Source organism: Streptomyces sp. NPDC020742, assembly GCF_040641675.1.
Classification (GTDB): domain Bacteria; phylum Actinomycetota; class Actinomycetes; order Streptomycetales; family Streptomycetaceae; genus Streptomyces.
The window spans coordinates 55,522-169,848 of sequence record NZ_JBFAEA010000002.1 but is presented as its reverse complement, the minus strand read 5'-3'; the positions used below and the strand labels follow the sequence as shown (position 1 = coordinate 169,848).

Sequence of the window (114,327 nt, the reverse complement as noted above, 5' to 3'; positions counted from 1 at the left end):
CCCGGTCTTGGCGAAGACCTTGCCGCGTGCCGGACAGTGCCGGCAGGAGTCCGCCAGGGTCCCGTCGACCCCCAGGACCGGCAGTGCCTCGCGGAAGCGCCGGGCCTCGGGGGTGTGCTGCCAGTACGTCAGGATCTGCGCCAGGGCCCGCGGGGTGGTCCGGTCGTTGGGGTTGCCGCCCCGGGCGTCCTCAAGTTGTACGGCCTTGCGGTCCACCTTCGCGGTGTCCAGGAACCGTGCGAGCACCGGGAATCCGGCCTCGCAGTCGGTGCTCCCGGCGTGCACGGCCATCAGGCAGAGCCCGAGGTTCGCGCCGAGGTTGTGGCTCACCTTGAGGATCAGCTCGGCGTACTCGGCGTACGGCGGGGAGGTGTAGCGGGCGACGGTGGGCACGCCCTGGTAGGAACGGGGCAGCCGGCCGGCGGGGTTGGGGCCGGTGGTGTTCGCGGTGACCTGGACCCCGGCCCGCCGCAGCGCCTCGATCAGGGCGGTCCGGCCGAAGGCGTTGGGGTCCTTGACCGGTGAGATCCGCAGGGTGGGGGCGGAGCCCGCGGCGATGGTGCCGGACAGCTGGATCCGGGTGCCGTCGGGGGAGGCGGTGACGTCGATGTCGGTGGGGCCGCCCTTGGCGACGGTGCGGACGGTCGAGGTGACCCGGTACGGCGCGACCTTGGGCCGCACCTCCAGGCCGGCGGGGGCGCCGGGCCCGGAGCCGGGCGTCGTCAGCAGGTCGATGACGTTGTCGTTGAGGATCAGCGGAGTGGGGGTGGGGTCGAGCTCCGGGTCGGGCCGGAACAACCGCGGGTCGACGAGGACGTCGCCGTTGACCCGGCGGATGCCCGAGGCCCTTACCTGGCGGGCGAGTTCGTCGATGCCGGCCAGCGGATTCTGTGGGGTGAGGGTGGCTCCGGGGATGAGGTTGGCGTAGGTGTGGTCGATGTCGGTGAAGGCCACGGTGCCGTTCTTGCGGGTCCGGCCGCCGAGGGTCAGGTCTCCCTGGGCGACCAGGACGAGGTTGCCGCTGAGCGTGCCGTAGCGGCGCCGGCCGACGGCGTGGATCGGGGTGACGAAGCGGTGGCCGCCGCCCAGGGTGCGCCAGGTGCCGCTGACGCCGAAGAGCTTGGCTGTCGAGCCGGGGATGAAGAACTGGTCGGCGTAGCGGGACTGCACCACCTTGCCGGTCCCCAGATTCTGCTGGAACAGGCCCCACTGGGCGTGCCGGTACGCCGGCTTCGCCAGGATCGCGGCGGCCCGGGGGTCGAGTGCGCCCGGACTCGCCGGTGGCGGCGAAGGGGTCGGTGGCGCCGCCTGGACGAGGCCGGTGAGGACCACGCCGACGGCCAGTAGCACGGCCAGGGTGACGGCGGACCGCCGCGGGATCCTTCTGCGTCTGACGGATGGTGACATGCCCACTCCACCGATCGTGTGTTCCTCACCCCGCTGGTCGCGACGGTCCGGCCGGTACGGCGCGCGAGGGGCCGGCCGGCCGGAGTCCGGGCGGCGGCACGCAGGAGGCCCGGGTGGGTGTCCCCGGGCCCCTGCCTGACGGTCCGACGGGTATCAGAGGAGACCGAGCAGACCGAGGCCGAACAGACCGCCCCGGCCCGGGCCGTAGCCGTCGCGCCCGTAGCCATCGCGGCCGTAGCCGTCGCGCCCGTAACCGTCCCGGCCGTAGCCGTCGCGTCCGTAGCCGTCACGTCCGTACCCGTCGCGGCCGTAGCCGTAGCCGTCGCGGCCGAAACCGTCGCGGCGGCCGTCCCGGCCGAAGTCGTCATAGCCGTCACGGCCCTTGTGACCCTTGTGACCGTTGTGGCCGGAGCGGCCGATGCCGTTGTCGTGCCGGTTGCCGTGGTGGGCCCGGTCGCAGGCGTGCCCGGAGCACACGGGTGCCGGCGTGCTGGTGGCCGCGGGTGCGGCGAGGGCGGCGCCTGCCGTCGGCACCACCAGGGCCGCCGCGGTCAGACCGGCCACTGCGAGGCCGCGAGGGATCGAACGGAGCATGATTCCACCTTCACTCGACTCTGCAGAAAAGGAATATTCTCTGCAAAAGCGACGATAAAGTGATTTTTGTGTGCATATGGGCGACCCGCCGGGGAATCACCGGAACGCAGCAGGCGCCCCCGGCCCCGACCGACGGGCCGCCCACCCACAGAGGGGCCTCAGCCTCCCGCCGGCCCGGCCTTCGGCGGCGTCTCCAGCAGGTGCCCCAGGGCGTCGGCGACGAGCCCGCAGACCGCGTCGGGGTCGGCGCTCGCCAACGGCTCCTTGCCGACGACCACTCGCATCAAGCCAATTCCGAGCAGCCAGGAGAGCGCCAGATCGGCGCGGAGGCCGCCGTTCTCGGACGGCGAGAGGGTGGCGAGCACCTCCGCGTACTCCTCCCCCAACCCCCGCAGCGCCTCCGCGATCTCGTCGCTGCCGCCGATGGACCGCAGGCACACCTCCAGCGAGCGGTCACCGCCCGACCGGCCCTCGGCCAGCATGCCGCGCAGTGCGACCTCGAAGAGCTGCTCGGCGGGCGTGGTCCGCAGCTGCTCCTGCCCACCCCGTGCCATCACCTCTCCGAACAGGGCTTTCTTCGATCCGAAGTAGCGGAACAACAGGGCCTGGTTGGCCCCGGCGCGGGCCGCGATGTCGCGCACCGTCGTCCGTTCGTAGCCGCGCTCGGCGAACAGCTCCGACGCGGCGTCAAGCAGCCGCAGCCGGGTGCCCTGGGCGCCCGGGCCGTGCTGTACCTGCGCCGTACCGTGCTGCGAGGTATCCCCCACGTCCTGTCACGCTCCTCTCTGTCGGTCCGTCACCATGACGGCCGCAATACGTCGTTGACCACTCCGGGGCGCCGATCTACCTTGTGTAAGCAGGTGCTTACACAAGGGAGGTCACCTTGACCACAGCTGACACGGCACCCCTCTCCTACCCCTTCAATATCGCCGAGAGCCTGGAGCTCTCCGACCAGTACGACCGGGCCCGGAACCGTCCGGGACTGCTCAAGGTACGGATGACGTACGGCGATCCGGCCTGGCTCGTCACCCGTTACGCCGAGGCCCGCTTCGTCCTCGGTGACCAGCGCTTCAGCCGCGCGGAGAGCACCCGGCACGACGAGCCCCGGCAGTCCGAGGGCCGCCGCGACAGCGGCATCCTGAGCATGGATCCGCCCGACCACACCCGGCTGCGCACGCTGGTGGCCAAGGCTTTCACGGTCCGTCAGGTCGAGCGACTCCGGCCGCAGGTCACCGCGCTCACCCATGAGCTCCTCGACGAGCTGGAGGCCGCCGGACCGCCGGTGGACCTGGTGGACCGCTTTGCGCTGCCGATTCCCGTCGCGGTGATCTGCCGACTGCTCGGCGTCCCGGCCGAGGACCGGCCGCGCTTCCGGGAGTGGAGCGATGCCGCGCTGTCGACCAGCTCCCTGACCGCGGCGGAGTTCGACGCCAATCGGGAGGAACTCCGAGCCTATATGGGGCAGTTGATCGAGGAGCACCGGCGCGCGCCGCAGGACGACCTGATGACCGCGCTGATCGACGCCCGGGACGTCGGCGACCGGCTCACCGAACTCGAACTCATCGATCTCTGCGTCGGCATCCTGGTGGCCGGGCACGAGACCACCGCCACCCAGATCCCCAACTTCGTCCTCGCCCTGCTGGACCACCCCGAACAGCTCGCGCTGCTGCGCGAGCGGCCCGAGCTGATCGGCAGCGCGGTCGAGGAGTTGTTGCGGTTCGTCCCGCTGGGCAGCGGCGCAAGCATGCCCCGTTACGCCACGGAGGACGTCGAGGTCGGCGGCACGCTGGTCAAGGCCGGCACCCCGGTCCTGGTCGCGGTCGGTGCGGCGAACCGCGATGCGCTGCGCTTCGACGCCCCCGGCAGGCTGGACATCTCCCGCTCCGGGAACCAGCACCTCGGCTTCGGCCACGGCGTCCACCACTGCCTCGGCGCCCCGCTCGCCCGCCTGGAACTGCAGGAAGCCCTGGGTGCCCTGCTCCACCGCTTCCCGACGCTGCACCTGGCCGGCGATGTGGAGTGGAAGAGCCAGATGCTGGTACGTGGCCCGCGGGTCATGCCGGTGGGGTGGTGAGCCGAGGTGACCTGGAGAGTCGAGATCGACCCGCACCAGTGCATGGCCTCGGGCTCCTGCGCCGCTATCGCCGGGGACCTCTTCGTCGTCGACGGCGCCCACGCCCGGCCGCTGCACGACCGGATCGAGGAGGACGAGCGGGCGCTGGACGCGGCCGATGTCTGCCCCGCGATGGCGCTCACCGTCCGGGACGGTGAGCGGGTGATCGGTCCCCGGCCCTGAGGGCTGTCCGGTAATCCGTTGGTCAAGGCGCTCCTTTCGGATTCTCGTGGGCTCACCAGGCCCTGCGGGGGGGGGAGAGACCCGTCGTGGGGTGCGCGTCGCGTGGCGGGATGTGGGGTCGCGGGCGGGCGCCTACGGTGGCCGGGTGGCAGCAGAACACCCTGCCCGTTGGTCGGCGCGGCACCTGGACGCCGCACTGACCGCGGTGGTCGTGGCCCTGGGGGTCGCCGACGCCTGGGTCAAACCGTCCAACGGCCTGCTCAGCGGCGCGTCCACCCCGGTCGTCGCGGTGGCGTCCGGTGCCGTCGGCACGGTGCTGTGGTGGCGCCGCCGGCAGCCCGGCCCGGTCTGCGTGGTGGTGCTGGCCGGCTATCTGGTCGCGTTCACCCCGGCGGCCCTCGCGGTGGCGCTGTACACCGTCGGGGCCACCTCCCGCGCGGCCCGCACCCTGGTCGGCTACGGACTGGCGGGCTGTGCCGTCGGCCTCGGTGCCCTCTGGGCGGGGCACGCCCCGCCCGACCCGAGGGAGGCCGGCTATGTGCTGGCGTTGATCCTCGGCCCGCTGGTCGTCGGGTACGCGGTGGGCGTCCGCCGCGATCTGGTCGCGGCCGCCCGGGCCGAGGTGGCGGCCCTGGAACGGGAACGGCACCTGCTGGTGGAGCGCGCCCGGACCGAGGAACGGGCCCGGATCGCCCGCGAGATGCACGATGTGGTCGCCCACCGCGTCGGCCACATCGTGCTGACCGCGAGCGCCCTGAAGGTGGGCCCGCTGGCCCGGTCCGCACCGGCCGTCGGTGACGCCGCCGAGCAGATCCGCAGCGAGGGCCACCAGGCGTTGGAGGAGCTCCGCGAGATCCTCGGGGTCCTCACGCCCGGGCGGCCGGCGGCACGGGCGCCGCAGCCCGATGCCACCTCGCTGTCGCCCCTCGTGGCCGGCGCCAACGAGCGGGGGCTGCGCGCCCGGCTGGAGGTCGTGGGCCACCCGGAGACCCTCCCCGTCCAGGTGCGGCGCGCCCTGTACCGGATCGCACAGGAGACCCTCACCAACGCCGCCAAGTACGCCCCCGGTGCCGAGGTCACGCTCTCCGTGGTCTGCCAACTCGACGGCGTCGGGATGACCGTCACCAACGGCCCCGCCACCCGGCCCGCGCCGGCGGAGCTCCCACCCGGTGGGGGCCATGGCCTGATCGGGCTCACCGAGCGGGTCACGCTCCTGGGCGGCACCCTCACCGCCGGCCCGTACGAGGAGGGGTTCCAGGTCCGCGTCCACCTCCCGCCGCCGGTTCAGGGCTCCAGCCCGGCGCGGTAGACCAGCCGTGCGAGCTGCACCCGGTTGTCCGCGCCCAGCTTCGCCATCAGCCGGCTGACCTGCCCCTTCACCGTCCCCTCCGTGATGTGCAGGGCCGCCCCGATGTCCAGGTTCGACAGCCCCCGCCCCACCAGGCGCAGCACTTCCCGCTCCCGGTCGGTCAGCGCGCCCAGGGCGGCCTTCTCCGCCGCGGTGAGCGCCGGCACCCGCTCGGCCAGGGTCTGCAGCACCCGCCCGGTCACGGCCGGGTCCAGGGTCGCCTTGCCCCCGGCGACCTGGCGGACCGCGCGCACCAGGTCCTCCGGCGGGGTGTCCTTCAGCAGGAAGCCGACCGCCCCGGCCCGTACGGCCTCGTCCACGTACGCGTCGTCACCGAAGGTCGTGAGGATCACCACCCGGGGCGGACGCGGCAGCGCCCGCAGCTCCCGGGTCGCCGCCAGACCGTCCATCCCCGGCATCTGGATGTCCACCAGCGCCACGTCCGGGGTGCAGCGCCGCGCCTCCGCCACCGCGCTCCGCCCGTCCCAGGCCTGCGCCACCACATGGAGGTCGCCGCTGGACTCGATCACCTCGCTCAGCCCGCGCCGGACGATCTCGCTGTCGTCCACGACCAGGACCTGAATCACCATCACACACCGTCCAGAGGGCTCGTCGGCAGCGAGACGAAAGGTAGGCCGCCGCCGTCGCTGGGGCGCGGCGCAACACTCCACCGGCGTCCGATTGCTCCGCGCGGGCCGGGCGCCCCCGCATCGCTGCCATGGCCGGGGCGGCCTCGGCTTGCTCCGCGCGGGCCGGGCGCACCCCTCCTCGGTCGCCGGGACCGCGACGAAAGTCATGCCGAAGTCCTCGCCAAGGTCATGCCCGGGGGCTCTTGGCAGCAGTCACGCTGGAGGCGGGCCCCTCAACGGGCCGTACCGGCCCGCGGACACTGGGAGGTGTGTGGGACTTGCTCGCCGTCGCCTTCACCCAGAACGGTGCCACCGCCGTGCTGCCCCGGCATCCGCGCGCCGCCGCACAGGCCCGGCGCGTCCTGGACCGTGCCGTCACGGGGCCCGACGCACCGACCGAGGCGGCGGCCCTGCTGCTGTCGGAGCTGATCGCCAACGCGGTCCGGCACGCCAGCGGGCCGTTGGTGCTGGTGGCGATCGTCCATGACGAGGCCGAGGACTGTCTGGTGGGGGCGGTCTTCGACGGCGATCCGGAGCTGCACTGCGGTATCCGTTGCGGCGAGCGGCACCCCGAGGACCTGGAGAGCGGGCGCGGGCTCGACCTGCTCGACACGCTGGCCGGTGCCTGGGGCGTGGCCCCCCTCGGCGAGCACGGCAAGTGGGTCTGGTTCCGGCTGTACGGCACCGCCGCGTAGCCGGCGGCGCCGGCTCTCCCGCCGGGGTGCCCCCGGAGGCAACCGCGGTTCCAATGGAAGGAGAAGGACGGCCGCAGCACCCGCGCCCGCCGGTGCCTCCCCCGCGGCCTGCCCGTCGGCGAGGAGGCTCGGCCATGACCACCGCGACGCGCCTGCTGACCGCACTCCCGGCCGCCGACCGCGACCGGCTGATGGCGCTGGCCCATGAGGTCCACTTCGAGCAGGACACCAGGATCTTCGAGGAGGGCGGCACCGCCGACCGGTTCTGGGTGCTGCGCTCGGGGTCGGTCTCGCTCGACCTCAACGTCCCCGGGCGACGCCATGTGGCGGTCGCGACGCTCGGGCCCGGCGATCTGCTCGGCTGGTCCTGGCTGTTCGCACCGCACCGCTTCGACTTCGGCGCCGAGGCGTTCAGCCCGGTGCGCGCCTACGAGTTCGACGGTGCGGCGGTACGGGCGCTCTGCGAGAGCGAACCGGCCCTCGGCCTGCGGGTGGTGCGTATCATCACCGAGATCCTCGCGCACCGCCTCCAGGCCACTCGCAGCAAGCTGATCGACCAGTACGCCTCCCGGCGCGTCACCTCGTGACGGGCCCCTTCCCGGCCCGCTTCCGCGGCGGGCGCCCGTGGTGCGCCCTCCGGGCCGGGCGTGCGCCCCGGCCTCCCCGATCCTCCCTGTGGGGGACGGCACGCCCGCGGTGAACTGGGGTGCGCGGTGTGCCCGTACCCCGGCGGACGCCGCTCCCCCGCAGGTCATCGGCGCGCCGGCGCGCCGATGACCGCGACAAGAGCGAGGTCCCGGCCAGCCGATTCACTTTGCGTCATCGTGCGCGCGCTCTGCGTAGTCGACGGGCGAGACGGAGAGAGTCCCGCCGACGCCGGGCCGACCCAGCGCCCGGCCGCTCCAGGAGGACGAGATGAGCACCCACTCCACACGCCGCACCCGACTCGCCCGGACTGCCGCCGCGGCGGCAGCGGCGGTGGCCGCCCTGGTACTGCCACTGGGGTCCGCGCCGGCCCAGGCCAGCGCCGCCCCGGCCGCGCAGCGGTCCGCCGCCGCGCTGCCCCCGGGCGTGGTCATGCTCCTGGACGGCGCGCCCTGCCCGCCCGGCACCCTGTGCCTGTACCGCGACTACGGCCGCAGCGGCCCCGCGTACGGGATCGGCGCCGGGTACCAGGTCGACCTGCGCGCCCTGCCGATGTTCGGGTCCGGCGGTCCCAGCGCCGCCAACAACGTGTCCTCTTGGGTGAACCACACCGGAGGCGTGGCACTGCTCATCGACACCGACGGCCAACGCATCCGTCCGCTCCTTCCCGGCCAGCCCCTCGAAGAGCCGCCGTTCACCAACGACTCCGTGGACATCGTGAGCTGGCAGCACTAGAGCGCTTCTTGGGGATCTCCTCGGGCTCGTGAAGATCCCAAACGGAATACCCAGCCGGTCCCGGCCGGCTCCCCATCGCCTGCCCCGTCCGGCGTTCGCCCCGGTCTCCCCGGGCCCGGAGCGGACCGCGCGACCGGCTCGGCAGGGCCGGCCAGGCCGGTCAGGCCGATCAGGCCGATCAGGGTCTGGGGCGGGCGATGAGGACCGCGACGTCGTCGTGGTCCTCGGGGTCGCGCAGCGCGTCCAGGAGCCGGTCGCAGGTCTCCTCCAGCGAGCGGTCCGGGCTGTCGAGCAGGTGGAGGAGGTGGCCGAGCCGTTCGTCGATGGTGTGGTGGCGGGTCTCGACCAGACCGTCGGTGTAGAGGACCAGCTGGTCGCCGGGGCGCAGTTCGAAGGTGGTGTCCTCGAAGGGGACGCCACCGACGCCCAGTGGTACGCCGGTGGGCAGGTCGAGCAGCTCGGGCGGCCGGCCGGTGCGTATCAGGACCGGAGGCAGATGGCCGGCCACCGCGATCCGGCAGGCGGCCTCATGGGGGTCGTAGACCGTGTAGGCGCAGGTGGCGTACTGCTGCAGCCCGGCGGTGATCTTGTCGATGTGGCGGAGCACGTCGGTGGGCGGGATGTCGAGGTCGGCGAGGGTGGAGGTGGCCGTGCGCAGCCGCCCCATGGTGGTGGCGGCGTCGATGCCGCTGCCCATCACATCGCCCACCACCAGCGCCGTCTTGTCCCCCATCAGCGCGATCACATCGAACCAGTCGCCGCCGACCTCGCTGGTGGTGCCGGCGGGCTGGTAGCGGGTGGCGATCTCCAGGCCCGGCTGCTGCGGCGGGCGGTCAGGGAGCAGGCTGCGCTGCAGGGTGACCGCGGTGTTGCGCAGGCTCTGGTACAGCCGGGCGTTGTCGATGCACACCGCGGCGCGGTCGGCCAGTTCGCCGGCGAGGGTGAGGTCGTCCTCGTCGAAGGGCTCCGGGTTGCGGGCGCGGGTGAGGCCCAGCGCGCCGAGGACCTCGCCGCGGGCGATCAGCGGTGTGGTGAGGAAGGTGTGGATGCCGGCGCGGGCGAGCAGGGCGGCGGCTTCCGGGTCGCGGGCGATGCGCAGCAGGTCCCCCTCGCCGACGTTCCGCACCAGGATGGGCCGGCCGGTGCGCACACACTCGGTCACCAGCCGGTCCGCCCCGTAGCGCGAGAGGTGGCCGACCGGGTCGGCCGCCCGGATCGCCTCCGTGGGGTAGGCGGCCTGCACCGCCAGGGCCCGGAAGAGCGCCGGCCGGTCGCTGGGCACCGTGGGGCGACGGTCGCCCAGCACGGCGTCCAGCACGTCCACCGCCGCCACATCGGCGAGTTGGGGCACCGCGACCTCGGCCAACTCACGGGCGGTGCGTTCCACTTCCAGCGTGGTGCCGATCCGGGCGGAACCGTCGGCGATCAGCGCCAGCCGGTTGCGGGCCCGGGCGGCGACCTCGTCCGCGCGGTGCCGGTCGGTGGTGTCGATCACCAGGGCGGCCACCCCCAGCACCCGTCCGCCGGGGTCCTCCAGCCGGTAGTAGGAGACCGACCAGGCGTGGTCGTGGTCGGGGTCGGCGGGGGTACGGCCCACCACATCGGCGTCGAGCAGCGGGTCACCGGACGCCAGGACCTGCCGGAGCGCGGACTCGATGGCCGGTACGTCGAGGAAGGGCAGCACCTCGCGGACCGAACGCCCGAGGTGTTCCGCGGCGGGGACGCCGTTCATCCGTTCCAGCGCCGGATTGACGGCCAGGTACCGCAGCTCGGTGTCCAGCACGCCCAGGCCGATCGGGGACTGCGAGACCAGCCGGGTGGACAACGCCACATCGCGTTCCACCCGGCGCAGCACCGCCTCGTCGGTGGCGATGCCCAGGGCGTAGTAGTCCCCCCGGTCGTCCAGCAGCCGCATGTTGCGGAACTCCACCAGCCGGGTGCTGCCGTCCTTGTGCCGTACGGGAAAGGCGCCGGCCCAGCTCTGGCCGGTGCCCATCACCTCGGTGAACAGTCGGATCACCAGGTCCAGGTGCCGCTCGTGGACCAGCAGCCGCCCCGCGAACTGGCCCAGCGCCTCCTGTGCGGAGTACCCGAAGAGCGTCTCGGCCTGCGGGCTCCAGAGCACGATCCGTCCCTCGGCGTCCAGCACCACCGCGGCGACGCTGAGCAGGTCCAGCAGGCCACTGCGCGGCGACAGGCCCGGCAGCGGCGGTTTGCCGGCGGAACCGAAGGGATCGGCGGTACTCATCCCAGGCACTCCCTCCGCCCTGCGAACCCGGCGTGCGGCCCCACCGGCTTCACGCTGCGGCCCGCACCCCTGCGCCCCGCAGTGCTTCCATGGTCCCCCGGACCGGGGCGCTTGCGCGCGGCAGAGGGCCGGGGCGGCCTGCGGGTGGGCGGGCTGGTCAGCGGCGACCGTGCGCCGCCCGAGGCGGGGCGGCGCCACGTGGGCGAGGGCACTCGTCCGCCGGGGCGGACCCTGCCTCCTGCCTCCTGCCTCTGTTCCTCCGTCAGATCCCCGCGAGGCATTCCAAGATCGCTCCGTGTTGCCGGCTCGTCTCAGGCAGCACCCCGGTGCCTGGCAGCGTCAGCAGATCTTGCCGGGGCGGGCCGCAGTGGCCTTGAGCAGATCTCGCATCAGGCCGAAGTCAATGCTCTCCGGCCTGCGAAACCGCAGGCAGCCCTTACCCATGTCCTGCCCGGCCAGCCGCTCCTCGAACGCCTCACGGACGTCACTGCGCATGAGATAGAAGGAGATGTACTGCTTCTGGCTGGCAAAAGCGATCTCGCAGGCGCCGTTCCGCTCAAATGCGGGCATCCCGTACGCCATGACCTCGTCGAAGCCCACCAGCTCCTCCCGGCACAGCTGCCGCACCTTGGCCAGCGCGGCCCTGCGTTCCTCAGGAACCTCATTCAGGTAGCCGTCGACGTCACTTGCCTTACTCTGCACCATTCCGTGAGGTTATGCCGGATTCACAGCCTCTCTCAACTTTTCAAACACTCCTAGGAGAACTCCGCGACCAGCGTGGCGCAGAAGGCTTTTAGGTCGCCGGGTTTGCGGCTGGTGATCAGCGAGTTGGGGCCGGCCGTGCAGACGTTGACCTGCACGTCGACCCAGGTGCCGCCGGCGTTACGGATATCGGTCCGCAGGCTGGGCCAGGACGTGAGCGTACGTCCCCGTACGACATCGGCCTCGATGAGCGTCCAGGGCGCATGACAGATCGCGGCGACCGGCTTGCCCGCGTCGAAGAAGTCCCGCACAAAAGCCACGGCCTTCTGGTCCATGCGCAGCGCATCCGGATTGGCGAGGCCGCCCGGCAGGACCAGGCCACCGTAGTCGGCGGCCGTTGCCTCCGTCACCGTACGGTCGACGGCGAAGGTGTCCGCCTTGTCCAGGTGATGGCAGGCCTGGATGCGGCCGGACCGGGTGGAGACCAGATGGGGAACGTCGCCCGCCTCCAGAACGGCCTGCCAGGGTTCGGTCAGCTCGACCTGCTCCACACCGTGCGGCGCCACCAGGAATGCGATCTGCATGGGCCCTCGTTCCTTTCGCTGACTCTCCTGCGCCATGCCGAAGCGTCCGGCGCGTCCGGCTGAGCGGTACCGAACCGTCCGCGCCGCTCACGCCGCGGTGTCCCGGCGTCATCGGTCGTGGGGGCCGTCGGACTCGTGCGCCCCGTGCGGCTTGAGCTTCTCCATGGCCTGCTTGGCCTTCCGGCGCGCCATTTCGGTGAGCTTCATGGGCGGGTGGCCGGCGCCGCCACGGTCCGGGTCCCGGTCCGGCGCCTGCGGATCGCCGTGGTGTGCGGGCGGCGTCGGCGGGCCGGCGGCGGAAGGGGCGGGGGACCTTCTCCGTGGTTCCTCGGGAGTTTCGGCGTGCTGCATATCGGCCTCCTCATCCCTTGCGGACGCCCCCTTCACTTCACCTCGGCGGCCCGGTGCGCGCGAATCGGGCGGGAGCGCTCGTGACCGCCACGGCCGTGACGGCGGCGGGAGGCCCGGGGCGCACAGAGGCGGGGTGCCGCACAGCGGAAGGGCGCCGTTGGCCCGGGCCGTGCGGTGCGGTGCGGTGCGGTGCGCGCGGACGGGGGTGACGCTGCCAGCGGTTGCCCTCGCGGCGGGCGAGGATCACAGTGAGATGGATAAGTGAAACAGCCGAATGCATTCCGCTGTAGCCCCATACGGCTCATGCGGCCCCGTGCGGCTCATGCAGCCCTATGCCGTCCCATGCGAGATCGGAGAGCATCATGATTGTTCTCGGAGTCATCTTGCTCATCATCGGGTTCCTGACCGGAATTGCCATTCTGTGGACCATCGGCATCATTCTTGCCGTGATCGGCCTGGTCCTGTGGGTCCTGGGCGCAATGGGCCATGCGGTCTTCGGCCGACGACATTATTGGTAGGCCCCTTGGCGGGCCCCGGAGTGAGGCGGGCCTCAGACCTGTCCGCGGATTCATTCCTGTCGCCGCGCTCCGTACGCGCGGAATACACGAAATGCACCCAGCGAATGCGGACGGAATACGCTCGGAAGGGGTGTCCGGAATGAGCATCGGAAATCAGCACCCGGATCCGAATGCGCATGAGCCCCCTGGCCTCGGCGCCGAGGGCGGTGTGCCGCCGGGCGAGACCCCACCGGGCGAGGACAGCACGGGTTCCGAAACCGGCCCTCGTGACACCCAGTCGCGCGGCTGGGCCAAGGGGCCGGTCACCGTTCTCGCCATCGTCGTCGTACTCTGCGCGGCCTTCTTCATCGCCTATGCGGTGATCGTGGCGCGCTGACCCGCCTGCGCCGACCGCCGCCCCGACACCGGGCCGGAGCTGCACGCCGCGGGGGGGGTGTGGTGGTTCGTCGCCCGCGGGGGCGAGCGCGTTGGTCAGGGCCCGCCCCCGTCCCCGCCTCCGTAGCCGCCCTCGCGCCACCCGCCGCCCGTGCCGTCGTCCGGCCCCGTGCGGTCCTCACCGTGTCCATCGTGACGGCCGCTGGGGAAGGCATCGGGCTGGGCTTCGGGGCAGGCATCGGGCTGGGCTTCGGGGTGGCCTTCATCCTCACCCTCGCCGATCTGGTGGCACAGAAAGCGTTCGCTCTCCCAGGACAGGGTGTGCTCGATCTGGATGAAGTTCAGGCCCGTGGCGTGGACGAGTTGTTCCTCGTCGAGCCCTTCGGGGTGCGCACGCAGAGCGCGCGCGATCTTGCCCGACCAGAGCTCTTCGTTGACGTAGGGGCGTTGCCGGTACTGCTGTTGGAGTTCGGCGAGGTGTTCGGGGCTGCAGGCCGCCAGCAGCCGCTGACCGTCCTGGCCCGGGTCGTCCGGGTGGATGACGGAGGAGTCCGGCACCAGGGAGAAGATCTGCAGGTCGGACGGGATGAATCCGCCGCACAGATCACACAGACCGGGATCGGACTCGGGAACCGCTGTTTCGTCGCTGTCGTGCACGCGGCCTTTGTAACCCCTGCGGTCGCGGACGTCGGCGTGCGGCTCGCCCTGGCGTGCAAACAACATGCCGATGGTCGCCCTCAGGAGGGGGCATCGCGCGGGGCGCCTTGACGGGGCCATCGTGCGGGCCGCCCGTTTGCCGCCCCGCACGCACCGGCCGCGGCGCACCGTCAGTCGCCGGGCGGCGCCGGCGGCCGGATCTGCAGGCCGGGACGGCGGCGATGGACCGTCAGGAAGGAGAGGCCGGCCTCGCCCGCAGTGATGCTCCGGGTGGATCCGTGCGGGAGCCAGGCCAGCCCCCCTTCGGTGAGCGGCTGCGGCTCACCCGTCGTACCCAGGGTGCCGTCGCCGGCGACGACGAACAGCAGGACGTCCAGGTCCGGCTCGATGTGCGGCTCGATACGTTCCGCCGGCCGGATGTGTACGAGGTTGGCGTCGAGTTGCCGTCCGGGCTCGGCCAGCCGCCACAGCGCACCCGCCGGGGCGGGGCCCAGCGCGGCGAGCGCCTTGGCGTCACACAGGAGATGCGGGACCGGGGCCCCGGTCACCTCGGTGCGGCCTGACCGTCCGTCGCCCATCACTTGCCACCATCCGATACGTAACTGTCGCTGCCGCGAACCCTCATGAGCCCGATGCGCCCGATGCACCCGGTGTGCGCCATGAGCGCCTCGAACCTCATCTGCCTCAAGGGCACCATGCGCCATCAGCCATCATGAGGCCGCACACCCCCACTCTCCCTCAGACCCGTTTACACAAGGGACCGCTGCCCGCCTGACCGCGGCCCGCCACCCCTCCCCTATGACGCATGCCACACCACCATGCCCGACGTTCAAATAGGAATCTAACATGCGCATTTGCTAGCGTCGCAGCGTGCGGTTGACGAAGTTCACCGATCTGGCGCTCCGAGCAGTGATGCGCCTGGCGGTCTCCGATCAGGGCGGGTCCATGACCACACGCGAGGTGGCGGAGGTGATGGATGTTCCCTACGCCCATATGGCGAAGGCGGTCAGCAGGCTGCAGCACCTCGGCGTGGTCGAGGCGCGACGAGGGCGGGGCGGCGGCCTGGAGCTGACCGGGCTGGGCCGGGAGGCCTCGGTCGGCTGGCTGGTGCGCGAACTCGAGGGCGAGGGCGAGGTCGTCGCCTGCGAAGGCGCTCCCCCCTGCCCGCTCCGCGCCGCCTGCCGACTCCGCGGCGCCCTGCGCGACGCGCAGGAGGCTTTCTACGCCACGCTCGACCCGCTGACGGTCCGTGAACTGGTGTCCTCACCGACCGGCCCCGTGCTGGTCGGACTGGTGGGGTACCGCCCCGACTGACCCGGCGGCGGCCGGGCGGACGGGTGGACGGACGAGCGTTCCGGCGCGGACCGACCGGCGGCAAGGGCTTCGGACCAGCGCCGCCGGCAGCCGCAACGATGCCGCAACCACGACTTTAAATACGCAGATCATTTACCAATTAGGAGCCGCGATGCTCTCCGAACAGTCCGCTCCTGTCCTTCGCGCCACCCTCCCCACCGTCGAGACGGCCCTCGGCGAGATCGCCGAGGTGTTCTACCGGAGGCTCTTCACCGCCCGCCCCGAGCTGCTGCGGGACCTCTTCAACCGGGGCAATCAGGCCAACGGGGAGCAGCAGAAGGCCCTGGCGGGCGCCCTCGCAGCCTTCGCCGGCCTGCTCCTGGACCACCCCGAGGCCCGCCCGGACGCCCTGCTCGCGCGGATCGCCCACAAGCACACGTCGCTGGGCATCACCTCCGACCAGTACAAGGTCGTCCACCAGCACCTCTTCGATGCGATGGCCGAGGTGCTCGGCGCCGCGCTGCCCCCCGCCGTGGCCGCCGCCTGGGACGAGGTCTACTGGCTGATGGCCAACGCCCTGATCGCCATCGAGGCCCGGCTCTACCGCGAGGCGGGCACCGCCGAGGGCCAGGTCTGGCACCGGATGGTGATCACCGAGCGGTACCAGGAGACCGCCGACGTCATCTCGCTCGTCCTCCGCCCCACCGAGGGAAGACCTGCCGCGCCGTTCCGGCCGGGCCAGTACGTCAGCGTGCAGGCCGAACTGGCCGACGGGGCACGCCAGATCCGCCAGTACAGCCTCTCCGCCGCCCCCGGCGGCCCGCAGTGGCGGATCACCGTCAAACGGGTGCCGGACACCCGCGGAGAGGAGGCGGCGGACACCGCCCTCGGCGCGGCCCCCCGCCCCGAGGGAGAGGTGTCCTCGTGGTTGCACCGCAACGCCCGGGTGGGTGACGAGCTCACCGTGTCGTCCCCCTGCGGGGACCTGGTCCTGCCCGAGGGCAACGGCCCGCTGCTGCTCGCCTCCGCGGGCATCGGCAGCACCCCGATGCTGGCCTTGCTCGGCCATCTCGTCGCCACCGGGTCGCCCCGCCCACTCACCGTCGTACACGCCGACCGCAGCCCCGCCGACCACGCGCTGCGCGAGGAACAGCGGCTGCTGGTCGCGGCGTTGCCGGACGCGCGGCTGCACCTCTGGTACGAGGAGGGGCACGACCGGTACGAGGAGGGGCACGACGCGGCGCCGGACGACCGAACGGCGCACGTCGCGGCCGGGCACGCCGACATCGGGGCGCTGGAGCTTCCGGACGGGCTCACCGCGTACCTGTGCGGCCCGCTGCCGTTCCTGCGCGCCGTACGCGGTGCCCTGCTGCGCCGCGGCGTACCGGCCGGGGCGATCCACTACGAGGTGTTCGGCCCGGACCTGTGGCGCGGCCTGTCCTGACGCACCGTCGGCGGCCCCGCACCGCCCGCGACTCACCGCGGGCCGCCGCACGGACGGCGGTCGCCCGGCTACGCCACACCGCGTTGCCGGGTTTGCACCCCCGCCCCTCCTGACGCGTCCGGCCGCCGGCGGAACGTCCGCCGGTAGGTGTGCGGGCTGACCCCGGTGGTGCGCTTGAAGCCGCGCCCCCTCGGGACGGCGATGGTCTGCCCCGAGGTGACGACGGCCACCGTGTGCGGCAGCTCGCTCCTGCTGGCCATGGCCGGGCTCCTGGAAGGCCGGCGGGCCACCACGCACCACGATGGGATGGCCCTGCTGTCCGGGGCCGGTGTGACCGCCGTACGGGCTCGGGTCGTCGAGGACGGCGATCTGGTCACCGGCGCGGCGTCACCTCCGGTCTGGATCTGGATCTGGGTCTGTATCTGCTGGAGCGCGAGGCGGGACCCCAAGTGGCGTACGCCGTCGAGGAGTTGATGCCCATGAGCGGCGGGGCGTGGTGTGGAGCGCCCACGGTGCCCCACCGGTGACGGCCCCGACGACCTCCTGACCCACCGGCCTCACCACCCCCGACAACCGGGCCTAACCGGGCCCGAGAAGCCACGGGCCGTGACGAAACTCCTCCTCTCCAGTGGCACGGTCGGCTGGCCATGCTCACCGGGGTGTTCAACCTGCTCTGGGCCGTGGTGACGGTCCTGATGATCATCCGCCCCGGTTGACGACGGGAGCCTGACCGTGGGGCCTTCCCGGCGCCCGCTGCGGCTCGCGGCGGCCCGGAAAGGCGCGTCTTCCCGGGTCGCTCGCGCTGCCGCGAGTGATCTTGGGGTGACCCTCCCGCTCGGCTCCGGTGCCGGGGTGCGACGATGGGCCTGTCATGGATGCGGGGCGGTTTCTCAGGGGGCTACGCGCCGCGGTGTTCGCGGCGGTGTGTGTGCTGCTCGCCGCGCTGGGACACGTGGTGATGTCGGATGCCACGGTCCCCGCGTGGATGCTGCTCTCGGCCGCGGTCGTCACCGCGGCCGGCGCGTGGTGCTGCGCGGGTCGGGAACGCGGCCCGGTGCTGGTGGGGCTGCTCACCGTCGGAACCCAGGCCGCCCTGCACACTGCCTTCTCGTTCGGCCAGGCGGTGGCCGGTACGTCCGGCGGGACCGGTACACGGCTGTCGCTCGCCCGGCAGTGGGCGGCGGCCTGGATGTGCGGCGCGCAGTCGATGCCGGCGTCCGAGGGCGGTGCCGACCGGATGCTCCGGCTGATGCACCGACAGATGGCGACCATGCCGGGGATGGCCGGGGACCCGGCGATGCCGGGGATGCCCGGGATGCCGGGGTCGGCGCATCCGGGCGGCGGCACCGGCATGATGGCGCACGGCAGCGCGGCGGCCGGCGCGATGGCGCACGGCAGTGCGCTCGGCATGATGGCGGCCCACCTGCTGGTCGCCCTGCTCAGCGCAGGGTGGCTGTGGGGTGGTGAACGGGCGGCGTTCCGGCTCGTACGGAGCGTGTCGGCGCGGCTGTTCGCGCCGCTGGTGCTCGTCCTGCGCAGGGTGCTGCCGACCGTCCGGCCCGTGGTGCGCGCCGCCCGGCAGGAGCCGCGGCGTGCGGTCCGGAGGCTGCTGCTGGCCCATGCGATGTCGCTGCGGGGTCCGCCGCATGAGCCGGCTGTCGGCTGACAGCACGGCCGAATTCCCGAGCCGGTGGAAGTGCCGCCCGTGGACGATCCGTCCATGAACGCGGCATCCGCGGGCGGCCCCTGCGCGACCTCCTTGGATGGCGGGCGCGTGGGTGGGTCCGCCCGCTGATTCCGCCCGGCGCGTACCCGTTGCCCCTGTCCCCACGGTGGATCACCCCTTGCGGAAGTCCCCGTTGCGATGGCCCTCTTGCGATAGCCCCGTTGCGGAAGCCCCTGTTGGGGAGGCTTCCTTGCGGAGGTTTCGTTGCGGAGCTTCGTTGCGGGAGTCCCCTTGCGGGAATCTCCGCTGCGGAGGCTTCGTTCCTTCCGGGCGCTGAGCGCTGACCGCACGTACGCGGGTCGGTCGCCGGGCGCCCGGCCCTGGACGGGGAGCCCGCCGTGGGGCGGCGAGCGCTGCGTACGCGCCGGGAGCCGGCTCCGACGTCACCGGTCACCACCGCCCCGAGCGGCGGGTGCCGGATCATGCGAAGGACTCCCATGGACTCCACAAGACCCCTGATGATGCCCCCTGCCCGGACGCCGGGAACGCGGCTGCCGGCGTCCGGCACCGGTGCCCCGGCCGGTACGGGCTCGTGCGCCGGCCGGTCAGCCGGCTCGGTCGCCGCCCGTGTGCGGCCCCGCGGTGCCCGTCCCCACCGAGGCCGCCCGCAGCCCGGCGAGCAGTGCGGCGAGGGCCGCCCCGTCGTCGCGCCCGGTGTCCGGCAGGCCGCGGCCGTCGTGCGCCTCGGTTCGGTCCAGGCGGGCCGCCAGGGCTCGCGCCTGTGCCTCCCAGCGGCGACAGTCCGTACAGCCGGCGAGGTGGTCGCCGAGCCGTCGGGCGGTGACGCCGGGCGGCAGCTCCTCCCCGTCGAGACGGGCGGAGAGGGCCGTGCGGATGCGCGAGCAGAGCATGCCGCCATCCTCCCCGACGGGTGCGGGGCCGGCGAGGGGCGGTCGCGCTGTGCGGGATGACGAGGCGGTGACAGGCTGGGCACTGGCCGCCCGCACCGGTGACGAGCGGGCGATCGAGCAGTTCGTCCGGGCCACCCAGCTCGATGTGCGGCGCTATGTGACGCATCTGAGCGGCGACCCGCAGGCGGCCGACGACCTGGTGCAGGACACCTATGTGCGGGCGCTGCGCAGCCTGCCGCGGTTCGAGGGCCGGTCGTCGGCGCGTACCTGGCTGCTGACGATCGCCCGGCGGGTGGTGGCGGACCGGATCCGGTCGTACGCGGTCCGGCCCCGCCTGGCCGCGACCGACGACTGGCAGTCGGCGGCGGAGCGGGCGCAGCCGCGCAGTGTCCCCGGTTTCGACGAGGGCATCGCGCTGGCCGAACTGCTGGCGGCGCTGGTGCCGGAGCGGCGGGAGGCGTTCGTGCTCACACAGCTGCTGGGGCTGCCCTATGCGGCGACGGCGGGGGTGATGGGCTGCCCGGTGGGGACCGTACGGTCGCGGGTGGCGCGGGCCCGGGAGACGCTGGTCGCGCTGCTGACGGATGCCGAACAGGGAGGCGCCGAGGGGCCGCTGGACGGTCCGACCGAGGCGGGGCGGTCGGAGCCGGGCCGGCGGTCGGAGCCGGGCGGGCGGACGCGGGCGCTCGTGAGTGCGGTGGCCTGACGGGTGAGAGGCCTGCCCCGGTGTACGGGGCGGGCCGGACCCACCCACAGTCGGCTGCGGCCGAGCCGACGAAGCCGGTGCCGGCCCAACCGCGAAGCCGTGAGCGAGCACCGGAGCGGGGCAGTCGGCGAGCCGGAGTCCTCCGGCGGGTGCCTGGGGGTGGTGGTCGTCATCGCGCTGGTCCTCGGGGTCGGGTACGCGACGAACCAGTCGTTCGCCGACGGGGTCAGCGAGGACGTGCCCGGCGACCTCGTGAACGCCCAGAAGGACGACCGTGGCCACCGCGTCCTTCCGCACGACAAGGACCCCGGCGGGTGGATCACGGTTCCCTGCTGGTCCGCCGCCACCCGGTTCACCGTGCTCGACCGGATGGGCTCGGCGCCGCTCGGCGTCCGGCCCGGCGGCTCCTCGGTCGGTGACGTCGTCGCCCCGGTGTGGCGGGTCGCCCTCGGCCCTCAGCAGATCACCTTCTACGACGACGAGAATCGGACCGCCACCCCCTGTGCCTCGTGCCGAAGTGCGCCCGGCGGCGGGGCACCGGAGCGGGTACCGACCCGCAGCGGGTGCGGGTGCGGGCCGGCCGACCTCCGTGACGTCCCGGCGGCGCGGTCGGTACGGGCCGGTCTCAGCCGCCGGGCCGTACCGCCCGGGCCCGCACGGTCCGCGGAGGGCCGTCACGGAAGTGGAGGGTGAGGGTGAGCCGGTCGCCGGGCGCGAGGGTCGGCGCCGGGCTGATCATGATGTCCACGGTGGTCGGGGTCATCCGCAGGGTGCCGCCGGCCGGCACGGTGGCGGACCGGACCATCGCCATGCTCCGGGCGTTGTGCCCGATGTCGACGGTGCGGCTGAGCATCGCGCGGTGTCCGGCGGGTCCGGTGACCCCGGTGAGGACGTCGGGGGCGCCGCCCGTGTTGCGGAGGGTGAAGAACGCCGCGGTGGACTCGGGGCCCGCCCCGCCGGACGCCCCCGTCCCGGCGGGTCGGCCGGCCGCCGACGCGCCGGACGGGATCCATACGGTGCCCTCCGCGACGCTGATCCTGGCCGGGCTGCCCGCGTTGCCGGTGGCGGTCCACAGGGTGAGCGCGCCCAGGGTCGCCAGGCAGGTGAGCACGGGTACGGCGAGGGCGGGGAACGGAAGCCGGGTCATGAGGTGGTCTCCCAACGGGGGCCGGTGCGAGGGGTGTGGGGGCGGCGGGCGGGCCGCCCCACTCCGCCGCGGGGGTGCCAGGCCCGCAGCCGCAGGCTGTTGCCGACGACGAGGAGGGAGCTGGCGGACATGGCGGCGGCCGCGAGCATCGGGTTGAGCAGGCCGACGGCGGCGAGCGGCACGGTGAGGAGGTTGTAGCCGAACGCCCAGGCGAGGTTGGCGCGGATGGTGCCGAGGGTGCGGCGGGCCAGCCGGACCGCGTCGGCGATGGCTTGGAGGTCCTCGCGCACCAGGGTGACGTCGGCGGCGCCGATCGCGGCATCGGTGCCGCTGCCCATGGCGATGCCGAGGTCCGCGAGCGCCAGCGCCGCTGCGTCGTTGACGCCGTCGCCGACCACCGCGACCCGGGCGCCCTGCTCCTGGAGGGTGCGGACCAGCGCGGCCTTGTCCTCGGGACGGGCCTCGGCGTGCACCTCGGTGATGGCGAGGTGGCCGGCCACCGCCCGGGCGGTGGCGGTGCGGTCGCCGGTGGCCAGCACCGGCCGCAGGCCGAGCCGGCGGAGGTGTTCCACCGCGCGGTAGCCGTCCGGGCGGAGGGCGTCGCCGACGGCGAGGACGGCCTCCGGGGTGTCGTCGACGGTGACCTGGACGGCGGTGTGCCCGGCGGTCTCGGCGGCCCGTACCGCGTCGGCGAGCGGCGCCGGCAGACCGGAGAGGTCGCCGGGGCGGGTGAGCCGCACGTGGTGGCCGTCCACGGTGCCCTGTACGCCGTACCCGGGGGTGGAGAGGAACGCGCTGACGGGTGCCACGGGTTGGTCCGGGTGCCGGTCGTGGGCGTAGGTGGTGATCGCGCGGGCCAGCGGGTGTTCGGAGCCCTGCTCGACGGCGGCGGCCAGCCGGAGGGTAGTGGCCGGGCCGAGGCCGTCGGGGCGGACGGTGAGGGCGGTGACGCCCATCTGGCCGGTGGTGAGGGTGCCGGTCTTGTCGAGGACGACGGTGTCGATGCGGCGCAGCCGCTCCAGCGCCTCGGGGCCGCGGACGAGGATCCCCAGCTGGGCGCCGCGGCCGGTGGCGGCGAGCAGCGCGGTCGGGGTGGCCAGGCCTAGCGCACAGGGGCAGGCGACGACCAGGACGGCGACCGCCGCGGTCAGTGCGGCCTGCGGGTCGGCTCCGGCGCCGAGCCAGAAGCCCAGGACGCTGACCGCGACGGTCAGGACGGCGGGTACGAAGACCGCCGCGACCGCGTCGGCGAGCCGCTGGATGCGGGTCTTGCCGGTCTGGGCGTCCTCCACGAGCCGGGTGATCCGGGCGAGTTGGGTGTCCGCGCCCACCGCGTCGGCGCGTACTACCAGCAGGCCGCCGGAGTTGACCGCACCGCCGACCGCCGGTGAGCCCGGGCCGGCCTCCACCGGACGGCTCTCGCCGGTGATCAGCGACAGGTCCAGCGCGGAGCTGCCCTCGACGACGGTGCCGTCGGTGGCGACCCGTTCGCCGGGGCGCACCAGGAAGTGGTCGCCCACCCGTAGCCGCTCCACCGGGATGCGCCGCTCACCGTCGTCCGTCCGTACGGCCACGTCCTTGGCGGCGAGTTCGGCGAGCGCCCGCAGGGCGGAGCCGGTGCCGCGCCGGGCCCTGGCCTCCATCCGGCGCCCGGCCAGGACGAACAGCGGTACGCCGACGGCGGCTTCGAGGTAGAGGTGGGCGCTCCCGTCGCCCCCGGTCGGCAGCAGGCTGAATGGCATGGTCATCCCCGGGGCCCCGGCACCGCCGAGGAACAGCGCCCAGGTGGACCAGCCGAAGGACGCCGCCACGCCCAGGGAGACCAGGGTGTCCATGGTGGCCGCGCCGTGCCGCAGGCCGCGCAGCGCACGGGCGTGGAAGGGCGCGGCGCCCCAGACCGCGACGGGCGCGGCGAGCAGGAAGCACAGCCACTGCCAGTTGCGGAACTGCCAGCCGGGCACCATCGACAGGGCCAGGACGGGGAGCGAGAGCAGCGCGGTGAGCAGCAGCCGGTGGCGTTCGGCGCGGTCGTCGTCCGGTGTCTCCTGCGGGTCCGGCCGGCCGGTGGGCCGGTGGCCGTCCGCGGGCTCGGGCTCGGGGCGCTGTGCGGTGAAGCCGGCCGCCTCGACGGTGCCGATGAGTTCCTCGACGGACACCTCGGCGGGGTGGCTGACGGTTGCCCGGCCGGTGGCGAGGTTCACCGAGGCGGTGGTGCCGGCCAGCCGGCCGAGCCGCTTCTCGACCCGGCCCACGCAGGCCGCGCAGGTCATGCCGCCGATGGTGAGGGTGGTGGTGCGGGCGGGCGCCGGGGCCGCGGTGGCGGGGCCGGTGCCGGGTGCGGACCGCGGGTGGCTCATCGCGCTGCCGTCCCCACCGTCACCGGGCGGGGGGCGCCGGCGCCCATGCCGTGCATACCGCCCATGTCGTCGTCGGGTGCGGGGTCCTTCGTGCCGGTGCCGCCGGCCGGGTGCAGTCCGGGGGCGACCGGCCCGGCGAGGGCGCCGGCGGTGTACGACAGGGCGAAGAGCACCGCCAACAGGGCGACGAAGGCGAGCACCGTCCGGGCGGGCAGCAGGCGTCGGACGGCCTGGGCGAGCGGGGACCGACTGCGGTCGGCCGGGGAGCTGGACATCGCGTCATGGTGGCACTACCGGGCGGCGCCGGAGCGCCGATCTGGGGGCCTCGCGGGCGTGAGGTTTGTCCCGCGTCCCGGCCGGAACCCGCCGGGCCGCGGGGCCGACTATCTGGGATTGACCGGCAGCGGACCGCCGGTGCGCGGCGCGCCCGCCGAATTGCCCGCCGGCGGCGGGAACTCGACGGGCGCGGTGTCCGACCTCTCCAACGCCGTGCCGTTCGGGTGCGGTTCGTCGTAGACCAGCACTGTTGAGGAGGATGCATGTCCGCATGGCCCGATCCCGTCGAGCTGTACGGGGCGGAGTACACCCGCGATCCCTATCCCCTGTATGCCGAGTTGCGGGCGCGCGGTCCGGTCCACCGGGTGCGCTTCCCCAGCGGGGTGTGCGCCTGGCTCGTCACCGGGTACGAAGCCGCACAGCAGGCCCTGACCGACCCCCGGCTGGGCAAGCACCACTCGCGCGGCAACGCCGCCTGGCGGGCCCGCGCCTCGATCATGCCCGAGCCGCAGCACTCCCAGCTCCAGGTGCACCTGCTGCACCAGGACCCGCCCCGGCACACCGAGATGCGCCGGCTGATCACCGATGCCTTCGCCCCGCAGCGGGTGGCGGCGCTGCGGCCCCGCTTCCAGGAGCGGGCCGACGCACTGCTCGACGCGCTGCCGGAGGGCGGCCGGGTGGACCTCGTCGAGGCGTTCGCCGCGCACTTCCCCTTCCAGGTGCTGGCCGATGTCATCGGTCTCCCGGAGGAGTTCGCCGCCCGCTTCGACCGGGACTGGGGCAAGGTGGTGCAGCCCGTGGGGCCGGAGGATCCCGGCCGGCCGGTGTACGAGGCGCGGCTGCGCGGGCTGCAGCGGTACATCGCGGACCTGGTCGCCGCCAAGCGCCGGCAGCCGGGCGACGACCTGCTGTCCCGGCTGGTGGCCGCGCGGGACGACGGCCGGCTCGGGCCGGAGGAGCTGGACTCGATGGTCTTCCAGCTGCTGGTCGCGGGCCAGGAGCCGGTCACCAACCAGATCACCACCGCCCTGGTGGCCCTGCTGCGCCACCCGGAGCGGCTCGCGGAGCTGGCCGCCGACCCGGAGCTGCTGCCCCGTGCGGTGGAGGAACTCCTGCGGTACGACAGCGCCTTCGAGCTGACGACCTGGCGGTTCTTCGCCGAGGGCAGCGAGCTGCACGGGACCCGGATCCCGGCCGGCGACTCGGTGATCGTGTCGCTGTGCGCGGCCAACCGCGATCCGGAGCGGTTCGCCGACGCGGACGCCCTGGACTTCGACCGCTCCCCCAACCCGCACCTCGCCTTCGGGCACGGCATCCACTTCTGCCCGGGCGCGGCGCTCGCCCGGATCGAACTCCAGATCGCCCTGGGGACCCTGCTGCGCCGGCTGCCGGACCTCAAGCCGGCCGCCCCGGACGAGGAACTCCGGTGGATCCCCGCGGTGTTGGCGCGCGGGGTGGACCGGCTGCCGGTCGACTACGGGCGGCGTGGTGGCTGCCCGGTGACGCACGGGCCGGTCGCCGCGTGCTGACCAGCCCGGCCCGGCCGCGCCCGGGCCTGTCACCCACCCAGCAGGACGTCTGCGCCCAGGTGCTCGCGACGCTGCTGCCGTACCGGCGCACCTTGGACGCCGCCCACCAGGAGCGCCCGGAGGACTTCCCCGCGCAGCTGCGGCAGCTCGCGGGCCCGGTGGCGGCCGGTGAGCCGATCCGGTTCACCCTGCCCGGCTTCCCCTGCAAGTCGCCCAATCCTGCCAAGGTCCTCGGGCACCTGCCCGACGAGGGGGAACGGCTGGCGCTGCGCTTCCTGGACGCGCTGTGCGCCCGGGTCGCCGCCGTCCACCCGCCCGGCGCCCGGGTGGTCATCTGCTCGGACGGGCACGTCTTCAGCGACCTGATCGGGGTGCCTGACCCCGCCATCGACGCCTACGCCGATGCACTGCGCGCGCTGATCCGTGCCGAGGGGCTGACCCGGCTGGACGTGTTCGACCTGCGCGAGGTGTACGGCGCGGAGCTCTCGCACGACGCCAAGCGGGCGCTGGTCGCCGCGGAGCACGCCCCGTCCCTGGAGAGCCTGCGGGCGCAGACGCGGTGCGACGAGCCGACCCGCCGGCTGTACCAGGGCATCACCCGGTTCCTCTTCGAGGACACCGCGTCCTTCGCGGGCACCCGCTCGGCGCTGCAACGGGACTGCCGGCGGCGGGCGTACGGCGTGATGCAGCGCAGCACCGCCTGGGGCGAACTGGTCGCCGCGCACCACCCGGGGGCCTTCCGGCTGTCGATCCATCCGCAGCCGCGGGGCTCGGCGAAGTTCGGCATCCGGCTGTTGGACGCCCCCGATGTGTGGGTGACGCCGTGGCACTCCTGCGTGGTCGAACACGCCGACGGTCGGCGGGAGTTGATGCGCAGGGCGGATGCCGAGCGGCTCGGCCGGCCGGTGCTGCGGGAGGGCCGGCCGAGCCACTTCGTGGTGGGGTGAGGTCAGCCGTCCACGGCGGCGGGCAGGGCCTCCCGGTGGTCGAAGGCGATCAGGGGGTCGCCGGTGAGCGGATGGTCGGTCACCGCGGCGCGCACCCCGAAGACCTCGGCCAGCAGCTGTGGCGTCAGCACCTCGCGCGGCGGCCCGGACGCCACCAGCCGGCCGGCGTGCAGCACATGCAACCGGTCGCACAGGGAGGCCGCGGCGTTCAGGTCGTGCAGCGAGATCAGCGTGGTGCGGCGCTGGGCGCGCAGCAGGGTGAGCAGCTCGACCTGATGCCGTACGTCGAGGTGGTTGGTGGGTTCGTCCAGCACCAGGACGTCCGGGTCCTGGGCGAACGCCCGGGCCAGCAGCGCCCGTTGGCGTTCGCCGCCGGACAGCGCGGAGAACCGGCGGGCGCCCTGGCCGGCCAGGCCGACGGCGGCCAGGGCGTCCGCGACGGCCTCCCGGTCGGCCCGGTCCTCGCCGGCGAACGCCCGCTTGTACGGGGTGCGGCCCATCGCCACCACCTCGTGCACGGTCAGCTCGAAGTCGCTGCCGCGCTCCTGCGGTAGCGCGGCCACCCGCCGCGCGGTCTGCCCGGGGGTGAGGTCGCGCAGGTCGGTCCCGTCGAGCAGCACCCGCCCGGCGGTGGGCCGCAGATGGCGGTAGACGGTGCGCAGGACGGTGGACTTGCCGCTGCCGTTGGGGCCGACGAGCCCGGCGATCTCGCCCGCAGCGGCCATCAGCCGCACCCCGGCGACGACGTTGCGGCCGGCGTAGCCGACGTCCAGCTGCTCGATGTCGACGTTCACCGGCCCACCGCCATCCGCCGGTCGAGGACGTACAGCAGGGCGGGTGCCCCGATCATCGCCGTCACCACGCCGACCGGGAGCTCCTGGGTGTCCATGGCCGTACGGCACACCACGTCCACCACCACCAGCAGCAGCGCCCCGGTGAGCGCGGACAGCGGCAGCAGCCGGCGGTGGTCGCCGCCGATGACCAGCCGGCACAGGTGCGGCACCATCAGGCCGACGAAGGCGATGGCCCCGGCGACCGCGACCAGGACGCCGGTCAGCAGGCTGGTGACGGCGAACAGTTCCCGGCGCAGCCGGGTGACGTCCACGCCCACCCCGGCCGCCGTTTCGTCGCCCATGGTCAGCGCGTTCATGGCGCGGGCGCGCGCCTGGAGGAGGAGCAGCCCGCCGGCGACGGCCAGCGCCGGCAGCCCCAGCACGCTCCAGGTGGCTCCGCTGAGGCTGCCCATCAGCCAGAACAGCACGCTGTGGGTCTGCTGTTCATCGCCGGCCTGGAGCACCAGGTAGCTGGTGAAGCCGGAGAGGAACTGCCCGATGCCCACCCCGGCCAGCACCAGCCGCAGCGGCGAGAACCCCCCGCCGCGCCGGGCCATGCACCACACCAGCGCGAACGCGCCGAGCGCCCCGGCGAAGGCGGCGGCCGACAGCCCCAGTCCCAGCGCGCCCCCGGCGCCGGCGCCCAGCACGATCGCGGCGACCGCGCCGAGCGAGGCACCGTTGGAGATGCCCAGCAGGTACGGGTCCGCCAGCGGGTTGCGCACCAGTGCCTGGGTGGTGGTGCCGACCAGGCCCAGCCCGGCGCCCACGAGCGCTGCCAACAGGGCGCGCGGCACACGGAGTTGCCACACGATCAGGTCGTCGGTGCCGGGCCGGGGCGGGGCCCCGCCGAGCCGATGGAGCACCACCGACCAGACGTGCCCGGGGGCGAGGTCGGTCGGGCCGAGGGCGACGGCGGCGGTCAGCGCCACGGCCAGGCCGACGCCGAGGGCCAGGGCGAGCAGTCCGGCCCGCGGGGTGCGCGGTCCGGTCCGTCCGCCCGCCTCCGCGACGGGGTGTGCCGCCTCCTTCACCGGCGTCACCGGTGCGCCGCCGGGAACCGGTCCGGGTGGACGGTGTGCGCGATCTCCTCGACCGTGTCGGCGTTGCGGACCCCGGCGATGGTGGTGCGCTCGGAGCCGATCCGCAGGAAGTGCCCCTTGCGGACGGCCGTCAGCCCCTTGGTGGCGGGGAAGTCCCGCAGGAACGCCGCGGCCTGGTCGAAGGCCTGGTCGGTGGCCGCGGCGTCGCCCCGGTTGCGCACCGCGAGCTGGATCCAGTCGGGGTCCTTGGCGACCACGTCCTCCCAGGAGACGGGCTTGAAGTCACCGTCGCAGCCGTCGAACACGTTCCGCGCCCCGGCCTGGGTGATCACCGCGTTGGCGACCTGCTTGCGGCAGACGGCCATCGGCTGCTTGGTGCCGGCGTCGTAGTCGAAGAGGAAGTACGTCGGCCGCTGCTTCTCCGGGACCGCGCCGACGGCCTTGTGCACCGCGGCGGTCTTCGCACGCATCCCGGCGACGAGCTCCTTGGCGCGCGGCGCGGTGCCGGTCACCGCGCCCAGCCGCTCGATGTCGCGCTCCACCCCGGACAGGTCGCGCTGCGGCGCGGCGGCCATCGGGGCGCAGGCCGTGGAGGCCAGATAGAGGTGCTTGATCCCGGCCGCCCGGAACTCCTCGGGGGTCGGGGCGTCGCCCGCTCCGCCCATGGCGCCCATCGCGGCGAAGGTGTCGATGTAGAGGTCGGCGCCGGATCCGAGCAGCTTCTCCTTGGGGATGATGTGCTTGCCCAGCACCGGCACCCGCTGTGCCTGCGCACCCAGTTCACCGGGCAGGGCGCCCTTGCCGGGCGGGAACCCGGTGCCGATGACGCGGTCGCCGGCGCCCAGGCGGAGCAGCATCTCCAGGGCGGCGGCGTTGCTGGTGACGATCTTGCGCGGCGGGGACGAGAAAGTGGTGGGGGCGCCCTTGCAGTCGGTGACCCGTACGGGGAACCCGGAGCCGCCGCGCCCGGAGGCACTGGAGTCCTCGCCGGTACCGCCGCCCCCTCCGCCGCCGCACGCCGTGGTGGCCACCGCGACGACCACCGCAAGACCGCACAACTTCCCAGGACGCATGGTGCTCTTCTCCCTCGCCTTCGCCGGCCGGCTCCCCGGCCCGCGGGCCGCCGTCGCGACCCGGCACAGGTAGTCGGCCGGGCCGGGGGGACGGTTCCGGGACGGCGGCGGCTTTTCGGGACGGCGGCTTTCGGGCACGGGCTTTGGGGCGCGAACCTACGAGCGAGGTCGGTCATGGGCGCGGTTGTCGGGCGGGCCCGGGGCGGATGCAGCGTGCTGCGGCACAGACCCGGCTGTCACCGGTCACCACCGAGCGGCGGGCCTCACGGGTCGAGGCCGCTGCCCTGGGGGCCGTAGAGGTCGAGCAGCCGGGTGCGGGTGCCGTGCAGCCGGTCGGCGACCGTCTCGGCGACATAGCGGTACATCGCCCGGCCGAGCACCGCGTCGGACTCGCACAGCGCGCGGACCACGGTGGCGTCGAACTCCACCGCTTCCACCGGGCCGAGGGTCTGCGCGCCGAAGTGCCACAGGTAGGGCGGGAACAGCCAGGACCAGCCCAGCAGTTCACCGCGGCCGAGGGTCTCCACCACCGCCGCCTGTCGGCCGGGGACGCGCTGGTCCAGCGCCACCCGGCCGCTGCGGATGATCCAGAACCGGTCGGCCCGGTGCCCCTCCTCGAAGAGGCGGGTGGCGCGCGGCAGGGAGACCTCCTGGGCGAGGTCGGTCAGCCGCCGGCGCCGGTCGGGCGGCATTGCCTCGAACAGGTCTCTGGCCTGTGCCATCTCATTCTCCGTCCGCTGACTGCTTTGCAAGATATGCGGTGGGTGACGGGGATGGCGGGAACGGCTCGACCGGGTGGCGGTGTCCCCGGGCGGCCGGGACCGGCCCGGGGCCCGGCCTGTACCGGGGTCGCTACCCCGGCCGGTGCCGGGGTCGGGGCAGCGGCCGGTGAAGTCAGGTCATCTGGCGCCGCACCAGGTCGTGCAGCCGGCCGCCGGTGTCGGCGAGCAGTTCGGCCGGTGCGCCCTGTTCGACGATCCGGCCCTCCTCCATGACGATCACGCGGTCGGCGTCCATGACCGTGGACAGCCGGTGGGCGATCACCAGCCGGCTGGCGCTGAGCTTGCGGGTGCTGTCGATGACGATCCGCTGGGTCTCGTTGTCCAGGGCGCTGGTGGCCTCGTCGAAGAAGAGGATCCGGGGGCGGCGGATCAGGGCCTGGGCGATCATCAGGCGCTGCCGCTGGCCGCCGGAGATGGCGCCCCCGCCGGCGATCATGGTGTGCAGACCCATCGGCATTCGCTTGATGTCCTCGGCCAGACCGGCCATCTCGGCCGCCGCCCAGGCCTCCTCCTGGCTGAAGGACTCGGCGCCGCAGATGCAGTCCAGGATGGAGCCGGTCAGCGGCTGGGCGTTCTGCAGCACCACCCCGCACTGGCGGCGCACCGCGGCCTGGTCCAGGGCGCCGAGGTCCTGGCCGTCGTAGAGCACGCTGCCCGAGGTGGGCCGGTCGAAGCCGATCAGCAGCCGCAGCAGGGTGGACTTGCCGCAGCCGCTGGGGCCGACGACGGCGACGAACTCACCGGGCCGCACCCGGAAGGAGACGTCGTCGAGGACGAGGGGGCCGTCGTCGGTGTAGCGGAAGGAGAGCTTCTTGGCCTCCATGCCACCGGTAAGGGTGCCGGGCTGGGAGCTGCCGCCGCGTACCTCCGGTGCCTCCTCCAGCACCGGCTTGATCTGCTCGAACATCGGCAGTGCGGCGGCGGCCGCGACGGCGGCGCCGGTGATCTGGGTGACCGAGGTCAGCAGCATGGTCACCGCGGTGTTGAAGGTGAGGAAGGAGCCGGCCGACATGCTGCCGCGGGCCGGACCGGCCAGCAACATGAACATGGTGAGCGAGCAGAGCGGCAGGTAGACCGCGTTGAGGACGGTGGTGAGGTTCTTGATCCGGCCGGCCTTCTGCTGCAGCTCGCGGGAGCGGGCGAACTCCCGGGCCCAGGCCGCGTAGGCGAAGCTCTCGGCGGCGGCGACCCGCAGCTTCGGCAGCCCGCGCAGGGTCTGGAACGCCTGGTTGTTGAGCTTGTTGGTGAGGGTGATCAGCCGGCGCTGCCAGCGCACCTCCCACAGGCCCAGGGCGAGGAAGACCACCCCGATGACGAGGAGCATCCCGACCGCGGCGAGCGCCAGCGGCACGCTGTAGACGAGCAGCAGGACCAGGTTCATCGCGCCGACGGTGGTCGACTGCACGGCGACCGGGCCGATCCCGGACAGCACCCGCCGGATGGTGCTGATGCCCATCGCGGCGCCGGCCAGCTCGCCGGTGGAGCGTTCGGTGAAGAACTTCGTCGGCAGCCGGAGCAGCCGGTCCCAGACCGCAGGCTGCAGCACGCTCTCGATCCGGCCCTCCATCCGCAGCACGGTGAGGTTCTGCAGCAGCATGAACGCGGCGGAGACCACGCTGGTGACGATGACGGCCAGCGACACCTGGACGATCAGGCTGCGCTCGGCGGCGGGTACGTAGACGCCCAGCACCTTGCCGGTGGCGAGCGGGACCAGCGCGCCGATCCCGACCGTCACCAGTCCGCTCAGCGCCAGATTGCGCAGGTCCGCCCGGCTGCCGCGGAGGCTGAAGAGCATCAGCCGCCACATCGTCATGGGCCGCTCCGGCAGCGGGCGGTAGAACATGACGGCCCGCGGCTCGAACTCGTCGGCGTTGTCCTTGCCGATCCGGATCCGCAGCCCGGAGGCCGGGTTGACCGCCTCGTAGCGCCCGCGGCGCCACAGCAGCGCGACCGGGGCACCGGACTTGGCGCGGTGCCCGACCAGGGGGCCGGCGTTCGTCGCCCACCAGGAGCCGGTCAACTTGACCGCGCGGGTGCGGATCCGCGAGCTGACCGCGATCTGCTCGACGGGGGTGAGGCGGTCGTTGACCGCGCCGCCCCTGGGCGGGTCGGTGAGGGTGATCCCGGCCGCCCCGGCGACCGCGCGGCAGACCGCGTAGGTGATGTCGGCGCCGGCCCGGTCGGCCCCCTCGCCGCCCCGGCCGGCGCGGTCCTGGCGGCCGATGGAGGCCAGCAGCGCCTGGTCGGCCCGTTCGCGGACGGCCTCGCCGGCCTTGATGCCGGCGGCCGTACGGTCCTCGTGGGCGCGCTCCAGCTGCTCGATCCAGCGGTCGACGGCGGACAGCAGCCGGTACTGCTGATTGACCATCCGCTGCCACAGGTCGGGGTCCACCAGCAGGTCGGCGGCGGCCTCCGCGCTGTAGGAGGCGCCGTACTGCACACTGCCGGGCGGCACCGGCATCCACAGGATGTCGTCGTCGGCGACCGCGTCATCGCCGGGCCGGCCGTCCAGCGGGGCCTCGAACAGCACGCCCAGGCCGCGGGCGGTGCCCAGCGCGAAGGCGTGCTCCAGGGGGGAGGGCGCCTCGCCCTGGCCGCCGTACGCGGGGTCGTGGCCGTGGTCGCCGACGAAGCCGTACGACCCGGTGTCGGTGAACCCGCCCTGGTCGCCGTAGTCGTACCGGGGCAGTTCGCGCAGCGGGATCCGATGCAGCCGGCAGTCCTGCGCGGGGCGGCCGAGCAGGGTGTGCTGGGGGCCCTGGACCGGGCCGAGCAGCAGGGTGCCGGCCTCGAGCCGGCCCAGGAAGTGCCAGTGGCCCTCGGCGGCGGCGTCGACCGCGAACAGGTCGAGCGCACCGCCGGTGACCAGCCACAGGACGTGCGGCCCTTCCAGGGGGACGCTGCGCAGCCCGGTGCAGTCGACGGGCGCGCCGAGGCCGCCCAGGGCGTGCGTGACCGCGTCGGTCTCGCCCGGTCCGGCGACCGCGGACGGGGGGATGGCTGACACCTCAGTGCTCCTTGACCAGCTCGGCGTAGGCGCCCCCGGCGGCGACCAGGTCCTCGTGCCGGCCTCGTTCGACGACCACGCCGTGGTCGAGGACCACGATCTCGTCGCTGTCGCGGACGGTGCTCAGCCGGTGGGCGATGACGACGCAGGCGCAGCCGCGGCGCCGCAGGTTGTCCATGATGGTCTGTTCTGTCTGGGCGTCCAGGGCGCTGGTGACCTCGTCGAGGACCAGGATGCTGGGGCGCCGGACCAGGGCGCGGGCGATCTCCAGCCGCTGCCGCTGGCCGCCGGAGAAGTTGCGGCCGTCCTGCTCGACCCGGCTGTAGATGCCGTCCGGGCGGCGGGCGATGACGTCGTCGTAGAGGGCGGCGTCCTTCAGGGCGGTGATCACCGCGTCGTCCGGCACCGAGGGGTCCCACAGCGCCACGTTGTCGCGGACGGTGCCCTCGAACAGGAAGATGTCCTGGTCGACGAAGGAGACCGAGGCGGCCAGCGCGCTGCGCGAGAGGTCCTCCAGGCGCTGTCCGTCGATGCGGATGGTGCCTTCCCAGGGGCTGTAGAGGCCGGAGATCAGCCGGGAGACGGTGGACTTGCCGCTGCCGGAGCCGCCGACCAGGGCGACCTGCCGGCCGGGGCCGACGGCCAGGGAGAAGCCGGTGAGCAGCGGCTTGTCCAGCGGGCTGTAGCCGAAGGTGATGTCCTCAAGCGTCACATGGCCGGTGAGCCGGCGGGTGTCGGCGTCCGAGCCGGGCCGGGCGTAGAGGGTGTCGGCGGGGAAGGACTCGACGTCCTTGAGCCGGGCCACGTCGGCGGCGAAGTCCTGGATCCGCCCGGCGACCCCGTTCAGCCGGGTGATCGGGGCGGTGAAGCGGGTCACCAGCGCCTGGAAGGCGACCAGCAGACCGATGGAGATATGGCCCTCGATCGCCCGCAGGCCGCCGATCCACAGGATCAGCGCGCTGTTGAGGGTGGCCAGGGTGGGTGCGACGACGGCCAGCCAGGAGCTGGGCACGCCGAGCCGCTGCTGGACCTCCAGGGTGGTGGCGTGCTGGCCGGCCCAGCGGCGGAAGTAACCGTTCTCCCCGCCGGTGGCCTTCATCGTCTCGATGAGCTGGAGGCCGGTGTAGGAGGTGTTGGTGAGCCGGGCGGTGTCGGCCCGGAGCTTGGCGGTGTGGGTGGCCCGCAGCCGGACCACGATCCGCATCGCCACGACGTTGAGCAGCGCGATGCCCACGCCGATGACGGTCAGTTGGGGGTCGTAGCTCCACAGCAGGACGGCGTAGAGGACGACGACGATGCCGTCCACACCGGCGGCGGCGAGGTCGCGGGCGAGGGTTTCGGCGACCGCGTCGTTGGACTGCAGCCGCTGGACCAGGTCGGCCGGGCTGCGTTGGGCGAAGAAGGTGACCGGGAGTCTGAGCAGGTGGCGCAGGAAGCGGGCGCTGGTCAGGGTCGAGGAGATGATCCGGCCGCGCAGCAGGTTCGCCTGCTGCAGCCAGGTCAGGACGGCGGTCAGCCCGACCAGCGCGGCCATCGACGCAAAGAGCGGCCCCAGCAGTGAGGTCTGGTTGCCGATCAGGAACATGTCGATGTACGTACGGCTGAGCGCGGGCACCGCGGCGCCGACGGCGACCAGCAGCAGGCTGGCGAGCAGGGCGGCCAGCAGGGTGCCGGTGGTGCCGCGCAGCCGGGCGGGGAGCGCGCCGAGGACGCCGGGCTTGCGGCCGCCCTTGCGGAAGGACTCGGACGGCTCGAAGACCAGGGCGACACCGGTGAAGCTGGTGTCGAAGTCCTCCATCGGCACGAACCGGCGGCCCTTGTCGGGGTCGTTGATGTGGACGCCCTTGCGGCCGAGCTTGCGGCCCGCGCCGTCGTAGACGACGTAGTGGTTGAACTCCCAGAAGAGGATGGCCGGGGCCTGCACCTCGGCGAGCGCGGCCGGCTCCATCTGCATGCCCTTGGCCGTGAGGCCGTAACTACGGGCGGCCTTGAGCAGGTTGCTGGCGCGCGAGCCGTCCCGGGAGACGCCGCAGGCGATCCGCAGCTCCTCCAGCGGCACATGGCGTCCGTAGTGGGCCAGCACCATGGCCAGGGAGGCGGCACCGCACTCCACGGCCTCCATCTGGAGCACGGTGGGGGTGCGGACGGTCCTGGTCTTCGCGGCCTTGGGGGCGGGCTCCTCCCGCCGGGTGCGGCGGCGGGCGCCGGGGGCGGGCTCGGGGCGGTGCCGGCCGCGGCCCGCCGGGGGCAGCGGTGCCTGCGGGGCCGCGGTGTCGTTCGGTGCGGTCACGGCAGCAGCCAATCGATCGGGTGCTGCGCGGCCAGGTGGACGGCGCCGCTGGCCAGCGTCATGGAGTCGAGGGTGAAGGGCGGGCCGTCGGAGGTCGACCAGGTGTAGCCGGACCTGCTGTGCGGGGCGGCGTCGAGCTGCACCAGGACCGCGACGGGCGGTCCGGCCTTCGAGAACTGCTCACCGAGCTGACTGCTGCCCAGGTAGGCGCCGATGCGCTGGCGGGTCTGGGCGGTCCGGCCGACGGCCCTGACCCGGCCGCGCAGTACGCCGTACTGTTGGCTCGGCACGGACTGGACGGTGAGGTCGACCGAGGCGCCGACGGGCACGGTGGCAGCGCGGTCGGCCGGTACGTAGAGGGTCGCCGTCAGGGGGTCGCCGGAGTGCGCGACGCGCTCGACGGAGGCGATGTCGGCGCCGGTCGTGACGACCGCGCCGATGGAGGCGACCATGCTGGTCAGTCGGCCGGCGGCGAGGCTGCGGACGACGACGGTGCCGCGGGGGGTACGGACCTTCAGTACCGGGGTGTTGGCGGCCACCGGCTTGCCCTCTGCGGCGAGGACCGCGGTGACCTGGCCGGCCACGGGGCTCTGCAGGATGTAGCTGCCCTGGCCGTGGGTGAGGATGCCGGACGCGGTGAGGGTGGAGGAGACGGTGCCGGTCACCGCCCAGAAGGCGGCGGCGATCACGACGAGGACCGTCACGGTCAGCACCAGCCAGCCCTGGGGGCGGGCGAGGCGCACCGGAAGGTCGATCTCCTCGGGCGACTGCAGCTTGGAAAGGGCCTGTTGGCGGAACTGCACGACACTCTTCCCTCAACTGCGATGGACTGTCCCACGGGTGGCGGCCGGGTGCCCCGGGGCCCGGACGTGGCCGGGCGGTTCCGGGGCACTCGGCCCGGCGTGTCGGCAAGGAGGGGTCGCCGACCTGCCGGTGTCACCGTTCAAAGCCGGCTGTGCCGCCGGGCGGCACAGGCGGGTCTCAGAGACCGGCGGCCAGGTTCGTCACGGCGCCGGTGTTCACGCCGGTGGTCTCGTTGACCAGGCCGGTCACGTTGTTGACGACGCCCGAAACCGGGGCGACGGAGTCAACGGTGCCGGTCACGGTGCCGAGCACGCCACCGACGAGGCCACCGGACACGTTGTCCAGGTCGGCGTCGGAGATTTCCTGGGTCTGAACCTGGGGGGTGGAGTTCATGATGTTTCCCTTCGGATGAATATCTCGAAAAAAGCTGCGCCCGAACCGTCCGGTGGGTGGCTCGGCCGCGGCAGCGGAAGTCGGGGCCCGAAATCGGGAACCGTTGGTGTGACTCCCGCAGTGCGAAGGATCAAAGCATGCAGGCGGGTTGTGCTGCTAATCGGATCGACCCCGAAACGGACGTGAACGCTCCACCGAATTACCTCTCGTGCACGCACATCCATGAATCGGTAGCAGCTTCTTCACAACTTCTTCGGTTTCCTTTCCATTGCGCGGCCCGCGCCTCGCTCGACGAACCAGACAATCCCGCACCAAACCGCTGAGGCGCAGGTCAGCAGGGGGATGGGGGTTCGGAGGCCATGCACCGACTGCGTAATCGGTGTGGAGGTTTCTTGAAGGCCGTCAATTTTTACGGCACTCGACCACCCGAACGAGACAACACCGGGAAACCCGCCCCCGCACCCCCTCGGGCGGATGTTGCGCGACCTTTACAGGCGGATTGACCGCGCCCGATTCGCCCGGAATTCCGAGTGCGGTATCGATCGCCTTGCACACCTTGCAGGGAATCGTCAGCACTCACTGTACCCCTTTCCGATGCAATCGGATCGAGCACCCCGAGAACGGACATAGCCGCATAACGACACGGCATCCGACTCGGCGGAAATGGGCGATTTACCGCCGGTATCACCCCGGTGGCAGCCACCCCCTCGGTACGGCACCGTGAGAGGGGGCCGAAGGCCGGGCCACGGAAGGAGCCGCCGGTGGAGCCCGTCGAGGCGCTGGAACGGATCGCCTTCCTGCTGGAGCGGCAGGGAGCGGTGACCTACCGCGTCCAGGCGTTCCGTACGGCCGCCGCGGCGGCCGGGGAGCTGTCCGCCGACGCACTGCGCCGCCGCGCCGAGAACGGCTCACTGGCCCGTCTGAAGGGCCTGGGGCCCAAGACCACCCGGGTGGTCGAAGAGGCGCTGGCGGGTGTGCGGCCGGTGTACCTCGCGCGGCTGGAGGACGAGGCGGGCGGGCCGCTGGTCGAGGGAGAGCGGGGGGCGCGGCTGCGGCAGGCGCTGCGCGGCGACTGCCATCTGCACTCCGACTGGTCCGACGGCGGCAGCCCGGTCGAGACGATGGCCGCGACCGCCCGCGACCTCGGCCACTCCTGGTGCGTGCTGACCGACCACTCGCCCCGGCTCACCGTCGCCCGTGGCCTGAGCGCCGAGCGGCTGCGGCAGCAGCTGGCGCTGGTCGCGGAGGTGAACGAAACGCTGGCGCCGTTCCGGCTGTTGACCGGGATCGAGTGCGACATCCTCGACGACGGCGGCCTCGACCAGGAGCCGGAGCTGCTGGACCAACTCGACGTGGTGGTGGCCTCGGTGCACTCCAAGCTGCGGATGGACCGGGCGCCGATGACCCGGCGGATGCTCGCCGCGGTGGGCAACCCGCTGGTGGACGTCCTCGGCCACTGCACCGGCCGGCTGCTCTCCGGCCGGCAGCGCCCGGAGTCCTCGTTCGACGCCGGAGAGGTGTTCGCGGCCTGCGCCGAGCACCGCACCGCGGTGGAGATCAACTGCCGCCCCGAGCGGCTGGACCCCCCGCGCCGGCTGCTGCGCGAGGCGGTGGACGCGGGGTGCCTCTTCGCCATCGACACCGACGCCCACGCACCGGGCCAGCTGGACTGGCAGATCTACGGCTGTGCCCGGGCCGAGGAGTGCGGCGTCCCGGCCGACCGGATCATCAACACCTTCACGGAGCGCCAGCTGACCACCTGGACCACGACCGGGCGTACCCCGGGCCGCTGAGCCGACGGCCGGTCAGGAGGCCGACGGGGCGGGCGCGGCGGCCGGGGAGGGGGCCGGCGGGGTGGCTGGGACGAACCGCAAGGTCGCGACGTAGGCCACCACCACCGCGACGATGACCAGCGGCATCACGGTCAGCCCGTTGTGCCCCATCAGCAATGTGGCCAGCAGCACCGCGGTCATCGGGAGCCGGAGCATCGCCACCCCCATCGCGCCGATGCCCATCGCGAACGCCGGCGTGGCCGACAGGCCGGGCAGGTGGGACATGAGCACCCCGCCCGCCGCGCCGATGAACAGCGCCGGGAAGATCGGACCGCCGCGGAAGGCGCTCAACGACACGCAGTACGCCAGCCCCTTGCACAGCACCAGCAGCACCAGCGCCCCCGCCGAGTACCCGGCACTGGCGGCGAAGAGCGACCCCAGCGCCGACTGCCCCGAGTAGAGCACCTCGGTCGCGGGCTTGCCGGTGGCGGCGGCGAACCCGACGGCCAGCGCCCCGACCACCAACCCCGTCGCCACCGTCATCGGCACCCGGTGGCGCGCCACATGCCCCTTCAGCAGCAGCGCGAGCCGCCGGACGCCGGTCGCGGCGCAGGCGGCGGCCAGGCCGATGACCAGCGCCCAGCAGAACTCCGCAACCGTCGGCCCGGCGGCCCGGGGAACGCCCTGGAGCGTGAGCGAGTACGTACCGAGCCCGGTCCAGTCGCCCAGCCCGGTGAAGACCAGCGCACCGATGCCGGACGCCAGCAGCCCGGGCAGCAGCACCATCCCCAGCATCGGGCCGGCCAGCCCTGCCACCTCCATCAGCAGGAACGCGCCCAGCAGCGGGGAGCCCAGCAGTGCGCTGATCGCCGCGAAACTGCCGGCGGCGCCCAGCGCGGCGACGGCCTGCTCCGGCAAGCCCCGGTTCAGCAGCCGTACGGCGCCCACGGACAGGCCGCCGCCGAGGGCGATCAGCGGGGCCTCCGGGCCGAGCACCGCACCGAGGCCGAGGGAGGCCAGCGCGGCGAGCACGATGCCGGGGAGGGCGGCCAGCGCCGGCGCGCCACCGACCGACAGCCCGTCGGCCGGCTCATGGCCGCCGTTGCCCGGCAGGTAGCGGATCGTCAGCCCGACCAGCAGTCCGGCCACCGCGAGCATCGGCAGCGGCCACCACCACGGGGTGCCGGCCAGGCCCAGCGCCCGCGGCGCAGCGTCGTACACCAGCGCTTCGAGTTCATGGACCAGCGCCAGGAAGCCGAACGCCACGGCGCAGATCGGGAACCCGAGCACCGCCGCGATCAGCAGCAGCTTCAGATAGCCGCGGGTGCGCACCATCGCGTAGGGGTCCGGTGAGCCGCCGGGGGGCGCCTCGCCGCCCGGGCGGCCGGGGCCACCAGGTCCGCCGGAGCCACCAGGTCCGCCGGGTCCGCCCGCCATGGCATCGCCTCCTCGCCGCCAGGAGGAGCCTGCCACGGGCGGCCCCGGACGGCCGGACAGGACGCGACGGGAACACCCGAACGCCGCCGTCTCACCCCTGGGACGCCGCCGCCTCCCCGAGGGCGGCGAGCACCGGGCGGAACAGCGGGTGTTCCTCGGCCCCGCGGCGTACCGCGGCGAACACCCGGCGGGTGGGAGCCGCCCCGTCGACCGGCCGGACCGCCACGCCCGTGAGGTCCATGTCGCGCAGCGCCGAGCGGGGGACCAGGGCGACGCCCGCCGCGGCCGAGGCGAGCGCGACCACCGCCCGGAAGTCGTCGGAGGAGTGCTCCAGGTGGGGCTGGAACCCGGCGTACTCGCAGGCCAGCACGACCACGTCATGGCAGGGGTTGCCCGGGTAGGGACCGATCCACGGGTCCTCGGCGAGGGCGGCGAGCGCGACCCGGTCGGCGCCGGCGAGGCGATGGCCAGGGGGCAGGACCGCGTCGAACGGCTCGGCGTAGAGCGCGACCCGGGTCAGCCGGGGGTCGTCGGCGCGGGGCGCGCCGCGGTACTCCACGGCCACCGCCACATCGACCTGCCGGTCCAGGACCATCCCCAGGCTGGCGTCGCCCTCCGCGTCCTGGACGCGGACCCGGATGCCCGGCGCGGAGCGGGCCAGGGCGGTCAGCGCGGGCGCGACGACCAGGCCGATGCCGGTGGCGAAGGACGCCACGGTGACCGTGCCGGCCTCGCCCGAGCCGTAGGCGGCGAGCTCGGACTCGGCGCGCTCCAGCTGGGCGAGGACGGCGTTGGCGTGGGTGAGCAGGATGTCGCCCGCGGCGGTCAGCCGGACGCCGCGGGCGCTGCGCTCCACCAGGCGGTGGCCGGTCTCCTGTTCCAGCGCGGCCAGCTGCTGGGAGACCGCCGAGGGGGTGAGGTAGAGCGCGGCGGCCGCGGCGGTCACGGTGCGGTGGTCGGCCACCGCACGCAGGATGTGCAGCCGTCGTGCTTCGATCATGCGGCCATTTTCGCAGGCCGGGCCGCCGTTCCGGGTCAGCCGCCGAGCGCGGCCCCGGCCTCGTCCCCGGCTTCGGCCTGCAGGGCGGTCCGCGCCGCCACGAAGGCGTCCACGGCGCGGTGCACGTCCGCGGTGGAGTGCGCGGCCGACAGCTGGACCCGGATCCGGGCCTGCCCCTGCGGGACGACGGGGTAGGAGAAGCCGATGACGTACACCCCGCGCTCCAGCAGCAGCTCGGCCATCCGGGCCGCCTCGGCCGCGTCGCCGATCATGACGGGGGCGATGGCGTGGTCGCCGGGCAGGACGTCGAAGCCCTCCTCGGTCATCCGGGTGCGGAACAGCGCGGTGTTGGCGTTCAGCTGTTCGCGCAGGTCGCCGGCCGACTCCAGCAGGTCGAGCACCTTCAGCGAGGCGGCGGCGATCACCGGGGCGAGCGAGTTGGAGAACAGGTACGGGCGCGAGCGCTGGCGCAGCAGGGCGACGATCTCCGCGCGGGCGGCGACATAGCCGCCGGAGGCGCCGCCGAGGGCCTTGCCGAGGGTGCCGGTGATGATGTCCACCCGGTCCATCACGCCGTGCAGCTCGGGGGTGCCGCGGCCGCCGGCGCCTACGAAGCCGACCGCGTGCGAGTCGTCGACCATCACCATGGCGCCGTAGCGGTCGGCCAGGTCGCAGATCTCGCGCAGCGGGGCCACATAGCCGTCCATCGAGAAGACGCCGTCGGTGACGATCAGCGTGCGGCCGGTGCCGCCCGCGGTCGCCTCCTTCAACTGGCGCTCCAGGTCGGCCAGGTCGCGGTTGGCGTAGCGGTAGCGGCGGGCCTTGCACAGCCGGATGCCGTCGATGATCGAGGCGTGGTTGAGGGCGTCGGAGATCACCGCGTCCTCGGGGCCGAGCAGGGTCTCGAAGACGCCGCCGTTGGCGTCGAAGCAGGAGGAGTACAGGATGGTGTCCTCCTGGCCGAGGAAGCCGGAGATCCGCTGCTCCAGCTCCTTGTGGACCTCCTGGGTGCCGCAGATGAAGCGGACCGAGGCCAGGCCGTAGCCCCAGCGGTCGAGCGCCTCGTGGGCGGCGGCGACGACCTCGGGGTGGTCGGCGAGGCCGAGGTAGTTGTTGGCGCAGAAGTTGAGGACCTCACCGGGGTTGCCCCCTGCGGTCACCGCCACCGTGGCGGACTGCGGGGTGCCGATGACCCGCTCGGGCTTGTGCAGGCCGGCGGCGCGGATCTCGTCGAGGGTGGTGCGCAGTTCGTCGCGTACGGAGTCGAACATCGGGGATTTCTCCAGGAGTCGGGGTGGGCGGGGAACCGGGTCAGACGGTCCAGTCGAGGATGATCTTGCCGCTGCGGCCGCTGGCGGCGTCGTCGAAGGCGGCGTCGAAGTCCTGGTACGGGTAGCGGCCGGTGATCACGGGGCCGAGGTCGAGGCCGCCTTCGAGCAGCACGGACATCGCGTACCAGGTCTCGAACATCTCCCGGCCGTAGATGCCCTTGATCGTGATCATGGAGGTGACGATCCGGGACCAGTCGACGGGGAAGTCCTGGGCGGGCAGGCCCAGGACGGCGATCCGGCCGCCGTGCGTCATATTGGCGATCATGTCCTGCATGGCCTCGGGCCGGCCGGACATCTCCAGTCCGATGTCGAAGCCCTCGCGCAGGCCCAGTTCGCGCTGGCCCTCGGCGATGGTCCGGTCGGCGACGTTCAGGGCGAGGCTGACACCGACCTTGCGGGCCAGGGCCAGGCGCGACTCACTGACGTCGGTGATCATGACATTGCGGGCGCCGGCGTGCCGGGCGACGGCCGCGGCCATGATGCCGATCGGGCCCGCGCCGGTGATCAGCACGTCCTCGCCGACCAGCGGGAACGACAGCGCGGTGTGCACGGCGTTGCCGAACGGGTCGAAGACCGCGGCGATGTCGAGGTCGACCGGGACGCGGTGCACCCACACATTGGTGGCGGGCAGCGCCACATACTCGGCGAAGGCGCCGTCCCGGCCGACGCCGAGGCCGACGGTGGCGCGGCACAGGTGACGGCGACCGGCCAGGCAGTTGCGGCACTTGCCGCAGACCAGGTGGCCCTCGCCGCTGACCAGATCGCCGGCCTTGATCTCGGTCACGTCGCGGCCGGTCTCCACCACCTCGCCGACGAATTCATGACCGAGGGTCAGCGGGGTGTGCACGGCCTGCTGGGCCCAGCCGTCCCAGGAGCGAATGTGCAGATCGGTGCCGCAGATGCCGGTACGCAGGACCTTGATCAGTACGTCGCCCGGGCCGACCGCCGGTTCCGGCACGTCCATGAGCCAGAGTCCCGGCTCCGCCTTCTGCTTGACCAGTGCCTTCACCGCGATGGCTCCCGTACGTGAAAAGAGACCTACCGGGGGCGCTTTCCGGCCACCCGATCTTCCTCAGGAAAATCTTCCCTACCCGGGCCCTCCGGTCCATCGAGGTTTTCTTAAGCACGGTCACAGCTGACCTTTATGCCCGTCTCGTGAGCCTCCCGGAGCGGCCCGGGAGTGTAGGGCGTCGCGAACGCGAACGACGGAATTCATCACACCTTGAGTGGCCGTGAGACCGGGGTGCACGGACCTACGTAGGACTGGATGCAACCTCACACGGGTACCGACGCGACGCACCGCGGCCTCCCGTGTGCATCGTTCCTGTGCGTCCCTGGAGGTCAGTCAAGTGAGCCACCGACACGTGAACAAGCGGACGGGCGTCATCGTCGGCGCGGCCGCGGCAGCCATCGCCGGCGCGGCGATCCTGCTCCCCAACGCCAATGCGAGCACGGACAAGCCCGCGGCCCTGCGGACGTTCAGCGCCCCGGCTGCCGCACAGGTGGCATCGGCCCTGAAGGCCGACCTCGGGGGCGACAAGACCGCCGGCTGGTACCTGGACGACGCGAACGGCCATCTGGTCATGAACGTGACGTCCGAGGACGACGCGGCGAGCGTCCGGGCGAAGGGCGCCGTGGCCAGGGTCGTGCACAACAGCATGACCGCGCTCAAGTCCGGTACCCAGTCGCTGCGGGAGACCGCCTCGGTGCCCGGCACGGCGTGGTCGATCGACCCGAAGACCAACAAGATCGTGGTGCTGGCCGACCGGACCGTCACCGGCGCGAAGATGGCCCAGCTCTCCAAGGCCACCGGCCGGATGGGTGACGGCATGGTCACCGTCAAGCGGTCGAGGGGCGAGTTCAAGCGCTTCCACGGTGACGAGGCGGGCGGAGCGGAGGGCGCGGACGGCGGGGCCGGTGCGGGTGGCGACGGCGGCGCGGGGGCCGGCGGTGACGGTGGCGCCGGGGGCGACGGAGGTGCCGGCGCGGGTAGTGACGGCGGCGCCGCGGCGGGCGGCGGCCAGGGTGGCGGCAACGGACAGGGCGGCGGACAGGGCGGCGGCAACGGACAGGGCGGTGGGCAAGGCGGCGGCAACGGACAGGGCGGTGGGCAAGGCGGCGGCGGTGGACAGGCGGCCGGGCCGGTCGGCGGCAGCGCCATCTTCGGCGGCAACGCCCGCTGTTCGCTCGGCTTCAACGTCACCGTCAAGGGAGCACCCGCGTTCCTGACGGCGGGGCACTGCGGCAACGACTCCAAGACCTGGTCCGCGGACCAGGGCGGCGGCCAGCCGCTGGGCACGGTGGCCGACTCCAAGTTCCCCAAGACCGACTTCGCGCTGGTCACCTACGACGACACCGCGGCGAAGCCGCAGAGCGCGGTCGACCTGGGCAACGGCAGCACCAAGGAGATCACCAAGGCCGCCGAGGCCGCGGTCGGCATGAAGGTGCAGCGGTCGGGTTCCACCACCGGGCTGCACGACGGGACCGTCACCGGCCTGGACGCCACGGTGAACTACGGCAACGGCGACATCGTCAACGGCCTCATACAGACCGACGTCTGCGCCGAGCCCGGTGACAGCGGCGGCGCGATGTTCTCCGGCGACTCGGCCGTCGGGCTGACCTCGGGCGGCAGCGGCGACTGCACCCAGGGCGGCGAGACCTTCTTCCAGCCGGTGACCGACGCGCTGAAGGCCACTGGTGCGGAGATCGGCGCCGGGGGCGGCGGCAACGGCGCGGGGGGCGGCGCTGCCGGGGGCGGCGACGCCGGTGCCCAGGGCGGCGGCTCGGGGGACGCGGGTGCCCAGGGCGGCGGAGCCGGCGACGCCGGTGCGGCGAACGCGGGCGCGGGGGACAACGCGGGGGCCGGGGACGCGGGTGCCGGTTCCCAGGACCCGGGCACGGGGGCCCAGGACCCCGGCACGGGCACCCAGGACCCGGGGACGGGTGCCCAGGATCCCGCCACTTCCGGCGGTGACCCGCTCAACTGACCCCGGCTGCACGGAGGTTGTGCCCACCGGCCCCGTCCGCTTCCCCTCGGGGAGGTGGACGGGGCCGTCCTCGTGCGTCCGGCGTGCGCCGACCGGCGGGGTCAGGGCGAAGTGACGGTGAACAGACCGCCCTCGGGGTCACGGATCACGGCCTGCCGGGCCGAGCCGTCGACGGTCGGTGTCACGGGGGTGACGGTGCCGCCCGCGGCCACCGCGGCCGCGGTCACCTGCTCGACGTCCTTGACCGGGAAGTGGACGTGCCAGCGGGGCCGGACCCTGGGGTCGGGTGCGGACTCCACTGCTCCCCCGCGCAGGGTGGCGACGGTGTGGGTGCCGTCGTCGACGATCACCTGGTCGTGCTCGTAGGTCACATCGCAGCCGCCGGGCTCCCCGGAGGCCCAGCCGAAGACCTCCGCGTAGAAGATGGCGGCCTCGAACGCGTCGCGGGTGCGCAGCTCCAGGCAGGCCGGGGCGTTGCCCTGCCCGACCGACCAGGCCATCGTCTGGCCCTCCCAGAAGCCGAAGGTGGCGCCGTCGCGGTCGGCGGCGAGGGCGGCGCGTCCGGGGCCGAGCTTGAGCGGGCCCACCGCCACGGTCGCCCCGCGCTCGCGGATCCGGTCCGCGGTGTCATCGGCGTTCTCCACCGCGAAGTACGAGGTCCAGGCCACCGCGACCTGGAAGTTCTGGGCGAGGGCACCGATGCCGGCCACCGGCTCCCCGTCGGCCACGGCCACCGAGAACTCCTCGCCGAGGCTGGCCGGCCGGAACCGCCAGCCCAGGACGGCGGAGTAGAACTCCTGCGACGTCTCAAGGTCGCGGGCCATCAGGCTGACCCAGCACGGAGCACCACGGACCGGAGTCGTGGGGCCATGGGCCGACATGACATCTGCCTCCTGTCGCTCACCCCTCCCGCTGCACACCCCTCCCACTGTGCCAGCGACACCACGGGGCCGCACCGCCGCGCCGGGTCCCCTGTGCCGGTAGCGCGGTTGTGCCGGCCCTGATCCGGCTCGATGCTGTACGTACGGAACCGGTCTGGGTTGATGCCATGAACGCATGGAACGCGGCGGAGCACGCCGACTTCCGCGGCCCCCTCGACGTCACCAGGGCGGCCACCGCGGTTCTGGACGCCCGGGACCGGGTCGTCGGGTGGAGCCCGGCGGCCCGGCGGCTGCTGGGGTACTCCGCCGGCGAGATCCTCGGCCGCCCCCTGGAGACGTTCCTGCCGGCCGCCGAGGCGGCCGGTGAGGTGTGGCCGGGCCGCCCGCCGGAGCCCTCGCTAAGCGGGATCGAGACCCGCACCGCCCGGCACCGCGACGGCCGGCTGCTGCCGGTGGCGCTCTCCACCTGCCTGCTCGGGTCCCCCGACGCCCGCGCCCCGGGCGAGCCGGCCCGGGTGCTGGTGGCCGCCGCGCTGGACGACCAGCAGCGGTGGGAGACCCAGCAGTCGATGCTGGGCGGGCTGGCCACCCAGTCACCGGTGGGGCTGGGCATCTACGACCAGGACCTCAGGCTGACCTGGGCGAACACCGCGTACATCCGGGAGATCGGACTGCCGCTGCGGGAGTTCCTGGGCACCAGGGCCGACGAGCTCTACCCGGAGGGCATGTTCGTCACCGAGGGCTATCCGCGCACCCTGGAGGCGGTGATGCGGCAGGTCCTGGACACCGGTCGGCCGGTCCTCGACCTGCACTTCGTCGGCCAGAAGCCCGCCGAGCCGGGACCCGACCACGTCTGGTCCTGTTCCTACTACCGCCTGCTGGACGCCCGTGGCCAGGTGCTCGGGGTGTGCGAGGACGCCTTCGACATCACCGACCGCTATCAGGCACAGCGCCGGCTGAACCTCCTGGTGGCGGCCGGCACCCGGATCGGCACCACGCTCGACATGACCGTCACCGCCCGGGAGATGACCGAGGTGGCGGTGCCGGACTTCGCCCCGCTGGTCACCGTCGACCTGGTGCAGTCGGTGCTGGAGGGCGCGGACCCGGAGCCGGGCAACGGCTCGCTGCCGCCGCTGGTGCGGGTCGCCGCGCGCTCGGTGGGCGGCCCGCCGGCCGCGGCCGGGCACGGCCCGTACCGCATCGAGTACCCGCCCGGCTCACTGCCGTACCGCAGCCTGTCGTCCGGGGGGCTGGTGCGGGCCGAGCACGGCATGGTCGTACCGCTGCGGGCCGGCGGTGCCGCAATGGGGCTGGTGACCTTCCGCCGCGAGGCGCCGACGGGCTTCGACCGGGGCGAGGTGGAGTTGGCCGACGAGCTGGTCACCCGTACCGCGGTGTGCCTGGACAACGCCCGCCGCTTCACCCGGGAGCACACCGCCGCCCTGACCCTGCAGCGCAACCTGCTCCCCCGGCACCTGCCCGGGCAGTCGGCGGTCGACCTGGCCTACCGGTACCTGCCCAGCGACGACCGGGCCGGGGTCGGCGGCGACTGGTTCGACGTCATCGGGCTCTCCGGCACCCGGGTCGGGCTGGTGGTGGGGGACGTGGTGGGTCACGGGCTACAGGCGGCGGCGACGATGGGGCGGCTGCGGACGACCGTACGCGCGCTGGCCCGGCTGGACCTCTCCCCCGACGAACTGCTGAGCCGGCTGGACGACCTGGTGGGGCAGACCGCGGAGGACGGCGCCGCGGAGGACGGCGGACCGGGCGGCCCGGACGATGCCGCCATCGGGGTGACCTGCCTGTACGCGGTCTACGACCCGGTGTCGCGGCGCTGCACCATGGCGCGGGCCGGGCATCTGCCGCCGGCCGTGGTCGACCCGGAGGGCAAGCTGTCCTTCCCGGACCTGCCGGCCGGCCCGCCGCTGGGGCTCGGGGGCCTGCCGTTCGAGTCGCTGGAGATCGAGCTACCGGTGGGCAGCCTGATCGCGCTGTTCACCGACGGCCTGGTGGCGTCCCCCGGCCGGGACGTGGACGAGGGGCTGGAGCTGCTGGGCCGGGTCCTGGCCGAGCACGACCGGCCACTGGAGGAGCTGTGCGACCGGGCCCTCACGGAGCTGCTGCCGGGCGGGCCGGGCGCCGATGACTCGGCGCTGCTGCTGGTGCGCACCCGTGAGCTGGACCTCGGGCAGGTGGCGGCCTGGGAGCTGCCCGCCGAGCCGGCGGCTGCCGGGCGGGCCCGGGAGCTGGCCACCGGGAAGCTGCACGAGTGGGGCCTGGCGGAGCTGTCGTTCGCCACCGAGCTGGTGGTGAGCGAGCTGGTGACCAATGCCGTACGGCACGCGTCGGGGCCGCTGCACCTGCGGCTGCTGCGCGACCGCACGCTGCTGACGGAGGTGTCGGACACCGGGCACACCTCGCCGCACCTGCGGCACGCCGCCACCGACGACGAGGGCGGCCGGGGGCTGTTCATCGTGGCGCAGCTGGTGCAGCGCTGGGGGACGCGCTATACGCCCCTCGGCAAGACGATCTGGACCGAGCAGGCGTTCCCGCCGGCGTATCAGCGGGCTCCGCGGCCGGTCGGCTGACCGGGTGCACGGGACCGGGCCGTGCGCACGTCGTGCGGGTGCCCGGTGCCGGTCCCATGATGGAACCAAGCGAGGTCCCGGCGACCCGGCGGGCGCGGACACGAGGAGGACCTGTGACGAGCAATGGCAAGGACCAACCGGCCGAGCACCGGCCGGCCGAGCTGTACACGGGTAGTGAGCGGCCCTACGACCCGGAGGACCTGGTCCGGGCGTCCGGACGCGAGCCCACCCCCCGGACCCTGGAGTGGGCCAGGCGGCTGATCGCCGAGGAGGGGCCGGGCGTCATCGAGCGGTACCTGCCGTGAGGTCCCCGAGCGCTTGAGCAGTGCTGCCGGCCGGGCCGCCTCAGGGCGGCCCGGCCGCCTCGGCGAGCAGGAAAGCCGTGTTGACCAGGGCGACATGGGTGAACGCCTGGGGGGTGTTGCCCAGTTGGCGCTGGTGCACGGGGTCCCACTCCTCCGAGAGCAGCCCCACGTCGTTGGCGGCGGACAGCACCCGGTCGAACAGTGCACGGGCGGCGTCCGTGCGGCCGGTCGCGGCCAGGGCGTCGGCGAGCCAGAACGAGCAGGCCAGGAAGGCGCCCTCGGTGCCGGGCAGTCCGTCGATGTCGGCCTCGTCGGCGTAGCGGCGGACGAATCCGCCGTGGTCGAGTTCGTCGCGCACCGCGTCCACGGTGCGGATCACCCGGGGGTCCTGGGGCGGGAGGAATCCGGTCTTGACGATGAACAGCGTGGCCGCGTCCAGTTCGCGGCTGCCGTAGTGCTGCACGAAGACGCCGCGGTCCGGGTCGTAGCCGTGTGCGCAGACGTCGGCGTGCACCTCGTCCCGCATCGCCTGCCAGCGCTCGACCGGCGCCGGCAGCCTGGTGGCCCGAGCCATCTTGACCGCGCGGTCGGCGGCGACCCAGGACATGACCTTGGAGTGCACCCAGTGCCGCCGCCCGCCCCGGCCCTCCCACAGTCCCTCGTCCGGGTCCCGCCAGTGCTTCTCCAGGAAGGTCATCAACGTCCGCAGCAGCACCCAGACATGACGCTCCATCGGGATGCCGGCGCGCAGGGCGAGGTAGAGGGTGTCGACGACCTCGCCGTAGATGTCGAGCTGGAGCTGGTCGACGGCGGCGTTGCCGAAGCGGACGGGGGCGGAGTTCTCATAGCCGGGGAGCCAGCTGGCGTCGACCTCGGGCAGCCGGCGCTCGCCGGCGACGCCGTACACGCTCTGCAGGTCCCGTGGGTCCCCGGCGATGGCGCGCAACAGCCACTGCCGCCAGGCCGCCGCCTCCTCCCGGAAGCCGCTGCGCAGCAGGGCGGACAGCGTCATGCTGGAGTCGCGCAGCCAGCAGAAGCGGTAGTCCCAGTTGCGCTCCCCGCCGATCCGCTCGGGCAGCGAGGCGCTGGCCGCGGCGACGATCCCGCCGGTGGGCAGGTAGGCGAGGGCCTTGAGGGTGATCAGCGAGCGCAGAACGGCGGCGCGCCAGTCTCCCTCGTAGCGGCACCCCGCGGTCCAGCGCTGCCAGGCCTCGGTGGTCTCGCACAGTGCGCGGTCGGCGTCGACGCGGTGGGTGTTGGGGAGGTGGGACGGCTGCCAGGTGAGGACGAACGGCACCCGCTCGCCGGCGTGCACGGTGAACTCCGAGTGGGTGCTGCCGTCCTGACCGTAGGTGTGCACTCCGGGGGCGAGGCGCAGCCAGGCGGAGTCGGGTCCGGCCACCGCGATGCGGTGGTGCTCGGTGCGCCGCACCCAGGGGGCGATCCGGCCGTAGTGGAAGCGGAGTCGCAGGTCGCCGCGCATCTCGACGCTGCCGCGGAGCCCTTCGACGAGCCGGAGCAGGCGCGGTGGGTGTGCGCCGCGCTGCGGCATGAAGTCGACGACCCGCACCGCGCCGTCCGGGGTCTCCCAGGTGGTCTCCAGGACGAGGGTGTTGTCGCGGTAGGCGCGGCCGGTGCACTCGCCGCCGGCGGCGGGGGCGAGCCGCCAGTGGCCCTGCCGTTCGTCGCCCAGCAGGGCGGCGAAGCAGCTTGGCGAGTCGAAGCGGGGCAGGCACATCCAGTCCACCGAGCCGTCCCTGCCCACGAGTGCGGCGGTCTGCAGGTCGCCCACCAGGGCGTAGTCCTCGATGCGTCCGGGCATAGTGGCTCCTCGGTCTTCCATTCTGCGAGGCGGCGGCGGTCGGCGCGACCTCCGCCCGGCGGCCGGTCCGCAGGGGCGGTCGCCGCCCGCCTCCCACTGGTCCGGTTGCATCGGATATGGGATAGTAGGAGGCTTTTTCTGGAGCGTGGTATCCCTGGTGAGGGGAGGGACGCTCTATGACACCTGAGCGGTGGGTGCCCGAGGGGACGGACCAGGAGACACCGAACGTTGCCCGGGTCTACGACTGCTACCTCGGTGGTTCACACAACTTCGCGGTGGACCGCGAGCTGGCGCACCAGGCCATCGACCTGTGGCCGGAGCTGCCGCTGATCATGCGCGCCAACCGCGCTTTCCTGCGCCGCGCGGTGCAGTATCTGGCCGGCGAGGGCATCACCCGCTTCCTGGACATCGGCTCGGGGATCCCGACCTTCGGCCCGGTGCACGAGGTGGCCCGGCTCATCCAGCCCGAGGCCCGGGTGGTCTATGTCGACATCGACCCGGTGGCGGTCCAGCACAGCCGGCTGATGGTGGTGGACGACCCGCGGTGCACCGTGGTCCAGGCGGACATGCGCGACACCGAAACCCTGCTGAAGCAGCCCGAGGTCGTGGAGTTGCTGGATCCGCGGGAGCCGGTGGCGGTGCTACTGGTGGCCGTACTGCACTTCGTCACGGACGAGGAGGATCCGGCGCGGGTGGTGCGGGTGCTGCGCGAGGCGATGTCGCCGGGCAGCGCACTGGTGCTCTCGCACGGGACGCCGGGCGGCCGACCCGAGCTGGCGCGCCAGCACCAGGCCCTGTACGCCCGCGCGTCGGCGCCGATGACCATGCGCTCACGGGACCGGATCGTCGCGCTGTTCGAGGGCTTCGACCTGATCGCGCCCGGCGTGGTCTACCTCCCGCAGTGGCGCCCGCAGCACCCGGAGTCGGTGGGGCCGCACCCCGAACTGATCGCCGGGCTCGCGGGAGTGGGGATCCGGCCGTGAACGATCCGGCCGGAGGGCGGGTGGACCCCGCCGCGGTCCACTTCCGGGATTCCTGGTCCCGGCTCCTTCGGGACGGCCACGGCGCGATGGTGACCCCGGGGATCCTGGGCCCGCTGGTCTACCGGACCGCCGAGTTGCTCGGCCGGGCCCACTCGGACGACCCGTTCGACGCCGCACTGGCCGAGCGCGCCGGGGAGCTGCTGGTCGACGCCCAGTTCACCGACCCCGAGGTGCTCGCCCGGGCCGTGGCGCTGCTCCAGCAATGGCCGCCGCCGGACGGCCGGGGGCCCGCGCTGACCGGCGCCTTCGCCGCGGGCTGGTCCTCGGCGCTGCGCGACCGGACGCTACGGGAGCAGGAGGCCATCCGGCGAGCGGTGGACCTGGCCCGCCGGGGCGCCGAGCGCGCGCTGTACGCCTCGGAGGCGCGGTTCCGGGCGATGTTCGAGCGGGCCGCCGTGGGCATCGGCTTCGCCGACCTGGAGGGGAACGTCCTGACGGTGAACAGTGCGCTGCAGGAGATGTTCGGCGCCGGCACAGAGGAGTTCCGGCATCTGAACGTGGCCTCGCTGGTGCACCCGGACGACTCCCCCGGGGTCTGGGAGGCGTACCACGAGCTGATCAAGGGCAAGCGGGAGCAGTTCCAGTGCGACAAGCCGTACTACCGGCAGGACGGGGAGGTGATCTGGACGCATCTGACCGTGTCGCTGATCCGCGACGAGGAGGGGACGCCCCGCTACCAGGTGGCGATGCTGGAGGACATCACCGACCAGCACCGGCTCCAGGAGCGGCTGCGCTACCAGGCCACCCATGATCCGCTGACCGGACTGTGGAACCGTACGGCGTTCTTCGAGCGGCTGGAGGCGCTCTTCGCGGACCCCGAGCCGGACGCCCGGTTCGGCCTGTGCTCGGTGGACCTGGACGGCTTCAAGAACATCAACGACAGCCTCGGCCATGCGACCGGCGATCAGCTGCTAGGGGCGGTGGCCGATCGGCTGCACTCCAGCCTGGCGCCGCTGGGCCACATGGTGGCGCGGCTGGGCGGTGATGAATTCATCGTACTGCTGGAGAACTGCCAGGGCAGGCAGGAGGGCATCTCAGCGGCGCAGACGGTGCTGGGGGCGCTGGCCCCGCCGTTCTTGATCGGCGGTCAGCAGCTGGCGGTGCGGGCCAGCGTCGGGGTGGTGGAGCAGCCGGTCTCCGCGACCACTCCGGGTGCCGCGATGCGCAGCGCCGATCTGACGCTGTACCGGGCGAAGAAGGAGGGCCGCGGCCGGTGGACGCTCTTCGACCCGCGGCGCAATGCGGCCACGGTCAGTCAGTACGCGATGTCGATGCGGATTCCGATGGCGCTGGACCGCGGGGAGTTCTTCCTGGAGTACCAGCCGCTGTGCACGCTGGACGACGGTGTGATGGTGGCGGTGGAGGCCCTGGTGCGCTGGCGGCACCCGGAGTTGGGGGTGCTGGGCCCGGAGGAGTTCATCGCCACGGCCGAGGACTGCGGGCTGATCATTCCGTTGGGCCGGTGGGTGCTGTGGCAGGCCTGTCACCAGGCGGCGCAGTGGACCTCGCGGTTCGGCGCGGCGGCGCCGCGGATGAACGTCAACCTGGCGGTGCGGCAGGTGCGGAACGCGGAACTGATCACCGACATCGACCGGATCCTGCAGGAGAGCGACCTGGAACCGGGGAAGCTGCAACTGGAGATCACCGAGAGCGCGATGCTCGGCCCGCGGGACCCGGCGCTCCAGGCGCTGCGCGAACTGGTGGGCATGGGCGTCTCGCTCACCGTGGACGACTTCGGCACCGGCTGGTCCAACCTCGCCTACCTGCGGACCCTTCCGGTCGCCGGGCTGAAGATCGCCGGGGCGTTCGTCTCGGACCTGCACTCGACCGGTGAGGATCCGCTGGGCTGGCGGATCATCGGCGGCATGGTGTCACTGGCGCACCAGCTGGGGCTGACGGTGACGGCCGAGGGCGTGGAGACCGCGGCGGACGCCGAACGGCTGCGGGAGATGGGCTGTGACTGCGCCCAGGGCTGGCACTACGGCCGTCCGGCGCGCCCCGGGGAGATCACCCGGCGGATCGTCGAGCGGACGGGCGGGACACGCAGCGACGGCGCCCACACCTCAGGACAGCAAAGCTTAAATAGAGATTAAATTGCAGTTTTATGGACAAATACCCTTGACCCCGCGATGACGACCTGCACATCATGAAGACCTGGCACCGCAGGCAACGCGGACACCGAGTCCCCGGCCTTGACGGACAGCACATTTGCCAGTTGTGGTGGTCGACGCTTCTCGCGTCCGAGAATGACCGACGCCTCGCGTCCGAGGCACAGCGGCCGGAGCTCCCACCAGGCGCTCACCCACAACCGCAGCCTCGTTGCTCGTTCTCCTTTGATGTGCGGGTGTACCGCGCCTCTCAACAGGCCCCGGCGGCCCGGCCGTCGGCGTTCGTACACCCCTTGCTCTCGCGGGTCCGCCCCCGTGGTCTCGCCCCACGGGCACCCGCCGCCTCCCGTTAGGCAGTCCTTCATGAGTACCACCTTGCCCTCGGACACCATCCAGCGCACCGTGGACGGCGGCCGGCCGCTGCGTCGTGCCAGCGACCGCTTCGCTGCCCCGCTTCCGATGCGGCGCTCCACCGACGTCCCACCGGTCCGACACTCCGTCAGTTTGGTCATCCCGGCGCACAACGAAGCGCGCAACGTCCCCTGGGTCTTCAACCAGATCCCGCCCACGATCGACGAAGTGCTCCTGGTCGACGGGGCCTCCGACGACGCCACCGTGCGGATGGCGGCGCACTGCCTGCCGTCGGTCCGTGTCGTCGAGCAGACCGGGGTCGGCAAGGGCGATGCGCTGCGCACCGGGTTCCAGGCCGCGACCTGCGAGTACATCGTCATGATGGACGCCGACGGCAGCATGTGGCCCGGTGAGATCCCGCACTACGTCCACTTCCTCGACAACGGCTTCGACTTCGTCAAGGGCTCGCGCTTCATCGCCGGCGGCGGTTCGCTCGACCTGACGCACCTGCGCTCCCTGGGCAACCTCGCACTGCTCGCCGTCGTCAACCGGATGTACGACGCGACGCTGACCGACCTGTGCTACGGCTTCTGCGCCTTCCGCCGCAGCTTCCTCGACGACCTCGACCCGCACGCCCCCGGCTTCGAGATCGAGGCGGAGCTGATAGCCCACGCACTGCGCCTGGGACTTCGGATCGCCGAGGTCCCGAGCCTGGAACTTCCCCGCCGCAGCGGGCGTTCGCATCTCCATGCGGTCTCCGACGGCCGTCGCGTGCTGCGCACCCTGATCGCCGAACGGCCCGGTGGCCGTCGCTCGGCAGCACTGGGTGTGGGGAAGCGATGAACGGCCTCGGCCGACGCCCCGCAGCGGCCTGCCCCGGTCTTGCCGCCCGCGATTCGCTCTACACCCCCGCCCACGTCGTCGAGCTGGACCTGGCGGTGCCCGGTGAGCTGCGCTCACCCGGCGGCGCGGCGGCCGGTGCGCCGGGCGGACGCGTGTTGGCGTTGGTGCGGCTGCACGGACACCCGCTCGGCATGGTCAGCGCCGACGGCGTCCTCGGGGACACCGCCGGCCTGTACCAGGCGTTGGCCGATGCCGCGCATCGCCAACTGGCCACCACAGACGCCCGGGAGGCGCCAGGGCCCGGTGCCGGACCTCCGGTCCGGGCCCCTGGGCCGGGCGCCCGGCCGACGGTCAGCGTCATCATCGCCACCCACAACCGGCCGGTGATGCTCCGTCAGTGCCTGGACTCCCTGCTGCGCAGTGGGCACTCCTCGTACGAGATCGTGGTGGTCGACAACGCACCGCGCGACGACGCCGCCGAGCGGCTGGTGCGCGCGCACTATCCGTCCCGGGTCAGATATGTGAGGGAATCCAAGGCGGGTCTGGCCCGGGCACACAACCGTGGGCTGATGGCGGCCCGAGGGCGGATCTGCGCCTTCACCGACGACGACACCCTGGCCGACCCCGGCTGGATCGCCGCGCTGGAGCGCGCCTTCGACGAGGGCGACGCCACCGGCGACCGGGCCGCGGTCGGCTGTGTCACCGGCCTGATCCTGCCCGCCGAGCTGGAGACCGCGGCACAGTCCGCGCTGGAGGGCCACGGCGGCTTCGCCAAGGGGTTCACCGCGCGCAGCTGGCCGTCGGACCAGGCGCCCGACGACCCGCTCTACCCGTTCACCGCGGGCCGGTTCGGCTCCGGCGCCAACATGGCCTTCCGTGCCGACATCCTGCGCGCGCTCGGCGGCTTCGACCCGGCGACCGGCACCGGCACCCCCGCGTACGGCGGCGACGACCTGCTGGCCTTCTTCCTCGTACTGACCGCCGGACACCGCCTCGTCTACCGGCCCGACGCCATCATCTGGCACCGCCACCACCGCGACCTCGCGGCCCTGCCGGCCCAGGCGTTCGGCTACGGCGCCGGCTTCGGCGCCTTCCTGGCCGCCGCCCTCCGGCACCGTCCCGGCGCCCTGCCCGCCCTGCTGCGCCGCCTCCCCGGCGGCATCCGCTACGCCGCCCGCAAGACCCGCGACCGCTCGGCCGCCTCCGGTCAGTGGCCGGCCCGGCTGGCACTGCGGGAGTTGCACGGCTTGCTCTACGGGCCGGTCGGCTATCTGCGCAGCGTGTACGACACCTACCGCCGCGCCGGAGCGTGACGCCATGACCTCGCACACCGCTCGCTGGAGCACCGCGGAACTGCCCGCCGCGCCCTACACGGCCGTGCTGCGCCGGCGGCTGAAGGCGCTGTTCTCCTACGAACCGCTGCTGCGCAACGGGCACCTATTGGTGGCCAGTTCACTGATGACGGCGGCCCTGGGCGCGTTCTACTGGGTGCTCGCCACGTCCTGGTACCGCCCGGAAACCGTCGGCCGCAGCTACGCGGTGATCTCCGCGGTGACCCTGCTCGCCGGGTTCGGGCAGCTCAACCTCGCCGATGTGCTGGTGCGGTTCGTGCCCTCGGCCGGCCAGCACACCCGGCGGCTGCTGCTGCGCAGTTACACCGCGGCCGGGCTGTGCGCCGGCGTCCTCGCCGGACTCTTCCTCCTCCTGGTGCCGCTGGTCGCCCCCGGGCTGGGCTTTCTGCGCGACTCCCTGGTCGCCCCGTTCTTCGTGGCCGGGACCATGGGCTATGCGCTGTTCATCGTGCAGGACGGGGCGCTGACGGGGGTCCGGCGCGCCAAGTGGGTGCTGGGCGAGAACGCGATCTTCGCGATCGTCAAGACGCTGGTGCTGGCGCTGGCCGCCACCTGGGCGCTGACCTCGGGGATCCTGCTGTCGTGGGCCGGTGCGCTGGCCGTCTCGCTCACCGTCGCCAACTACGTCCTGCTGCGGCGGGCGGTGCCCGCCCATGAACGGGCGCACCCCGAAGGGAAGATGCCGCCCCGGCTGCTGGGCTACGCCGCCACCGACTACGGCGGCGCCCTCTTCCGGCTGGCCGCCTACAACATCATCCCGCTGATCGTGCTGGACACCCTGGGCGGCGCCCAGAACGCCTACTTCTCGCTGTCGTGGGTCATCGCGTACACGCTCTACCTGGCGACGTACCAGATGGGCTGCTCCCTGCTGGTGGAGTCCGCCCACGACCCGGCGCGGGTCAGCGCACTGGGCCGGCGGGTGCTGCGGCACACCGGCCCGCCGCTGACCGCCGGCGTGGTCCTGCTGGTGGTCACCGCCCCTTGGCTGCTGTCGGTCTTCGGCCCCGAGTACGCCCGTGAAGCCACCGGGGTGCTGCGGCTGCTGGCCCTGTCGGCGCTGCCCAACCTGCTGCTCAACGTGGCCATCGACGTGGCCAGGGCACACCGCCGGCTGGCCTGGGCGGTGGCCCTCCAGGCGACGCTGTGCGCCCTGGTGCTCGGCCTGACCGTCTGGCTGATCCCCCGCTACGGGATCACCGGCGTCGGTGCCGCCTGGCTGCTGGCCGAATGCGCGCTCGCCCTCCCCCTGCTGATCGCGCTGCCGCGCTGGCTGCCCTCCCCCACAAGGAGCCCTCGATGAACGCCCTCGGATTTCGCGACAACGGCACCGGGATGCGACAGGCCGTCCGCTCCGCGCTGGTCTCCTGGCGCCGCGCCACGGCCGTCACCGAGGAAGCCCCCGCCTTTGGGGAGGACGCCGCGAGCGAGCACACCGTACCGAGCCTGGCCGTCGTCATCTGCGCCTACACCCTCGACCGCTGGGAGCAACTGCTGGACGCGGTCCGCTCGGTGCAGCGCCAGCACCACCCGGCCGACGAGATCCTCCTGGTCGTCGACCACTGCCCCGAACTGGCCCGGCGCGCCGCGGAGGCGCTGCCCGGCGTGCGGGTGCTGCCCAACGCCGAGGCGCAGGGGCTCTCCGGCGGCCGCAACACCGGTGTGTGCGCCGCGCACGGCGACGTGGTCGCCTTCCTCGACGACGACGCGGCCGCCGACCCGGACTGGACCGCGCGGCTGCTCGCCGCCTACCGGGACCCCCGGGTGCTCGGCGTCGGCGGGCTGGTGCGCCCCCTGTGGGAGACCGGCCGCCCCGGCTGGTTCCCGCCGGAGTTCGACTGGGTGGTCGGCTGCTCGTACCGCGGCCTGCCCCAACACGCCGCTCCGATACGGAACTTCATCGGCGCCAATATGTCCTTCCGACGCGCCGCGGTACTGGCCGCCGGCGGCTTCCGCACCGACCTGGGCCGGATCGGCACCCGCCCGCTGGGCTGTGAGGAGACCGAACTGTGCCTGCGGATCTCGGCGGCACACCCCGGTGCCACCCTGCGGTACGAGCCGTCCGCCGCGGTCCGCCACCATGTGCCGGCAGCCCGCACCACCCGGCGGTACTTCCGCGCCCGCTGCTACGCCGAAGGCCTCTCCAAGGCGGCCGTCACCCGGCACTCCGGCTCCGGTCCCGCGCTGGCCAGCGAACGCACCTATCTGCGGCACACCGTCCCGGCCGCGGTCGCCGAGGGGCTGCGCCCGGGCGGCGAGTCCCCGCCGAGCACGGTACCGGCGCTCGCCACGGGGGTGGCCGCCACCGCCCTGGGCTACGCCATCGGCCGGCTGCGCCGCACCGAGGCGCCCGCCGCCCGGCCCGCACCGCGCACCCGGGCCCGCGCCGCCGTCCATGCGCTGGCCGTCCTCGCGCTGCCGGTCGCGCTGGTGCTGTGGCTGGTGTCGCTGCGCGAGGTCGACCTCGGCGCGATGGGGGACCTGGGCCTGGTGCACGTCCTGCCGGTCACCTACTGGACCGGTCTGGTGCTGCTCGGCGTGGGCGTCTGTGCCGCGCTCAGCGACCGCCGTACCCGCGGCTTCCACTTCGCCGGATACGTCCTGGCACTGATCACCTTCCTGCACGCCACACCGCTCGCGCTCTACCCCGAACTGCGCTACTCCTGGGCCTGGAAGCACGTGGCGGTCACCGATGTGCTGTTGAGCAGCGGCACCCTGCCCACCAAGGCCGGCCTGCTGGCGGTGTACGCCCGGTGGCCCGGCTTCTTCTGGCTCAACGACCTGTTCGTCCAGCACACCGGCATGCACTCCCCCTCGGTCTACGCGAGTTGGTTCCCGCTGCTGATCAATGTGGCGCTGGTGGCGCCGCTGGTGGTGCTCTACCGCTCCTTCACCCGCAGCCGGCGGCTGGTCTGGGGCGCGGTGTTCCTGTTCTTCGCCTGCTCCTGGGTGGGCCAGGACTACTTCTCACCGCAGGCGTTCGCGTTCCTGCTGTACGTCTGCGTGATCGCGGCGGTGGTGCGCCGACTGCCCCGCAAGGGCGGGCCGAAGCCGGCCCGGCCCAGTCTGGGCTGGGCGGTGCTGGTGCTGCTGGCCATCGTCGTCATCGTCGTCTCGCATCCGCTGACCCCGATGCTGATGACCGGCTCGCTGCTCCTGCTGGCCCTGCCCCGCCGCAACCGGGCGGTCGTGGTGCCGGTCCTGCTGGCCGCGCTGACGCTGACCCTGGCCTGGGACCTGACCGCGGCCCGTCCCTATCTGGAGCAGAACCTGCACAGCATCCTGACCGGCCTGACCCAGCCCGAGTCCAACGCCGGCTCCGGAGTGCTGGGCCTGGCCGGTGCCACCACCGGCCAGATCGCGGTCGCCTGGGCCGACCGGATCCTGTCCGCGGTGGTCTTCCTCTTCGCGGCGCTGGCCGTGGTGCTACGGCCGACGGTGCGGCACTCCGCCGTCCCGCTGCTGGCCATCGCGCCGCTGCCGTGGGCGGTGGCCAACAGCTACGGCGGCGAGATGATCTTCCGGGTCTATCTGTTCGCGCTGCCCGCCACGGCCTTCGGCGCCGCCGCCCTGCTGCTGCCGCCGCTCCTGGCCACCGCGCACGGCAGCGGACTGCGCCGCCCGCTGCGGCGGCTGCGCGCCGCGGCGGTCCCGGTGGTCATCGTGACGCTGTTCGCCGCGCTCTCCCTGGCCTACTTCGGCAAGGAGAACGTCAACTACTTCACCCCGTCCGAGACCGTCGCCGCCAAGTGGCTCGCCCGGCACGCCCCGGAGGGCTCCCTGATCGTCGGCGCCACCGACTACTTCCCGTACGCCTACGCCGACTACCCGTACCACGACCGGCTGTGGCTGTCCGAGGCGGCGCCCGACGACCAGCGGCAGGTGAGCCGCGATCCGGTCTCCGAACTGCATGTGCTCACCGGCGCCGGACCACCCCGCCCGGTCTTCCTGATCCTCAACCGCGCCCAGGAGGCGCAGGTCACCGCGACCGGCGCGCTGCCGCCCGGCACCATCGCGCACATCAAGCGGGCCGTCGCGCACCGCAGCGACTTCCCCGTCGTCCACCGCACCGCCGATGCGGTCATCTACCGCATCCTGCCGGAGCGCACCCCGGGAAACCCCTGAGGGAAGCCCCGGCACCTCCACCGCAGGGGGTCCGAAAGGACCGATCATGAGCGTCGTTCCCGTCTTCCTCTACCACTCGGTGAACACCGACCCACCGCCGTGGATCGCCCCGTTCACGGTCACCCCGCGGGTCTTCGCCGAGCAGCTCGACCGCATCGCGGACGCCGGGCTCACCCTGGTGCCGCTGCGCCGGCTGGTCGCGGCGATCCGCGGCGGTCCGGAGCTGCCGGCCCGCAGCGCGGTGCTCACCTTCGACGACGGTTTCGCCGACTTCTACTGGACGGTGGCGCCCCTGCTCACCGAACGCGCCCTGCCGGCGACGCTCTACATCACCACGGGGGCCGTCCATCCACCCGGCGGCGGCCCCGACGGGAGCCTGCTGCCGCCCGCTGCCATGCTGAGTTGGCGTCAGATCGCCACCCTGGACGCGCTGGGCTTCGAGATCGGCGGGCACACCGTCACCCATCCGCAGCTGGACACCCTGCCCGCGCAACGCGTCTGGCACGAGATCGTCGACAGCAAGCGGCGGCTGGAGGACGCGCTGAGCCATCCGGTGTACTCCTTCGCCTATCCGCACGGCTACTCCAGCCCAGCGGTCCGCCGTACCGCGCGCGAGGCCGGCTGGACCTCCGCCTGCTCGGTCGGCAACGCGTTCGGCTCGGCCGACGGCGACCCGATGCGCATCGCCCGGCTGATGGTCCGGTCCGACACCGGTCCGGAGCTGTTCACCCAGTGGACCCGTGGTGCCGGCGCGCCCTCGGCCGCGCATTCCGATTCGCTGCGTACCCGGGGCTGGCGGTTCTACCGCAGGACCCGGGCGATGCTCGGCCACCCGGTCGGCGGACCGCCCGGCCCCGGCACCCTGCCGTGAGCCGGCCCGGCGGCCCGTGACCCCACCCGTCGGGTACGGGCGGCTCCCGCTCCGCCGGCCGGGTGGTCAGTGCTGCCACACCCGCACCCAGTCCACCGACATCCGCGCCTGGTCCACGCTGGACGGCGGCACCGTCGGATAGCCCACCGCGAGGGTGAACAGCAGCTCCATCGGGACGTGCGGGATCTTGGCCGGATCGGTCACCCGGAAGCGGATCTCCCCGTCGATGTACCAGGTGAGCGCGTCCGGTTCCCAGTTCAGCGCGAAGACGTGGTAGCCGGCCGGAAAGTCCACCGGGCCGAAGCTCCCGGCCGCAGTGCGCTCGGAGCCGTCCGGGCCCTTCCAGTGCACGGTCATATCGATGCTCTGGGTGCTGTCCAGCGCCTCGGCGATGTCCAGCTCCGGGGGCGTGTGCCGGGCGGCCGGCATCAGCCAGAAGGCGGGGAGCATACCGCTCTGCGGGGGGATCCGCATCGCGGCCTCGAAGTAGCCGTAGGTGAAGACGTGGCGCGGCCGGGCGGTCCAGTGGTCACGGCCGGTGGAGACCATCCCGGACGTCCATGGGTAGCGGCGTCCGTCGGTGCCCTCGGTGGCCCGGCGGCGGGCGGTCAGGGTGAGCCGGCCGTCGGCCACCGACACCTGCCCCGGCAGGTACCACTCCAGCTCGTCGTTGCCGCGGTTGGTGCAGCCGCCCCGGTTCCAGTCGTAACAGGTGGTCCAGCGGGCGGGGTTGAGCCGGGAGCCGCTGAAGTCGTCCGCGAAGACCTGCCGCCAGTGCCCCGGTACGGAGGGGCGCGGCGGCGGCGTCGGTCGCCCGTCCTGCGCGGCGCAGCCGGTGGCCACCGCGAGCACCAGAAATCCGCTTGCGGCGGCCCGCGCCAGTCGGCAAGATCCCATCGGCAGACTCCCGGGTGCGTACCGGAGCACTCCCGAAGAGCATCGCCCATCCCCGGACCGGCCGCTACTTCCGGCCGTTCGCCGCACCTCCCCCAAGGACCCCGCACACCATGACCACCGAACGCGTCCCGCCGCCCGTCCGCGCCGGCGAGCGGGAGACCCTACGGGCCTTCCTCGACTTCCACCGGGCCACCCTCGCGATGAAGACCGAGGGCCTCGGTGACGAGGAGCTGCGCCGCCGGTCCATGCCGCCGTCCACGCTCTCCCTGCTCGGCCTGGTCCGGCACATGGCGGAGGTCGAGCGGACGTGGTTCCGCCGGGTGATCAACGACGAGGACGTCCCGCTGCTCTGGTCGCCCGAGGGCGACTACCAGGCGGCCTACGACGCCGACGGCGCCACCGGCAGCGAGGCCTTCGCCGCCTGGCAGGAGGAGGTCGCCCACGCCCGGCGCATCGAGCGGGCCGCCCCCTCCCTCGACGTCACGGGCTACCAGCCCCGCTGGGACGAGCATGTCTCGCTCCGCCTGGTGATGCACCACCTGATCCACGAGTACGCCCGCCACAACGGCCACGCCGACCTCCTCCGGGAGGGCATCGACGGTTCGGTGGGGGCCTGAGGCGGACGGGAGCCACGGGCGGGAACCACGAGCGCAAGCCACGGGCGGGAGCGGCTCCGGGCCGCTGCCGTCGCCCGCCGCCCGCCGCTCCCGCCCGGGTCGGTGCGGTCAGTCCGTACTGTCAGTCTGTGCGGTCAGTCCGTGCTGTCCGTCCGGACGGTCAGTCCGTGTGGGGCACCGAGCAGCCGGCCGGGGTCTTCGCCGCCCGCTGGGAGTACTTCCACTCCGGGTCGAGCAGCTCGGACTTGAGCTGCTTCGCCGCGGCCGGGCTCTCGACGATGTAGCCGAAGTCCTGCAGCCAGGCCGGGTAGAGGTTCTTGGAGCCGATGTAGAACGCCGAGTCGTCCACCGACACCAGCTTGTGGTGCAGCGCGTACGGCTTGCCGTCGGCCCAGGTACCGCTCTCGGAGCTGCGGAACGGGGCGAGTTGCAGGTTGCCGCACAGCGCCCGGGACGCCTTCTCGTTGTCGCCGGTGAGGGCGACCAGGCGGCTGCGGAGGGTGTCGCTGATCTCGTCCAGGGACTTGATCTGGGAGTAACCCCCGCTGCCGACCGCACCGCGGTTGGCCGGGTCGCTGACGACGATGCGGACCTTCACCCCGGCGGCCAGCTTCGCCGCGAGCGTGTCGTAGGTCCGGATGTCGTAGCGCGGCAGCGGCGGGCAGGTGGCGTTGAGGTCCTGCTGGGAGATCTCGATGTGGCTCCGGGCGCTCCCGATGAGCGCACGCAGCGCGTTCTCCTCGGGGTTGACCGTGTCGTAGTCGCGGTCGCCGTTGGTGTTGTCGTGCAGCCCCACGGTGCACTTGGTGTCCGGGGCGCTGGGCAGGTTCGGCCGGTACGGCGAGGAGGGGTCGGACTCCCTGATGCCCACGCCGAGCCCGCCGACCGCGATGACCGGTACGTCACCGGTGGGTTCAGCGGGTCGGGCGCTCTGCTCCTTCTCCAGGTCCGGCATGCAGGAGGCGCCGTTCGACGTGGCGAGCCAGACCTTGGCCGGGTTGGCGGCGTTCTCGCAGGTCCAGTTCCACAGCGTGTCGAGGTAGTTCCCCGCGGACCGGGCGGCCGGCCCGGTGAGCGCCATGTCCACGTCCGACACCGGGTGGGTGGTGTCGAGGTAGTCGTCCTTCCAGCCGTTGATCCCGCCGGTGACGACCGTCTTTCCGTCGACCACCAGGAGCTTGGAGTGGTTCCAGGACAGCGACGTCTTGGACGTGGTCATCGACGCGACGTTCAGGGTGACCTTGTCGGCCGCCGGGCCGAGCTTGCCGAGCAGGTCGTCCCGGTAGCGGGAGGGCAGCACGTTCAGGTGGTAGATCGGGGCGGCGCCGACCAGGATCCGCACCCGGGGCGTGTGACCGGCCGCGACGGACGCCTTGAGGCCGGCGACGAGGGCGTCCTCGAACCCGCCGTTGGGGAACGGCGCCAGCGAGGAGACGTCCACGGTGTCCCGCGCGGCGGCGACGTTGCGGCTCATCTTGTCGAGCAGCCGCCGGGTCCCGGCGCGGTCCTTGCAGCCGGCGTCGCCCCAACAGCCGGGGGTCTGCAGCAGCCAGCCGGCCGGGTCGTCCGTCGGGGCGTCGAGCCGGTTGCCGTCGGTGCGCTGCCACACCGACCCTTCCAGGCCGGGCGAGGTCTCCCGCAACGACCGTTCGATGGCGTCCAGATGGGGTGTGGGGGGTGTGTCCGCCGCGTACGCCGAAGACGTCGGCAGGGCCGCGCACACGGTGGTCAGCGCGACGGACGCCGGTATCAGGCGGCGGAGCCGGTGAGGTGCCAAGAGCTTTCCTTCTGAGGGTGACGACGCGAGCCGGGCGGCGACGGCCGGCCCGGCTCCGGTTGCCACCAGAAGGTACCGCCGGCCCGCACCCTTCCCCGCCCGGAAGACGATCTTCACTATGAGTTCTGCCTCACACCGCGAACGGGACTGCGCGCAGGGCCCGTTGGCGGCCGGCACGGCCCCTGTCGGACAGCGCGCAGGGGTGCGGTCGAGGGACGGGGCACGCCACGCAGGGACGCGGTCGGGGAAAGGGACATGCCGTTGGGGAAAGGGACACGCCACCGCACAGCTGGTCCTTTCGGGTGACCTCGCGGTCAGAATGTTGCCTTGCGCCTCACCGGAATGGGTTACTGAGTCCGTCCGATTCCGGTGGGCCGCCCATCCTTTCCGGGGGAGCTGACGGCGTCCTGCCAGTTTCGGAGCATCGTGGTGACGCGGCGCCCGAGCCCGCTCCTCCGTTGAGGCATGCAGGTAACGGCCGTGTCGGCGCCCCTACGCGCGCAGAACGGTGCGGCCAGGCCCGAGAGCTGGTCTGGAGCCGTCATGGATGCTGTCCGTCCGGTCCGCCCCGTGTACCTCACCGGCCTGCGCCGCGCCGCGGTAGCGAGACGGCACCCGCTCCCCGCGTGGCCCTTCGCACCTCCCCCGGTGCGGCCCGCCGCAGGTGCCCTCGGTGCGGTCAACTCCGGGACGACGCACGCGAGGACGGTCTCATGCTGACACCGGAACGCCCCAGCGGGCCCTTTCTGCTCACCGACCGCGACGGGAACTGCTTCGCCGTCATCGACCCGGCGTCCCGCAAGATCGTCCGCACCCTCACCGCTCCGGTCCCGCTCGTGGCGCGGGGAGCCGCCGACGGCCTGGTGGTCTGCACCGCGGCGGACGGCCCCGACCTGCCGAGGGCGCTCGACAGCGGCACGCTGCTGGATGCCCTGCCCGGCCTGCTGCACCGGCCGTCCCTCACCTCCGGGCTGCGGCTGACCGACCCGGCCGGCCTCACCGACGGGCCCACGCTGCTGGGCCTGTCGGGGGTCTTCCCCGACCAGGGCTCGTATAGCGGCGGCACCCTGGTGACCATCATCGGCCGCAACTTCAGCGGCGCCACCGCCGTGCGCTTCGGGTCCCGGCCGGCGGCGAGCTTCTCCGTCCTCGACGACCGGACCATCATCGCGGTGACCCCCTCGGGCACCGGCGCGGTCCCGGTCACCGTCACCACCCCCGGCGGCACCGCCCGCATCGGCTCCTTCTACTACCTGTACTGGCCCAGCCTGTCGCGGCTCATCCCGTCCGCCGGCCCGGTCGGCGGAGGCAATGTCGTCGAACTCGTCGGCGCCAACCTGAGCACCGCGCTGCTGGTGCACTTCGGCAACGCCGTCGCCTTCCCCACCGCGGTCTCCGACCGGCAGCTGCTGGTGACCGCTCCGCCCGTCACGGGACCCGGTACCGTCCCGGTCTACGTCACCACCCTCGGCGGGGTGAGCAACCAGCTGCTCTACACCTATGCCGCGGCGCCGTCGGTGACCGGGGTGAGCCCGGCCACCGGTCCGATCGCGGGCGGCACCACCCTGGTGGTGAGCGGCACCGGCCTCAGCCGGGTCACCGCCGTCACCGTCGGCGGTCTGCCCGCGGTGTCCTTCCGGGCGTACTCCGACACCCTGCTGCTGGTGGTGACGCCTCCTGGGACGCCGGGTCCGGCCGACCTGGTCATCACCACCCCGGGCGGCAGTGTGACCGTGACCGGCGGCTTCGGCTACCAGGCGGCTACACAGACGGCCGTCAGCTCCGCGCCGGACCCCTCCGCGGTCGGTGAAGCGGTGGCCTTCACGGCCGTGGTGACGGGGGTTCCGCCGACGACCGGCACCCCGTCCGGCACCGTCACCTTCGACTTCGGTGACGGCTCGGCCCCGGTGCCGGCGGCCCTCACGAACGGCACGGCGACGGTCAGCCACGTCTACACCGCTCCGTCGGATACCCCCTACGAGGTCACCGTCACCTATGCCGGCGACACCTTCTTCACCCCGTCCAGCGGAACGGACACCCAGACCGTCGAGGCCGCCTCGACCACCACCACCGTGCAGTCCTCCCCCGATCCGTCGCTGGCCGGGCAGGCCGTCACCCTCGTCGCGCGGGTCGCCCCCGTGCCACCGGGCGACGGGGCGCCGACCGGCACGGTGACCTTCGACTTCGGCGACGGCACCGCCACCGTCACCGCCCCGTTGACGGGTGGTGCCGCAACGGTGGGCCACGCCTACACCGACGCCGCCGAGGACCCCTACCCGATCACCGCCGCCTACAGCGGTGACGGCAACTTCACCGCCTCGACGGGCACCGACACCCAGACCGTCCAACAGGCCACCTCCGCCACCGATGTGGGCCTGGCGCCGAACCCCTCCGTGGCCGGCGAGCCGGTGACCGTCACCGCGACGGTCACCGCCATCCTGCCCGGCGCGGGCACCCCCACCGGCACCGTCACCTTCGACTTCGGCGACGGCACCCCCACCGTGACCGCCCCGCTGGTGGGCGGGGTGGCGGCCGTGGACCACGCCTACGCCGACACCGCCGAAACCCCGTACACCGTCACCGCCACCTACAACGGTGACGGGAACATCACCTCCTCGACGGGGACGGCCACGCTGACGGTCGGTCAGGCCTCGTCCACGACGGCCGTCACCTCGGCGCCCGTCCCCTCGGCGGTGGGCGAGCCGGTGACCTTCAGCGCGACGGTCACCGCCGTCCCGCCCGCAGCCGGCACCCCCTCCGGCACCGTCACCTTCGACTTCGGCGACGGCACGGCGCCGGTCACCATCCCCCTCACCGGCGGAGCGGCCGCCACCTCGCACACCTACACCGGCGCGGCGCAGAGCCCGTACACGGTCACCGTCACCTACAGCGGCGACGCCGACATCATCCCGTCCGTTGGGACCACCACCCAGACCGTGCAGCCGGCCGGCACCACCACCGCCCTGGTCTCCGCGCCCGACCCCGCCACGGTGGGCGAGCCGGTGACCTTCGACGCGACGGTCACCGCCATCCCGCCCGGCGCGGGCGCCCCCACCGGCACCGTCACCTTCGACTTCGGCGACGGCACCCCCGCCATCACCGCGCCCCTCACCGACGGCACCGCCGAGACCACCCACGTCTACACCGACGCGGCCGAAACCCCCTACGCGGTCACCGCCACCTACAACGGCGACGCCGACTTCACCGCGTCCGCCGACACCGGGGCCCAGACCGTCCAGCCGGCCGACACCAGCACCGACCTGACCTCCACGCCCGACCCCGCCACGGTGGGGCAGTCGACGACCTTCGTCGCGAGGATCTCCCCGGAGGCGCCGGCCGACGGCTCCCCGACCGGTACCGTGACCTTCGAGTTCAGCGATGACAGCCCGCCCGTCACGGTACCGGTCCAGGGCGGCACGGCGGTCGTCAGTCACACCAATCCGGACGTGTCCAACAGCCCGTACACGGTCGCCGCGACGTACAGCGGCGACGACAACTTCAACCCCTCGGCCGGGGCGGACAGTCAGGTGGTCACCAAGGCCGTCTCGATGACAACGGTGAGCACCACGCCGTCCCCCTCGGTGACCGGACAGTCGGTCACCTTCAGCGCCAGCGTGGACGGCGTCCCGTCGTCCTCGGTCACTCCGACCGGCACCGTCACCTTCGACTTCGGCGACGGCACGGCGCCGGTCAGCGTCCCCCTCACCGACGGCGCCGCGGGCACCAGCCACGCCTACACCAACGCCGCACAGAGCCCGTACGCGGTCACCGTCACCTACAGCGGGGACACCAACTTCACCGATTCCAGCGGTAGTTCACTGCACAGTGTGGAGCAGGCGGCAACCGTCACCACGGTCAGCGCGGCGCCCGACCCCTCGGTGACCGGCGAGGCGGTGACGGTCACCGTGACACCGGTGGCCCCCGGGGCCGGCATCCCGACGGGCGAGGCGACCTTCGACTTCGGCGACGGCAGCCCGGTCCTGACCGCCCGGCTCGTCGGCGGCTCGGCCACCGTCACCCACGCCTACACCAGCGCCTCCGGCAGCCCCTACACCATCACCGCCCACTACAGCGGGGACGGCGACTTCGCCCCGTCCGACGACACCATCGTGCACACCGTCGCACCGGCCGCGACCACCACCACGGTGACCTCGTCGGCCGGGCCCTCGGCGGTGGGCCAGACCGTGACGCTGATCGCGCGGGTGACGCCCGTTCCGCCGGGTGCCGGCGCCCCGACGGGGACGGTCACCTTCGACTTCGGCGACGGCTCCCCGACCGTCACCGCACCGGTCTCCGCCAACCTGGCGACCGTCACCCACGCCTGGACCAGCACTGCGGGCAGCCCGTACACCGTCACCGCGACCTATGCCGGGGACGGGGACTTCGCGGCGTCCGTCGGAACGACCGTACAGACCGTGGCGGTGAGCGTGTCCACCACCGCGACGACGGTGAGCTCCACGCCCGACCCGTCCGTCGTCGGCGGGGCGGTGACCTTCACCGCGACGGTCGCGGCCGTCCCGCCCGCCTCGGGCACCCCGACCGGCACCCTCACCTTCGAGTTCGGCGACGGCTCCCCGACGGTCACGGTGCCGCTGACCGGCGGCGCGGCGACGGCCTCCCACACCTACAGCGCCGCCGGTGGCTACTCGGTGACCGCGGTCTACAGCGGCGACGGGGACTTCGCGGGGTCGTCCGGGCTGGACACCCAGACGGTCGGCCAGGCCGGTTCGACGACGACGGTGGTCTCCGCACCGGACCCCTCGGAGACCGGCGAACCGGTCACCTTCACGACGACCGTGGCGTCCACCGCGGCCGGTGCCGGCACCCCCACCGGGTACGTCACCCTGGACTTCGGCGACGGCTCGGCGAGCGTGCTGGCCCCTGTCACCGCCGGGACCGCGATCGCCGTCCATGCGTACACCGGCACCGCCGGCAGCCCCTACACCGTCACCGCCACCTACAGCGGGGACGCGAACGTCACCGGTTCCTCGGACACCGACACCCAGGCGGTGAACCCGGCGGCGACCACCACCACCGTGGTCGCCTCGCCGCAGCCGTCCTCGGTCGGCCAGCCGGTGACGATCACCGCGGCGATCGCGACGGTGACCACGACGACGGGCGAGCCGACCGGCACGGTCACCTTCGACTTCGGAGACGGCACCCCCACCGTCACCACCGACGCGGTGGCGGGGCTGGCGACCGTGGTGCACGCGTACACCACCACCAGCGGCAGCCCCTACACCGTCACGATCTCCTACAACGGCGACGCCGACTACAGCGCCTCGACGAACACCACGTCCCAGACCGTGGTCCCGACCGCGACCGCCCTCACGGTGACGGCCGGTCAGGGCCCGTCGGTGGTGGGCGAGCCGGTGACCGTGTCGGTGACGGCCGCGGCGGTGCCGCCAGGAGCGGGGGTGCCGACCGGCACGGTCACCGTCGACTTCGGCGACGGCACGGCCCCGGCCACCGTGCCGCTGGCCGGCGGCGCCGCGCTGCTCACCCACGCCTACACCACCAGCCTCGGCAGCCCGTACGCGATCAGCGCCGTCTACAACGGCAGCGGCGACTTCACCACCGCGGTGGCCACCACCGCCCAGACGGTGCTGCCGGCCGCGACCACGACCTCGGTGGCCGACGTTCCGGAACCGTCCGTCGCCGGCCAGCCGGTCGCCTTCACCGCGACCGTGACGCCGGTGGAGCCGGGCGCCGGGTTGCCCACGGGCACCATGACGTTCGACTTCGGTGACGGCACCGACCCGGTCGTCGCGGCCGTGGTGGCCGGGGTGGCCACCGCCGGGCACGCCTTCGCCGGCACCGCAGGCAGCCCCTACACCCTCACCGCGTCGTACGGCGGGGACGCCGACTTCACCGCCTCCACCGGCACCGCCGACCACTCCGTGGCCCGGGCGACGTCCGGTGTGGTGCTCACGGTGTCGCCCGATGCCTCGGTGTCGGGCCAGCCGGTGACCGTGACCGCGACGGTCACCGCGACCGCACCGGGCGCCGGCACCCCGACCGGCACCGTCACCGTGGACTTCGGCGACGGTACGGCACCGGTCGCGGTGCCGCTCGTCGGCGGTGCGGCGACCGTCACCCACGCCTGGGCCGGCACCGCCGGCAGCCCGTACCTGGTCACCGCGACCTACGGCGGGGACGCCGACTTCGCCCCCACCACGGCCACCGACGCGCACACCGTCACCGCGTCCGCGAGCACCACCTCCGTCACCTCCACCCCGGACCCCGCGGTGCCCGGCCAGCCCGTCACGCTCAGCGCGACGGTCGCCGCGGTCACCCCCGGGAGCGGAATCCCGACCGGCACCGTCACCTTCGACTTCGGCGACGGCACCCCCTCGGTCACCGCCCCCTTGACGGACGGCACCGCCACCACCACCCACGCCTGGACCGGCACCGCCGGCAGCCCCTACACCTTCACCGCCACGTACCACGGCGACACCGACTTCACCCCCTCCAGCAGCGCCACCACCCAGACCGTCGGCCCGGGCGCGAGCACCACCACCATTAGCGACCTGCCGGAGCCGTCGGTGACGGGCCAGCAGGTGACGCTCTTCGCACGGGTGGCGCCGGGCGCTCCGGCGGACGGCACCCCGACCGGGACGGTGACCTTCGACTTCGGCGACGGCACCGCACCGGTCGTCGCGACCGTGACCCAGGGCCTGGCGACGGCCGTGCACGCCTTCACGGGGGCGGCCGGCCCGTACACGGTCACCGCCGGCTACAGCGGCGACGACGACTTCATCGCCTCCGTGGGGTCCGAAACCCACACCGTGCAGCCGGCGTTGACGACGACGGTGGTCGGCTCCTCACCCGACCCGTCGGTGACCGGGCAGCCGGTGACCGTGACCGCCACGGTCGCGGCGGCGGCACCGGGCGCCGGGACGCCGACCGGCACCGTGACCTTCGACTTCGGCGACGGCTGCGCACCGGTGGCGGCGCCCCTGACGGACGGCACCGCCACCGCCCCCCACACCTGGACCACCACCGCCGGCAGCCCCTATACCCTCACTGCCACCTACTGCGGGGATGCGGGGTTCGCCTCCTCCACGGGGACCGACGCCCAGACCGTCACCGCCGCGGCGACCACGACCGTCCTCGCCTCCTCCCCCGATCCCTCGGTGCCGGGCCAGTCCGTCGGTCTCACCGCCACCGTGGCGCCCATCGCCCCGGGGGCGGGCACCCCCACCGGCACCGTCACCTTCGACTTCGGCGACGGCACCGCCTCGGTCACCGTGCCGCTGACCAACGGCACCGCGGCCACCGGCCACACCTGGACCACGACGGGCGGCAGCCCCTCCACGCTCACCGCCTCCTACCACGGCGACGGCGACTTCGGCCCGTCCACCGGCACCGACACCCAGACCGTGGGCCCGGTCACCGCCGCGATGGCGCTGTTCTCCTCCCCGGAGCCGTCCGCCACCGGGCAGAACGTCACCTTCACCGCGCGGATCTCCGCGGTTCCTCCGGGCGCGGGCACCCCCACCGGGACGGTCACCTTCGACTTCGGCGACGGCACCGCGCCGGTCACCGCACCGGTCCTGGGCGGGGTCGCGACGGTCGACCACACCTATGCGACCACGGCGGGCAGCCCGTACCCGGTCACCGCGACCTACAGCGGGGACGCCGACTTCACCACCGCCACCGCCACCACCCCGCACACCGTGACGGCCAGCGTCGCCACCACGTCGACGACGGTGGTCTCCTCGCCCGACCCCACGGTGACCGGCCAGCCGGTGACCTTCACCGCGACCGTGGCCCCCACGCCGCCCGGCCCCGGGGTGCCCACCGGCACCGTGACCTTCGACTTCGGGGACGGTACGGCGGCCATCACGGCGCCGCTCGCCGGCGGTGTGGTGACCGTCGCGCACACCTACACCCGCGCGACTGGCAGCCCCTACACCGTCACCGCCCACTACAGCGGGGACGCCAACTTCAGCTCCTCCTCGGGCACCGACACCCACACCGTCCTGCCGGCGGCGACCGTCACCACGCTGGTCACCACCCCGGACCCGTCGGTGGCCGGCCAGCCGGTGACGCTCACCGCGACGGTGGCACCGGTCGGTCCGGGGGCCGGGGTGCCGACCGGCACCGTCACCTTCGACTTCGGCGACGGGACGGGACCCACCACGGCCCCCCTCTCCGGCGGGGTCGCCCGGGTCACCCACGCGTACACCAACGCGGGCGGGCCGTACACCGCGACCGCGGGCTACGACGGGGACGCCAGCTTCACCGCATCGAGCGGCACCGACACCCAGTCCGTCGGCAAGGCCGCCACCACCACCGCCGTGGTCTCCTCCCCCGACCCCACGGTGGTCGGCCAACCCACCACCGTCACCGCCACGGTCGCCGCCCAGGCTCCCGGGGCGGGCACCCCCACCGGCACCGTCACCTTCGACTTCGGTGACGGCAGTGCCACGGTGACCGCGCCGCTCAGCAACGGCCTTGCCACCACCAGCCACACCTACACCAGCGCCTCGGGCAGTCCGTACGCCCTCACCGGCACCTACAACGGAGACACCAACTACACGACGTCGAACGGCACCGACAGCCAGGGCGTCAGCAAGGCCGCGACCACCACCGCCGTGGTCTCCTCCCCCGACCCCACGGTGGCCGGCCAACCCACCACCCTCACCGCCACGGTCGCCGCCGTCGCGCCTGGCGCGGGCACCCCCACCGGCACCGTCACCTTCGACTTCGGCGACGGGACGGCCCCCGCCACGGCCACCCTCGCCGGCGGCACCGCCACCGTCACCCACACCTACACCGGGGCCTCCGGCAGCCCGTACACCCTCACCGCGGCCTACGGCGGAGACACCAACTACACGACGTCCCACGGCACTGACACCCAGACCGTCGGCAAGGCTGCCACCACGACCACCCTGGTCTCCGCCCCCGACGCCGGCCTGGTAGGCCAGCCCATCACCCTCACCGCCACCGTGGCACCGGTCTCCCCCGGAGCCGGCACCCCCAGCGGCACCGTCACCTTCACCTTCGGCGACGGCACCGGCTCGGCCACGGCCCCCCTGTCCGGCGGCGTCGCCACCGTCACCCACACCTGGGCGACCCGGTCCGGGAGCCCGTTCGCCCTGACGGCCACCTACAGCGGGGACACCGACTTCACCGCCTCCAGCGGCACCGACACGCAGACCATCAACAAGGCCGCCACCACGACCACGGTGACCTCCGTCCCCGACCCCTCCGCCACCGGCCAGAGCGTCACCTTCACGGTCACGGTCGCCGCCCAGGCACCCGGCACGGGCACCCCCACCGGCACCGTGGCCCTCAACTTCGGCGACGGGACGGGACCCGCCACGGCCACCCTCGCCGGCGGCACCGCCACCCTCACCCACACCTACACCGGGACCTCCGGCAGCCCGTACACCGCCACGGCCAGCTACAACGGGGACACCAACTACGCGGCGTCGAGCGGCACCGACACCCAGACGGTCAACAAGGCCGCCACCACGACGACCGTGGTCTCCTCCCCCGACCCCTCGGCCGTCGGCCAGAGCGTCACCCTCACCGCCACGGTCGCCGCCCAGGCACCCGGCGCGGGCACCCCCACCGGCACCGTCACCTTCACCTTCGGCGACGGCACCGGCTCGGTCACAGCCACCCTGTTCGGCGGCACCGCCACCACCACCCACACCTGGACCACCCGCACCGGCAGCCCGTTCCCGATCACCGCCACCTACAACGGGGACACCAACTTCACCGCCTCCACCGGCGCCGACACCCAGACCCTCAGCAAGTCCCCGACCACCACCACGGTGACCTCGACCCCGGACCCCTCCGTGTCCGGCCAGTCGGTCACCATCCGGGCGACGGTCTCCACCGCGTCCGGTACGCCCACCGGGATCGTCACCTTCACCTTCGGCGACGGGACCGGCTCCGTCACCGCGCCGGTGTCCGGCGGCGTCGCGACCGTCACCCACACCTACACCAGCACCACGGGCAGTCCGTTCACCATCTCCGCCTCCTACGGCGGGAACGACAGCTTCGCGGCGTCCAGCGGCACCGACACCCAGACCCTCAACCGGGCGACCACCTCCACGGTCGTGGTGTCCACTCCGAACCCCTCGACGACGGGTGACCCGGTGACCGTGACCGCGACGGTGTCCGCGGTGGCCCCCGGAACGGGCACTCCCACCGGGACCGTCACCCTCGCCATCGCCGGCCGCACCCCCCAGACCGTGTCCCTGGTCAACGGCCGCGCCAGCGCGCAGTTCAGCCCCCTGCCCAAGGGAACCCACCTCGTCACCGGCAACTACAACGGCGACGTCAGCTTCGCCCCGTCCAGCGGGACCACCACCCAGACGGTCAACAACTGAGGCACCGCGCCGGTCCATCGGCCCCGTGGCACGTGCCACGGGGCCGACGGGCGCGTTCGCAGCCTGGTCGGTCCGGTGGTTCCGCACGAGCGGGGCTGCGGGATGTCCCGCAGTCCCTCAGCCCAATTCGAGGCTGGTCACGCCGAAGGTGAGCTCGTGGGCGGCCGGCGGGACCGGGCCGGTGTACATCCGCACGGTGTGCGAACGGGGCGTGAGTCCGCGCCCGGTGGCCAAGGCGTGGGCGGCGCGCCGGGGTTCGGGGATGTCGAGGAAGACCTCGTCGGCGGGGTCCACCGTGGCGGTGAGGGCGTCGAAGAGCGCCTCGGCGGCCTGCGGGGTGTCGGCGAAGAGCGGGCCGATCCGGTGGCCGGTGTGGGCCGGGCGGATGACTCCGTAGCCGGTGATCTCGCCGTCCCGTAGGTGGGCGCGGGCGGTGTGGCCGGGGGCGGTCAGCCACCGGGCGACGAAGTCCCGCCGGTCGGCGGGGAAGCAGCGGCGGTCGTAGGCGGCGACCGCGTCGAGGTGGGCGCCGGTGACGGCGACGACGTCCGGCGGGAGTGTGCCGGCACCGGCGGGGCGTCCGCCGTAGCGGAGGGTCTCGTGGGCCGCGGTGAACCCGGCGCGCCGGTAGGTGGCCTGCTGGGCGGGGACCGCGTCCAGGCCGACGGTGCGGGCTCCGGCGTGCGGGACCGCGGCGCGCCAGGTGGCCAGGCCCAGGCCCCGGCCCCGGTGGTCGGGGTGGACCAGGTAGTAGCCGAGGAAGGCGTAGGCGTCGGAGTAGTTGACGACGGAGACCGCGGAGACCGGGCGGCCGGCGAGCCGACCGAGGAAGAAGCCCGCCGGGTCGGTGGGGTGGAAGCAGCCGGTGTCGTCGCGGCCCGGGTTCCACTCCTCGTCGGCGGCCCACCGGGCCACCTGGAGCCAGTCGTCGGCCGAGGCCGTGGTGACGGACAGGTCGTGCGCGGCAGGGGCGTGGTGGGCGGTGGGGTGCGATTCCTCGGCGGTGGGGGGCATGGCGGCGGTGGTCCCTTCTGGTGGGGGCAGAAGTCTCAGGCGGGGTGGTGGGAGACGCGGCGCCTGGTGGAAGCACCGGGCGGGCGTGGGCGTTACGGGCAGGTGGCGTTACGGGCGGCCCGGCCGCGGCGCGGCCGGACCGCCGGTAGGGGCGGGTCAGATGAGGTCCATGGCCGCGACCTCGTCGGGGCGGCCGTAGCTGACCGGGCCCTGGAAGCGCCGCCGGGCGGTGGCGAACCACCACACGGTGGCGATGACCAGCACGACGGCCAGCGCGAGGGGCGCGTAGTTGAAGGAGGTGGGGGTGATCGGGGAGGCCTGGGGCAGCATGAACAGCACATTGCTGATCAGGATCCAGATCACCGCGATCGCCGCGACGGGCCTGCCGTAGCGACCGAGGTTCCACGGCCCGGGCCGGAAGTCGTCCAGCCGCAGCCGCAGGAAGATCGGTACCGCGTAGGCGAGGAAGAGCCCGACGACATTGACGCTCACCACGGCCGTGAAGGCGGTGTGCGACCACCAGCCGGGCAGGACCAGCACCAGCGGGCAGGCCGCCGCGAGCCAAACGGCCTTGACGGGGGTACGGGTGCGGGCGGAGACCGAGTGCCACCAGCGGGAGCCCGGCATCGCGCCGTCCCGGGAGAAGGCGAAGATCTGCCGGGTATTGCTGGTCATGTTGGCGAGGCCGCAAAACAGCATGGCGCCGATGACGATCAATAGGAGGAACTTCGCGGTGTTCTGCCCGAGTGCGTCGATGAGAATCTGCACGGGCGGCGCGTCCGCACGCGCCGCATGGCCGTAGTCGCGGATTGCGTACACCAGGGCGAGCATCAGGATCAGCCCGGTGATCGCGGAGCAGGTGATGGCCCGCATGATGCCCCTGGGGGCGTTGACCGTTGCCTGCACGGTTTCTTCGGACATGTGAAAACTGCCGTCGAACCCGGTGAACGTCCAGCTCGTGACGAGCAGGCCCAGCATTCCGCCGTACACCGCGTTGGTGAAGCCGGTGTTGTTCACGAAGTGCAGGGCGAACGACGGGGGTTGGTGGTGGTCGGGCACAAAGGCGAGCGCCGCGACGATGACCACCATGCCGATCAGCAGCCACCACACGGAAATCCGGTTCACCAGCGCGACCAGCCGCACGGTATAGGTGTTCGCCAGCGCCTGGAGGAGAAGGATCGCCGCGGTGATGCCGACCGTCTGCTGCGGGGTCGCCTCGTAGCCCGGCACCTGCATGGCGAGGAACGCCTGGATGAAGGTGGCGGCGGCGAAGTTGGTGGCCGCGGTGCCGCCGACCTGGCCCACGAAGTTCAACCAGCCGGTGTACCAGGACCAGGCGCCCCGGTGCCGCTTGGCCAGCTTGCCGGCCGAGAAGTACAGGGCGCCGCTGGTGGGGTAGGCGGAGGCGATCTCGCCCATGGCGGCGCCGACGAACAGCACCATGACCGATACGCCGATCCAGCCGAAGACCAGGATCCCTGGGCCGCCGGCGTTCATCCCGAATCCGAAGGAGGAGAAGATTCCGGAAATGATGTTGATGATGGTGAAGGAGATGGCGAAATTGTCAAACGCGCGGAACCTCCGGGTGAGCTTCCGCGGATACCCCATGGCGTGCAGCGTCGCATCGTCGTCCAGGGTGACGGGATCCGCCGGGGAGTGGGGGGAATTCGAGCGAGTGATAGACGTGCGCTCGGACACTACCGCAACCTTTCTGGGAAAATCTGGGGGGGGAATGGACGGGGGCGAGTGGTACGAATGGCCGGGGCGGATGCGGAGAAAGTGTGGAGTGACTCCGGCGGGTTCGACGCGGTATTGACTCAGACGCCGTGCGGTGCCGGAAGTCCACAGGATCGACGAGCCCTGCTCAACTGCTCTTCGGGCTCACCGAATACGCTCCAGGGCATACGTGCGGCATGGGGACCCATGGCCGTGAAGACTTCCCGCGCCTCGAATTCACGTTTCGCCATGTACAGCGCGTGCGCCAGATACGACAGGTCCAACACCGGGGTGAAGCGGTAATCGGCCACCCGCGGGAGCCAGTTGTGGTAGATGCCCATCGCGGTGCTGATCCACTGGGGTTGCTCCCATGTGCGGTCGGCGAGCAGTGCGGAGGGGTCGTAGTCCTCGACCAGCGCCACCAGCGGCAGCAGCCGGAGCGGGGAGGCGGCCGGAGCCCGCTGGCTCAGGAAGGCGGCGACGTCCCAGCTCGCGCTGGAGGATCCGCCGTAGCGGGTGAAGAAGAACGACAGGAAGCGGTGGTGCGCCTCGCGGTGCCAGGCGTCGAGCCGGAGGATGTGGGCGAAGAGGTACCACGGGCCGGGCGGCGCGGTCAGCAGCCCCTGGGGCGCGGGGTCCTGCGGGCGGTCGAGGCGGGCCAGCGCCAGTTGCGCCACCCAGGGGGTGGGGTCCTCGGGCAGCTCCTTCGCGGCCCGTTCACAGGCGGACCACGCTATCCGGGCCAGGGCGCCCTGCCTCCGGTCACCGGCGTCGGCCGTGCGCAGGGCCCGCAGCATGGCCACCCGCGCCCACAGCAGCGCGGCCTCCGGCCCCGGCTCCTCGGCCAGCCAGCGCTCCGCCAGGTCGGAGTCGGCCGCCACGGAGGCCAGGACGAGCGAGCGGTGGGCCCGCACCTCGAAGTCCCCCCGGGATTCCCTGAGCACCTCGTGCGCGCTGCGGTACCGGCCGGCCCTGACGTCCATACAGGCCAGCGCCAGGGCGCGGTCATCGGCCGCCGGACTCCACACGTACTGCCCGTCGAATGAGCCGGCCGCCATGGTCCCCTCCCGGTCACGAAGGCGTCATCCCCACACCGCATTCCAGCCGCGCCGCAATTCGGCTGGACCTCTGCCAGTGGTCAGGTGGCAGCGGGGCACACCCTACTCACCCTCAACTCATTGCGAAAACAACCGTCTGGAATATCTGCTTCCGCACCTTTTCGCCACACCGAAAATTGAAAGAGAAACTATTTACCGACCGTTCTCCCGAAGCCCTCCACTATGCCCTCCCGAACCCCGCACTCAACACTGGGCATTAATTTGGCATATTCACACGTTCACCGAACCCCCACAAGTGGACCCCACCTGGCAGTACCCGCCGATCACCCCTCCGATTCCCCGGTTTCACCACCCGTCACACGGAAGTGGAATCAGAAGCCGGGAACGGGAGTCGGGAGCGGGGAGCGGGCGCGGGATCCGGGAGCGGGTGTGGGAGTCGGGAACGCGAGCGGGAGTCACGAGCGGACACGGGAGCCATCACGGGGGTTCACCAGCCACCCGGCGACGCGTTCCGGCCAAAACCAGCCGGAAAGAGGGCGCCCTGGAACCCCTCACCCCGGCCCGCCGTACCCCAACTCCACCGCGCCTGCGCGTACTTGACCGCGCCCCAGCACGGATTCGGGTCAAGAGCAACCGAAATTAACGGAAGCTACTTTCCGGAACCGCGCGATCACATGTAGCGTTCGACCGGACCGGTGGCCATGACTCCGCACCACGTCATGGCCGAGTACGGGCATGGGCGCGAGCGCTCCTGCGGCACGAACGGAGCGATTGCCCCCGCTGGGCGCAGCCGCAAGGGGAGTGCCCGGTCGCCTCCCACGCCTTGGCACCGGACTGCGCCGCGAGGGCTGCACAGGTACCTCAGCACCCATGAACGTCGAGCACCGCCATGTCTGTCCGTACACGCCTGCTTTGCAAGAGGAATGGGCCCAGATCATGTTTATGAACTCCTCGACGACCCCGCTTGCGTTGCGTCCGGAAGCCGGCTTCGGCCGCCCGGTGACGGCCGGGCCCGGCGAAGGGCCACCCCTGGCGGTCGACCGGCTTCCCGACGGAAAGTGGCAACTGACCCTGCACGACCTGGAACCCGTTTCGGTGCAACGGCTGCCCTCGGACGAGGTCCACATCATCCTGGCCCCGCCGCGTGAGGACCCGGCACTGCCGGGCAGATCCGCCGCCCTGCCCGACGGGGCGCTGCAAGAGCCCATCCGGATCGACACCGCGGCCCGGACCGTTTTCCTCGAGGGGCGCCAACTCAACCTGCCACGGCTGGAGTTCGACCTACTCGCCCACCTGGTCTTGCACCCCCGACGGGCCTTCACCCGGGAACAGCTGATGGCCGCGGTCTGGCCCAGCTGCCAGTCCAGCACCCGCACCGTCGATGTGCACATCGCCCGGCTGCGCCGCCGCCTGGGGCCGGGCCTGCGCGACTCCATCAGTACGGTCTTCGGGATCGGTTACAAGTACCAGCCCACACCGTAGGCGGCACAGCCACGGACACCCCGGGGGCCTGCGGCCGGCGCGACCGGCCGCGGGCCCGGGGGCTCAGCCGGCCGGTGCGGTGCGCAGGTGCTCCGGGGTGCCGGTGACCGGCTCCTTGCGGACGAAGGCCCGCCGCAGCGCGTGGTGGGGATGCTCCGGGTCGAAGAAGATCCGGTGCATACGGGCCAGTTCGTCCTCCCGGTAGGCGGCGAGCGGCCGTTCCGTCTCGTCCCGCTCCCGTTCGGCCTTCTTGGCGGCGATCCGGGCCTGGACCGCCGACGACGAGGCCAACCGCACGGCGAGGTGCGTGGTCTGTGGGGCGAACTCCTGGGGGTCGCAGTCGACGATCCGGTCCACCAGCCCGAGCCGCTGGCCGGCCGCGGCGGTGAGCGGCAGGGCGCGCCGGGTGAGTTCGGCGGCCACCCGGGCGCCGGCCCGGCCGGGGAGGGTGTACGTCCAGTACTCCGAGCCGTACAGCCCCAGCAGCCGGTAGTGCGGGTTGAGCACCGCGGCCGCGCGGCACCACACCTCGTCGGCGGCGAGGGCCAGCATCACCCCGCCGGCCGCGGCGTTGCCGCCCAGCGCGGCGACCACCAGCCGGTCGGTGGTGGTCAGGACTGCGTGCACCAGGTCGTCCATGGCGTTGAGGTTGTCCCAGGCCTCCGCGGCGGGGTCCGTGGCGGACTCGATGACGTTCAGGTGGATGCCGTTGGAGAAGAAGTCCCGCCGGCCGCCGAGGACCAGGACGGAGGTCGGCCGGCTACAGGCGTGACGGTAGGCCGCAAGCAGCCGGCGGCAGTGGTCGGTGCTCATCGCACCGCCGGGGAAGGCGAATTCCAGGAATCCGGCCCGGCCGTCCTCCCGGTAGCGGATATCGGTCCAGGTGCGGGGGCGGTCGCCGGCGTCCAGCGGGGCGGGCACCTCCGGCAGCGGGGGGAGGCGGTCGCCCAGCGCCAGGGTGGCGGGCAGTTTGACGGTGCCGGGTCCCCCGGGACGGCGTGGGGGCCGTAGCTCGGGGATCCATACCGCGCCGTCGGCCGTCGCCCGACAGACCGCACCGCAGCGGGTGGCGAGCAGCTCCCCCGGCCGGCCGGTGAGGGTGTCCTCCGGGTGGCCGCCGTGCAGGTACCAGGTGCCGCCGAGGAGTTCGTCCCGTACGCCGGGCCGGGAGTCGGCGGCGCGCAGGGTGCGTACGACGGTGTCGGTGGGGTCGTGGTGCCAGTCGATCCGGCGCAGGTCCTGGCGGAGCGGTGGCCGGGGGCGGCCGGTCCGGGCGGCTTCCGGCAGGGAGTCCTGCGGCTGCGGGCGGTAGGTGCCCGACGCCACCCGCTCGACGGCCGCCAGTACGGCTTCGACCGCGGCGTCGGCGATCTCGTTGCGGTAGAGGTCGCTCTTGCCGACCTCGGGGACGGCGCAGTCGACCGCGGCCCAGATGTCGCCGGCGTCCATCTCGTCGTTGGCCTGCAGGACGGTGACACCCCACCGTTCCGCGCCCAGGTGGACCGCCCAGTCCACCGAGGAGGGGCCGCGGTCACCGACCGGGCCGGGGTGCACGATCAGGCAGGTGTGGGCGGACCAGACCTCGCGGGGGACGGGCGTGGTGAGCATCGGCGCGACGATCAGGTCGGGGGCGTGCCGGCGCACCACGTCCAGGAGCGGGGTCTCCCGGGTGACCAGCTCGACGCCCACCTGATGGCCACCGTCGCCGAGTTCGGCGTGGACGCGCTGGGTCAGGCTGTTGAACGCGTCGGCGATGAGCAGAATGCGCACGGCGGACTCCCTGGGCTGGACCGGTGGGCGGGCATGCACGGTGACGATCGTTCCCGGCCGGGCCGGCCGACCCCCGGACCGGCTCGGCAGGTCACCCGACCGGCCGCCGCCATCCGGCACGGCGCACCGGTTCCGCCCGATTCCCACCGCCTTGCCCCGCCGCCGCCCTGACGGTTCGTCACGTAGTGCCGGCAGCCCTCATCTCGACGAAATTCCGCCAAAGTTGGCGCACCGCACCCGCTTCACCCCACCCCCGCATTGCCTTTCATTGACATTCACTTGGTCATACTTTTACCTTCAGTGGCCGCGGGCATCAGCGCTGGTCAGCGCCGTATGCCCGACATCTTTCCGCACCCTTCCCGGAGGTTCCCATGGAGCAGCTCATCAAGAAGATGGCCCAGGACGCCGTCTGGCAGAACTGGCTCGCCGCCAACTCCGCCCAGCAGGCGGCGAAGAACGGCTGCATCAGTGCCGCACCCAAGTCGGGCTGCATCAGCGCCGCGCCGAAGGCCGGCTGTATCTCCTGACCCGGCCGCAGCCGAGGCCCCCGGGACGGGCGGGCCGGCGCTTCCCCAGCCGCCGGCCCGCCCGCTCCCGGGCACCACACCGCACCGCACCACACCGGGGCACCGTTCTCCGACCCATCACGAGGAAGCCATGGATGGTCAGCCGACCGCCGAAGTCATCGAGCAGATCCGCGACATACCCCTCTACCGCGAGTCGGTGGCGAAGGGGTACTTCCCCGTACTGGACAAGCCGGAGATCGCCCGCGGCTTCCCCGACAACTGGATGACGCCCCGGCTGGCCGCCGCGCTGGAGGCCGGCGAGGCGGAGTACGTGCTGTCCACCGGCACCAACCACGCCCGGATGCAGATCATCCGGCCCCCGTACTTCCTGCTGCACTCCTACTACGCGTTGTGGCGTACCCACCCCGATGTCTCCGCCACCTGGGAGTCCGGCTGCCGGCGCGTCTCGCTGACGACGGTGCTGGCGACCGAGCACGTCGCACGGGTCAACGCGGCCCGCAGCGGCGTGCCGCCCCGGCCGGTGCCCACCCTGGAGGACCGCCGGCTCGACGACCGCACCTGCTACCTCAACCTCCGGCTCGACCCGGCGCAGTGGGAGCGCGACGAGGTGGAGCGGATGCTCCAGGAGATCGAGACCGCCCGGCGCGACCACCCCCGGGGCTGGTACCACCTCGACTGCTCCGGGTACCACCTGGCACACCTGGTGCAGAAGGTGAGCCAATGGGGGCTGTGGGACGATTTTCCGCCACCGGCCAGCATCATCCACGCGTACGAGTACACGCCGGTGAACGTCCGGCGCTTCCTGCGGCAGCACTTCTCCTGCCCGATCATCGACCTGTTCGGCAGCACCGAGCTCGGCTACCTCTACTACAGCGACCGGCGCGGGAAGTACTGGCCGTACCTCGACGGGATGAGCGTGGAACTCCACCCGGTCGCCCCCGGTAGCGGTATCCACGAGCTCATCGTCACCAGCGTGCGCAACCCCCATATGCCGTTGGTCCGTTACCGATCGGGCGACTGTGTCCGCACCTCGGACGGCTCGCCGGACCCGGAGAAGATCATCCAGTTCTGCGGCCGGCAGAAGGAGCTGCTGGACGCCCCGCGCGGTCCGGTGGCGCAGGGCGATCTGGACCGGTGGATCGGTGACTCCGCCTGGCGCATCTTCCTGCACCAGCTCCAGCTGACGGGCTCCACCGAGGCACGGCTGGTGTACACCACCTTCGACGGGGAGCCGATCGAGGGCGCCGAGGCGGCGGAGCTGGAGCGCGCCCTCGGTGAACTCACCGGACGACGCTGCCGTATCGAGCACCGCCGGCACCTCCCCATCGGGCGGTCCGGCAAGTACGCCTGGCTCGCCACCGACGCCGACTGACCCGCCCACGCCCCTCCACCCGCACGGGAGAGCCATGACCAGCCGCCCGCCGATATCCCCCGATGACCTCAGGGACCTGCTCTCAGACGCCCTGCACACCGAAGTGGTGGCCCACTTCGCGGCCAAGAACCCCGAACTCTCACGGGAGTTCGTGACGCGGCAGGTCACCGAATGCCTGCGGTACCTCTACCTCGTCTCCCGGCACCGCGAGCACCTCGGCGGGCTGTTCCTCCCCGTCGAGCAGGACATCGACGAGATCTGGCACTACCTCATCCTGCAGACCCGCGAATACCGCGCCCTGTGCGAGGAACGCCTGCCGGGCCGGTTCTTCATCGAGCACCGCAGCATCGCTTACGAGGACTACCAGCAGGAGCCGGGCCGCGAGCAGGCGCTCGAAGAGGCGCTGCGCTGGATTCCGCTCTACTGCCGGGAGTTCGGCCCGTTCGACGAGGGTGCGCTGCCGCACTGGACCATCGTGCGCTTCCTCCATCAGCAGATGGGGCTGTCGCTCGCCGACATCGCCGCGCTGGAGCCCGTGGCAGCCGCGTGACGCCACGACGCACCACCACACGGCCCGACCGGAAAGGAACCATGACGGCTCGGAACGGCGCACCGGCCACCCGCGAAGCCCCCGAACAGCGGCGCATTCTCGAGGTCCTGATCCTCTCCCAGGTCCTCAGCGGTGCGGGGCTGGCCGCCGGCATCACCGTCGGCGCCCTGCTCGCCGAGGAGATGCTCGGCTCCACCGGCCTGGCGGGCCTGCCCAGCGCGCTGTTCACCGCCGGGGCCGCGCTCGGGGCGGTGGCCATCGGCCGGATCTGCCGCCGCTTCGGCCGCCGCCCCGGCCTGGCACTGGGGTACGGCGCCGGAGCGCTGGGCAGCCTCGGGGTCGTGGTGGCAGCCGCCGTCGACAGTGTCCCGCTGCTCTTCCTGAGCCTGCTGGTCTACGGGGCCGGTACCGCCACCAACCTGATGGCGCGCTACGCGGGGGCGGACCTGGCCTCCCCCGCCCGGCGCGGGCGCGCAGTGAGCACGGTGCTGTTCGCCACCACGTTCGGTGCGGTGGTCGGCCCCAACTTGGTCGCGGTCACCGGCGAACTGGCCCACTCCTGGGGCATCCCGCGGCTCGCCGGGCCGTTCCTGCTGGCCGTCGCGGCCTTCGGGGCGGCCGCGGTGGTGCTGGCCTGCCTGCTGCGGCCCGATCCACTGCGGCTGGCCGAGGCGCGGGCGGCGCAGCAGGCGGACGACGCCGCCACCGCCGCCCCGGCTGCCGAGGACGCCCCGCGGGCGGAGCCCGGCACCGACCGGCGCGGGGTGGCCACCGGTACCGCCGTCATGGTCCTCAGTCAGCTGGTGATGATCGCGGTCATGACGATGACGCCGGTCCACATGCAGGCGCACGGACAGGACACCCGGGCCGCCGGGCTGGTGATCGCGCTGCATGTGGGCGCGATGTTCCTGCCCTCACCGCTCACCGGCCTGCTCGTCGACCGGATCGGCCGGCGGTGGGTCGCCCTGGCGTGCGGTCCGGTGCTGCTGGCCGCCGGTCTGCTCGCCGCCGCGGCACCGCCGCACTCCGTACCCGCGCTCGCCGCCGCACTCGTACTCCTCGGCCTCGGCTGGAACTTCGGGCTGGTCAGCGGCACCGCCATGGTCACCGATGCGCTGCCGCCGGCCCGTCGGGCGCCGGTGCAGGGGCTGGTGGACGTTGGGATCTCCCTCGCCGGTGCGACCGGCGGGCTGCTCTCGGGGCCGGTCGTGGCGCTGGGTGGCTTCCCGGTGTTGGCGCTCGGGGGCGGTGTCCTCGCGCTGGCGGTGGTGCCGCTGGCCGCCGGTTCACCACGTGAGACACATTCCGGGAAATCGTAAAACTTGGCGTCATTTCTCGTTATCACACTGGAAACCTGGATGCTCCACTATGGGAGCAGGGCCGTACGCCAAGAACACGCCAACGGGGGGCGCGGATGAGGAAGGACCTGTGCATCGCGGGCACGCCGCTGCCGCGTCTGTGCCGCATCCTGCTGCCCGTCGTCGGCGTCGTCCTGGCGTTCCTGCTGGGCGCGGTGGCGTCGGGCGCCACTGCCACCAGCGCGTTCGCCGCATCGGCCGCACCGAAGCCCGCCGGCGCCCCGCCCGCCGTCAAGCCCGGTGACGACAAGAACGAGGAGAAGAGCAAGCGGGAGGCCGAGCGCGGCCAGCCCCGCAGCACCGCTCGCGCCTCCGTCGACGTCCCCCGCCGCACCGGCCGCCCGCTGCCGCCGTACGGCACCCACGACACCATCCACCGGTCCCGCGCGTCCGAGGGCGCACCGGCCGGCCACTCCTCCAAGGCCGCGTCAAGACCGGAGCGGCTGCCGGTACTCCACTGCGTCTTCCGCTGCTGAGCGCGGCGTGGTGGCCTGCACCACCAGCCGCACCTCTCATTCGACGCCACCACCCCACAGTGGCCCCCTCTTCAGCAGGAGACCTCCTCGTGGAGACCTTCATTCAGCATGCCCGGGGCCTGATGGCCCGTATTGCCGACCGGAGTGAGGAACAGGAGACCTACGGCCGGCTCGCGTCCGGCCAGTCGCCCCTCGCCCTGTTCATCACCTGCTCCGACTCCCGGGTCGTACCGTCCCTGATCACCGGGGCGCGCCCGGGTGAACTCTTCGAACTCCGCACCGCGGGCAACGCCGTGCCCGCCTACCGGGAGGACATGGCCGCCTGCGCGGAGGCCGCCACCATCGAGTACGCGATGCGCGTACTGCGGGTGGCCGACATCGTGGTGTGCGGTCACTCGCACTGCGGCGCGGTCGGCGCCAAGGCCCGCGGCGAGGACCTGACCGGCGCGCCCGCCGTACGGGACTGGCTGGCGCAGCAGCTCTCCGACGAACTGCCCGACGACGCCGAGCCGACGGTCTCCGCGGCCGTCCAGCAGCATGTGCGCGAGCAGGTCGCCCGGCTGCGCGACTACCCCTGTGTCCGGGAGCGGCTGGACGCCGGAGAGGTGGCGCTGCACGGCTGGTTCTACGAGGTGCACACCGGCATGGTCGCGGCGCACCACCCGGCCTCCGACCTGTTCCTCCCGCTGTGAAGGCGCGGGTACCGGTCATGAAGCGCTTCACCACCCTGCGCGCGGCCACCCTGCGGGCCGATGTCACCGCCTCCCTCGTCGTCTTCCTCGTGGCCGTCCCACTGTGTGTGGGCGTCGCGGTCGCCTCCGGGGTCCCGGCCGAACTGGGGCTGGTCACCGGTGTCGTGGGCGGGCTGCTCACCGGGCTGCTCCCCGGCAGCAGCCTGCAGGTCAGCGGCCCGGCCGCGGGTCTGACGGTGCTGGTCTTCGAAGCGGTCAAGGAGTACGGCATCGGTGCGCTCGGCGCGCTGGTGCTGGCCGCCGGCGTGCTCCAACTGGCCATGGGCGCCCTGAAGTTGGGGCGCTGGTTCCGGGCGATCTCGGTCGCCGTCGTCCAGGGCATGCTGGCGGGCATCGGCCTGGTGCTGATCGCCGGTCAGCTCTACGCCCTGACGGACGCCAAGGCGCCGGGCACCGGGCTGGCCAACATCGGCTCGCTGCCTTCGCTGGTCGTCGACACCGTAGGGTCCGCGACCGCGCTGTCCGCGCTCGGTGTCGGCGTCGGCACCATCGCCGTGCTGGTGCTGTGGCCGCGCTGGCGGGCCGCCGCGCGGCTGCTGCCCGCGCCGCTGGCGGCGGTGGCGCTCGCCACCACCACGGTCTGGGCGCTGGACCTGCCGATCGCCCGGGTCCAGGTGAGCGGGCTGCTGGACGCGATCCAGCCACCGGGCCTCGCCGACCTGGGCCGGCTCACCGAGATCGGGGTGCTCGGCACGGTCGTCGCCTTCGCGTTGATCGCGTCCGCCGAGTCGCTCTTCAGCGCCGCCGCGGTCGACCGGCTGCACGACGGGCCGAAGACCGACTACGACAAGGAGCTGATGGCCCAGGGCGCGGGCAACGCCGTCTGCGGGGTGCTCGGGGCCCTGCCGATGACCGCGGTCATCGTGCGCAGCGCCGCCAACGTCCAGGCGGGCGCGCAGACCAAGGCCTCACGGGTGCTGCACGGCCTGTGGCTGCTGGTGTTCGCCGCGGCGTTCCCCACCGCGCTGGGGGTGGTGCCGGTGGCCGCACTGGCCGGCATCCTGGTGCACGCGGGCTGGAAGCTGATGCCGCTGCGCGAGCTGCGGCCGCTGTGGCGCGAGCACCGCGGCGAGGCCGTGGTGCTGACGGTCACGGCGCTGGCCATCGTCACGGTCAACATGTTCGAGGGCGTGCTGATCGGCCTGCTGCTGGCGGTGGCGAAGACCGCCTGGGAGACGTCGCACGTCCACCTGGAGGTCCGTACGCCGGAGCGCATGGAGGAGCCGGTGCTGGTGCGGGCCGTCGGCAACGCCACCTTCCTGCGGCTGCCCAAGATCCTCGACCAGCTCGACGCGCTGCCCGCCGACCGCGATGTGGAGCTGGACCTGAGCGGTCTGCGCCACCTCGACCACGCCTGTGGTGCGGCGCTGTCGAACTGGGCCGAGCAGCACCGCCGCAGCCGACGGGCGGTGGAGCTGGTCTCCTGACGGCCGTCTCCCGTCCGCACGGTCACCGGCTGTGCGGGCGGGAATACACCGCCGGCAGCGGTTGTTGATCAGCGTGCACGCCGTCAGCAGCGGGCGGCCGGGCAGTGGCCTTTGTGGCACCGCCCGGCCGCCGCGGACTTCGCAGAAGGGACGGAGCACATGCCGCTCCACGGTGAGTACGAACCGAGCCCGACCGAATGGGTGCGCCTTCAGGTCGAGCGCTATGAGAGTTCCGGTGGCACGGAAGGCACGACGATCAGGGGGCTGCCCGTCGTCGTCCTCACCACCCGGGGCGCCCGGACCGGCAAGGTCCGCAAGAGCCCGGTGATGCGGGTGGAGCACGACGGCCGCTATGCCGCGGTCGCCTCCCTGGGCGGCGCCCCCCACAACCCGGTCTGGTACCACAATGCCGTGGCCGACCCCCGGGTGGAGCTCCAGGACGGCCCGGTGCGCCGGGACATGACGGCCCGTGAGGTTACCGGCGCGGAGAAGGCGCTGTGGTGGGAGCGGGCGGTCGAGGCGTTCCCGGACTACGTCGACTACCAGGAGAAGACGGACCGTCAGATCCCGGTGCTCGTACTGGAGCCCGCGGACTCCCCGCACGCCTGACCCCGGCACCCTTCCGGGCCGTCGGTCTCCCTCCAGGGTCCGCTGCGAAGGTAGATGTGGCCCGTTTGTGTTCAAGCCCGGTGAGGCCGGGGGGGGGACCCAACGAACGGTCAACGGGCCCGACTTGAGCCGCTGCTGCCGCAACACCATGTCCGGTGCTCAACGGCGCTCGCTGCGCCGTAGCCGCAGGTCAGCCACGCACTCCGCCTCTTGATCAGCATGTCACCGGTGGGCGCCTCCGCCCCCTTCTGACCAGCACAGTCGTCGTGCGGGAGGGGGTGCGGAGGTGCCTCCGGGACGGTGATCAACCATGAGATCCCTTCGTGTGGCTGTGCTTTCTTGACCGCGTGCCGGACCTTCCGGCACCTCATCCCTCCCGAAGGCGCCTGAGCAAGCGCCCCAGCCACCGGTCCGCGACCGTCCCGCACCGGCACGGCCCTGAGGTGTGCTGTCCGGCAGGTCTCCCGAAGCCGGCCTGCTCGCACCGGCACTCCGCCTTGCGGTCGGTCTCCAGGGCGGCGCCTCCGCCGCATGGGGGAGGCGGATCATCCGCCGGCCCGATCCCTGCGCGCTGCGGATCCAGCACAGTGGCCCCATGGCAATCAGCGAGACAAGGGGCCATCCATGACGATGTGGCTGATGTCGTTCCCGGCGTTGGCGTGTCTACTGGCCTTGTTCGCCCTGGTGGAGAGCGCATGGCGAGGATTCACGGGGCTGGGCTTGGTCCCGTGGCTGCGCAGGCGCACGGGGCGGTCGTTGTCGAACACGGCCTTCGACGAATTCACGGCGGTCGTGAACGGAAACAAGACGGTGGAGCTGGAGCAGCGGCGGGTGGAGCTACTGCGGCGGGACGACGAGAGCGACGGTGCGCGGCCTCGCTCCAGCGTCGACCTGGCCACGGGCACCGCGTTCATCGTGGTGCCACAGGAGGCGGACGGCCCGTGCGCTGACCGGTGCCATGCCCGTGAGGGCCGGCGGTGAGACGCCAACCGGTGGGAACGGGCGCGGAACCGTCCGCGCTGTGGGGGCATCTCGCATGCTTGTGGGCGTCCGTGTTCGCCGGGTTGCACTTCTACTGGGCCGTCGGCGGCGAGGTGGGGCTGGGCATCTCCGCCGGCCCGCTGGCGACCGAGCGCCCGCTGTGGTTCGTCGTAGCCGGTTTGTGGGGTGTGGGCGCGCTCTGCCTCCTCGGTGCCCTGCTGGCACGGCTGCTTGCCGGGTCCAGGCTCCGGGGCGTTCCCGCTCTGCTGGCACGGTGGCTGGGGTGGGGCGTCAGCGCCCTCCTCCTGGCCCGTGGCATCGGTATCGAGGTGCTGCTGCTGACCCACACGACGCACCTGGACACCTCCGTGAGCGTGGGGCAACGGGTCTGGACGCTGGCCCTCTGGAACCCCTGGTTCATCGCCGGAGGACTGGCCTTCGGCCTCGCCGCCCTGCGGTCCCGCAGGCATACCGACGCAGAACCGCCAACCGGTCCGGACGCCAACTGCTCCGCACATCGGCCGTAGTCACCGGACCCGCCGGACGGAACCTAGAGCGTCACCAGGGAGACCTCGGTGGCCTTGACGCTGGTCCAGACCGGCACCCCGTCGGCGAGGCCGAGTTCCAGGGCGGCCGACGGGGTGATCTCGGCCACCAGGTCGGGGGCCTCGTCGGAGGTGACCAGGATCCGCAGCCGGCTGCCCGCCGAGGTGATCTCCCGGACGGTTCCGGGCCAGACGTTGCGGGGGCTGCCCGCGGGCCGGTCGAGGTGCACCGACACCGCCTCGGGGGCGATGACCGCCAGCGCCCGGGCGCCGTCGGGGAGCGGGTCGGCAATGACCAGCCGGCCCCCGCCGGCGAGCGTGAGCCCGCCGTCCGCTGCGGTGCCCGGCCAGGCGTTGCGGCCCAGCATCCGGGCGACCCACGGTGAGCGCGGGTGGCGGGTGACCTCGGCGGGCGGGGCGTCCTGGAGGGCGCTTCCGCCGTCCAGGACCAGCACCCGGTCGGCGAGGGAGACCGCCTCGACGGGGTCGTGGGTGACGATCAGACAGACCCCGCCGAATTCCGCGAGGTGGCCTCGCAGGGTGTGCCGGACGTGCGCGCGGGTGGTCTGGTCGAGCGCGGCGAGCGGCTCGTCGAGCAGCAGCAGCCGGGGGCGGGCGGCGAGCGCCCGGGCCAGCGCGACGCGTTGGGCCTGGCCGCCGGAGAGCTGGGCGGGCCTGCGGTGGGCGAGGTGGCCCACGCCGAGCCGGTCGAGCCACTGTTGGGCGGCGCGGCGGGCCTCGGCGCGCGGGGTGCGGTGGGCGCGCAGCCCGTAGGCGGTGTTGGTCAGGGCGCTCAGGTGGGGGAAGAGCGCACCGTCCTGGGGAACCCAGGCGACGCCGCGGCGGTGCGGGGGCAGCCCGCTGACGTCGGCTCCGCCGAGGCGCAGCGCGGCGCGGGCACGCGGGGTCAGCCCGAGCAGGGCGCGCAGCAGGGTGGTCTTGCCGGCACCGTTGGGGCCGACGACGGCGATGGTGGTGCCCCCTTCGGCTTCCAGCGTCAGCTGGTTGAAGCCGGTGACCTCGGCGTGCAGCGGCCAGCGCTCCGCGGGCGCGGCGGCCGGGGCGGGCGGCCCGTCGGCGGTGGGGGCGGGCGCCTCGGTGAGGTCGTGGTCGTCGGCGGGCGGGGCGGCCGGGACCGTACGGCCGACGGTGCTGCCGGTCCACCGCCCTCGCAGCGCCACCAGGACGGCCATCGCGATGACGAGCAGCAGCAGGGAGACCGAAGTGGCGGCCTCCGGGGAGTCCTGGAGCAGCAGGTAGACCTGGAGCGGCAGGGTCTGGGTGGTGCCGGGCAGATTGCCGGCGAAGGTGATCGTGGCGCCGAACTCACCGAGCGCCCGGGCCCAGGTCAGCGCGGCGCCGGCGGCCAGGCCGGGCGCGACCATGGGCAGGGTGACGGTGGCGAAGACCCGTACCGGGGAGGCGCCGAGGGAGGCCGCGGTCTCCTCGTAACGGGTGCGCAGCCCGGCGAGGGTGCCCTCCAGGCTGATGACGAGGAAGGGCATCGCGACGAAGGTGGCGGCGACCACCGCGCCCGAGGTGTGGAACGGCAGCACGATGCCGAAGGTGTCCTCCAGCCAGGGGCCGAGCACGCCCCGTCGGCCGAAGCCGAGGAGCAGGGCGACACCGCCGACGGTGGGTGGCAGCACCATCGGGAGCAGCACCAGCGAGCGGACCAGGGCCTTGCCGGGGAAGCTGACCCGGGCCAGCAGCCAGGCGAGCGGCACCCCGAGCAGCAGCGACAGGCCCAGCGCCCAGAAGGACACCAGCAGCGACAGACTGAGCGCCTCGGTGACGCCCGGGCTGGTCAGATGGGTGCCGATCTCGCCCCAGCTGGTCCGGGCGAGGATGCCGACGAGCGGCATCAACAGGAACGCGATGGCCAGCAGCGCGGGGACGGTCAGCGCGAACGGGGCGCGGGCCCCGGGCACGCGGAACCGGCCGGCCGGCGGTGCGGCGGGGGTGCGGGGGCGTTTCATCGGGGTTCCTCGGGGCGACGGTGGCGGGCCGGTGCGGCGACGGCGTACACGGGGCTGCTGCTGGCCGGACTGCCCCGTGCACGCGGTTCCCCGTTACGGCTTCTGGAATCCCGCCTGCTGGAGGATCTTCTGCGCCTCCGGCGTGCTCAGCCACTTCACGAACGCGGCGGCGGCCGCCGCGTGGTGGGAGTCCTTCAGGGGCGCGGCCGGGTAGGAGGCGACGGCGTTCTGGGCGTCGGGGATGTCGACGGCGTCCACCTTCTTCGGCGCGGTGGCGGCGTCGGTCTTGTAGACCAGGCCGGCGTCGGCCTCGCCCAGCTCGACCTTGCTGAGCACCGCGCGGACGTTGGGCTCCTGGGAGACCGGGGTGACCTTGATCTTCTGGGCGTCCAGGACCTGCTTGCTGTACCGGCCGACGGGCACCTCGGGGGCGGCGAGGACGACCTTGAGCTTGTCGCCGGCGAGGTCCTTCAGGCCGGTGATCTTCTTGGGGTTGCCCGCACCGGTCGCGATGACCAGCCGGTTCTTGGCGATGACGGTGGGGCTGCCGGCGTCGTCCGTCAACCCGTCCATGGTCTTGGTGTCGGCGGTGACCAGGGCGTCGGCGGGGGCACCCTGCTTGACCTGTGCGGCCAGCTCCTGGGAGCCGGCGAAGGAGAACCTCACCTTGGTGCCCGGGTGCTCCTTCTCGTAGGCCGCGGCGGCCTTCGGGAACACGTCGGTCAGCGACGAGGCGGCCAGCACGGTGAGCTGCGTGGTGCCGGAGGAGCCGGCCGACTTCTCGGCGCCGGCCCCCTTCTTGCCGTCGTCGTTGCCGCAGGCGGCGAGCGGCACGAGGAGGGCGGCGGTGACGAGCACGGCCGCGGCGCGGCGCCCGGTGACGAGCTGGGACATGAGGCGGGACTCCTTGTGACGCGGGACGAGGGGTCGTCCGAGCGGATGGGAAAAGCCGCGCCGTGGACGGGCGACGCCGCTGGGTGAGGCGGCCGACGTGCTGGTGGTGGGGGCGGTCGGGCCGGTTGCTCGCAGGGGCGCCGGGCGCCCCCGCGGTGCTACTAGGTGCGGTCGATGTGCACGCTGGTGGACTTCACGCGGGCGGTGGCCCGCATGCCGACCTCCAGGCCCAGTTCCTCCACCGCTTCCCGGGTCAGCAGGGAGACCAGGCGGTGCGGGCCGGCCTGGATCTCCACCTGGGCGGCGACGTCGCCGAGGGTGACGGCGGTGACGATGCCAGGGAAGGCATTGCGCGCGGAGGTGTACGAGGCGTCGTCCTCACCGGTGCCGTGCTGCGCCACCTCGATGGAGAAGGCGGCCAGGTCACGGCCGTCGATGAGCCGGCGGCCGCCGTCGTCGCGGTGGGTCGCGACCTTCCCGGCATCCGCCCAGCGGCGGGCGGTGTCCGGGCTGACGCCCAGCAGCCGCGCCGCCTGGCCGATCGTGTAGGACTGCATGTGCGACAACATAGGCACCCTCGGCTCGCATGTGCAATGTTCAGGGCGATGTTCCATGGCAAATGCCAGGGCCGTTGGAGGAAGCGACGAAGGTGGCCGTGATGCGCGCCCCGGCGACTGCCAGCAGGGTGGAGGGGCATCTCCCGTCCCGGCCCCCTGTGAGGTAGTGCGATGAGCCTGAGCATCCGTAACCAGCTGTCCGGGACGGTGGCCGCGGTCACCGCCGGCGAGGTGATGGCGGCCGTCAAGGTGCACCTGACCAACGGGTCGGAGGTCACCGCCGCGGTGACCCGGGAGGCGGTGCAGGAGCTGGGCCTGGCGCCCGGGGCGCCGGTGCGCGCGCTGGTCAAGTCCACCGAGGTCGCGCTCGCCACCGGAACGGTCGACGGCCTCAGCATCCGCAACCGCCTCCCCGGCACGGTCACCGCGGTGACCACCGGCGGGGCGATGGCGAGCGTCAAAGTCGCCGTCGGGGGCGGGGAGTTGACCGCGGCGATCACCAAGGACGCGGTCGAAGACCTGGGGCTGACCGCAGGTGCGGCGGTCACCGCCCTGATCAAGTCGACCGAGCTCTCGCTCGCCACCGGGCCGGCCTGAGCAGCACCGGTCAGGGCGCGTCGGGCGGGGCGCAGGTGCCCACCCGGATGCCGGTGATCGCGCTGATGTAGCGCGCCCCGCAGCGGTCGGAGGGCACCACCAGCTGGCTGCCGACGGCATCGAGGGGGCGTCCGTCCAGGGACGTGGCCAGCAGGACCGGCGCATCGCCGAAGTCGGCGTCGATCTCCGCCCAGGACAGCACCGTGTGGTGCCCGTCCCCGCCGGTGACGGTCAGCAGATAGCGGGAACGGTCCTTGCGCCGCCGGGCGTCGAAGGCCGGCCCCGCGGCGGCGAGCACCTCCCGCAGCAGCGGGCCCTCGAAGGTGTGGTGCTGGGGACCGTTCGTGGCGCAGTCGAAGACCACCGCGGCGTGCCGCTGCGCCCACCGCTCCCGCAGCTCCCCGACGGTCAGGGTGAGCGGGCGGCGGACCTGACCGCGGATCACCAGACGCCCGGGGCCGGCCGGTACGACATCGGCGGGCGCGCGGCGGGCGGCGGTCGTGGTGCGGGACGGCGGGCTGAGACGGCTCATTCGAGACCCCCTTGAGGCGATCCGCGCGGCGGCTGCCTCCCTGTGATGCCCGACGGCCGCCGTACCGAACCACGGATGCCATCCACGAGTGCGGCTTTCCCTCGCTGATGTGAGGCAAAGGGGGCCAATCGGACGGCACCTTCGGGGAGCGGATCCGGCCGGGGGGGGATCGCCCCCGGCCCGCCGACACCCCCGCCCGCTCCCCCGGCCTCAGGCCGAGCCCTCGCGGGACGGCTGACGGCCCGAGGGTCGCTCCGGTGCCGCACCGGCCGCGCGGCGCTCCTCCAGGGCCAGCCACACCGTGTCCCGCAGCAGCGGCACTGCCCACCTGGGCGGGCCGCCCTGCTACCTGCTGACGGCGACCGGGCGGCTGCTGGCCCGCACCCCGGCCGCCCCGTACCTCCCCGCGCAGCAGGCCGCCCGGGACCTGCGCACCGCGGCGGCCGGGACCAGTCTGCGGATCGACGGGGACGGCGGTCCGTACGACAGCTGGTACCTGCATCTGCGGGGCACCGCCGATGCCCCGCCGCGGGTGCTGCACGCGATCGCCGAGGTCTTCGCCCAGTACCGCCACCACAGCGAACGGCAGCGGGCGGACCGCCGGCGGGCGGCGGACGCGCTGGTGACGCTGCTGGCCGCCGGTCCGGCGGACGGTGCGGCGCTGCAGGCGGCGCTGCCCGCCTGCGGGCTGCCCACCGACGGTCCGTACCGGGTGGTGGTGGCCACGCTCGGCGGCGACGAACCCGAAGGCGCGGTACGGGCGTTGACCGAGGCGCTGCGGCACGAGCCCGGGGTGCCGTTCGCGGCCGGCCGGCTGCCGGGTGGTGAGGCGGTCGCCGTGGTCCACGCCGGCTCGGAAGCCCCAGCGGAAGCCGCCTCGGGCGCCGAGCCGGACCCCGATCCGGATGCCCGGCCGGACTCCGGGCCGGGTGGCTCGTTGGCCGACCGGTGGCTGGCGCTGCACACCTGTCGTCCCCAGGCCCCGCTGCACGCCGGCGTCAGTGCCCCGGTGTCCGCGGCCGGCGGGCTCGGCTCCGCACTGGACCAGGCGCGCTACGCCCTGGCCGCGGCCCGCGCGCAGGCCCCCGACGGCGCCCAGGTGAGGTCCGTGGCGGAGCTGAGCACGCTGGGGGCGCTGCTCGCCGGGGTCCCGGCCGACGTCCGCCGGGCGTTCAGCAACCGGGTGCTGGGCCCGTTGGCGCACGGCGGCTCCGCCTCGCACCGGATGCTGCTGGAGACCCTGGAGGTCTTCCTCGCCCACCACGGGTCATGGGCGCGGACCGCCGAGGCGCTCCATCTGCATGTGAACACGGTGCACTACCGCATCCAGCGGATCGAGACGCTGACCGGCCGCGACCTGTCCCGGCTGGGCGACACACTCGACCTGCGGGCGGCGCTGTGGTGCCGCTGAGGGACGCCGGCCCCGGCCGGCGGCGCCCGGCGGCTCAGGACGGCCGGTCGATGTGCACATGGGTCGACTTCACCCGGGCGGTGGCGGTCACCCCGACCTCGATGCCCAGTTCCTCCACCGCCTCCCGGCTGACCACCGACACCAGCCGGTGCGGACCGGACTGGATCTCCACCTGGGCGATCACCTGGTCCATGGTCACCTTGGTGACGATCCCGGCGAAGGAGTTCCGCACGGACGTCTGCACCTCACCGGGGACCGGGTGCAGTCCGGTGGCGCGCTCCTTGGCGAACGCGGCCAGGCCCACCCCGTCGAGCACGCGGTTGCCCGCGCCGTCGCGCTCCATCCGCAGCTGCCCGCCGTCGGCCCAGCGCCGGACCGTCTCCGAGCTCACTCCCAGCAGCGCGGCTGCCTGACCAATGCTGTACGTGGGCACCCCCGCACTCTAGAGGGTGCCGCCGTGGGGAGAGGGCGTGCCTCCCCCAGGGAAGGCGGTGCCTCCCCGGGCAGCGGACCGGGCGGGGCTCGGTCCGCTGCCCCCGGTGTCAGTCGTCCGTCGCGACCAGGTCCTCCAGCGCGGGCAGCGCCTCGTACAGCAGGCGCTGCCGGTCGGGGGCCAGCCGGCCGACCCGTTCGGCGAGCAGCCCGGTGGTCTCCCGGCGTACCGCGCGGAGCACCGCGAGCCCCTCGTCGCTGAGGCTGATCAGGGTGGCGCGCTGGTCGGCGGGGTCGGTCCGGCGGGCGATCCAGCCGCAGCCGTCGAGCAGGTCCACCATCCGGGAGGTGGTGGACAGCGCGATGTTCATCCGTGCGGCGAGGGCGCTGACCCGCAGCGGACCGTGGGCGGCGAGCGCCGCCAGGGCGGCCAGCCGGCTGGGGGTGAGATCGGGGTGCCGGCGCCGCTCGCGGAGCAGCGGCAGCAGCTCCTGGATCACCGCGCGCAGCCGCCCGGCCAGTTCGGTGGGCTCGGGCGCGGCGTCCGCGCGCCGCCCGGTGGGGGCGTCGGGCTGTGTCATCGGGGGCTCCTGGGGTGGGGGGACGGTGGGGGCGGGGCTGCCGGGGGCGGCCCGGCGGCGGGGCCCGGAGGCGGCGGGGCGGGGGCGGCGGGGGCCGCTTCGACGGCCGCGGCGGCCGGCTCCGGCGCGGGTGCCACGGCCTTCTCGGCGCAGTCGTCCTTCGCGGCGCGGTCGTCGTGCACATACCGCCCGCCGCGCAGCAGCGAGGCGACCGCGGCGATCAGGCAAGCGGCGAGCGCGAAGTCGAAGGCGACGGCCAGCCCGTCGGCGAACGGCTGGGAGATCAACTGGGGGAAGAACTCCCGGCCGGTGAGGTACGCGGCGTGGCCGGGCGGGACGTGGCCGAGGACCTGGGGGCCGAGGAGGGTCTGCACCGGGTTGTAGCCGAGCAGGGACGCGAAGAGCACGCCGACCGGCGGCAGCGCGGCGACCTTGGCGGCGTCCGCGGGCGGTACGCCCTGCGCGGTCAGGCCGCTGGTGAGGGCGTGCGGCAGGGCCCCGGCCAGGCCGGCGATCATCAGGGAGAAGAAGATGCCGATGGACAGCACCATGGCCGAGTTCTGGAAGGTGGTGCTGATGCCGGCGCCCACGCCCCGCTGGTCGGGCGGCAGGCTGTTCATCACCGCGGCCCGGTTGGGGGCCGCGAACAGGCCCATGCCGATGCCGTTGAGCAGCAGGATCAGGGCGAACACGGGGTACGAGAAGTCGACCGGCAGGGCCTGCAGCGCCACGAAGGTGCCGGCCGCCAGCAGCATCCCGCCGGTGGCGAAGGTCCGCGCCCCGAACCGGTCGGAGGCCCAGCCGGACACCGGCCCGGCCACCAGGAACCCCAGCGTCAGCGGCAGCATGTAGATGCCGGCCCACAGCGGCGTCTCGGTGAAGCCGTAGCCGTGCCGGGGCAGCCAGATGCCCTGGAGCCAGATGATGAGGAGGAACATCAGGCCGCCGCGGCCGAGCGAGGCGAGCAGGCTGGCGAGGTTCCCTGCGGTGAAGGCGCGGATCCGGAAGAGCCCGAGCCGGAACATCGGCTCCGGCACCCTGGCCTCGACCACGCAGAAGACGGCCAGCAACGCCGACCCGCCGGCCAGCGCGGCCAGCACCGCGGGGTTGCTCCAGCCCATGGTGTGCCCGCCGTAGGGCTGGATGCCGTAGGTGATCCCGGTCAGCACGGCGATCAGGCCGGCCGCGAAGGTGAGGTTGCCCCACCAGTCGGGACGGGCCGGGGTGCGGACGCCGGTGTCCCGCAGCCGCAGGTACGCCCAGACCGTGCCGAACACCCCGAACGGCACGGACACCAGGAAGACCAGCCGCCAGTTCACCGGTCCGAGCAGCCCGCCGAGCACCAGCCCGACGAAGGATCCGGTGATGCCGGCGACCTGGTTGAGGCCGAGGGCCAGTCCGCGTTGCCGGGCGGGGAAGGCGTCGGTGAGGATCGCGCTGGAGTTCGCCATCAGCATGGCCCCGCCGATGCCCTGCAGGACCCGCATCGCGATCAGCCACAGGGCGCCGGCCGTGCCGTGCTGCCAGGTCACCGACAGCAGCACGGAGAAGAGGGTGAAGACGGCGAAGCCCGCGTTGTACATCCGGGTCCGGCCGTACATGTCGCCGAGCCGCCCGAAGCTGACCACCAGCACGGCGGTGACGACCAGGTAGCTCATGATCAGCCACAGCAGCAGACCGGCGTTGCCCGGCTCCAGGGGGTCCACGCCGATGCCGCGGAAGATGTCCGGCAGCGCGATCAGCATGATCGACATGTTGATGGCGGCGATCAGCACGCCGAGGGTCGTGTTCGACAGGGCGACCCACTTGTAGCCGGGCCCGGGCACGGGGCGCGGCCGTGGGCCGGTGGCGGCGGTACCGCCCTGATCAGCAGTGGTGATTCCCACGGGACACCAGCCCCCATCGGGATTTACTTGCTTGACATCAACCAATTTACCTCCGTCCGGGCCGGTGCGGCCAGGGCGCGGCGCCGGTACCGCACCGCCCTCGACCCCACCCCCGGCACCGCCCCCGGCGCCCCGCTCCGGTCGGGCCGCGGCGCAACCGGGGGCGCCGCCCGCCCATCCGAACAGAGCAGTACGCCCCTGAGCCGGTCGGGCGGCCGACACCCGTGGCGTCAGCACCGTGCCGCTCGCCCGGCGTTACCGGCGTGCATCACCAAGAACGGTCACGATCGAGGAAGTTGACCGCGACGGGGACGTACCAGCCGCTGACGCGAGGTCACACGGATTGCCCAGTGGGGCCATTTTTCGCGTTGCGACCGATTTGACCCGATGTGAATCTGGTATCCCATTCGTCAAAGGAGTTGATCGCATGGTTACGGATCGCACAGCGCCGGTCGAGACGGCCACCCTGGCCGCCGAGGTCGAGGGACTGCTTGAACCCGCCGAGGCCGATGGCGTTTTCCGCGACACCCGCGAGTGTGGAGGTGCGCTGCTGCTGGCCGCGCTGCTCCTGATCTCGCCGCCCACCCCCCGGCCCAAGACTGACGTTCGCTGAGGGGAAAGCGTTGGCTGAACAGACGCAGGGAGCAGTCCCGCTCAGCGCTGTGATTGCCGATGCCGCAACCGGGGTCGCCCTCGCTCTGAGGGGTGAGGGCGACCCTTATGCGCTGTCCGGCATTCTGCGGCAGGAGGACGCGCTGGCTCCGGCCGCGGTCCGGGTGCTCGGCGCCGATGCCCTCGCGCCGTACGCCATGGAGCAGCGTGCGGCACCGGCCGGCGCGGAGGACGCGGCGGTGGTCCGGCAGGCGCTCGCCACCTACCCTCCGGGGGCCGATGCCTCGGAGGTCTCGGTGTGGACCTACCGGGGCCTGGCCGAGGCCGCACGGGCCTTTCTGCCCGGCGACGGGCAGCCGTGGCCGCCGGCGCCCGCGGCCGGGACCGGCTGGGTCGGCACCGACCCCTGGCCCAGGCTCTCGCACCGGGTGTCCCAGCTGGCCGCGCTGGCGCTGCCCCAGGTGGCGCCCGGCCTGGCCGAGCAGCTCGCCGCCCGCACCGACGACCTGGCGCGCGGATTCGTCCGGGCGGTGCGCCGCCGGGACTGGCCGCAGGCGGCCGGCCTGGGCCGCTGGCTGGCCCGGTTCCCGGAAGTGCCACAGACGTTGGGGCTGGACAGCGGGCTGGCGTTCGTCCGCCAGATGGGCGGCGCCGATCCACGGGTCGCGCTGCACGTCGCGGCGGCCCAGCGCTTCCACGGACGGGGTTGGTGAGCGCGCCCCGCAGCGACCCGGGGCTGCTGGACCGGATGGTCCACAGCAGCCTGGGGTGGCTGGACGGGGCGCGCGGGCACTTCCGCCTGCCCCCGGACGTGACCACCGACGCCGACCCCAACCTGACCCTCAAACCCCTCGGCGAGCTGGCCGAACTCACCCAGCTGATCGGGGCGTTGCACCCGTGCGAGGACATCCGGCAGACCGCCCGCGGGCTGTTCTCGTTCGCCTGGAACGAGACCCGGGACGGTGAGCTGTTCGCCGAGCTGATCCGCGGTGAGCCGTTCGCGACCTACCCGGTGGAGCTCTACGGGGTCTTCGCCCAGGCCGGGCTGCGGCATGCCGAGGTCGACGGGCTGGTGCACACCACCACCCGGCTGCGCGGTTGGCGGGTGGCGCGCGAGGACCACACCCGTACGCTCGGGGTGCTCAACGCCGAGCGGCGGATCGGGCTGCGGCAGCACGCCGACTTCGCAGCGGTCCTGGCGCTGACCGGCCTGGGCCGGCTGCCCGAGCCCTGGGCGCTGGACCGCAAGGCGGCCTACGGGGTGACCCATGACGTGTTCCACCTGACCGACTGGGGGCGCAACCGGCAGCGGCTGTCCCCCGAACTCGCCGGCTACCTGCGGCTGTGGCTGCCCTCCTGGCTGGAGAACTGGCTGGAGGAGCAGCTGTGGGACCTGGTCGGCGAACTGCTGGCCGTGACCGCCTGCCTGCCGAAGGCCCCGTACGATCCGGTCGCCTGGCAGCGGTTGGCGCAGGCTCAGGCCGCCGACGGAAGCGTGCCCGAGATGGGCGCGGCGCCGTCGTCGGGCGACCCGGGCGAGACCTTCACCGCCTGCTACCACTCCACCCTGGTGACCGCGTTCGCCGCCACCCTCGCCCGGATCGCCGCCGACGAGGCCGAGGCCGGCCCGTCGGGCGGGGACCCGGCGCTGGTCGGCGGGCGGACTCCCTGCGAAAGCGAGAGTGCCCCGTGACCGTGACGGCCGCATCCCCCGCCCTGCTGCACGGCGTCGGCGACCGGGCCCTGTCCTGGCTCGACGAGCACCGTGAGTGCTTCCGGCTGACCGCCGACGACCTGGTCAACAACGGTGCGGTCGTCGAACGGCTCAAGCCCATCGGGGAGCTGGCGCTCAACATGCAGGTGCTGTTCCGGGAGGGCGTGGCCGGGTCCCGGCAGAAGGCCCGCGCCGGGCAGCTGCTGGACTTCGCCTGGCGGGAGCTGCTGGACGGCGGCAATGTGCTGGCCCGGCTCCAGCACGACGAGCCGCTCTCCCCCGTGCCGCTGGAGGTCTATGCGACCTTCCACGAGCTGGGCCACCGTCACCCGGGCCTGGAGGCGGCGGTGGAGGTCTGCCGGCACACCGCCACCTGGACGGCGCTGGAGATGATGCCCAACCGGCGGCTCGGGGTGCTCAACGCCGAGCGCAAACTGGGCCTGGCGCCCAGCAGCGACTTCGACCGGGCCGTGGCCCGGACCTGGCTGGGGCAGCGGCCCGAACCGTGGACGGTGCAGCTGCACATCGCCTACGACCTCACCCACACCGTCTTCCACCTCACCAACTGGGGCGAGGCGCCCGAGCGGATCCCGCCGGAGATCGCCGACTACCTCGCCCGGTACCTGCCGGCCTGGATGGACGACTGGGCGGACCTGGAGCACTGGGACCTGCTGGGCGAACTTCTGGTCGTCGACGCCTGCCTGCCGCGGCCGACGCTCGACGCGGTGCTGTGGGAGCGCTATGCCGCGGCGCAGGCGGAGAGCGGTGCGATGCCCATCCAGCGCACCATGCCGCAGGGCGACCCGGCGCGCGTCTTCGACCTGGTCCACCACCCCACCCTGGTCGCCGCGTTCGCCTCCGCGATGGCCACGTCCCGGGCAATGTCCGCCGTCCGATGAGCCCGGAACCCGACCCCGCGCTCGCCGACCGCCTCGCGCAGGCGGTCGCCCGTATCGACGCCCCGGACGTCGTGCTGGCCGTCACCCGCGGCGGCCGGCGCACCGTCCTGACCGGGGGCTCGGCGCTGACGCCGCCCACGCCGCGGCACGCTCTGCGTTACGAACTGGGCTCGCTGTCCAAGACGTTCACCGTGCTGCTGCTGGCCGAACTGGCCCGGGCCGGGGCGCTGGCGCTGGACGATCCGCTCGTCGCGCACCTGCCGGACCTGCCGCTGACGCATCCGTACGCGCGCCGGATCACCCTGTGGCACCTGGCCACCCACACCTCGGGGCTGCCGCGCATCCCCACCGACCTGGTCGTCGGGGCGGTGGTCCATCCGTACGCCAACGGGTACGCCGCCTACGACACCGACCGGCTGCTGCGCACCTTCGCCCGCACCCGGCCCCGGCACCGCCCGGGCACCCGCTGGCGCTACTCCAACTTCGGGCTGGCGCTGCTGGGCCCGGCGCTGTCCCGGGCCGCGGGCACCACCTACCCGGCGCTGCTCACCGAGCGGGTGCTGCGCCCGCTGGGGCTGACCGACACCACCCTGGGCCCTGGCACCACCGGCACCGACGCCATCGGCCACCGTACGAACGGGGTGACGCCGGTGCGCAGCGCCGACATGGGCGCCTTCCTCGCGGCCGGCTCGGTGCGCGCCACCCCCGGCGATCTGCTCACCTACCTGGAGGCGCACCTCTTCCCCGAGGACACCCCGCTGGCCGGGCCGCTGCGCGACGTCCAGGTGCCGCTGCTGCGCCGGGGGTGGCGGCACCGCAACACCCACACCCTGACGTGGTACCACCATCCGGCTTCCCACGGCCCGTTGCTCTTCCACGTCGGGGCGACCTTCGGGCAGCAGGCGTTCATCGGCTACCACCCGGCGACGCGGACCGGGCTGGTCGCGCTGGCCACCCGTCGGGGCCGTAGCTGCCGGATGATCACCACCGCCTACGAGACGCTGTACGCGCTGGCCGGCCAGCCGCCGGAGCGAGCGGCGGGGGCTGGAGGGGGCAGCGGGCGGTGACGGGAGCGGGCGGTGGCTCCGGCCGGGGGCGCCGCCGTCAGAGCTCGCCGGCCAGGATCCGGGCGAGCACGGTCCCCGTACGCTCCTCGCTGGCCTGTCGGAAGGCCTCGGTGTAGGCCGCGTCGCCGATGGCCCGGCGGGCCCGCTGCTCGCACTCCTCGCGGACCGCGCGCAGTTCGGGGGTGCCGCGCTGGGGATGGCCCACGGTGCGCCAGATGGCCTGGCCGGTGCCGTAGACGCGGGCGGCGGAGGCACCGTCGCCCCGGGCGGCCACCGCGGCGGCGAGCAGGTCCAGGCCGAGGGCGATGCCGAACTTGTCGCCGATGCCCTGCTTGGCGGCGAGCATCGCACGGGCGTGCTCGGCGGACTCCTCGGGCCGGTCCTGGAACAGCGAGATCAGCGAGAGCTGGTAGTCGGTGTAGGAGCGGGTCCAGTGCTCGCCGCGCCGTACACAGCCGCGGCGCAGTTCGGTGGCCTCGGCGCGGGCCTCGGTGAACTTGCCGAGGCCGGTGAGCGCGAAGATCCGTACCAGGTGGCAGCGCAGCCGCCCGGGCGAGTCGAACGGGGCGTCCGGCGGCGGGCCGAGCACCTGTTCCGCGACGGCGTGCGCGGACATCGGGCGCCCGGCCATCAGGTGGGTCAGCGCGATGAGGTAGCCGGCCTGCAACGCCGCCTCCGCATCGTCGTCGGCGCGGGCCGCGCGGGAGCACTCCAGGCCCAGTTCGTCGGCCCGCTTCAGGTCGCCCTGGAGCAGGACCGCGATGCCGAGCGCCCACAGCGCCCGGGTGCGGGCCCGGCTGGCGCCACGCTGGCCGGCGAGGGCGCGGGCCACATAGTCGCGGGCCTCGTGGAGGTGCCCGCAGCAGCTCCAGAAGAATCCGATGGCGGCACTGAGCTCGAGGGCCCGTTCGGGGGCGGTGACCAACAGGTGGTCCAGCGCGGTGCACAGGTCGATGTGGGCGTCGGCCACCCTGCGGTACCAGGCGACCTGTTCGCGGCCCAGCCAGCCCCGTTCGGCGCGGCGGCCGAAGTCGACGAAGTACGCGGCGTGCCGGTCCGCGAGGGCCGCCGCCTCGTCCAGTTCGCCGAGCCACAGCCGGCCGTACTCGCGCAGGGTGTCGAGCATGCGGTAGCGCGGGCCCTCGCGGGAGAGGACCGATTTGGCGGCCAGTCCGGCCAGGGCGGTGCGCACCTCCTCCTCGGTGAGCGGGCCGCCGGCGCAGACCGCGCCCGCCGCGTCCGCGTCGAAGGTGCCGCGGAAGACCGAGAGCCGGGCCCACAGCAGGCGCTCCAGCGGGGTGCACAACTCGTGGCTCCAGCCGATGGCGCAGCGCAGCGTGCGGTGGCGCGGCGGCCGGGACGGCTCGTCGTCGCCGTCGAGGGTGTCGAAGCGGGTGGCCAGCCGTTCGGCGATCCGCTCCACCGGGCTGTGCGCCAGCTGGGCGCCGGCCAGCTCCAGCGCGAGCGGAATGCCTTCCAGGCGGCGGCAGATGGTCTCGGCGGCGGCCGTGTACCGGGGGTCGGTCGGCCGCAGGCCGGGGACGGCGCGGCCGGCCCGGTCGGTGAACAGCGCCAGCGCGTCGTTGTCACCGGTGTACGGCAGCGGGCCGATCTCGGTGACCCCTTCGCCGACGAGGTCCAGCGGCTGCCGGCTGGTGACCAGCACGGTGAGCTGCGGGGCAGCGGTGAGCAGGTCGGCGAGGAGGTCGCGGCAGGCGTCGACGAGGTGTTCGCAGGAGTCCAGCACCAGCAGCAGCCGTTTGTCGGCGAGCCAGGAGCACAGTGCGGCCGCGGGGGTCCGTGCCGTGTGGTCGGCCAGCCCGACCGCGTCGCAGACGGTGGCCAGCAGCAGGCCGTCGCCTTGGAGCGGCCAGAGATCGGCCCAGCAGACCCCGTCGGGGAACCGGCGTGTCGCGGCCCGCGCGGCACGTATGGCGATCCGGGTCTTGCCCACGCCACCGGGGCCGGTCAGGGTGATCAGCCGGTGGCTTGTCAACTCCTGGCCGATCTGCCGTAGTTCACTTCGGCGGCCGACGAAACTGGTCGACTCGAGGGGAATGCTGCTTGCCACCAGCCCAGTTTGCCCCAGCCGCGGCACCGGGTGGCGCAGGGTGGCGTAGGCGGTGCGGGGCGCGAAGTTGACGACGGCCCGGGGCGGTCAGGGGGTGACGACCGGGAAGGTGGGGTGCACCGGGCCGAGCAGGCCGAGGAGCGTGCGGAGCGGTCCGGCCTCGCCGTGCCGGGCGGCCTCGGTCGTCTCCCGGCCGGCGAGCAGGTCGAGCAGCTGGGGCTTGGTGAGGGTGAGCGTCAGGTCCGGGGTGCGGTCGTCGGACGGGGCGGGCACGCCGGGGGAACTGAGGTGGGTCAGCGCGCCGTTGGACAGGGTGAGCTGCCAGGTACGGTCCTCGTCGGGCAGGTAGAGGTCGAGCGTCAGCCCGGTGTCCCAGGCACGGGGGCCGTCGATGCGGATGGCCAGCGAGTCGAGGAGCTGGTCGACGGTCAGGGCCTGGGCCATCTCGGGGTTGGCGGGGTCCAGCCGGACTTCGGCGAGGGTGCCGCGCAGCTCCATGGCGCCGGTGAGGTAGACGTTGCGCCAGGTGCCGTTCTCGCAGCCGTGCCCCAGCCGTTCGTAGACGAGGGCGAGTTCGCGGCGGGCCCGGAGGCTGCCGGGGTCGGCGAAGACCGCGTGGTTGAGGAGGGTGGCGGCGAACCGCAGGTCCCCCTCGGCGGCGTACCGCTTCCCGGCGTCCACGGTGGCCTCGGTGCCACCCAGGGTGTCCACATAGCGCCGGGCCAGCTCGGCCGGCGGGTGTTCCCACAGATGGGCGGGGTTGCCGTCGTACCAGCCCATGTAGCGCTGGTAGATCGCCTTGACGTTGTGGCTGAGCGAGCCGTAGTAGCCGTGGTTGGCCCACACCCGCGAAAGGGCCGGCGGCAGCCGGAGCTCCTCGGCGATCTCGGTGCCGGTGAGCCCCTCGTTGAGCAGTCGCAGGGTCTGGTCGTGCAGGTAGGCGTAGAGGTCGCGCTGGTGGACGAGGAGGGCTTTGATGCGGTCCTTGCCCCAGGTCGGCCAGTGGTGGGAGGCGAAGGCGACCTCCGCCTCGCCGCCGAAGAGGGCCAGCGCCTCGCCCAGGTAGCGGGACCAGGCCCGGGCGTCCCGGACCGCGGCGCCGCGCAGCGTCAGGATGTTGTGCATGGTGTGGGTGGCGTTCTCGGCGAGGCAGAGCGCCTGCTGCGCCGGGAAGCAGAAGTTCATCTCGGCGGGCGCCTCGGTGCCGGGGGTGAGCTGGAAGACGATGCGGACCCCGTCGACGATCTCCTCCTGGCCGGTGCTGGTGATGTCCACGGTCGGCGGGACCAGGGTGAGGGTGCCGGTGGAGTGGGTGGCGCCCAGGCCGCAGCCGATCTGCCCGGCCGGCGCTTTGGGCAGCTCCGTGCCGTACATGTAGACCGCGCGCCGGGTCATCGCGGTGCCGGCGTAGACGTTCTCGCTGACCGCGTGCCGCAGGAAGCCGGCGGGGGCGAGCACCGGTACGGGGTGGTGGCCGGGCGGCAGGACGCCGCGGGCGCCGCCGAAGTGGTCCGCGTGCGAGTGGCTGTAGACCATGCCGGTGACCGGCCGGTCACCGCGGTACTCGCGGTAGAGCTCCAGCGCCGCCGCGGCGGTCTCGGCGGAGACCAGCGGGTCGATGACGATCACCCCGTGATCGCCCTCGACCAGCGTCATGTTGGACAGGTCCAGACCGCGCGCCTGGTAGATGCCGTCGGTGACCTCGTACAAACCCTGCCGGCTCACCAACTGGCCCTGCCGCCACAGGCTCGGGTCGGCGGTGCGGGGGCAGTTCTGGGCGAGGAAGGCGTATGCCTCGGCGTCCCAGACCACCCGGCCGTCACCCGTGGTGATCTCCGGCGGATCGAGCGGGGCGATGAAGCCGCGGTCGGCGTCGGCGAAGTCTTCGTGATCATCCACGGGCAGAGCGGTCACGGGACGCTACCTCTCTGGGGCGGCCGGCCGGAGCCAATACCCCACGCAATCGATTTAACCCAATTTGCCGGGTTATCGCATGCGTGGCCGAAGGCCGGCGGCCGCCCCTTCCGGGCCGGCCGTGATCACACCGGCTCGGCCTCGATGAGGCTGAAGCGGTTGGACCGCGGGAGCCGGGTGACCGTGGTGACGGCGAAGCCCGCACTACGGCACAGCCGCTCGAAGTCCTCCCGGGTCCGCTCCCGGCCCCCGACGTTGACCAGCATGTTGAGGTCGGTGAGGTAGGCCAGGCTGTCCGCCGCGGGGTCGACGAGGGGCGGCAGCACGGGCTCGACGATCAGCAACCGACCGTGGTCGGGGATCACCCGGCGGCAATGCCGGAGGATCCGTGCGCAGCGCTCGTCGTCCCAGTCGTGGATCACGCTCTTGAGGAGGTAGAGGTCGGCCCCCTCGGGAGCGGTGGCGAAGAAGTCGCCGGTGACCAGGGAACAGCGGTCCTCGACACGCTCCTGCGCCAGCCGGGCCGGGGCCTGGGCGAGGCCCTCGGCGCTGTCGAAGAGGATGCCGCGCAGCTCCGGGTGGGCCCGCAGGATCGCGGCGAGCAGAGTGCCGTCCCCGCCACCGATGTCGGCCACCACGGTGCGGCGGCCGAAGTCGTAGGCGGCCGGCACCAGGGCGGCGGTGTCGCGGGTGCCCTGGCTCATCGCGGCGTTGAAGTCCGCGGAGAGCTGGGGGTGTTGGGCGAGGTGGCCGAAGAAGTCGGTGCCGAAGACAGCGTCGAAGGACGGCGTTCCGGTGCGCACGCTGTCGTCCAGCCGCTCCCAGGCCCGGAGCATGGCGGGGTCGGTGAACATCCGGATGAAGGAGTGCAGCGACTCGGGGTGGTCCTCGCCCAGCAGGGCGCCGGCCGGGGTGACGGCGAAGACTCCCGGGGCCCGCTCGGCGAGCAGCCCGAGACCGGCCAGCGCCCGTAGTAAGCGGCCCATGGCCTGGGCGTCGGCGGCGCACTCGGCGGCCAGTTCGCGGGCACCGCGCTCGCCGTCGCCGATCCGGTCGACGACCCGTAGCCGGACGGCGGCGCCCAGCGTCTGGGCGGCCATGGGGCCGTAGGCGATCCGGACCAGCGCGTTACGGGCCTGGTCCGATGACGGGTGATCGTGCGGCATGTGACAGCACCTCTCTGCGTGAACGGCGTTACGGGCAGGGCGCGGCAGGGCACAACAACGCAGGCGGCCTCAGCACCCCCGCGCTAGTTAGGCAACCCTAACTTCGCGCGATCACTGGATCAATGCCCCGTCCACCCGCACCCCACGCCTGCGGTGCGGCCCTTTGCACCACCCGGGAGAGGAGGGACCCCTGTCCCCGTACGACGACCGCCCCTTCGGCGAACTCACCGAGCTGTTCCGGCACGATGCCGTCGCCCGCTCCCACCCGGGCCGTCCGCCGGCCGGCCGATCGGGCCGGATGCGCGGGTCCCACCGCGCCGTCGGCTGGCTGCTGCCGGCGGCCGCGGCCGGCACTCTGGCCGCCGGGATCGTGCTGGCCCACGGCCTGCTGATCGCGGGCGGACTGGTGCTGGCCGGGCTGTCCGCCCCGCTGCCCGGCCCACGGGACCACCGGAGGTAGCCCCACCCCGGGCCACCGGACGGGCTGCCCGGCCACCTGGAGACGTCAACCGCTGGGGACGCCGCCCACCGGGGACGCCGCCCACTGGGACGTCGCCCACTGGGACGTCGCCCACTGGGACGTCGGCGCACCGCCGGCCCGCGCACCCTCCGCGGAGGGCCGCCAGGCCGGCGATGTGACCACTGCCCGGTAGAAGGAGGCGGATCAGGTGGCGCGGCGACTCTTCGACGCCACGACCACACACATGGCGCCCAACAGGAACGTCAGGGCACCGATGACGATGTTGTTCCAGATGACACCGGCATCCGGGCCGGTGCCGACGATCCAGGGCGCGATGATCATCCACACGCCGATCGCACACATCGCACCGCTCAGGCCGTACATCCGGTCGGGGGTCGCGGTGAAGCCGATCGCCAGCAGGGCAATGGCGATGCCGATGATGAGGTTGTGGGTCATCAGCGCGGGCTGCGCGGCCGCGTAGTGGACGATCCACGGGGAAGCGGCGCAGTACAGGCCGACCAGGAACACCGGCCCGTCGACGAGTACCACATCACGCCCGCCGAGCACCCGCTCATAGCGCGCCTGCATCTCAGAAGCATCGGGGTGACCTGCGAGATCTCCCCTGTGGTGTGAGACGTCGGCCATGCGACTCGCCTCCTTCGTCCGCAAGCCTGGCCGTATTCGCGTGGCATCCGGCCGCGCATCTTTATTCTGCGCTTATGCCGCCTTTATGTGTAGATGAAGCGACAGATGAATTTTGAAGCGTTCCGGTCAGGGCTCATCCGCCGTCCAGCGGCCGCCCGAGCCCGAGGTTCCACCGGCCGCTCCGGCCACTCAGCTCCACGACGGTCAGCGGCGGGACGTCCAGCCGCCAGAACGCCTCCAAGGGGAGCCGCAGCGCAGCCACCGCCGCGGCCCGGACGACGTCCGGGTCGACGACGGCCAGCACCCGACCGGAGTCCCCGGCCGCCAGGTCCAGCCACTGCGCGACCCGGTCGCACAGCTGCCGCAGCGTCTCGCCGCCGTGTCCGGCGAAGTCCGGGTCCCCCAGCCAGGCGGAGACCGCGGCCGGCTCGGCGTCGGCGACCTCGGCCAGCGTCCGGCCGCGCCAGCCACCCATCGCACAGCCCGCCAACTCCGGAACGGGCCGCGCCGACAGCCCCAGCTCCTCGGCGGTGTTCCGGCAGCGGACCGAGGGGGAAGCGAAGATCCGCTCCGGGGACGGCAGCCGGCCGGCGGCGGACCGGGCGCGGCGCCGGCCGGCCTCCCCCAGCGGGGCGTCGTCATCGAAACGCACCGCCCGGTGGGCCTCGCCCGCGGCCGGTGAGACCAACATCACCCGAGTTGTCATGCCCTCTTCTCTCGCTCTGATCCAGCACCGGTAAGGGTCGGCGGGCGCAAGGGAGTTGTTCCGCCGGCACGCCGCGCCCTGCGCCTCTCCGCCCCCTACGAGGCCTTGGCTCGCGGATCGCTTCGCGGTACCTTCCCGATGATATTGACGACGACATGACGGAAGCCGGTGGGATCCCGGCGCGGTCGCGCCACTGTATGTCCGGTTTTGACCAGCCCACCAGGGCCGGGCCGGATGAGCCAGACCCGGTATGTCGTCACGCTCTCCACCGCACAGGGACGCGAGTTCCCCCTACAGGAGGTCCTGCCATGGCTCAGACCATCGCACCCCCGGCCACCGGCGCCGCCACCCCCGCCCCGCTCCCCCTCAAGGCCATCGCCCCCTGGGCGCTGTTCGTCGGCGTCCTGATGCTGGTCCTGCTCTACTTCATCGGTGCCGAGCAGGGCGCCACCTCGCTGCTGTCCGGTACGGACGTCCACGAGTGGGTGCACGACGGTCGGCACCTCCTCGGCTTCCCCTGCCACTGATCGGGCGCCGCACCCATGAACTCCGTCACTGTGAGAACCCTCCTGGTGCGCGGCATGCTCGCCGGTCTGGCCGCCGGTGTCCTCGCCCTCGTCGTCGCCTACCTGCTGGGCGAGCCGAGGGTGGACGCCGCCATCGCGTTCGAGGAGGCACACAGCCACGAACACGAGATGGAGGTCGTCAGCCGCGGTCTGCAGTCCACGGCCGGGCTCGCCACCGGCGTCCTGGTCTACGGCGTGGCCTTCGGCGGGATCGCCGCACTGGCCTTCTGCTTCGCGGTGGGCCGGATCGGTCGGTTCAGCGCCCGCACCACGGCCGCGCTGGTGTCCGCCGCCGCGCTGGTGGCCGGCTACCTCGTGCCGTTCCTGAAGTACCCGGCCAACCCGCCGTCGGTGGGGGACCCCGACACCATCGGCAAGCGCACCGCACTGTACTTCCTGATGATGCTGCTCGGCGTCCTGCTGGCCGTCGCCGCCACGATCCTCGGCCGGCGGCTGGCGCCCAGGCTGGGCAACTGGTACGCGACGGTGGCCGCGGGGGCCGCCTTCGTCCTCGCCGTCGGGCTCGCCTACGCGTTCCTGCCGGCGATCGACGAGGTGCCGGACGGCTTCTCCGGCACGCTGCTGTGGCAGTTCCGGCTGTCCGCCATCGCGATCCAGCTGGCACTGTGGACCGCCTTCGGGCTGCTCTTCGGCCACTTCGCTGAGCGGGTGCTCCCGGCGCAGCAGCGCACCCCGGCCGCCGAGGCGGTACCGGCCGCCTCCTGAGGGGCGGCGGACGCCGCCCCTCAGCGCACCGCAAAAGGGGCCCGCGAGCACTCTCGCGGGCCCCTTTTGCTGCCGCGGTGTGCGGCAGCCGTGGTCCGACCGGCTCAGCTCAGGCCCGGAACGCCGTCCAGATGCGGCAGGTCGTGGTCGAGCCGTTCCCGTTTGGCACGCAGATAGCGGATGTTCTCGGCGCGGGGCTGCATCAGCAGCGGTACCTGCTCCTCGACGTCGACGCCGTGCCGCAGCAGCGCCGCGCGCTTGCGGGGGTTGTTCGACAGCAGCCGCACCGAGTCGACGCCCAGGTCCTGGAGCATCTCCGCGGCCACCCGGTACTCGCGGGCGTCGACGGGGAGTCCGAGCGCGAGGTTCGCCTCGACCGTGTCCAGCCCGTCCTCCTGCAGCCGCATCGCCCGGAGCTTGGCCAGCAGCCCGATGCCCCGGCCCTCATGGCCCTGAAGATAGACCAGAACGCCGCTGCCGGCCGCCACGATCGCGCGCAGTGCGGCCGACAATTGATCGCCGCATTCGCAGTGTGTGGAGGCGAAGACATCACCGGTCAGGCATTCCGAATGCACCCGGGTCAGCGCCGTCCGCCCCGCCACCTCACCGTGTACCAGGGCCACTTGCTCGATACCGGTGCGGCGGTCGAGATAGCCGACCGCGAGAAATTCGCCGTATGTGGTGGGAAGCCGGACTTCCACCACCCGTTCCACGCCCGGTTTCCGCCCGGCGGCGTCGTCGATTGCCAGGGCCACATCGCGGCCGGGGCCGGCATCCTCGTCGGGGTCGATCATGGCGCGATGGTACCCGCGTGGAGAAACGATGGGCAGGGATCACTCAGAATGGCAACAAGTATGCTGCGGCCGATGACGCGGAGAGCCGGCGACGAAAGGCGGCAGCACACCATGAGCGCTGCACAACAACCCGTTTCGGACGCCGGCCTGTTGCCGGCGGACACCACCGAGGACGTCCGGGCGCGGCGCCCGACCATGGCGGTGCTGCCCATCGGCAGCTTCGAACAGCACGGTGCATTCCTCCCGTTGACCACCGATACGGTCATCGCCGGAACCATCGCCCGGGAGCTGGCCGCCGCCCACCCGGTCCTGCTGCTGCCGCCGCTGACGGTGTCCTGTTCCCATGAGCACGCGGACTGGCCGGGGACCGTCAGCATTTCGGCACAAACCCTGTATGCGGTCGTCACCGACATCGCGGATTCGCTGCGCCATTCCGGGATCGGCACCCTGATTCTGGTCAACGGCCACGGCGGAAATTACGTCCTGCGCAATGTGGTTCAGGAATCCGCCGGGCGCGGCATACGGATGGCGTTGTTCCCCGGGTCTGCCGACTGGGATGCCGCGCGCGACCGGGCCGGGGTGGGGACGTCCGGGCACAGCGATATGCACGCCGGAGAGGTCGAGACGTCGATTCTGCTGCATGCCCACCCCACGTTGGTCAGGGACGGCTATGCCTCGGCGGATTGCACCGCCGATGACCGGAAGCATCTCCTGACGCTGGGAATGTCGGCCTATACCGAGTCCGGGGTCATCGGCCGGCCGTCACGGGCCTCCGCGGACAAGGGCCGGGAATTGCTGGCGGGGCTGGTCGCGGCATTCGGGGAATATGCCGCGCTGTTCGGCGAACCTGCGGCAACGGCACAGGACGGGAGCTGAGCGATGTCCGGAGAGGGAACCGGGGTGCTGGACACCGCGGCCGCGTGGGAGCTGCTGCGGCGGATCCGTACGGCGGACGAGGCCGCGGCCGCCGGGCTGGTCACCGACGGCGCGGGCCGGACCACCTGGCGGACGGCCTGCTCGTCCGAAGCCGCCGAACTCGCCGAGCGCTACCTGCCGTTGTGCCTGGCAGGCCCGCACCTGGCGTTCGCGCAGCTCGGGCAGAGCCTGGACGGCTTCATCGCGACCCGTACCGGCGACGCCGACTACGTCACCGGACCGGCCGACCGCTGCCATCTGCACCGACTGCGGGCGCTCGCCGACGCGGTGCTGATCGGGGCCGGTACCGCGGTGGCGGACGACCCGCAGCTGACCGTGCGGGCCTGTAGTGGTGCCAACCCGGTCCGGGTGGTGCTCGATCCGCGGGGCCGGGTGCCGCTGGACAGCGGGGTGTTCACCGACGGGGCCGCACCGACGCTGTGGGTGGTGGGCCCGGACGCCGACGACGCCGCCCGGTCCGCCCCGGGCACCGGTGTCGAGGTGCTCGCCCTGCCGGACGCGGCGGCCTTCGCCCCGGCGCGGCTGCTGACGGCGCTGGCGCGGCGCGGGCTGGGGCGGGTGCTGATCGAGGGCGGCGGCGCCACGGTGTCGCGGTTCCTGCGGGAGGGAGCGCTCGACCGGCTCTACGTCACCGTGGCACCGGTGCTGCTCGGCGACGGCGTCCCGGGGCTGCGGTTCCCCGGCACGCCGGTGATGCGGGAGGCGCTACGGCCGCCGGTGCGGCGCGCCCTGCTCGGCGAGGACACGCTCTTCGAGCTGGACCTCCGGGCCGGCGGCGGGGACCGGCCCGGCGGCCCGGCGGACGAG

The 114,327-nt window shown here is 73.1% G+C and carries 98 protein-coding genes, 2 pseudogenes and 1 riboswitch (2 of these 101 cut by a window edge); of the genes and pseudogenes, 52 read left to right on the top strand and 48 right to left on the bottom strand.

Annotation, left to right across the window (positions count from 1 at the left end; translation table 11 throughout):
• The 3 genes from dacB to AB0G84_RS04765 form a co-directional block, all read right to left on the bottom strand.
• Positions 1 to 1,407 carry the 5' portion of a D-alanyl-D-alanine carboxypeptidase/D-alanyl-D-alanine-endopeptidase gene (gene dacB / locus AB0G84_RS04775; protein ID WP_361315517.1) on the bottom strand. The gene continues 213 nt to the left of window position 1, outside the view, so the window shows 1,407 of its 1,620 coding nt (coding positions 1-1,407); the start codon lies at positions 1,405 to 1,407; the stop codon falls past the left edge of the window.
• 153 nt (positions 1,408 to 1,560) lie between these two features.
• Entirely contained in the window at positions 1,561 to 2,001 is a 441-nt protein-coding gene (locus AB0G84_RS04770) for a hypothetical protein (RefSeq protein WP_361315514.1), read from the bottom strand.
• Between the two features lie 158 nt (positions 2,002 to 2,159).
• Positions 2,160 to 2,768 (bottom strand): TetR family transcriptional regulator, encoded by a 609-nt coding sequence (locus AB0G84_RS04765; protein WP_361315511.1) that lies wholly within the window; start codon positions 2,766 to 2,768, stop codon positions 2,160 to 2,162.
• Positions 2,769 to 2,884: 116 nt separating this feature from the next.
• Between AB0G84_RS04765 and AB0G84_RS04760 the strand changes: the two genes are divergently transcribed.
• From AB0G84_RS04760 to AB0G84_RS04750, 3 genes are all read left to right on the top strand, one after another.
• Entirely contained in the window at positions 2,885 to 4,075 is a 1,191-nt protein-coding gene (locus tag AB0G84_RS04760) for a cytochrome P450 (protein WP_361315509.1), read from the top strand.
• Positions 4,076 to 4,081: 6 nt separating this feature from the next.
• On the top strand, positions 4,082 to 4,297 hold the full coding sequence (locus AB0G84_RS04755; protein ID WP_361315506.1) for a ferredoxin: 216 nt from the start codon (positions 4,082 to 4,084) through the stop codon (positions 4,295 to 4,297).
• Positions 4,298 to 4,442: 145 nt separating this feature from the next.
• Complete coding sequence (locus AB0G84_RS04750) at positions 4,443 to 5,606, top strand: histidine kinase (RefSeq protein ID WP_361315503.1); 1,164 nt, start codon at positions 4,443 to 4,445, stop codon at positions 5,604 to 5,606.
• On the opposite strand, the gene AB0G84_RS04745 is transcribed toward AB0G84_RS04750, so the two are convergent.
• Positions 5,582 to 6,235, bottom strand: coding sequence for a response regulator transcription factor (locus tag AB0G84_RS04745; protein ID WP_361315500.1), 654 nt, complete (start codon positions 6,233 to 6,235; stop codon positions 5,582 to 5,584). The genes AB0G84_RS04750 and AB0G84_RS04745 overlap by 25 nt on opposite strands.
• Positions 6,236 to 6,543: 308 nt before the next feature.
• Here AB0G84_RS04745 and AB0G84_RS04740 point away from each other — a divergent pair, with 308 nt between their 5' ends.
• The 3 genes from AB0G84_RS04740 (at position 6,544) to AB0G84_RS04730 (ending at position 8,349) form a co-directional block, all read left to right on the top strand.
• Positions 6,544 to 6,969: an ATP-binding protein gene (locus AB0G84_RS04740; protein WP_361315498.1), complete on the top strand. Its 426-nt coding sequence runs from the start codon at positions 6,544 to 6,546 to the stop codon at positions 6,967 to 6,969.
• 134 nt (positions 6,970 to 7,103) lie between these two features.
• Positions 7,104 to 7,556, top strand: coding sequence for a cyclic nucleotide-binding domain-containing protein (locus tag AB0G84_RS04735; RefSeq protein ID WP_361315495.1), 453 nt, complete (start codon positions 7,104 to 7,106; stop codon positions 7,554 to 7,556).
• Between the two features lie 328 nt (positions 7,557 to 7,884).
• On the top strand, positions 7,885 to 8,349 hold the full coding sequence (locus tag AB0G84_RS04730; RefSeq protein ID WP_361315493.1) for a peptidase inhibitor family I36 protein: 465 nt from the start codon (positions 7,885 to 7,887) through the stop codon (positions 8,347 to 8,349).
• 178 nt (positions 8,350 to 8,527) lie between these two features.
• Here AB0G84_RS04730 and AB0G84_RS04725 read toward each other — a convergent pair whose 3' ends face one another.
• The 4 genes from AB0G84_RS04725 to AB0G84_RS04710 form a co-directional block, all read right to left on the bottom strand.
• On the bottom strand, positions 8,528 to 10,597 hold the full coding sequence (locus AB0G84_RS04725; RefSeq protein WP_361315490.1) for a SpoIIE family protein phosphatase: 2,070 nt from the start codon (positions 10,595 to 10,597) through the stop codon (positions 8,528 to 8,530).
• A gap of 339 nt (positions 10,598 to 10,936) precedes the next feature.
• Positions 10,937 to 11,302 carry a DUF1801 domain-containing protein gene (locus AB0G84_RS04720; RefSeq protein ID WP_361315487.1) on the bottom strand — a complete coding sequence of 122 codons (366 nt, stop codon included), beginning with the start codon at positions 11,300 to 11,302 and terminating at the stop codon, positions 10,937 to 10,939.
• Between the two features lie 50 nt (positions 11,303 to 11,352).
• Positions 11,353 to 11,883, bottom strand: a complete 531-nt coding sequence (locus AB0G84_RS04715) for a type 1 glutamine amidotransferase domain-containing protein (RefSeq protein WP_361315484.1) — start codon at positions 11,881 to 11,883, stop codon at positions 11,353 to 11,355.
• 108 nt (positions 11,884 to 11,991) lie between these two features.
• Positions 11,992 to 12,234, bottom strand: a complete 243-nt coding sequence (locus AB0G84_RS04710) for a hypothetical protein (protein WP_361315482.1) — start codon at positions 12,232 to 12,234, stop codon at positions 11,992 to 11,994.
• Between the two features lie 362 nt (positions 12,235 to 12,596).
• On the opposite strand from AB0G84_RS04710, the gene AB0G84_RS04705 reads away from it, so the two are divergent.
• Together AB0G84_RS04705 and AB0G84_RS04700 are read left to right on the top strand one after the other, a co-directional pair.
• The gene (locus AB0G84_RS04705) at positions 12,597 to 12,752 is read left to right on the top strand and encodes a DUF6131 family protein (RefSeq protein WP_361315480.1); all 156 of its coding nucleotides are present in this window, start codon (positions 12,597 to 12,599) and stop codon (positions 12,750 to 12,752) included.
• 139 nt (positions 12,753 to 12,891) lie between these two features.
• Complete coding sequence (locus AB0G84_RS04700) at positions 12,892 to 13,128, top strand: DUF6480 family protein (RefSeq protein WP_361315477.1); 237 nt, start codon at positions 12,892 to 12,894, stop codon at positions 13,126 to 13,128.
• 95 nt (positions 13,129 to 13,223) lie between these two features.
• On the opposite strand, the gene AB0G84_RS04695 is transcribed toward AB0G84_RS04700, so the two are convergent.
• The gene (locus AB0G84_RS04695) at positions 13,224 to 13,784 is read right to left on the bottom strand and encodes a hypothetical protein (protein ID WP_361315475.1); all 561 of its coding nucleotides are present in this window, start codon (positions 13,782 to 13,784) and stop codon (positions 13,224 to 13,226) included.
• Between the two features lie 170 nt (positions 13,785 to 13,954).
• On the bottom strand, positions 13,955 to 14,362 hold the full coding sequence (locus tag AB0G84_RS04690) for a hypothetical protein (protein ID WP_361315473.1): 408 nt from the start codon (positions 14,360 to 14,362) through the stop codon (positions 13,955 to 13,957).
• Between the two features lie 292 nt (positions 14,363 to 14,654).
• Between AB0G84_RS04690 and AB0G84_RS04685 the strand changes: the two genes are divergently transcribed.
• The 4 genes and pseudogenes from AB0G84_RS04685 to AB0G84_RS04670 all read left to right on the top strand — a co-directional run bounded on the left by AB0G84_RS04685 (position 14,655) and on the right by AB0G84_RS04670 (position 18,187).
• Entirely contained in the window at positions 14,655 to 15,098 is a 444-nt protein-coding gene (locus AB0G84_RS04685; RefSeq protein ID WP_361315471.1) for an Rrf2 family transcriptional regulator, read from the top strand.
• A 151-nt stretch (positions 15,099 to 15,249) separates the two neighbouring features.
• Positions 15,250 to 16,521 carry a globin domain-containing protein gene (locus AB0G84_RS04680; RefSeq protein WP_361315469.1) on the top strand — a complete coding sequence of 424 codons (1,272 nt, stop codon included), beginning with the start codon at positions 15,250 to 15,252 and terminating at the stop codon, positions 16,519 to 16,521.
• Positions 16,522 to 16,719: 198 nt separating this feature from the next.
• A pseudogene (locus AB0G84_RS04675) lies at positions 16,720 to 17,068 on the top strand (DJ-1/PfpI family protein); the annotation flags it as partial.
• 324 nt (positions 17,069 to 17,392) lie between these two features.
• The gene (locus AB0G84_RS04670) at positions 17,393 to 18,187 is read left to right on the top strand and encodes a PE-PGRS family protein (RefSeq protein ID WP_361315466.1); all 795 of its coding nucleotides are present in this window, start codon (positions 17,393 to 17,395) and stop codon (positions 18,185 to 18,187) included.
• 605 nt (positions 18,188 to 18,792) lie between these two features.
• On the opposite strand, the gene AB0G84_RS04665 is transcribed toward AB0G84_RS04670, so the two are convergent.
• Entirely contained in the window at positions 18,793 to 19,098 is a 306-nt protein-coding gene (locus AB0G84_RS04665; protein ID WP_361315463.1) for a zf-HC2 domain-containing protein, read from the bottom strand.
• Positions 19,099 to 19,147: 49 nt separating this feature from the next.
• Between AB0G84_RS04665 and AB0G84_RS04660 the strand changes: the two genes are divergently transcribed.
• Together AB0G84_RS04660 and AB0G84_RS04655 are read left to right on the top strand one after the other, a co-directional pair.
• Positions 19,148 to 19,804, top strand: a complete 657-nt coding sequence (locus AB0G84_RS04660) for a sigma-70 family RNA polymerase sigma factor (protein WP_361315461.1) — start codon at positions 19,148 to 19,150, stop codon at positions 19,802 to 19,804.
• 99 nt (positions 19,805 to 19,903) lie between these two features.
• Positions 19,904 to 20,497 carry a hypothetical protein gene (locus tag AB0G84_RS04655; RefSeq protein ID WP_361315458.1) on the top strand — a complete coding sequence of 198 codons (594 nt, stop codon included), beginning with the start codon at positions 19,904 to 19,906 and terminating at the stop codon, positions 20,495 to 20,497.
• On the opposite strand, the gene AB0G84_RS04650 is transcribed toward AB0G84_RS04655, so the two are convergent.
• The 3 genes from AB0G84_RS04650 to AB0G84_RS04640 are packed head-to-tail and all read right to left on the bottom strand — an operon-like array spanning position 20,430 to position 23,583.
• The gene (locus AB0G84_RS04650; protein ID WP_361315456.1) at positions 20,430 to 20,951 is read right to left on the bottom strand and encodes a copper chaperone PCu(A)C; all 522 of its coding nucleotides are present in this window, start codon (positions 20,949 to 20,951) and stop codon (positions 20,430 to 20,432) included. The genes AB0G84_RS04655 and AB0G84_RS04650 overlap by 68 nt on opposite strands.
• Positions 20,948 to 23,308, bottom strand: coding sequence for a heavy metal translocating P-type ATPase (locus AB0G84_RS04645; RefSeq protein WP_361315454.1), 2,361 nt, complete (start codon positions 23,306 to 23,308; stop codon positions 20,948 to 20,950). The genes AB0G84_RS04650 and AB0G84_RS04645 overlap by 4 nt, the downstream gene beginning before the upstream one ends.
• The gene (locus AB0G84_RS04640; protein WP_361315451.1) at positions 23,305 to 23,583 is read right to left on the bottom strand and encodes a hypothetical protein; all 279 of its coding nucleotides are present in this window, start codon (positions 23,581 to 23,583) and stop codon (positions 23,305 to 23,307) included. The genes AB0G84_RS04645 and AB0G84_RS04640 overlap by 4 nt, the downstream gene beginning before the upstream one ends.
• A 264-nt stretch (positions 23,584 to 23,847) precedes the next feature.
• On the opposite strand from AB0G84_RS04640, the gene AB0G84_RS04635 reads away from it, so the two are divergent.
• On the top strand, positions 23,848 to 25,113 hold the full coding sequence (locus tag AB0G84_RS04635; RefSeq protein ID WP_361315449.1) for a cytochrome P450: 1,266 nt from the start codon (positions 23,848 to 23,850) through the stop codon (positions 25,111 to 25,113).
• Positions 25,110 to 26,060 (top strand): isocyanide synthase family protein, encoded by a 951-nt coding sequence (locus AB0G84_RS04630; RefSeq protein ID WP_361316787.1) that lies wholly within the window; start codon positions 25,110 to 25,112, stop codon positions 26,058 to 26,060. The genes AB0G84_RS04635 and AB0G84_RS04630 overlap by 4 nt, the downstream gene beginning before the upstream one ends.
• Positions 26,061 to 26,062: 2 nt before the next feature.
• Here the strand turns inward: AB0G84_RS04630 and AB0G84_RS04625 are convergent, their stop codons facing one another.
• From AB0G84_RS04625 to AB0G84_RS04590, 8 genes are all read right to left on the bottom strand, one after another.
• A complete protein-coding gene (locus tag AB0G84_RS04625; protein WP_361315446.1) occupies positions 26,063 to 26,854 on the bottom strand; it encodes an ABC transporter ATP-binding protein in 792 nt (263 codons plus the stop codon).
• Positions 26,851 to 27,927, bottom strand: a complete 1,077-nt coding sequence (locus tag AB0G84_RS04620) for an iron ABC transporter permease (RefSeq protein ID WP_361315444.1) — start codon at positions 27,925 to 27,927, stop codon at positions 26,851 to 26,853. Before AB0G84_RS04620 ends, AB0G84_RS04625 begins: the two co-directional genes overlap by 4 nt.
• Before the next feature lie 5 nt (positions 27,928 to 27,932).
• The gene (locus AB0G84_RS04615) at positions 27,933 to 29,009 is read right to left on the bottom strand and encodes an ABC transporter substrate-binding protein (RefSeq protein WP_361315441.1); all 1,077 of its coding nucleotides are present in this window, start codon (positions 29,007 to 29,009) and stop codon (positions 27,933 to 27,935) included.
• 263 nt (positions 29,010 to 29,272) lie between these two features.
• Positions 29,273 to 29,731: a cyclic nucleotide-binding domain-containing protein gene (locus AB0G84_RS04610; RefSeq protein WP_361315438.1), complete on the bottom strand. Its 459-nt coding sequence runs from the start codon at positions 29,729 to 29,731 to the stop codon at positions 29,273 to 29,275.
• A 172-nt stretch (positions 29,732 to 29,903) separates the two neighbouring features.
• The gene (locus AB0G84_RS04605) at positions 29,904 to 32,789 is read right to left on the bottom strand and encodes an NHLP bacteriocin export ABC transporter permease/ATPase subunit (protein ID WP_361316785.1); all 2,886 of its coding nucleotides are present in this window, start codon (positions 32,787 to 32,789) and stop codon (positions 29,904 to 29,906) included.
• 10 nt (positions 32,790 to 32,799) lie between these two features.
• Positions 32,800 to 35,088: an NHLP family bacteriocin export ABC transporter peptidase/permease/ATPase subunit gene (locus tag AB0G84_RS04600; protein WP_361315436.1), complete on the bottom strand. Its 2,289-nt coding sequence runs from the start codon at positions 35,086 to 35,088 to the stop codon at positions 32,800 to 32,802.
• Entirely contained in the window at positions 35,085 to 35,891 is an 807-nt protein-coding gene (locus AB0G84_RS04595; protein ID WP_361315434.1) for an HlyD family efflux transporter periplasmic adaptor subunit, read from the bottom strand. Before AB0G84_RS04595 ends, AB0G84_RS04600 begins: the two co-directional genes overlap by 4 nt.
• A gap of 178 nt (positions 35,892 to 36,069) precedes the next feature.
• On the bottom strand, positions 36,070 to 36,285 hold the full coding sequence (locus AB0G84_RS04590) for a type A2 lantipeptide (RefSeq protein WP_361315432.1): 216 nt from the start codon (positions 36,283 to 36,285) through the stop codon (positions 36,070 to 36,072).
• Positions 36,286 to 37,046: 761 nt separating this feature from the next.
• Here AB0G84_RS04590 and AB0G84_RS04585 point away from each other — a divergent pair.
• Entirely contained in the window at positions 37,047 to 38,078 is a 1,032-nt protein-coding gene (locus AB0G84_RS04585) for a PHP domain-containing protein (protein ID WP_361315430.1), read from the top strand.
• Between the two features lie 12 nt (positions 38,079 to 38,090).
• On the opposite strand, the gene AB0G84_RS04580 is transcribed toward AB0G84_RS04585, so the two are convergent.
• The 4 genes from AB0G84_RS04580 to tdh form a co-directional block, all read right to left on the bottom strand.
• Complete coding sequence (locus AB0G84_RS04580; protein WP_361316783.1) at positions 38,091 to 39,392, bottom strand: chloride channel protein; 1,302 nt, start codon at positions 39,390 to 39,392, stop codon at positions 38,091 to 38,093.
• 193 nt (positions 39,393 to 39,585) lie between these two features.
• Positions 39,586 to 40,494, bottom strand: a complete 909-nt coding sequence (locus tag AB0G84_RS04575) for a LysR substrate-binding domain-containing protein (protein WP_361315427.1) — start codon at positions 40,492 to 40,494, stop codon at positions 39,586 to 39,588.
• A gap of 35 nt (positions 40,495 to 40,529) precedes the next feature.
• Positions 40,530 to 41,765, bottom strand: a complete 1,236-nt coding sequence (locus AB0G84_RS04570; protein ID WP_361315425.1) for a glycine C-acetyltransferase — start codon at positions 41,763 to 41,765, stop codon at positions 40,530 to 40,532.
• A 40-nt stretch (positions 41,766 to 41,805) separates the two neighbouring features.
• Complete coding sequence (tdh, locus tag AB0G84_RS04565; protein ID WP_361315423.1) at positions 41,806 to 42,834, bottom strand: L-threonine 3-dehydrogenase; 1,029 nt, start codon at positions 42,832 to 42,834, stop codon at positions 41,806 to 41,808.
• A gap of 340 nt (positions 42,835 to 43,174) precedes the next feature.
• Between tdh and AB0G84_RS04560 the strand changes: the two genes are divergently transcribed.
• Positions 43,175 to 44,812 (top strand): S1 family peptidase, encoded by a 1,638-nt coding sequence (locus tag AB0G84_RS04560; protein ID WP_361315420.1) that lies wholly within the window; start codon positions 43,175 to 43,177, stop codon positions 44,810 to 44,812.
• Between the two features lie 101 nt (positions 44,813 to 44,913).
• Here AB0G84_RS04560 and AB0G84_RS04555 read toward each other — a convergent pair whose 3' ends face one another.
• On the bottom strand, positions 44,914 to 45,693 hold the full coding sequence (locus AB0G84_RS04555; protein ID WP_361315417.1) for a VOC family protein: 780 nt from the start codon (positions 45,691 to 45,693) through the stop codon (positions 44,914 to 44,916).
• Between the two features lie 167 nt (positions 45,694 to 45,860).
• Between AB0G84_RS04555 and AB0G84_RS04550 the strand changes: the two genes are divergently transcribed.
• Both AB0G84_RS04550 and AB0G84_RS04545 read left to right on the top strand, forming a co-directional pair.
• Positions 45,861 to 48,281: a SpoIIE family protein phosphatase gene (locus tag AB0G84_RS04550; protein WP_361315415.1), complete on the top strand. Its 2,421-nt coding sequence runs from the start codon at positions 45,861 to 45,863 to the stop codon at positions 48,279 to 48,281.
• A gap of 113 nt (positions 48,282 to 48,394) precedes the next feature.
• Entirely contained in the window at positions 48,395 to 48,586 is a 192-nt protein-coding gene (locus AB0G84_RS04545; RefSeq protein WP_361315413.1) for a hypothetical protein, read from the top strand.
• A 40-nt stretch (positions 48,587 to 48,626) separates the two neighbouring features.
• Here AB0G84_RS04545 and AB0G84_RS04540 read toward each other — a convergent pair whose 3' ends face one another.
• Positions 48,627 to 50,408: a glycoside hydrolase family 15 protein gene (locus AB0G84_RS04540; RefSeq protein ID WP_361315411.1), complete on the bottom strand. Its 1,782-nt coding sequence runs from the start codon at positions 50,406 to 50,408 to the stop codon at positions 48,627 to 48,629.
• A gap of 176 nt (positions 50,409 to 50,584) precedes the next feature.
• Here AB0G84_RS04540 and AB0G84_RS04535 point away from each other — a divergent pair, with 176 nt between their 5' ends.
• The 7 genes from AB0G84_RS04535 to AB0G84_RS04505 all read left to right on the top strand — a co-directional run bounded on the left by AB0G84_RS04535 (position 50,585) and on the right by AB0G84_RS04505 (position 61,098).
• Positions 50,585 to 51,391, top strand: a complete 807-nt coding sequence (locus AB0G84_RS04535) for an SAM-dependent methyltransferase (RefSeq protein ID WP_361315409.1) — start codon at positions 50,585 to 50,587, stop codon at positions 51,389 to 51,391.
• The gene (locus AB0G84_RS04530) at positions 51,388 to 53,544 is read left to right on the top strand and encodes an EAL domain-containing protein (protein ID WP_361315406.1); all 2,157 of its coding nucleotides are present in this window, start codon (positions 51,388 to 51,390) and stop codon (positions 53,542 to 53,544) included. The genes AB0G84_RS04535 and AB0G84_RS04530 overlap by 4 nt, the downstream gene beginning before the upstream one ends.
• A gap of 378 nt (positions 53,545 to 53,922) precedes the next feature.
• Entirely contained in the window at positions 53,923 to 54,753 is an 831-nt protein-coding gene (locus AB0G84_RS04525; RefSeq protein ID WP_361315403.1) for a glycosyltransferase family 2 protein, read from the top strand.
• Complete coding sequence (locus tag AB0G84_RS04520) at positions 54,750 to 56,066, top strand: glycosyltransferase (protein WP_361315400.1); 1,317 nt, start codon at positions 54,750 to 54,752, stop codon at positions 56,064 to 56,066. Before AB0G84_RS04525 ends, AB0G84_RS04520 begins: the two co-directional genes overlap by 4 nt.
• Before the next feature lie 4 nt (positions 56,067 to 56,070).
• On the top strand, positions 56,071 to 57,405 hold the full coding sequence (locus tag AB0G84_RS04515; protein ID WP_361315398.1) for a hypothetical protein: 1,335 nt from the start codon (positions 56,071 to 56,073) through the stop codon (positions 57,403 to 57,405).
• Positions 57,402 to 60,227, top strand: a complete 2,826-nt coding sequence (locus AB0G84_RS04510; RefSeq protein ID WP_361315395.1) for a glycosyltransferase family 2 protein — start codon at positions 57,402 to 57,404, stop codon at positions 60,225 to 60,227. The genes AB0G84_RS04515 and AB0G84_RS04510 overlap by 4 nt, the downstream gene beginning before the upstream one ends.
• Positions 60,228 to 60,273: 46 nt before the next feature.
• The gene (locus AB0G84_RS04505; RefSeq protein ID WP_361315392.1) at positions 60,274 to 61,098 is read left to right on the top strand and encodes a polysaccharide deacetylase family protein; all 825 of its coding nucleotides are present in this window, start codon (positions 60,274 to 60,276) and stop codon (positions 61,096 to 61,098) included.
• A 66-nt stretch (positions 61,099 to 61,164) separates the two neighbouring features.
• On the opposite strand, the gene AB0G84_RS04500 is transcribed toward AB0G84_RS04505, so the two are convergent.
• A complete protein-coding gene (locus tag AB0G84_RS04500; protein WP_361315390.1) occupies positions 61,165 to 61,995 on the bottom strand; it encodes a glycoside hydrolase family 16 protein in 831 nt (276 codons plus the stop codon).
• Positions 61,996 to 62,105: 110 nt separating this feature from the next.
• Between AB0G84_RS04500 and AB0G84_RS04495 the strand changes: the two genes are divergently transcribed.
• Entirely contained in the window at positions 62,106 to 62,612 is a 507-nt protein-coding gene (locus AB0G84_RS04495) for a DinB family protein (RefSeq protein ID WP_361315388.1), read from the top strand.
• A gap of 160 nt (positions 62,613 to 62,772) precedes the next feature.
• On the opposite strand, the gene AB0G84_RS04490 is transcribed toward AB0G84_RS04495, so the two are convergent.
• Positions 62,773 to 64,389, bottom strand: coding sequence for a phospholipase D-like domain-containing protein (locus AB0G84_RS04490; protein WP_361315385.1), 1,617 nt, complete (start codon positions 64,387 to 64,389; stop codon positions 62,773 to 62,775).
• A 713-nt stretch (positions 64,390 to 65,102) separates the two neighbouring features.
• Between AB0G84_RS04490 and AB0G84_RS04485 the strand changes: the two genes are divergently transcribed.
• Positions 65,103 to 74,738, top strand: coding sequence for an Ig-like domain repeat protein (locus AB0G84_RS04485; RefSeq protein WP_361315383.1), 9,636 nt, complete (start codon positions 65,103 to 65,105; stop codon positions 74,736 to 74,738).
• A 117-nt stretch (positions 74,739 to 74,855) separates the two neighbouring features.
• Here AB0G84_RS04485 and AB0G84_RS04480 read toward each other — a convergent pair whose 3' ends face one another.
• The 3 genes from AB0G84_RS04480 to AB0G84_RS04470 all read right to left on the bottom strand — a co-directional run bounded on the left by AB0G84_RS04480 (position 74,856) and on the right by AB0G84_RS04470 (position 78,526).
• Complete coding sequence (locus tag AB0G84_RS04480; RefSeq protein ID WP_361315380.1) at positions 74,856 to 75,752, bottom strand: GNAT family N-acetyltransferase; 897 nt, start codon at positions 75,750 to 75,752, stop codon at positions 74,856 to 74,858.
• A 156-nt stretch (positions 75,753 to 75,908) separates the two neighbouring features.
• The gene (locus tag AB0G84_RS04475) at positions 75,909 to 77,360 is read right to left on the bottom strand and encodes an amino acid permease (protein WP_361315377.1); all 1,452 of its coding nucleotides are present in this window, start codon (positions 77,358 to 77,360) and stop codon (positions 75,909 to 75,911) included.
• 209 nt (positions 77,361 to 77,569) lie between these two features.
• Positions 77,570 to 78,526, bottom strand: a complete 957-nt coding sequence (locus tag AB0G84_RS04470) for a hypothetical protein (RefSeq protein WP_361315375.1) — start codon at positions 78,524 to 78,526, stop codon at positions 77,570 to 77,572.
• An 870-nt stretch (positions 78,527 to 79,396) separates the two neighbouring features.
• On the opposite strand from AB0G84_RS04470, the gene AB0G84_RS04465 reads away from it, so the two are divergent.
• Positions 79,397 to 80,008, top strand: coding sequence for a winged helix-turn-helix domain-containing protein (locus AB0G84_RS04465; RefSeq protein ID WP_361315373.1), 612 nt, complete (start codon positions 79,397 to 79,399; stop codon positions 80,006 to 80,008).
• 63 nt (positions 80,009 to 80,071) lie between these two features.
• Here AB0G84_RS04465 and AB0G84_RS04460 read toward each other — a convergent pair whose 3' ends face one another.
• On the bottom strand, positions 80,072 to 81,778 hold the full coding sequence (locus tag AB0G84_RS04460; protein WP_361315370.1) for a hydrogenase maturation protein: 1,707 nt from the start codon (positions 81,776 to 81,778) through the stop codon (positions 80,072 to 80,074).
• Between the two features lie 371 nt (positions 81,779 to 82,149).
• Here AB0G84_RS04460 and AB0G84_RS04455 point away from each other — a divergent pair, with 371 nt between their 5' ends.
• From AB0G84_RS04455 to AB0G84_RS04410, 10 genes are all read left to right on the top strand, one after another.
• Complete coding sequence (locus tag AB0G84_RS04455) at positions 82,150 to 82,305, top strand: hypothetical protein (RefSeq protein WP_361315367.1); 156 nt, start codon at positions 82,150 to 82,152, stop codon at positions 82,303 to 82,305.
• Between the two features lie 130 nt (positions 82,306 to 82,435).
• Positions 82,436 to 83,677 (top strand): hypothetical protein, encoded by a 1,242-nt coding sequence (locus AB0G84_RS04450; protein WP_361315364.1) that lies wholly within the window; start codon positions 82,436 to 82,438, stop codon positions 83,675 to 83,677.
• A 34-nt stretch (positions 83,678 to 83,711) separates the two neighbouring features.
• A complete protein-coding gene (locus AB0G84_RS04445; protein WP_361315362.1) occupies positions 83,712 to 84,227 on the top strand; it encodes a hypothetical protein in 516 nt (171 codons plus the stop codon).
• A gap of 41 nt (positions 84,228 to 84,268) precedes the next feature.
• Entirely contained in the window at positions 84,269 to 85,546 is a 1,278-nt protein-coding gene (locus AB0G84_RS04440; protein WP_361315359.1) for an MFS transporter, read from the top strand.
• 95 nt (positions 85,547 to 85,641) lie between these two features.
• Positions 85,642 to 86,061: a hypothetical protein gene (locus tag AB0G84_RS04435; RefSeq protein ID WP_361315357.1), complete on the top strand. Its 420-nt coding sequence runs from the start codon at positions 85,642 to 85,644 to the stop codon at positions 86,059 to 86,061.
• Positions 86,062 to 86,150: 89 nt separating this feature from the next.
• The gene (locus AB0G84_RS04430) at positions 86,151 to 86,753 is read left to right on the top strand and encodes a carbonic anhydrase (RefSeq protein WP_361315354.1); all 603 of its coding nucleotides are present in this window, start codon (positions 86,151 to 86,153) and stop codon (positions 86,751 to 86,753) included.
• A 17-nt stretch (positions 86,754 to 86,770) separates the two neighbouring features.
• Positions 86,771 to 88,240 carry a SulP family inorganic anion transporter gene (locus AB0G84_RS04425; protein WP_361315351.1) on the top strand — a complete coding sequence of 490 codons (1,470 nt, stop codon included), beginning with the start codon at positions 86,771 to 86,773 and terminating at the stop codon, positions 88,238 to 88,240.
• 159 nt (positions 88,241 to 88,399) lie between these two features.
• Positions 88,400 to 88,849: a nitroreductase family deazaflavin-dependent oxidoreductase gene (locus AB0G84_RS04420; RefSeq protein WP_361315349.1), complete on the top strand. Its 450-nt coding sequence runs from the start codon at positions 88,400 to 88,402 to the stop codon at positions 88,847 to 88,849.
• Positions 88,850 to 89,473: 624 nt separating this feature from the next.
• Positions 89,474 to 89,830, top strand: coding sequence for a DUF6191 domain-containing protein (locus AB0G84_RS04415; protein WP_361315346.1), 357 nt, complete (start codon positions 89,474 to 89,476; stop codon positions 89,828 to 89,830).
• 71 nt (positions 89,831 to 89,901) lie between these two features.
• Positions 89,902 to 90,357, top strand: coding sequence for a DUF3995 domain-containing protein (locus AB0G84_RS04410; RefSeq protein ID WP_361315344.1), 456 nt, complete (start codon positions 89,902 to 89,904; stop codon positions 90,355 to 90,357).
• Between the two features lie 23 nt (positions 90,358 to 90,380).
• Here the strand turns inward: AB0G84_RS04410 and AB0G84_RS04405 are convergent, their stop codons facing one another.
• The 3 genes from AB0G84_RS04405 to AB0G84_RS04395 form a co-directional block, all read right to left on the bottom strand.
• Positions 90,381 to 92,354 carry an ABC transporter permease gene (locus tag AB0G84_RS04405; protein WP_361315341.1) on the bottom strand — a complete coding sequence of 658 codons (1,974 nt, stop codon included), beginning with the start codon at positions 92,352 to 92,354 and terminating at the stop codon, positions 90,381 to 90,383.
• Between the two features lie 93 nt (positions 92,355 to 92,447).
• Entirely contained in the window at positions 92,448 to 93,248 is an 801-nt protein-coding gene (gene modA, locus AB0G84_RS04400; RefSeq protein ID WP_361315338.1) for a molybdate ABC transporter substrate-binding protein, read from the bottom strand.
• A 161-nt stretch (positions 93,249 to 93,409) separates the two neighbouring features.
• Positions 93,410 to 93,805, bottom strand: a complete 396-nt coding sequence (locus AB0G84_RS04395; protein ID WP_361315335.1) for a helix-turn-helix transcriptional regulator — start codon at positions 93,803 to 93,805, stop codon at positions 93,410 to 93,412.
• Between the two features lie 171 nt (positions 93,806 to 93,976).
• Here AB0G84_RS04395 and AB0G84_RS04390 point away from each other — a divergent pair, with 171 nt between their 5' ends.
• A complete protein-coding gene (locus AB0G84_RS04390) occupies positions 93,977 to 94,402 on the top strand; it encodes a TOBE domain-containing protein (protein WP_361315332.1) in 426 nt (141 codons plus the stop codon).
• Positions 94,403 to 94,412: 10 nt separating this feature from the next.
• Here the strand turns inward: AB0G84_RS04390 and AB0G84_RS04385 are convergent, their stop codons facing one another.
• Complete coding sequence (locus tag AB0G84_RS04385; RefSeq protein ID WP_361315329.1) at positions 94,413 to 94,934, bottom strand: molybdopterin-dependent oxidoreductase; 522 nt, start codon at positions 94,932 to 94,934, stop codon at positions 94,413 to 94,415.
• A 301-nt stretch (positions 94,935 to 95,235) separates the two neighbouring features.
• Here AB0G84_RS04385 and AB0G84_RS04380 point away from each other — a divergent pair, with 301 nt between their 5' ends.
• Complete coding sequence (locus AB0G84_RS04380) at positions 95,236 to 96,345, top strand: helix-turn-helix domain-containing protein (protein WP_361315326.1); 1,110 nt, start codon at positions 95,236 to 95,238, stop codon at positions 96,343 to 96,345.
• A 34-nt stretch (positions 96,346 to 96,379) separates the two neighbouring features.
• On the opposite strand, the gene AB0G84_RS04375 is transcribed toward AB0G84_RS04380, so the two are convergent.
• The 3 genes from AB0G84_RS04375 to AB0G84_RS04365 form a co-directional block, all read right to left on the bottom strand.
• The gene (locus AB0G84_RS04375) at positions 96,380 to 96,778 is read right to left on the bottom strand and encodes a TOBE domain-containing protein (protein WP_361315323.1); all 399 of its coding nucleotides are present in this window, start codon (positions 96,776 to 96,778) and stop codon (positions 96,380 to 96,382) included.
• 109 nt (positions 96,779 to 96,887) lie between these two features.
• Entirely contained in the window at positions 96,888 to 97,358 is a 471-nt protein-coding gene (locus AB0G84_RS04370; protein WP_361315321.1) for a MarR family transcriptional regulator, read from the bottom strand.
• Positions 97,355 to 99,184: an MFS transporter gene (locus AB0G84_RS04365; protein WP_361316780.1), complete on the bottom strand. Its 1,830-nt coding sequence runs from the start codon at positions 99,182 to 99,184 to the stop codon at positions 97,355 to 97,357. The genes AB0G84_RS04370 and AB0G84_RS04365 overlap by 4 nt, the downstream gene beginning before the upstream one ends.
• A 487-nt stretch (positions 99,185 to 99,671) precedes the next feature.
• Between AB0G84_RS04365 and AB0G84_RS04360 the strand changes: the two genes are divergently transcribed.
• Genes AB0G84_RS04360 through AB0G84_RS04340 form a run of 5 tightly spaced genes read left to right on the top strand, consistent with a single transcriptional unit; the run spans position 99,672 to position 103,536 of the window.
• Positions 99,672 to 99,857 (top strand): hypothetical protein, encoded by a 186-nt coding sequence (locus AB0G84_RS04360; protein ID WP_030411128.1) that lies wholly within the window; start codon positions 99,672 to 99,674, stop codon positions 99,855 to 99,857.
• Between the two features lie 49 nt (positions 99,858 to 99,906).
• The gene (locus AB0G84_RS04355) at positions 99,907 to 100,569 is read left to right on the top strand and encodes a hypothetical protein (protein WP_361316777.1); all 663 of its coding nucleotides are present in this window, start codon (positions 99,907 to 99,909) and stop codon (positions 100,567 to 100,569) included.
• Positions 100,566 to 101,549 carry a hypothetical protein gene (locus AB0G84_RS04350; RefSeq protein WP_361315318.1) on the top strand — a complete coding sequence of 328 codons (984 nt, stop codon included), beginning with the start codon at positions 100,566 to 100,568 and terminating at the stop codon, positions 101,547 to 101,549. Before AB0G84_RS04355 ends, AB0G84_RS04350 begins: the two co-directional genes overlap by 4 nt.
• Complete coding sequence (locus AB0G84_RS04345) at positions 101,546 to 102,469, top strand: hypothetical protein (RefSeq protein WP_361315316.1); 924 nt, start codon at positions 101,546 to 101,548, stop codon at positions 102,467 to 102,469. The genes AB0G84_RS04350 and AB0G84_RS04345 overlap by 4 nt, the downstream gene beginning before the upstream one ends.
• Entirely contained in the window at positions 102,466 to 103,536 is a 1,071-nt protein-coding gene (locus tag AB0G84_RS04340; protein WP_361315313.1) for a serine hydrolase domain-containing protein, read from the top strand. Before AB0G84_RS04345 ends, AB0G84_RS04340 begins: the two co-directional genes overlap by 4 nt.
• Positions 103,537 to 103,573: 37 nt before the next feature.
• Here AB0G84_RS04340 and AB0G84_RS04335 read toward each other — a convergent pair whose 3' ends face one another.
• The 3 genes from AB0G84_RS04335 to AB0G84_RS04325 form a co-directional block, all read right to left on the bottom strand.
• On the bottom strand, positions 103,574 to 105,607 hold the full coding sequence (locus AB0G84_RS04335) for an NB-ARC domain-containing protein (RefSeq protein WP_361315311.1): 2,034 nt from the start codon (positions 105,605 to 105,607) through the stop codon (positions 103,574 to 103,576).
• A gap of 87 nt (positions 105,608 to 105,694) precedes the next feature.
• Complete coding sequence (locus AB0G84_RS04330) at positions 105,695 to 107,512, bottom strand: alkyl sulfatase dimerization domain-containing protein (RefSeq protein ID WP_361316774.1); 1,818 nt, start codon at positions 107,510 to 107,512, stop codon at positions 105,695 to 105,697.
• 134 nt (positions 107,513 to 107,646) lie between these two features.
• A complete protein-coding gene (locus tag AB0G84_RS04325; RefSeq protein WP_361315308.1) occupies positions 107,647 to 108,687 on the bottom strand; it encodes a methyltransferase in 1,041 nt (346 codons plus the stop codon).
• A gap of 163 nt (positions 108,688 to 108,850) precedes the next feature.
• Here AB0G84_RS04325 and AB0G84_RS04320 point away from each other — a divergent pair, with 163 nt between their 5' ends.
• Positions 108,851 to 109,147 (top strand): hypothetical protein, encoded by a 297-nt coding sequence (locus AB0G84_RS04320; protein ID WP_361315306.1) that lies wholly within the window; start codon positions 108,851 to 108,853, stop codon positions 109,145 to 109,147.
• Between the two features lie 204 nt (positions 109,148 to 109,351).
• On the opposite strand, the gene AB0G84_RS04315 is transcribed toward AB0G84_RS04320, so the two are convergent.
• Both AB0G84_RS04315 and AB0G84_RS04310 read right to left on the bottom strand, forming a co-directional pair.
• Positions 109,352 to 109,792: an SPW repeat protein gene (locus AB0G84_RS04315; protein WP_361315303.1), complete on the bottom strand. Its 441-nt coding sequence runs from the start codon at positions 109,790 to 109,792 to the stop codon at positions 109,352 to 109,354.
• 133 nt (positions 109,793 to 109,925) lie between these two features.
• Positions 109,926 to 110,498 (bottom strand): histidine phosphatase family protein, encoded by a 573-nt coding sequence (locus AB0G84_RS04310; RefSeq protein WP_361315301.1) that lies wholly within the window; start codon positions 110,496 to 110,498, stop codon positions 109,926 to 109,928.
• Between the two features lie 160 nt (positions 110,499 to 110,658).
• Positions 110,659 to 110,743, top strand: a riboswitch (cobalamin riboswitch).
• A gap of 63 nt (positions 110,744 to 110,806) precedes the next feature.
• Here AB0G84_RS04310 and AB0G84_RS04305 point away from each other — a divergent pair.
• Both AB0G84_RS04305 and AB0G84_RS04300 read left to right on the top strand, forming a co-directional pair.
• On the top strand, positions 110,807 to 111,025 hold the full coding sequence (locus AB0G84_RS04305; RefSeq protein WP_361315298.1) for a CbtB-domain containing protein: 219 nt from the start codon (positions 110,807 to 110,809) through the stop codon (positions 111,023 to 111,025).
• Positions 111,026 to 111,040: 15 nt separating this feature from the next.
• Entirely contained in the window at positions 111,041 to 111,790 is a 750-nt protein-coding gene (locus AB0G84_RS04300; RefSeq protein ID WP_361315296.1) for a CbtA family protein, read from the top strand.
• A gap of 104 nt (positions 111,791 to 111,894) precedes the next feature.
• Here the strand turns inward: AB0G84_RS04300 and ribA are convergent, their stop codons facing one another.
• Entirely contained in the window at positions 111,895 to 112,503 is a 609-nt protein-coding gene (gene ribA, locus AB0G84_RS04295) for a GTP cyclohydrolase II (RefSeq protein ID WP_361316772.1), read from the bottom strand.
• Positions 112,504 to 112,695: 192 nt separating this feature from the next.
• On the opposite strand from ribA, the gene AB0G84_RS04290 reads away from it, so the two are divergent.
• Complete coding sequence (locus AB0G84_RS04290) at positions 112,696 to 113,460, top strand: creatininase family protein (RefSeq protein ID WP_361315293.1); 765 nt, start codon at positions 112,696 to 112,698, stop codon at positions 113,458 to 113,460.
• Between the two features lie 3 nt (positions 113,461 to 113,463).
• Positions 113,464 to 114,123, top strand: a pseudogene (locus tag AB0G84_RS04285) (RibD family protein); the annotation flags it as partial.
• A 102-nt stretch (positions 114,124 to 114,225) separates the two neighbouring features.
• On the opposite strand, the gene AB0G84_RS04280 reads toward AB0G84_RS04285, so the two are convergent.
• Positions 114,226 to 114,327: the final stretch of a lysylphosphatidylglycerol synthase transmembrane domain-containing protein gene (locus tag AB0G84_RS04280; RefSeq protein WP_361315291.1), read on the bottom strand. Its footprint extends 909 nt past the window's final position; 102 of the gene's 1,011 nt are visible here — the last part of the coding sequence; the start codon falls outside the window, past its right edge — the gene reads right to left on this strand; it ends in the stop codon at positions 114,226 to 114,228.

Bases quoted from the DNA above. Each gene is read 5' to 3' on its own strand.
- AB0G84_RS04310 (WP_361315301.1), bottom strand. From the start codon at position 110,498: ATGACAACTCGGGTGATGTTGGTCTCACCGGCCGCGGGCGAGGCCCAC.
- AB0G84_RS04520 (WP_361315400.1), top strand. From the start codon at position 54,750: ATGAACGGCCTCGGCCGACGCCCCGCAGCGGCCTGCCCCGGTCTTGCC.
- AB0G84_RS04480 (WP_361315380.1), bottom strand. From the start codon at position 75,752: ATGCCCCCCACCGCCGAGGAATCGCACCCCACCGCCCACCACGCCCCT.
- AB0G84_RS04450 (WP_361315364.1), top strand. From the start codon at position 82,436: ATGGATGGTCAGCCGACCGCCGAAGTCATCGAGCAGATCCGCGACATA.
- AB0G84_RS04290 (WP_361315293.1), top strand. From the start codon at position 112,696: ATGAGCGCTGCACAACAACCCGTTTCGGACGCCGGCCTGTTGCCGGCG.
- AB0G84_RS04300 (WP_361315296.1), top strand. From the start codon at position 111,041: ATGAACTCCGTCACTGTGAGAACCCTCCTGGTGCGCGGCATGCTCGCC.
- AB0G84_RS04615 (WP_361315441.1), bottom strand. From the start codon at position 29,009: ATGCGTCCTGGGAAGTTGTGCGGTCTTGCGGTGGTCGTCGCGGTGGCC.
- AB0G84_RS04435 (WP_361315357.1), top strand. From the start codon at position 85,642: ATGAGGAAGGACCTGTGCATCGCGGGCACGCCGCTGCCGCGTCTGTGC.
- AB0G84_RS04495 (WP_361315388.1), top strand. From the start codon at position 62,106: ATGACCACCGAACGCGTCCCGCCGCCCGTCCGCGCCGGCGAGCGGGAG.
- AB0G84_RS04395 (WP_361315335.1), bottom strand. From the start codon at position 93,805: ATGCAGTCCTACACGATCGGCCAGGCGGCGCGGCTGCTGGGCGTCAGC.
- AB0G84_RS04540 (WP_361315411.1), bottom strand. From the start codon at position 50,408: ATGCCCGGACGCATCGAGGACTACGCCCTGGTGGGCGACCTGCAGACC.
- AB0G84_RS04505 (WP_361315392.1), top strand. From the start codon at position 60,274: ATGAGCGTCGTTCCCGTCTTCCTCTACCACTCGGTGAACACCGACCCA.
- AB0G84_RS04550 (WP_361315415.1), top strand. From the start codon at position 45,861: ATGAACGCATGGAACGCGGCGGAGCACGCCGACTTCCGCGGCCCCCTC.
- AB0G84_RS04680 (WP_361315469.1), top strand. From the start codon at position 15,250: ATGCTCTCCGAACAGTCCGCTCCTGTCCTTCGCGCCACCCTCCCCACC.
- AB0G84_RS04500 (WP_361315390.1), bottom strand. From the start codon at position 61,995: ATGGGATCTTGCCGACTGGCGCGGGCCGCCGCAAGCGGATTTCTGGTG.
- AB0G84_RS04575 (WP_361315427.1), bottom strand. From the start codon at position 40,494: ATGATCGAAGCACGACGGCTGCACATCCTGCGTGCGGTGGCCGACCAC.
- AB0G84_RS04745 (WP_361315500.1), bottom strand. From the start codon at position 6,235: ATGGTGATTCAGGTCCTGGTCGTGGACGACAGCGAGATCGTCCGGCGC.
- AB0G84_RS04415 (WP_361315346.1), top strand. From the start codon at position 89,474: ATGACGATGTGGCTGATGTCGTTCCCGGCGTTGGCGTGTCTACTGGCC.
- AB0G84_RS04710 (WP_361315482.1), bottom strand. From the start codon at position 12,234: ATGCAGCACGCCGAAACTCCCGAGGAACCACGGAGAAGGTCCCCCGCC.
- AB0G84_RS04515 (WP_361315398.1), top strand. From the start codon at position 56,071: ATGACCTCGCACACCGCTCGCTGGAGCACCGCGGAACTGCCCGCCGCG.
- AB0G84_RS04425 (WP_361315351.1), top strand. From the start codon at position 86,771: ATGAAGCGCTTCACCACCCTGCGCGCGGCCACCCTGCGGGCCGATGTC.
- AB0G84_RS04665 (WP_361315463.1), bottom strand. From the start codon at position 19,098: ATGCTCTGCTCGCGCATCCGCACGGCCCTCTCCGCCCGTCTCGACGGG.
- AB0G84_RS04405 (WP_361315341.1), bottom strand. From the start codon at position 92,354: ATGAAACGCCCCCGCACCCCCGCCGCACCGCCGGCCGGCCGGTTCCGC.
- AB0G84_RS04700 (WP_361315477.1), top strand. From the start codon at position 12,892: ATGAGCATCGGAAATCAGCACCCGGATCCGAATGCGCATGAGCCCCCT.
- AB0G84_RS04570 (WP_361315425.1), bottom strand. From the start codon at position 41,765: ATGTTCGACTCCGTACGCGACGAACTGCGCACCACCCTCGACGAGATC.
- AB0G84_RS04465 (WP_361315373.1), top strand. From the start codon at position 79,397: ATGAACGTCGAGCACCGCCATGTCTGTCCGTACACGCCTGCTTTGCAA.
- AB0G84_RS04640 (WP_361315451.1), bottom strand. From the start codon at position 23,583: ATGTCCAGCTCCCCGGCCGACCGCAGTCGGTCCCCGCTCGCCCAGGCC.
- AB0G84_RS04340 (WP_361315313.1), top strand. From the start codon at position 102,466: ATGAGCCCGGAACCCGACCCCGCGCTCGCCGACCGCCTCGCGCAGGCG.
- AB0G84_RS04770 (WP_361315514.1), bottom strand. From the start codon at position 2,001: ATGCTCCGTTCGATCCCTCGCGGCCTCGCAGTGGCCGGTCTGACCGCG.
- AB0G84_RS04580 (WP_361316783.1), bottom strand. From the start codon at position 39,392: ATGGTGCGCACCCGCGGCTATCTGAAGCTGCTGCTGATCGCGGCGGTG.
- AB0G84_RS04510 (WP_361315395.1), top strand. From the start codon at position 57,402: ATGAACGCCCTCGGATTTCGCGACAACGGCACCGGGATGCGACAGGCC.
- AB0G84_RS04610 (WP_361315438.1), bottom strand. From the start codon at position 29,731: ATGGCACAGGCCAGAGACCTGTTCGAGGCAATGCCGCCCGACCGGCGC.
- AB0G84_RS04705 (WP_361315480.1), top strand. From the start codon at position 12,597: ATGATTGTTCTCGGAGTCATCTTGCTCATCATCGGGTTCCTGACCGGA.
- modA (WP_361315338.1), bottom strand. From the start codon at position 93,248: ATGTCCCAGCTCGTCACCGGGCGCCGCGCCGCGGCCGTGCTCGTCACC.
- AB0G84_RS04635 (WP_361315449.1), top strand. From the start codon at position 23,848: ATGTCCGCATGGCCCGATCCCGTCGAGCTGTACGGGGCGGAGTACACC.
- AB0G84_RS04390 (WP_361315332.1), top strand. From the start codon at position 93,977: ATGAGCCTGAGCATCCGTAACCAGCTGTCCGGGACGGTGGCCGCGGTC.
- AB0G84_RS04305 (WP_361315298.1), top strand. From the start codon at position 110,807: ATGGCTCAGACCATCGCACCCCCGGCCACCGGCGCCGCCACCCCCGCC.
- AB0G84_RS04715 (WP_361315484.1), bottom strand. From the start codon at position 11,883: ATGCAGATCGCATTCCTGGTGGCGCCGCACGGTGTGGAGCAGGTCGAG.
- AB0G84_RS04535 (WP_361315409.1), top strand. From the start codon at position 50,585: ATGACACCTGAGCGGTGGGTGCCCGAGGGGACGGACCAGGAGACACCG.
- AB0G84_RS04590 (WP_361315432.1), bottom strand. From the start codon at position 36,285: ATGAACTCCACCCCCCAGGTTCAGACCCAGGAAATCTCCGACGCCGAC.
- AB0G84_RS04525 (WP_361315403.1), top strand. From the start codon at position 53,923: ATGAGTACCACCTTGCCCTCGGACACCATCCAGCGCACCGTGGACGGC.
- AB0G84_RS04385 (WP_361315329.1), bottom strand. From the start codon at position 94,934: ATGAGCCGTCTCAGCCCGCCGTCCCGCACCACGACCGCCGCCCGCCGC.
- AB0G84_RS04650 (WP_361315456.1), bottom strand. From the start codon at position 20,951: ATGACCCGGCTTCCGTTCCCCGCCCTCGCCGTACCCGTGCTCACCTGC.
- AB0G84_RS04455 (WP_361315367.1), top strand. From the start codon at position 82,150: ATGGAGCAGCTCATCAAGAAGATGGCCCAGGACGCCGTCTGGCAGAAC.
- AB0G84_RS04315 (WP_361315303.1), bottom strand. From the start codon at position 109,792: ATGGCCGACGTCTCACACCACAGGGGAGATCTCGCAGGTCACCCCGAT.
- AB0G84_RS04690 (WP_361315473.1), bottom strand. From the start codon at position 14,362: ATGGGCGACGGACGGTCAGGCCGCACCGAGGTGACCGGGGCCCCGGTC.
- AB0G84_RS04360 (WP_030411128.1), top strand. From the start codon at position 99,672: ATGGTTACGGATCGCACAGCGCCGGTCGAGACGGCCACCCTGGCCGCC.
- AB0G84_RS04475 (WP_361315377.1), bottom strand. From the start codon at position 77,360: ATGGGGTATCCGCGGAAGCTCACCCGGAGGTTCCGCGCGTTTGACAAT.
- AB0G84_RS04670 (WP_361315466.1), top strand. From the start codon at position 17,393: ATGGATGCGGGGCGGTTTCTCAGGGGGCTACGCGCCGCGGTGTTCGCG.
- AB0G84_RS04735 (WP_361315495.1), top strand. From the start codon at position 7,104: ATGACCACCGCGACGCGCCTGCTGACCGCACTCCCGGCCGCCGACCGC.
- AB0G84_RS04470 (WP_361315375.1), bottom strand. From the start codon at position 78,526: ATGGCGGCCGGCTCATTCGACGGGCAGTACGTGTGGAGTCCGGCGGCC.
- AB0G84_RS04555 (WP_361315417.1), bottom strand. From the start codon at position 45,693: ATGTCGGCCCATGGCCCCACGACTCCGGTCCGTGGTGCTCCGTGCTGG.
- AB0G84_RS04440 (WP_361315359.1), top strand. From the start codon at position 84,269: ATGACGGCTCGGAACGGCGCACCGGCCACCCGCGAAGCCCCCGAACAG.
- AB0G84_RS04485 (WP_361315383.1), top strand. From the start codon at position 65,103: ATGCTGACACCGGAACGCCCCAGCGGGCCCTTTCTGCTCACCGACCGC.
- AB0G84_RS04730 (WP_361315493.1), top strand. From the start codon at position 7,885: ATGAGCACCCACTCCACACGCCGCACCCGACTCGCCCGGACTGCCGCC.
- AB0G84_RS04325 (WP_361315308.1), bottom strand. From the start codon at position 108,687: ATGCCGCACGATCACCCGTCATCGGACCAGGCCCGTAACGCGCTGGTC.
- AB0G84_RS04370 (WP_361315321.1), bottom strand. From the start codon at position 97,358: ATGACACAGCCCGACGCCCCCACCGGGCGGCGCGCGGACGCCGCGCCC.
- AB0G84_RS04420 (WP_361315349.1), top strand. From the start codon at position 88,400: ATGCCGCTCCACGGTGAGTACGAACCGAGCCCGACCGAATGGGTGCGC.
- AB0G84_RS04725 (WP_361315490.1), bottom strand. From the start codon at position 10,597: ATGAGTACCGCCGATCCCTTCGGTTCCGCCGGCAAACCGCCGCTGCCG.
- AB0G84_RS04445 (WP_361315362.1), top strand. From the start codon at position 83,712: ATGACCAGCCGCCCGCCGATATCCCCCGATGACCTCAGGGACCTGCTC.
- AB0G84_RS04645 (WP_361315454.1), bottom strand. From the start codon at position 23,308: ATGAGCCACCCGCGGTCCGCACCCGGCACCGGCCCCGCCACCGCGGCC.
- AB0G84_RS04720 (WP_361315487.1), bottom strand. From the start codon at position 11,302: ATGGTGCAGAGTAAGGCAAGTGACGTCGACGGCTACCTGAATGAGGTT.